Raw genomic sequence first — 114,272 nt, forward strand, 5'->3', positions numbered from 1 at the left:
AAGGTGCAATAATGACAAACATCCCGGCACAGCTTCGTCAGCGGAATGAAAACCTTGCGCGAATAGGTCACCAACGGACCAAAAAACCTAACCGTCAAAGACTCCGAAAACGACAGCAACTCTTCAAGAGGGCGATCCGCCAGGATGCGAACATCCTCGTTCCAAATATCATCAGACTGGCTCGGCATCGCATCTCTTTCTCATGTTGCGGCGGCAATCAGCCGGCAAAATATTTAATAGTCAATCGCTTATAAATCGGCGGAACCCAAAAGTGGAATGCCCTTGGGCTCGCCGCGCCAAGCAGGCGGGCATAGGGACCACGCGCCCATGTCCCGCCGTGCGCAGGCCCCCTACTCGCGCAGCATCGCGCAGCTTTCCGCCGCATTATCTCCGGCAACGCGTCCGAAGGTGAGCGCGTTGGCGATGCCGATGCCACCTCCGATATAGCGACGCCCCAGCGTGCAGCCCAAAACCTCGCCACCGGCATAAAGCCCGTCGATCACCTGTCCTCGCCCGTCGAGCACCTGGCCGTTGCTGTTGATTTCAAGGCCGGCATGGCATGAAACCATGGCCGTGGCGCGAATTTCAACGGCATAGAAGGGGCCAGTCCGGATCGGATAGAGCTTACCCGCCTCCTTGAAGAAATCGAGATCTTTCCCCTGATCCATGAATTGATTATACCGTTCGACGGTGCTCTCAAGACATACCGGATCAATATCCGCGCGCTTGGCCAGTTCAGAAATTGTATCCGCGACCTTCACCCGGCCCAGTTCAACTTGGCGCTTGATCATCGCCGCGCGCCAATTATTCGACGAAGGGTCGTTGATATAGTATTTCAATACATTTTCGTCCGCGCACGCTTCCATAAGCGCCGGTTCGTCGAAAATAGCGAAGCACCGCATTTCAGGCTGTTCATTGATGAGGTAGCCGCTCACGGAATAAGAGGCGTCCTCGGCTATGAACCGGCGGCCATCCCGGTTCACCACCATCGCCCATTCAGGCAGGAAGGCGGTCTGGTCCGGCACGAAATTTGGGGTAGGCACCAGCAGGCCATTGTCGATCCCCGTGATATTCGCGCCCGCCCTCTCGCCAAGCAGAATGCCGTCGCCGACATTATAGGGCGAATCCGCATAGAAGGACGTCAACCGCCCTCCATGCGCGGCGGCCGTCGGCCAGAGCCGCCGGACCATCGATGGATTATTGGCGAAACCACCTGTCGTGACGATCACGGCATGCGCCCGCAGGTCGACCTCTCCCGATCGGATACCCACGACACGGCCTTCTTCGACCAGCAGGTCCGAAACGCGCGAACCCAGCGCCACTTCCACACCCAGCGCACCCACTGCGTTGACCAGCGACTGGATGATGCCGATGCCCGCACCCAGGGCCTGATGCCCACGCGGGCAGCCCGCCACGCCGGATTCCACAATCAGTTCCGGCGGGAATTCATTGCCCAGTTCGATGAGCCAGTCGATGAGGTAGGCGCCGGCTTCGGACAGGCGCTTTGCCAGGGCCGGTTTGATCGACCACTGGTTAAGCGTCATTATATATTGATACATGTTCTCGGCGGAATCGACGATCCCGGCCACCTGCTGAACGCTGGTTCCCGCTGCATAGACGACCCCGCTCGACAGGGCGGTCGCGCCACCCAGCGTGGACGAAGCCTCGACGAGCATGACCGAAGCGCCCCTTTTGGCGGCGTGATAAGCAGCCGAAAGCCCGGCGCCACCCCCGCCAACAACGATGACATCATAATCTACAGGCATCGGAATGTTCCTAACGAGTCGTTTTTAATGTTCATGCCGCCGATTTTTTCGACGCAACATATTGGTTGAGGCCCTTGAAAATCATGTCGTAGACCGCCTCCACGACGGCGCGAACATAATCGGCGCTGCCCGGTTCGACGACATCAAACACCGAAGAAATATGCATCTTCGTCCGGCCGTCGAGCAGCGGGTCGAGCGCCCAGGTGGCGATATAGTTGCGAACTCCCTCGATGAATCCATCGGTGCCATTGTAGAACAGGCGGCGGGCCACGGCGTCCTCGTGAAACAAGGTTTCGCGGTTGATGATCGGCAATCCACCTTCTTCGGTGTTCGACCGTTCGATCACCTTGGTCCGCGGAACCCTGCCCTTCTCCCCTTCGAGATAGCATTTGCTGACCTTCATGCCAGCTTCTTCTACCTCATTGCCCCACCAGTCCATCGTGCCCCAGTCGGTCACCAGCGCCCACAGCGCGTCCGCATCCGCATCGATGATCCCCTCGCGGCACCCGGTGCCCCGCTGAACAACAGTCATGATCGTACCTCCTTTATGTCAGGCCAGTGGCCCTCAGGCGAATGCCTGCGCGACCTTACCCAGGGTTTCCAGCGTCCGCCACTGTGTGTCGGCATCGACGGAGGGAAGCTGAAGCAGGACGCGGTTGAAACCCATTGCGTGCAGCTCCTCGACCCGCTGTTTTAGGCGATCGGGGTTCCCGTCGAACATGCCCAGATGGTGCGTGATGACGGAATGATCGAGCTCCTCGAAGGTGCGTCCCTTGCTCGCCATATATTCACGGAGATCGGCCACGGCGGCGGGCATGGCGTCATTCTGGTCAACCGGGATCCATCCGTCGCCATATTCGGCAATGCGGGGGAAGGCGAATTTGGTGTAAGCACCGATCAGGACAGGCAGCTTGCCGCCTTTCACGGGCTTGGGCCCACACCACATCGGCGGGAACTTGACCATTTCGCCGTCGAATTCGGCAATTTCATTGCCCCAGATCTGGCGCATCGCCAGCACGCATTCGCGCACCCACTTCCAGCGGTCTTCGAACGCGATGCCATAATCGGCCATTTCTTCGGCGCTCCAGCCGGCGCCGGCGCCGAGGATGAAGCGGCCGCCTGAAAAATAATCGAGCGTCGCGATCCGGGTCGCCAGACTGATCGGGTGATGCTCGGTGATGATCGAAATGGAAGTGCCCAGCTTCAGCGTCTTCGTCACAGCCGCCACGGCCATGTGAGAGAGCAGCGGATCGTACATTTCCTTGAAGCTTTCGGGGACTTCCTTGTAGCTGCGACGCTCGGATTTCAGATTGACGGGAATGTGGGAATGTTCGCCGAACCACAACGATTCAAAGCCATTGGCTTCAGCCCACTGCCCAAGAGCCGGTGGCGAGATGGTATCCTTGGTGCAAGCGGTGGCAATACCAATATCGGGGCCGTTACTGCTCATGCGAATCTCCATTAAATCATAGGGCGCTTCTGCCGCGAGTCAGGACAGATCCATGTCGCGGCGGAGCTGGAAAATTAGGTCATTCTTGTCCCGGCGTGGCCTGACGAGGACCGGGGAATCCGTGTCGGGGCCTTCGGGCACCTCGAAGGCGAGATGCTGATCGGGAACGGCCGTGCGCGAGGCTATTTTCCAGGCGCCGTCCCGCCGTTCGAATATGTCGACATAGCGTCCGAACGACAGCACATCGACTGGCCGGTCGCCGGCAATGGCAAGCCCGGCGGCCTTGGCGAATGCCGCGGCCCCTGCCGCCGAATAGCGAAGGCAGACGATCACCCGCGATTCTACGAGCGCTCGATCCTCGCCAGCGAATTCGATCAGCACGTTTGTGACGTTATGGCTGGCGTTCAGGATGTTGCGATGCCGTTCCCGCATCCATTCGACCAGGCCCGCCACATCACCTTCGTAAAAGGCATGATTATCCACGGCCCCATCGTGAAACAGGGACGGGATCGCATCGAGGTCGCTTCGGTCAGCGGCGCGACAGAATTTATGGACGACGTCAGTGATCTCGAAACGCGCTTCGACTTCGGCCAGTCGTTGATCGATGTCACGCAAGAGTCCGTCCTTTCATTCAGCGCAGCAGGGGCCCGAACCGATCATAATAATTTGAAAACCGCGTCCGGATCGCATCGTCGGTGGTGCCGAACTTTTCCGCAGAATAGGAATGGCCGCCATGTTTGTGGCGCGGATTGCGTTCGGACCAGTCAAGTATCCCCTGCTTGCTTTTTTCCGTTAACGGCAATCCGAAAGTTTCGTATATCCGGTGCACCACCGCCTCGTCGTTCGAGGTGATATCGGAAAAGGCGATATCCAGGATCTGAAGATCGGGAGTGTCATCGCGCCAGCGCAAGTGTTCGTCGGCGGACTGGCCATAATAGGCCGTCAGTGCCTCGCCCCCGTTCAAATCGGGCTCCACGTCCGCGTAGAGCCGGTGCCAATTATGCGCAATGACTGCGATAGATGGCACGCATTTGATGGGATCACGATGCGTAACGATGAAGCGGGGATTGTCGAAAATCCGGTTCAATTGCTTTTCAAGCCCGAAATGGATCGGCGTCTTCAAAAGCCATGGCTTCTTGCGATCACCCGGATTCTGCCACTGTAGATATTGCAACTGCATTTTCAGATAATCGTAGGCCGGTGTCGGATCGGCCTCCAGCAGCCATCCAAAATGGGAAGGCGAACCGAAGACCATCATTGCGCCCGTCCGGAAGGAATATTCGAAAAGCTGCATTTCCTCCTCGGCCTCGTCAGTGAATACAGGATGGCCCGTGATCATGTCGGGCGACACTTCATACAGCCATTTTTCATAGGCCCGCGTCTCAGCGATCCGCCGCTCCCGACCGCCATCGGGCGCGCCAGGAATGCGGGCGAACATGTGGCCCTTCCAATATTCCACGAGTTGGAAATCGCCCGATGCCGCAAGCAGCCGCTGCAATTTCGTGCTGCCTGTGCGAGGCATGGACGTGATGATGATCGGCCCGTCGATAACCTCATCGAGAATTTCAGGATGCTCGGCAAGATCCTTGTGGAACCACAGCCGATTGATGAGCAGGCGCAGGATATTTTCGCGCAGGTGCTCGACGCGATCGGGAAGCACTTCGACTTCGGCATTCACGCCCTTCACGAGCATGTCGAGTCCCTCGCGGAAATCATCGGGTCCAAAGTCGGACAGACCCGTGCGATCCTGGGCCATTTGCAACAGTTCCCGTGCGTCGAGCACCTTCATCACCAATCTCTCCTTGATGCCTGCGATATAGGTTCCGCTAACGGCATGCTGATAATGATACCATCAAATGGACCCAGGCCCTCACGAGCCGGGCCCGGTGCGTCAGAGCTTCGAGATGACCTCGTCGCCGAACCGCTTGATCTCATCCAGCTTCTTCTGAAGCGGGATATCAGGTGTCGGGAACAGGACAATGCAATAATCGGTCACGCCGATATCCTCGAACTTCCGATACGCGCCGAGATCGGGGCGCTCCTGCTGGGCGGTGCGCATATTATATTGCCGGGCGTGGATCTGGAAATCGCGGTTGTCGGTGCCATAGGACCGGCGAAGCTCGTTCAGTTCGGCGATCATGGCTTTCATCGGATCATAGTCCATGTTGACCACGGTCCATCCGTCGCCCACTTTCGCGGCGCGGCGCAGCGCCGGCTTTGAATGGCCGCCGATGACGATGGGCACCGGCTGGGTCGGTACGGGGTTAATCTTGATCGGCCCGAACTTGTTGTGCTTGCCATCATAGGCGAAGAGTTCGCCCGTCATCAGACCTTTCAATATGTCGATGGATTCGTCGAGAAGCTCGCCGCGCTTGCTCCAGTCCAGGCCGTTGTAGGAAAAATCCTCCTCCCAGGGACCGATGCCAGCGCCATAGATGAACCGGTTGTTCGAAACCACGGCGAGCGAGCAGATTTGTTTGGCCAGCAATATCGGCGCGCGCGATGCCGACTTCATCACATTGGGAAAGAACCGCAGCTTGCTGGTCCTGGCCGCCATCCACGCAAATGCGACCATCGGCTCGATAAAGGCCGTATTTTCGATATATTTCCGGATCGCGTCGGTTTCGTTATAGGGATAGATCGAGTCTGTCTTGTCGGGATAGAACACGCTGTCCGGAGCGGAAAATCCGTCAAAACCGGCTTCCTCGGCGGCAACGCCCATCTCAAGCCAGTCCTGATACTGACCCATTGTTTCTGATAGGCTAAAACGCAATTTCAGATCCTCCTCAGACTTGTCTATTGTCGTTGCGACTCTCAATGCCGCTCTACTGATTAGCTACTTCCAGATCTCCTGCCGACACTGATTGTCGGCTCTCGCACCTCGTCACCATCCCTGACCAAATGGGGCAAAGGCGGAAGCCGTGCAGCGCAGGCTTTTGATCCGCCAGCCAGAAGGCGTACGGACGAATTCATCCTCGTAGAATGCGGTCGTCCACATCGCGCCCATGTCGCGCCGGTTGAGCGCGACGACGACGTGCCACCGTCCTTTCGCGCTATCTCCCTCCACCTCGATATGGGGGTTGCCGAGCAGGTGATAGGAATAGGGGTAAAGCGTGGCGTCGTTGAAGCGTTCGGTGACTGCGGCCGATCCGATCAGGGGCGGAGCGCCGGTCGGAACAATATGAAAAATCGCGTCTTCGGTGAAGAGGGCACCGATCTCTTCGCCGGTGTGCGGCTTTTCCGCGCTGCTGTCGGCGAGTTCCGTATAACGGGTCTTGAGGCGGATGATCTCCTGAATGTCCTCAAGCCGCTGGAGTCGCTCTCCGATGGTCATTTTAGCACCTTCATGCTGATTTCTCTCGACGGGGCTTCATCTACCCGATCGGGTTAGCGGATCGGTTGAGTTGTATGAACTGGTCATGTGTTGGGGCGGGTCCCAGCGCTGGATATTGGGTAATGAGGTGATCGCGTTTGTGCGGGGCTTCGCCCTGGACGGCCTGGGCGAGCGCCTTGCGCATGGTGTCCGCGTCATAGTCGCAGCAATAGGCGGGGGTGGCGGGCTGATGGCGCCAGGACTGCGCCAGGGGGCCGGCGTCGACGGGGTCGAAGCCCAGGGTGTTGACGATGCCGCAGACCAGCGCCTTGTGGGCAGGGTCATCGCCGGCAACCGCGATGGCGAGCCGTCCCGGCGCATGTTCGGGCCGGCCCAGTTCCGCCAGCGAATAGGCCAGGATATTGTTGAAGGCCTTGATGACGGGCCGGCCGATCTGGCGGGATACCCACAGGCTCTCGACCTCGCCGGCATCCAGCTCGGCGATCTGCGGATCGCGCATGCCCGGATAATAGTTGCTGGTGTCGACCACCGGCACGTCGCGCGGGACGGCGTCGAACAGATCCCCGGGCAGGCTGGCCAGGGCCGGAAGCGGGACCGACAGGATGATCATGTCGACGCCGGTGACGGCGCCCCTGACATCGGCCGCGGTCGCGCCGATCTCCTCGGCAAAGGCCCGCACGCTATCGGCACCCCGGGAATTGGCGACGCTGACCTGATGTCCCGCCGCGACCAGGCCGCGCGCAAGAAGGCCGCCGATGCTGCCGATACCGATGATGCCGATCTTCATTCCGCGCCCTCGTCCTAACACTGTTGCTTTACGGCGGGGTTTAGGCCTAAGTAGTTTGATCGACAATAGCCTACCGAAAAGTGTGCCACTGTCAAAAAGGTGTGTATTGATGGGACGGGATTGGGTATGCGATGACCCCAAAAGACAACTCATTTGGGCCGCCGCAACAAAGGACGCATTGCGCTTGCTGGAGGGCAAGTGGAAGATCGTGATCATTTGCCAGCTGTTCGGCGCGAAGGCGCCGATCCGGTTCGCCGAACTGGAACGGCGGATCGAGGGAGTGACGCAGAAAATGCTGATCCAGCAGCTAAAGCAGCTGGTGAAGGATGGAATCGTCGTTCGCAAAGTCTATCCTCAGGTGCCGCCACGGGTGGAATATTCCTTGACTGAGATTGGCAAGGCCCTCGGTCCGTCTATGGCCGAGCTTACCGAATGGGCCTTCATGCTGCGCGAGGCGACGTCACCGCCCGAGAAAGATCATGACCACAGTTCGCAGTCCGTGCTGGAAAGCCTATCCCAATAGTGAATAGGCAGGAAGCCGGATTAAAGTCCAAGCGCGGGAAGAACTGGCTCTGTTCCAGGCAAGGCCTTTTGAGGCAGTGTCTCGCTTGACGTGAGATCTTTGACGCTTGCGGCCAAAATTGCCAGCGGCGCCAGAAGGTCTGCTGATCATCGACGACAATGCGCGGACTTGTGCCCCAATGGGCACGCCGAAGAACTCGCAATCGCGCAGCAGCGCCTCCTGGCGGCCTGCATGATAATCGCGTCCGATGTCTAGAGGGCGAAAAGGTCATGTGCTGAACCCGAACCTCCTTCGACGGCTGCTTGTCACGCTATCTACGGTCGAACGACATCCAAAGTTGGCGCAGGCCGTAGGGAGTATAACCCTCCAGCGGGACACAGCTCGCCTCGCCCCGACTGAAGCGGAAATTTGCCAGCCGCTGCGTGAGCGCCTGGAACGCCAGGCGCAATTCCCCTCGAGCAAGCTGATTGCCGATGCAAAGGTGAATGCCGGCGCCGAATGCCAGGTGGCTGTTCGCATTCTTGCGTTGGAGATCAACGTCGGCGGGACAGCTGAACTGGGCGGGGTCGCGGTTGGCTGAGCCAAAGCGCACCTCCACGATCGACCCAGCCGGCACGGTCACATCGCCGAACTGCACATCCTCCAGCGCCGTCCGCCACAAACACTGGAGCGGCGTGGCCGTGCGCAGTGCTTCCTCTCCCAGCATCTTCGCCAGGGACGGATCGCGATGGATCGCCTCGGCCAGATCGGGGCGCTCGATCATTATCCGCATTCCGGATCCGAGCGTTGTCGTCGTCGTCTCATTGCCGGCTACCAGGATCTGGAGCATCAGGCTCTGCAATTCCTGATTGGTCAGCCGCCGATCGTCGGTCTCCAGATTGGCGAGGCGGCTGAGCAGCATGTCGTCAGGCTGCGACCGTACACGCTCGATCTCCACCGCCATATATTTCTGCATCTCGACCAGGATATGTGCCAGTTCCATCTGGCGGTCCAGGGTCACAGGTCCCGTCGATTCGACGGCCGCGTCCGACCAGCGCTTGAACTTGTCGCGGTCCTCACGGCGCACGCCGAGCTGTTCGGCGATCACATACATCGGCAGCGGGACGGCAAAATCTTCAAGAAAGTCGATTTCGTCGCGGTCGATGAAGGCATTGATCAGTTCGGCGATGATCTCGACGATGCGGGGTTCCAGGCTGGTCACCTTGGCCGTCGTGAAGACCTTGTCCACCAAGGTCCGATATGTCCGATGTTCGGGCGGGTCGTTGGATACCAGCGTGTCCATCGGCAACCAGCCCTCCTTTTCGAAAAGGGCGTTGGCTTCCGGACTCCAGCGATCTCCGAGGAAGGGCGTTCGATTGCTCAGCACAGACGGATTCATCAACGCCTTGCGGACATCTTCGTAACGGGTGAGCACATAATAGCCCGTCTGGGGATCATGAAAGACCGGCTGCTCCTCCCTCAACCTGTCATAGAAGGGAAAGGGGCATTTCTGAATCTCTGGGTCAGCGAAGCTCGACTGCGATGTCATGGGCGACCTCTCTCCTGAATTCTTTCTTCGCAAGCGGACTCAGCGCCCCGAAGCTCACGAAGTGGTGCTCCCGAGCGGCGCGGGAGTCAACAATTAACTGAATGATGGTTCATTCATATTTTTCTGCCCGGTTGCATTTGCGCCTGAAGCTGGCATTTCGTTCCTCAAAACCCTTGCGAGAAAGCTATATGGTACGATCGGCAGCAGCGACATCGCGTCAGGAAGAACGAAAGGAACGACGGCAGGCAGAGATACTGCAGGCCGCCCGCACCCGTGTTCGGGTGGAAGGGTTCCATGCGGCGAGCATAAGCCGAATCGCCGCCGAAGCGGGCATGAGCGTCGGCCACATCTACCAATATTTCGAGAACAAGGATTCGATCATGGTCGCGCTTAGTGCGCGCGATTTCGAAGACTTCATGCTGCAGATCATCCAGTTGGGCGACCATGCCGACTTGGACGCATCCTCGGTCATTCGCGCCTTTCTGGACAAAATCATGTGGATGCTAGATCAGGATCGCGCGGCGCTGGCACTCGAAATCATGGCGGAGGCGGGACGAAACACGCGCGTCGCTGAACTTGTCATGCATGCCGACCGGCGGTTCCGGGCGGAAGCCGGCAAGATCATCCAGATAGTTCTGGCGGGACTCGATCCAGAAGAGGTCAATGCGCGGGCCGACATGCTCCTGGCGATAGCTCGCGCGCTCCTGATCCACGCGGCCACCCATCCTGTCAGCGAGCGGCAGGTACTCGCGAACGGGTTCGAACTGGCGCTCAAAGGCCTTCTCTCACGGCCATGAAGCCCCGCCGGAAGGACCCCTAAAGGCCTGCCCGGCGAACGAAACTATTTCGACCGCCAGCCGCCATCGACCCGCAGCATGGTCCCGGTGATGAAGCTGGCGGCGTCCGACGCGAGGAACAATACTGGCTCGGCAATCTCTTCCGGCATCGCGAACCTTCCCAAAGGCGTGACGGCTTTCACCTGTTCATCGACTTTGGCGAAGTCCATCACATCGAATATGTTCGTCAACACGCCCCCCGGCGCGATCGCATTCACGCGGATGCCGCGAGCGGCGACCTCGCACGCAAGCTGATTCACCAGCCCTGCCACTCCATATTTTGATGCGGTATAGGCCACTCCGCCTGCCAGGCCGCCCAGGCTCGCGACCGAGGCGGTCATGACGATATTGCCCTTGGTGCGTTCCAGATGTGGCAGGGCAGCGCGGGCACCATAGAAACTGCCGGAAAGGTTCACGGCTATATTCATGTGCCACAATTCGTCCGTCAGGTCTTCGCAGGGCGTTCCTTTGTCAATGACCGCCGCGTTGCCGAAATAGACATCCAACCGACCCGATAGCGATATGGCTCGGTCGATCATGCCGTCAACCTGGCCCCGGTCGCTGACATCTACCGTATGGGCCTGTGCACGTCCCGCCGCCTGCCGGATGATCTCGGCCGTTTCTTCCGCCCGATCCTCGATGATGTCAGCAACGAGAACGTCCGCGCCTTCCCTGGCGAAGGCAACCGCGGTAGCCCGGCCAATGCCGGATCCACCGCCAGTCACTATTACTGATTTCCCCGCAAAACGCCGCATCATCATCAACCTCTCCAATTGCTCGCCAGCAGCCGATCCAGCACTGCAGCATGTTCCAACCCGATTGCATAGGCCCGCAACGTACCGCGGCATGGCCAGCATTCACAGCCGATCAGGTGCAGCAATAGTCCTCCGCCTGGCAGCGGCCGGGCACCATTGACCCGCTGCAATAACAAGCCGGTACAGCCGCGTGCCGGAACAAAAAAGCATGCCCCGATCCTGGATCGGGACATGCTCTGGAAAGCCTTGAGACTTTATTTTTAGGAGATGATTTCGGCGAGCCCGTCGATTCCCTGCAGATCGCCGATGATGACAGGCGGCTTTCCGTCCGCGCGCTGCGTTTCATCCTCGCGGACCACATTGAGTACCACGCGGTTGGCACCGGCTTTACCCAACTCCTCGACCCGCGCGAGAATGTCGGCATTGCTTCCCCAGGCGGTCAGGGCGTCGATCAAACGGTCGCTGTTGCCATTGCTCCAGTCGGCTTCCTCGAACCCGCATTTCGCGAATGCCGCCTGATAATAAGGCAGGGCAATATACATTGCGAGATAGGCGCGGGCGACGGCGCGCGCCTTTTCAGGATCAGTCGTCAGGACGCAAAGAATCTGCGCGGTTATGTCGAAGTCCGGTCCGACTCGTTCCCGCGCGTCAGTGATGATGCCGGCGGGCATCATCCACGTCACCATGCCCTGCCCATGCTTGACCGCCAGCTTTTGCAGGCCGGGCGCGTGCGCGGCGATACAGAGCGGCGCCAGCTGCTTGGGCTTGGGCGCGGTCAGCTGAACTTCCGCCATGTCTTCCAGATAGGCGGTCATCTTGGGCAGCGGCTGCACCCATTCGCCCTTCCGCCTGGCGATCACGAAGGGATTGGACGCACCCAGTCCCATGATGAACCGGCCGGGATAGAATTCGGACAAGGCCTCGCGTGTTTGCACCATGCCCATCGCATCGCGGCTGTAGACCGTCGCAACGCCCGTGGCGACCTTCAGGGTGCTGGTCTTCGAAAGCATATAGCCCGATGCCTGGAAAGGATCGCGGCCGAACGCATCCAGCAGCCACACGCTTTCATAGCCAAGCCGCTCGATTTTCCCCACCAGCTCCGCGAGCTGATCGGCGGGAAGCGCGAGCGTCGTGCGATCAAGAGTAAGACCTATATGTGGCATAACAACTCCATTTATGAAATGTGGGACAAACGTGCACGTTCAGTTCGGCGGAAACGAACTTGGCCAGCGGATTGCCGGCCGGGATACTGGACATTGGGGCGGATCATCCCTGCCTTTTGGACCGATTTTCGACCGATGCCAAGAATGAGCGAAAGGCCGTGAAACATTCGTCGAACCGCTCAAAATACAACTCGTGTCCACTCCCGTCGATAATTTCCATCCTGGAACCGGGGATGAGCTGGTGCATCTGTTTCTGATGCTCCAGCGGCGCCGTATGGCTGTTGCCGGGCGCAAGGATAAGCGTCGGAGCAACGATATTCGGGACCACCGGCGCCAGGTCGATATCGGGAAAGAGCCGGGCAAGGGCCGCCAGGCTTGCGGGGCGGTTCTTGCGCCATTCGCTCGCCACCCATTGCTCATGTCCGGGGCTGATAGGCACCAGGCCGCGACCCTTGATCAGCATCTCGACGAACTCGTCGATCGGCGTGCTCTCGACCTTTCCCGCCAGATCGTCATAGCCATATTTGTCCGACCCGCGCGTTGGATCGGATAGCGGCGTCGACATCAATGTGAGCGAACGGATCCTTTCGGGATATTTCGCGGCGAATGCGGCGCCCAGCACGCCTCCGGCGGACTCGCCGATATAATGGACTTTCGCCACGCCCAGCTCGTCGAGGAAGCCCCTTATGTCCTCGATCAGATTGTCGACGGTCCAGTCGGACGCGGGCGTGTCATCGGACTGGCCATGGCCACGCATGTCCCTGCGCAGCACGCGGTAGTCACGGGCAAGACCAGGAACCCAGTGATAGAAAAATTTTGAGCTCCTGCCCCATCCATGCTGGATGAATACGACTTCCGGTTCTTTCCAGGGATCCGTGAAATCATCATCGCAATAATAGAATTTGAGCTTGTTAACAGTGGCATAAGGCATGATCTGTCTTTCGTCTCGCTTACTATTATCGCCCGCATGGACGGGGTGAGAGCTGGATTTACGTGTTGCTTAGAACCTGACGGTCACCTCTCCGCCATAAGTGCGCGCGGCACCCCAGGTCGTCTCACGCTGGAACGTGAAGCCATCGAAGAAGCCGGACGTCCGGTAATTTGTGTTGCCGATATTCTTGATGAAGGCGCGAAGCACAAAACTCTCATTGCCCGGCGTAAAGGTCGCATAGGCGTTCTGAATGTTATAGGCCTTCTGGGTCAATATGGGGTCTGCGAACTCCGAGAAGCGGAGCTTGCCGCTCCAGTAGGATTCCCCGCGCAACAGCAATTCTCCGCCCGCGACGTCCAGCCTGTATTCAAGGCCGAGGCTGACGCTGTAGGGCGGGGCACGGTTGAGCCAGTTGCCCGTCAGATCCTGGTTGCGGGTAGGATCAGTCTGCGGACGAGGGTCAAAGGGAGCGAGGGGGTTATTGGGATTCGGGGGGGAGCAAGCCCCCAGAAAATCGCCCGGGTAGCAGTTGGTATAGTTGGTATATTTGGCGCTTTCGACCATCGCCGATCCATCCAGCTTCAGTCGGTCGGTGATCGACGCGTCGAAACTGGCCTCGATCCCCTTGATCCTGGCCGCTGCGGCATTTTGCACCGCGAAGCCACCCGCCGATCCCAGCGTCTTTTGCACCTGGATATTCTTATAGTTATACCAGAAGCCGGCCAGATTCAGGTGGATGCGGTTGTCGACCAGGCTGGTCTTGACGCCGGCCTCGCCGCCCTCGATCGTTTCAGGCTTGAACGTGTCGCCGCATGTCCCCGAACCGATGCCGCCGGACTTGAAGCCCTTCTGGTAAGTGGCATAGGCCTTAACCTGATTGGATACGTCGAACTGCACGCCTGCTCGCGGCGTCCATGCGTCAAAGGACAGGTCTCTTTCCACGTTGCTGCATTGTCCTCGGACGTTCAGGTTGCCCTTCTTGGTATCATGGTTGAAACGGATACCCGCCAGCAGCCGGAAACGGTCAGTCACCGAAAAAGTATGGTCGGTGAAGAAGGCCAGCGACTTGGCCTTTTGCGAGAAATTGGCCTGGTATACATCGACGTTGGTGCCACCGAACAGGCTGCTGAAAACATTGGTCTGCTGGGTATATTTGTCATTGAAGTAGAACATGCCGAAGATCGACTTCAGTCGTCCGTCGAGCGTGTCGGTATTCAGATCGAATTCCTGCGAATAGGTGCGGGAATGGCCCGAGCTTGGAATTTCGTTCGCGATCGCGCCGCTCGCGTCATAATCGACGGCCATGAAGTTGCGATATTTCTGATATCCCGAAATGGATTTCAACTGGACATTATCCATGATGTCCCATGTGATCGTCCCGGTCGCGGTATATTGTGTCGTATCGTTTTTGGCATCAAGGCTGGAATAGACCTCATGCGGGCGATAGGTTTGCGGCACCAGGAAAGCTGCACGGGACGGATTGATCGATGGCGCGAGCGCCGTCGGCGCGTAGGAACCGCGGGTGTGCGAATAGGTTCCCTCGATCTCGATTTTCAGCGTCTCCGTGGGCTTGAAATCCATAACGCCGCGAATGGCTGCCACATGGCGGTCGCCGAAATTCTTCTTGGGGGCGCCGACGAGCAGATTCTTGACGTCGCCGTCGCTATTGTCCCACAGACCCGCGATCCGGAAGCCGACCTTGTCGTTGATCGGACCCGAAATGAACCCACGAATGCCGTGGGCGTCACGATTGCCCACGCTGCCGGTGAATTCGGCCTCCATCTTCTCCGACGGACCCTTCATGATATAATTGACGACGCCGCCCGTCGCGTTACGGCCGTAGAGCGTCCCTTGCGGGCCTGAGAGAACCTCGATCCGCTCCAGATCCATCTGCGCCAGGTCGAGACTGCGCGCGCGCGCCTGATACACGCCGTTGACGTGTACGGCGACCGAGGCATCCTCAAAGCCGCTGGTAAGGCCGGTGCTGATGCCACGCAGCGTGATCTGGTTGCTGCCGAACTGATACCCCATCACGAGTGACGGAATCCGGGTTGTCAGGTCGTTAAGGCCGCGAATCTGCCTCGTTTGCAGGCTTTGCTCGGAAAAGGCTGCGATCGTTGCAGGCACGTCCTGAAGCCGTTGCTCGCGCTTTTGAGCGGTCACGATAATATCGCTGGCATCGGCCTTCGAACTATCATCCGCTGTTTGCGCGTACGCAGCCCCCGTTCCGAGGCAAGCGATCATCGCCAGGCATATCGCATTCAGCGAGGATGACCTTAAATCTTTAACCTTCAGCATTGCATTCTCCCCTTGTGTTTTACTTAGGTATTAAAAATGAGCACTTGAGATCTATTGATCGTGCTTCTTATAATTCGGTTCACCCGATCGGGTTAGCGGATCGGTTGAGTTGTATGAACTGGTCATGTGTTGGGGCGGGTCCCAGCGCTGGATATTGGGTAATGAGGTGATCGCGTTTGTGCGGGGCTTCGCCCTGGACGGCCTGGGCGAGCGCCTTGCGCATGGTGTCCGCGTCATAGTCGCAGCAATAGGCGGGGGTGGCGGGCTGATGGCGCCAGGACTGCGCCAGGGGGCCGGCGTCGACGGGGTCGAAGCCCAGGGTGTTGACGATGCCGCAGACCAGCGCCTTGTGGGCAGGGTCATCGCCGGCAACCGCGATGGCGAGCCGTCCCGGCGCATGTTCGGGCCGGCCCAGTTCCGCCAGCGAATAGGCCAGGATATTGTTGAAGGCCTTGATGACGGGCCGGCCGATCTGGCGGGATACCCACAGGCTCTCGACCTCGCCGGCATCCAGCTCGGCGATCTGCGGATCGCGCATGCCCGGATAATAGTTGCTGGTGTCGACCACCGGCACGTCGCGCGGGACGGCGTCGAACAGATCCCCGGGCAGGCTGGCCAGGGCCGGAAGCGGGACCGACAGGATGATCATGTCGACGCCGGTGACGGCGCCCCTGACATCGGCCGCGGTCGCGCCGATCTCCTCGGCAAAGGCCCGCACGCTATCGGCACCCCGGGAATTGGCGACGCTGACCTGATGTCCCGCCGCGACCAGGCCGCGCGCAAGAAGGCCGCCGATGCTGCCGATACCGATGATGCCGATCTTCATTCCGCGCCCTCGTCCTAACACTGTTGCTTTACGGCGGGGTTTAGGCCTAAGTAGTTTGATCGACAATAGCCTACCGAAAAGTGTGCCACTGTCAAAAAGGTGTGTATTGATGGGACGGGATTGGGTATGCGATGACCCCAAAAGACAACTCATCTGGGCCGGCGCAACAAAGATGTTGACTTCGACCTTGTGAGTGTCGCGATTTACTCGTCGCGGAAGGACTTCCTTGACGAAGCTGTTTGGCCAGCGACCATCGTAACAGCTCTCGCCACGATCCTTTCCGCGATGGGGAAGTCATTGCAAATGCCCGCATTTGTTCCAGACGCTAAAACCATAAATGGGGCGAACATTGTCGCCCAAATGGAGAATGAACATGACGCCGGTGGAAGAGAATAATCTGCAGATTGTTAAGGATGCCTACGCGTCCAGCGCGCGCGGGGAGCCCCAAGGCTTTACGGCAAGCTTTACCGACGCAACCGAGATTCACGAGGCGCCTTCGCTGCCTTATGGAGGTGTTCACAAGGGAGTTCAAAGCTTCCCTACGCTTATCGGCAAGGTTCTGGAACATTTTTCCAGTATTAAATTCACCAAACACAATATCATCGCCAGCGGCGACAACGTCGTATCCTGGGGCGTTCTTGATCTGGTTGGGAAAAAAACCGGAGCGAGCGTTACCATACCTTTGGTCGAAATTTGGACTATCAAGGACAGCAAGACAGAAAAGCTGGAGGTGATCTACGGCGATACTGTTCAAGCGCTGAAAGCTGCCGATCTTCTTTGATGTCACCGACGTCCTGCGGATGCAGGACGTTCCATTTGCGGGTCACCCATCGCTTGTCGGCGAGCTTCGGGTGACCTTGCAACATGGGATGCCGGCGCGTTTGTATCGCCCAGCCTATCGCCCTCCTCCGTCGCTGGCATATGCCACGGAAACGGCGCCACGCAGTCCCCGCGGATCGTTCGGCAAGATGTGGCAATATCCACACGGCCACGTCCTTGTGACGGTAATTGACGATTGCGAGTCGCGCACGTCTTGGCTCAAGACGACAGTCTGATCCCCCGCGAAAATGACAGAGCACAAGAGGGAAATTTCAGCGTCGACTGTACATGAATGCCGACACTGATCAATCGACCGACCATTGCGGCGGTGGATTGTATCCGCGCTGCGGCATTTCTCGACCGCGCCTTACCTCCATTCGGGTAAACCGCCAGCCATCACTGGTCCGCTGAAATTCGACATTATAGATGGCAAGGGTCCAGCGACCGTCATTGTCCTCAACAGCCCTTCCGTTCGGCCGCTTCGACAGCGCGATCAAATGCCAGTGCCCCTTCGCCGTGTCGCCATTTACGTCGATCAGGGGGTTCATCACATTGTGCGACACATAGGGGCTTGCGCGCAATACATTGAACAGAGCGCGAATTTTCTCCCGACCCTCGGCCCTGCCAATCGGCCCGCAGTCGTCCCAGACCCCATCCTCGACGAACAGGTCCGCGGAAGGCCCCATATGACTTGGGCCCTGACCTTCCCAGCCCCCGTCGTTATACTGGCAATAAAGCGACATCAATCGCGCTATATCCTCATGATCCTCGATCAGTTGCACCCGCTCCTCGATCGACGCAGGCCTCGCCCCCCTGGGGCCGAAGGACGTTCCCGCGAACGGGTATGAGGCATTGGCCATGATTCACTCTCTCCTCTTATAGCTGCCGGCACTGAAGATGGGATCAATAGCCGCCTCAGCCCCATCGGCCCTGTTGGCTATTATTGCGCCGTCAGCCCGCCATCGACAACAACAGAAGCGCTCATCCTGCTTGTCGCGTGACTTCGAGCGCCTGAACGCCTCTGTAAAGCCCGAACTGAAAGGCCTGTTGGTCAGGACGCATCCGAATATGTCCTGCGCCGCAAGAGCGATACAGGCCATTTCATGGTCTTGACGTGGATCAATCTGGGATCAATTTTGCCCGGTGGGCAGTTATGTTAGGCCCGGAGGCTTGTCTGCATACAAGGGAATATAAGCATGATGCACGCTTCGGCCTTACCTGCCCTCATCGGCGTTAGAGGGCTGGATGATGTTCTGGCAGGCGGATTGACGCGCGGGCGGGTATTCCTGTTGGAAGGCAGCCCCGGAACGGGCAAGACGACGATCGCCACCCAGTTCCTGATGGAAGGTGCGGCGCGGAACGAAAAATGCCTGTACGTCACCTTGTCAGAGACAGAGGACGAAATGCGCGACAGTGCGCAGTCGCATGGCTGGGATCTCAGCGGCGTCGACCTGTTCGAACTGATCCCGCCCGAAAGCCTGTTGGACGAGGATCAGCAGCAGAGCCTGCTTTATTCTTCCGACCTGGAACTGGGCGAGACCACACGGCGCATATTCGAGATGTTCGAGAAAGTGAAGCCGGACCGGGTAGTGCTCGACAGCTTGTCTGAAATCCGCCTGCTTGCCCAGAGTTCATTGCGCTATCGGCGGCAGATTCTGGCGCTCAAGCATTTCTTTTCAAAGCAAAACGCCACCGTGCTGATGCTGGACGACCTGACTGCCGACGTCGCCGACAAGACCGTGCACAGCGTGGCCCATGGTGTAATCCGGCTGGAGGAATTGTCGCCCGAATACGGCCCCGAGCGGCGGCGACTGCGCGTCATAAAATATCGCGGCCGTCGCTTCCGCGGCGGCTTTCACGATTTCATCATCGATACAGGCGGCGTTCGGGTCTTTCCCCGCCTGGTTTCGGCAGAACATAAGACGGAATTCACGCGCGACATGCTCCAGAGTCAATCGCCCGCTCTGGACGCGCTGCTGGGCGGGGGCATCGAGCGTGGATCGAGCGTCCTCGTCCTTGGCCCGGCGGGAACCGGCAAATCGCTGCTGGCGCTGACCTTCGTGCTGGCGGCCATCGCCCGTGGGGAACGGGCGGCGATGTTCGTGTTCGACGAGGAAATCGGCTTGCTTTTCAACCGGGCCCTTGGGCTGGGCATCGACATGCAGGCGATGGTCGACAGCGGGCATCTCGTCACTGAACAGGTCGATGCGGCCGAATTGTCCCCCGGGGAGTTCTCTCAGAGGGTGCGTACCTGCGTCGAACAGCACAAGGTCCGCACCATCATAATCGACAGCCTGAACGGCTATCAGGCGGCAATGCCCGAAGAGAATGCCTTGATCCTGCATATGCACGAATTGCTGCAATATCTCAATCGACAGGGCGCGACGACCCTGCTGACCGTCGCTCAACATGGTCTGGTCGGTGACATGAAGGCGCCGGTCGATGTGACCTATCTGGCCGATACCGTCATCCTGCTCCGCTATTTTGAGGCATCCGGGCGCGTGCGGCGTGCCATATCGATCATCAAGAAACGGACGGGCGCGCATGAGGACACGATCCGCGAGTTCCGCATCGGCGCATCTGGCATCAGGTTGGGCGAGCCGCTGATCGGTTTCCAGGGCGTGTTACGCGGCGTTCCCCAATTCGTCGGGGACCGAGGCACGGCCGGCCTGCTGGAAGACGAGCCGAAGTGATCCCACATCTTTCCGAACGTGCGATCATCCTGGCACCCATCGGACGTGATGCCGCCATAGCCGCGTCGATCCTGACCGACGCGGGACTTCGATCGACGGTCGTCGACTCGCTGCGGGATCTGGTCTGCGAGTTGGAAAAAGGGGCCGGTTTCACGCTCCTTACCGAAGAGGCGCTGCGGACGGCCAATCTCAACCCGCTCGCCACCTGGCTGGATGCGCAACCGGAATGGTCCGATTTTCCGTTCGTGCTGCTGACCCAAAAAGGCGGCGGCATCGAACGCAATCCGGCAGCCAAACGGTTCCTGGACATGTTGGGCAACGTCACCTTTCTGGAAAGGCCCTTTCACCCGACCACCCTGGTCAGTCTTGTGCAGTCCGCGCTGCGCGGGCGGCGGCGCCAATATGAGGCGCGCGCGCGGCTGGAGGAGCTGCATCGCGGCGCGGACAAATATAGATCGCTATTTGAATCCATCGATGCGGGCTTCTGCGTCATCCACATGGTCTTTGACGCGCAGGAACGCCCGATCGATTACGTGTTCGACGAGGCCAATCCTGCCTTCGAGCGCCATACCGGCTTGCAGGAGGTGATCGGCCGGACGGTCCGGTCGATGGTGCCCAAACATGAGCAGTACTGGTTCGACATCTATGGCGAAGTTGCGATGACCGGCGAACGCGTGCGGTTCGAGCACCATGCCAAGGCGCTCGGAAACATCTGGTTCGACGTTTTTGCATTTCGTGTTGGCGATCCGCATGACCGAAAGGTTGCCGTGCTGTTCAACGATATTTCCGAACGACGGCAGATGGAACTGGCCTTGCGCGAGAGCGAAGAACGGCTGAGAGGCCTTAATGAAACGCTCGAGCAGCGCGTCGCCGAGCGCACCAAGGCGCTCGAACTCGCCCAGGAAGCGCTTCGCCAGTCGCAGAAGCTGGAAGCTATGGGACAGTTGACTGGCGGTGTTGCGCACGACTTCAATAATCTCCTCACCCCGATCGTAGGCAGCCTCGATCTGTTGCTGCGGCGCGGTGTCGGAACCGAGCGGGAGCGCAAGCTGATCGAGGGGGCGGTCCAGTCGGCCGATCGGGCCCGTACGCTCGTGCAGCGCCTCCTGGCCTTCGCCCGGCGCCAGCCCTTGCAGGCGACGGCTATCGACATCGGCAGTCTTGTCGGAAATCTGCACGATCTGGTCGCCAGCACCTGCGGTCCCCGGATCAAGGTGGTCATCGACATCGCCGATCCGCTGCCCGCCGCCAGGGCGGACGCGAACCAGATCGAAATGGCGCTGCTCAACCTGGCCGTCAATGCGCGCGATGCGATGGCCGATGGTGGCACCTTGACGATCGGCGCGGCATTGGATCAGCTGAAGGCGGGGAACGCAGCCGGTTTGCGGCCGGGCACCTATGTAAGGCTGAGCGTGACCGATACCGGGTCTGGAATGGATGCGGATACGATGGTCAAGGCCGTAGAGCCGTTTTTCACGACCAAGGGCGTAGGACGCGGCACCGGCTTGGGCCTGTCGATGGTGCACGGCCTTGCCGCGCAGCTTGGTGGCGGTCTATCCATCGACAGTGATGTCGGCCGAGGGACGCGGATCGACCTCTGGTTGCCGGCAACAGATGCGCAGCTTGAACCCCCGGCCCCGATTTTGGAGAGCGGCAGCACGCGCGACCACCGCGGGATCGCAATAGTGGTGGATGACGAGGATTTGGTACGTGCAAGTACCGCGCACATGCTGGGTGAACTTGGATATACGGTTGTCGAAGCGCATTCCGGGGAGGAAGCCCTGACGCTATTGGATGCATCCGACGAAATTGATCTGCTCGTCACCGACCACCTTATGCCGGGCATAACAGGAACCGATCTGGCGACGAAGTTCCAGGCGTTAAGACCGGGGGTGCGGGTGCTCGTCGTGTCGGGTTATGCGGAGAGCAAGGATATTTCACCTGACCTGCCACGCCTGACCAAACCCTTTAAGCAGAGTGATCTCGCGAACAGTTTGGCCCAGTTGTGATCATGGGCAGATTTGCCCCATGGCATTGTCCGCTTCGTCCTTGACGACCTGCAAGGCTGCTCGATGCCGGTGGAAAGGGCGTTCATTCCCGGTCCTTTTACGTTCTTGATGATCGCAATTGCGCTATACAGACCTGTCTATGGTTGCGAGTCGGAATAGGCAGGCAGTCTGTCTGATGAAACGGCTCCAGCTGGATTTGATGATTGGAATGATCAGCGTGGCGGCGAAATTTGATGATCTGGAAGAGCAACCGATCGGCGCGCTCCCGCCGAGAGATCGCATTTTGCGGACCGCCTCGGACCTGTTCTACCGCTTCAGCATCCACACTGTCGGCATCGACCGGATCATCGCCGAAAGCGGCGTCGCCAAGATGACCTTCTACAAACACTTCCCATCCAAGGCCAATCTGATTGCCATCTATCTGCGGCAGAAAAGGGACATATGGTTCGATATGCTGTTGGCCGCGGCCAACGCGCCAGGGCTGCCGCCGGCTGAAAGAGTCCTCGCTGTTTTCGATGCATTGGGCACATCGTTCGGGTCACCGTCCTTTCGCGGCTGCCCGTTTGTGAAGGGAATGACGGAGTTCGGACCGGACGCCGACGCGCCTGAGATCCAGACGATTATTTCGTCCTATTTCGAAAGTTTACAGAATCTTGTCGCGGCGCTCATCGAACCGATGCGATTGGCCGATCCGGAAAAGGCGCTGGTCCAGATCCTGTCGCTTATCCAGGGATCGATCGTGATGGCTCAGGCGACCTCCAACCCTGCCATAGCAGCGGCGAATCGCGATGCCGCCAGGCTGTTGCTTCAGGTCGACTGCGCGGCGGCACCGCGACCCGAAGAGCGAACGGAGGCAGAATGAACGCGCCCCCGCAAATCCCGGCAATCGCCTGATCGAGGCCATCAACGGCCGCGCACCCGCCTCACCCCGCTTCCGTGAGGCCATGGCCTGCGCGGACCATGGCCGAAGCCTGGTTCATCATCGGTCGGACCGTTGCATCATGTAAATGGCGCCAGGCTGGCCATGATCAGGCGAACCAGATCAACCTGGCCCTTCGTGCCGGTCTTCGCGTAGATCCGCTTCGAATATATCCGAGCTGTTTCAGACGTCAGGTGGAGGCGGCGGCCTGCCTCACTGATCGATTCTCCAGTGGCCAGGCCGTGGGCCAGCGAGGCTTCGTTATGCGAAAGGCCATAAAGCGCCGAAAGTATCTGCGTTGCGCCAGTCGGCATCTCTCGCACGCCGATTTTGATCGTGCCGATGACGGAGGGATGCGGCACGAATTTTCCCAGATCGAGATCGGACGGCCGCAGGAGCATGTTCAGACCATGGTGTGCGTCCAGGCGAACCAGTCGGCGCCGGTCGCTCGGACCTCCAGCCAGCTCGGCACACGCCTTCTCGATCGCCTGCGCCACGTCGGGACGCACCTGCAGCCTGCGTCCGGCCATGGCTCCCGGTTCCGGCAGGAAGGAAAGCAGCGATTCCGACAGGGGGTCGGCGGCAATCACTCGGCCGTCGCTGTCGAACGCGAGTTGCCCAACTCCGATTCTTTCCAGCTGCCGGTTCGCCATGGCAGAAGACAGGCGCTGTTCGGTGAGTGCGACGAAGGTTTGCAGCGCGGCCATGAAATGGGGGATGATCGAAGACATCAAAGAGGATGCAAAAGCGCTGAAGTCTTCCCGTTCCCGAACCAATAACAACCACGCGTCCGCGAATCCCTTCGCGCTTACTCTCAGCCAGCGGCCAAAATTTATGCCCATGGCATCGAGTGTTGCTCGCTGCTGGTCGCGCTGCGCCACATCGCCATGATCGAGCATTTCTTCGAGCGCATACACCCGCCCCGGACGCATGGCGCCATAAGGGTTGAGTCCCATCGCGGCGATTCGCTGGAAGTCGATGGGGGGGTCCTGCGCGGCCCGGCTGGCGACGACATGGACGACCGCCGGTTCCTGCGTCGGCATGGCGTTCGCTAATGTGATGACGAGAAAGGCGCGACGCGCATAGGTCTGATCGACCAGAGATCGCATGAATGTCGTCCAGGGAGGATCCTCGTGGATCCCGCTTATCAGCGGAAGGGACAGTTCCCGTTGATACCCGAAAAGAGTGCTCATTCATTTTGTTCCCACATGGGAGCTTTGAGGTCAAGCGTCCGCTGCGATGACGCGCTGGTAGCGAAAAACAAAATGTCAAGGGATGACTGAATTGACCGAGAAATCCGTTTTAACGCATCTCGAACGCCTGGAGGCGGAGAGCATTCACATCATGCGGGAAGTCGTGGCGGAGGCAGAAAAGCCCGTCATGATGTACAGCGTGGGCAAGGACAGTGCGGTGATGCTGCATCTCGCGCGCAAGGCCTTTTATCCCTCGCCGCCGCCCTTTCCGCTGCTGCATGTCGACACGACCTGGAAGTTCAAGGCAATGTACGACCTGCGCGATCGCATGGCCCGGGACAGCGGCATGGAACTGCTCGTCTACCAGAATCCCGAAGCGAAAGAGCGCGGCATCAACCCGTTCGACCATGGTCCGCTGCACACCGACATGTGGAAGACCGAAGGGTTGAAGCAGGCGCTCGACCTCTACGGCTTCGACGCGGCGTTCGGTGGCGCGCGGCGCGACGAGGAAAAGAGCCGCGCCAAGGAGCGCATCTTTTCCTTCCGCACCGCGAGCCATGGCTGGGACCCCAAGAACCAGCGGCCGGAACTGTGGAATCTCTACAACGCCAAGAAGAACAAGGGCGAGAGCATCCGCGTCTTTCCGATCAGCAACTGGACCGAACTCGACATCTGGCAGTATATTCACCTGAACAACGTGCCGATCGTGCCGCTCTATTTCGCCGACAAGCGCCCGACCGTGGAGCGCGACGGTATGCTGGTGATGGTCGATGACGACCGCTTCCCGCTCAAGCCGGGCGAAGAGCCGGTGATGCGCTCGATCCGCTTCCGCACGCTGGGCTGCTATCCCCTGACCGGCGCTGTCGAAAGCGAAGCCAAGACGCTGCCGGAGGTGATCCAGGAAACGCTGCTCACCACCACGTCCGAACGTCAGGGTCGCGCGATCGACAAGGATGCGGGCGGCGCCGGCATGGAGAAGAAGAAGCAGGAAGGTTACTTCTAGAGCAGCCGACGTCCCGGCACAGGCTGGGACCTCGGGCCTCCTGGCAGGCCATCTCGCTGACCGAATCTTTCAACCCAGATCACAACGATCCCAGCCTCGCTGGGATGACGGGACAGAAAACATGACCGAAGTCATCTCCGAACCCATCTACAAGACCGACGCCCTCATTGCCGAGGACATCGACAAATATCTGGAAACCCATCAGCACAAGACGATGCTGCGCTTCATCACCTGCGGATCGGTGGACGACGGCAAGTCAACGCTGATCGGCCGCCTGCTCTATGACAGCAAGATGATCTTCGAGGATCAGCTCGCCGCGTTGGAAAGCGACTCCAAGAAGGTCGGCACGCAGGGGCAGGACATCGACTTTGCCCTTCTGGTCGACGGCTTGGCCGCCGAACGGGAACAGGGCATCACCATCGACGTCGCCTATCGCTTCTTCAACACCGAAAAGCGCAAGTTCATCGTCGCCGACACGCCCGGCCATGAACAATATACGCGCAACATGGTGACGGGCGCATCGACCGCGGACCTTGCCGTCATCCTGATCGACGCGCGCAAAGGCGTGTTGACCCAGACCCGGCGCCACTCCTATCTCGCCCACCTGATCGGCATCCGAAACCTCGTGCTGGCGGTCAACAAGATGGACCTGGTCGATTATGACCAGGCTGTCTATGACGGCATCGTCAAGGATTATACCGAGTTCGCCAACAGCATCGGCATCACGTCGTTCACCGCCATGCCGATTTCCGGCTTCAAGGGCGACAATATCACCGGCCCCTCGGCCAACACGCCGTGGTATAAGGGACCCGCTCTGATCGAGCATCTCGAAACCGTCGAGGTCAACAGCGCGACCGACGCGGAAAAGCCCTTCCGCATGCCGGTCCAGTGGGTCAATCGTCCCAACCTCGACTTCCGCGGCTTTTCCGGCCTGGTCGCGACCGGCGTGGTCAAGCCCGGCGACGCCGTGCGCGTGCTGCCCTCGGGCAAGACCAGCACGGTTACCCGGATCGTCACGCTTGACGGCGATCTGGACCAGGCGGTCGCCGGCCAGTCGGTGACGCTCTGCTTTGCTGACGAGATCGACTGCTCGCGTGGCGATGTCATCGCGCTGGCCGACAATCCCCCGCAGGCCGCTGATCAGTTCGAAGCGACCATCGTGTGGATGGCTGACGAGGAAATGCTGCCGGGGCGCCCCTATTGGCTCAAGATCGGCACGCAGACCGTCACCGCGACGGTGCAGCAACCCAAATATCAGGTCAATGTCAACACGATGGAGCATCTGGCGGCCAAGACGCTGGACCTTAACGCCATCGGCGTCACGAACCTGTCGACCGACCGGCAGATCGTGTTCGAATCCTATGAGGCGAACCGGACGCTGGGCGGCTTCATCCTCGTCGACAAGATCACCAACGCAACGGTCGCGGCAGGGATGCTGCACTTCAGCCTGCGGCGGGCGCAGAATGTCCATTGGCAGGCGACCGACGTCAGCCGCGAGTTCCACGCGAACCTCAAGAACCAGAAGCCGGCCGTGCTGTGGTTCACGGGTCTGTCGGGCGCGGGCAAGTCGACCATCGCCAACCTGGTCGAAAAAAAGCTGGCGCGCATGAATCGCCACACCTTCCTGCTCGATGGCGACAATGTGCGTCATGGCCTCAACAAGGATCTGGGCTTCACCGATGCCGACCGGGTGGAAAATATCCGCCGCGTGGGCGAAGTCGCGAAGCTCATGACCGACGCGGGGCTGATCGTCATCACCGCCTTCATCTCGCCCTTCCGGGCCGAGCGGGAGATGGTGCGGCAGATGATGCAACCCGGCGAGTTCATCGAGGTGCATATCGACACGCCGCTGGCCGAAGCCGAAGCCCGCGACGTCAAGGGGCTCTACAAGAAGGCCCGCGCCGGGGAACTGAAGAACTTCACCGGCATCGACAGCCCCTATGAAGCGCCGCAGGATCCGGAAATCCGCATCGACACCACCGGCATGACGGCGGAAGAAGCGGCCGAGGAAATCGTGAGGAGGCTCATCCCATGAGCGCGGCCATCGACATCAAGGCGCTGAGCGATGCGGATCTTGCCGCGCACCTCGCCGAAGTGGCAGGCCGCATCCTGCTGGAAGTGCGCGCCTCGGGCCTGTTCAGCGCCAAGGCGCTGGGCAAGGCCGGCGACCAGACGGCCAACCAGTTCCTCGTCCACGCGCTGCGCGAAGTGCGGGGCGAGGACGGGCTCCTGTCGGAGGAGGAAAAGGACAATCCCGCGCGGCTCGACCAGAGCCGGGTGTGGATCGTCGATCCGGTCGATGGCACGCGCGAATATGGCGAAGAACGCGCCGACTGGGCGGTGCATGTAGGCCTGGCGATCGACGGCAAGGCGGCGATCGGCGCCGTGGCGCTGCCGGGCCTGGACCTGACCGGCAGCGGCAAGGGCACGGTGCTCAGATCCGACCGGCCGCAGCCGCTGCCGTCCGCCCCGGATAAGCTGCGCATGGTGGTCAGCCGCACTCGTCCCGCCAAGGAAGCGGTCGCGGTCGCCGAACGGCTGAACGCCGAACTGGTCCCCATGGGCTCGGCCGGCGCCAAGGCGATGGCGGTCATCCTGGGCCAGGCCGACATCTATCTGCATTCGGGCGGCCAATATGAATGGGACAGCATGGCTCCGGTCGCGGTGGCGCAGGCACATGGACTTCATTGCTCCCGCATCGACGGGTCGCCGCTGGTCTACAACCAGAAGGATGTCTACCTTCCCGACCTGCTGATCTGCCGTCCCGAACATGCACAGCAGGTGCTCAAGCTGATCGCGGAGGCGCCGGAAGCGATCGGGTAAGGACCCCGGACCGTCCGCTCCGTCACTTTGCGAGCGGCGCGGCCAGGTCCCTCCCGGGGCTCCATGCGTGGAGGTCGTCGGGCTGGTCCACGTCGAAGCCGAGGCCTGGCCTTGCTATGGCGGTGAGGCCAAGGGACAGGCGGGCCGCCTCGCGATGGTGGGCGGCGAAGCTGTCCTCGCCGTAGCGGAATGCGAACCGGCCCCCCTGCGGCAGCGGCAGGCAAAGCGCATTGGTGCCTTGTCCCGCGCGATCGGAGGCGGCGGCGATGTGGGTCGGCGGGATGTCGAACATCGCCGCCACATCCTCCGCCTGAATGAGCGGCAGGTCGGCCGACAGGAACAGTACGCGATCGACGCCCGCCTCCAGCGCCGCGTCGCGCGCGCTCGACAAAGCCGCATTGAGGCCGCCGCCGGGATCGGCGAGCAGCCCGACGCTGTCCGGCAGGCCGTGGCGGTCAGGCCCCAGCAGCAGCACCTGCCCGGGACCCACGATGCGGCACGCCGCCGCATAGCTCCGCTCCAGCATCGTCGCCACCAGCCGCCGACGGCCGCCCTCGTCCAGAACCGATGACAGCCGCGTCTTGCACAAGGCCGGCGCCTTGATCGGAATGACGACCCATTGGCGCATCTCAACCGGCCATCGTCTCGGCCAGGTCCAGCGCCGCGCGCGCCACCCTCGCCCGGTCCTCGGGCGTCCGCATCAGCGTGTCGGTGATGCTGTGGGTGATCGCAAGCCCCTCCCCGCCATCGCGCACGTCCACCACTAGGCCGTCGATGATGCCGGCATAATGGGCGGCAATAGCCTCATTGGTCACGGCCAGGCCCAGTTCCCCCATCAGCTTGGCGGTCGGCCCCTTGACCGCCTGCCCGCCCACGATCGGCGATACCGCCACCACCGGCGCCGCCGTCGCCGCCAGCGCCTCCCGGATGCCCGGCACCGCCAGAATGGGGTCGACGCTCAGCCAGGGATTGGACGGCGCCAGCAGCACGGCGCGCGTGTCCGCAGCCATGATGGCCTCGATCACCCCCTCGGCGGGACGCGCCCCTTGCGCGCCATCGAAGCGGATGGCGTGGATGGCCGGCGCGCAGCGCTGCTCCACGAAATAGCGCTGGAAAGGCAGTTCGCCCTGGTCGGTCAGGACATGGGTCGACACCGGATCATCGCTCATCGGCAATATCCGCAAGCCCAATCCCCACGCCGCCGCGAAATGCGCGGTGACCGCGCTCAGCGACCGGCCCTGCGCCAGCCAGTGCGTGCGCAGAACATGCAGCGCAAGGTCGCCATCGCCCAGCAGGAACCAGTCCTCGCCGCCCAGCGATTTCAGCGCCTCCATGAAAGTCCATGTTTCGCCTTCACGGCCCCAGCCCTGCGCGGCATTGGCCTTGCCCGCGAGCGTGTAGAGCAGCGTGTCGATGTCCGGCGATACCGCAAGGCCCAGGTGACGGAAATCATCGCCCGTATTGACGATCGCGGTCACCGTCCCCGGCGGGCAGATCTGCTGCAGGCCCAGGACCAGCTTCGCGCCGCCCACGCCGCCGGTCAGCACAGTGATACGGCCGGTCATCGAAACAGATCCTCTTCCAGCGGACGAACCAGCCGCGCCGCGCCCGCCTCGCCATCGGGCAAGGACAGGCCGCGGATCAGCGCGGCGGCTATGCTCTCCGCGCCCTCGCCAGTCACCAGGGTCGCGGCGGTGGCGATCTGGTCGGCCAGCGCGATCTGCGTCACCTCCAGCTTGCGCCCGTCGCGATCCGCCTCTCCCCGACGATCGACGAGCGCGGGCAGCCCGGCCGCGCCGATGGCGACCCCCACCACGCCATAGCGCCAGGGACGGCCGAAACTGTCGGAAATGACAAGGCCGATGCCGGCCCCCTCCTGCCCCGCCAGATCGTCCAGCAATCGCCGCGCCGACCCATCGGGATCGACCGGCAGCAGCAACGCCCGTTCGGCGTCTCCCGGTCCGATGTTCGACCGGTCGATGCCGCTATTGGCCATCACATGGCCCAAACGGTGGCGCGTGATCAGAATGTCGGGCGCCGCTCGCACGACCGCGCTGCTTTCCCGCAGCACCAGTTCGACCAGACGGGCATCCTTGCGCGTCCTTTCCGCCAGGGCGACGGCTTCGGGACCCGGTTCCACCGTGCCCAGGTCGACCATCCGACCCTCCGCCTTGGACAGGATCTTCTGCGTCACCACCAGCACGTCTCCGCGCCGCATCGGCCATAAGCCCGCCGCCACAAGACTGTCCCGCAGCAAAGCGGAAAGATCGTCCCCGGCCCGAACCTCGGGAATATCGCAAAGCGGGTGAATCGCTATCATCCGCGCCCCTTACCCCACCACATTGCCCAAGGGGAGTCGCCTTCTGACACGCTCAAAGAATGCGTTCTCCCCTTTCTCCACCTGGGGTTTCCCGGACATGCCGGGTCGACCACATTGTCGAAAGTCGCTCCAGCCCAACGCATGAAAGCAGGCATCGCCACCGCACCCTGCCGCATTATCCTGCGGTCGCCGTCATTGGCTCGTCATCCCGCCATCGACGATCAGCGCCGTGCCATTGCAAAAACTCGCATCGTCCGACGCAAGAAACGCAACCGCGGCGGCAATCTCCGATGGTCGGCCCAGCCTGCCCGCCGGAATGGTCGCGGCGATCGCCGCGATCTGCGTATCGAGATCGTCCGATTGCACGCCCAACATCTCGGTGACGGTATAGCCGGGATTGACCGAATTCACGCGAACGCCGAACTTGGCCATCTCGATCGCCAGCACCTTTGTCAGCATTTGGACCGCGCCCTTGCTTGCACAATAGGCTGCGGCAAATTCACCGGCGAACAAGGCGGCTGTCGAAGCGATATTCACGATGGCGCCGCCGCCGGCTGCCTGCATCTCGCGCGCGGCCATGCGGCTTCCGAGAAAAGTCATGGTGGAATTGACGTCGACCTGCCGCCGCCAATCCGCCAGTTCCAGATCGACGACATGCGACAACTGGCAGATGGCGGCATTGTTGACGAGAATGTCCAGCTGACCGAACTCGGCCTTGGTCGCGCGAAGCACCTCTTCCCACGATGCCTCATCGGTCGCGTCATGCGCGAGCCCGAGCGCCCGGTATCCAAGGCGGCCCAAGTCGGCCGCCCGTTCGAAAACGCCCGCACTGTTGATGTCGGTCAGAACCACACTGACCCCTTCCTCGGCAAGTCTCGTCGCCGCGGCGAACCCGATCCCCACAGGGGACGCCGCGCCCGTCACGATTGCTACCTTGCCCTGCAATCCTCTCATCCTGTTTTCTCCCTTATTATAGGGCCCAGCCCCGCGGGGCGGGGACGACAGATTGCCCTGTCGCCCCCGCCTGCCCGGTCACTGCGGCAGTCAGCCTGAGTCCGTAGCAGACCGCAACTCAATTGTCTTCAGTCGCGAGCGCGCGCCGAGCGGACATCAGTGCTGCTTCAGCCGTGTCACTTGCCCCGTCTCGCGGTTCAGCCTTTTTGCGGCGCGAGAAGCTCCAGGATTCGCATGTCGGTGCCGCCCCCGGCGGCGAGCGCCTTGATGCAAACCTGGCTCGCACCCGCCTGAAGATGCGCGTCGGCCCGCGCGCGCAACGCGTTCCCGTCACCCCAGGCTACGGTCGCATCGATAAAGCGGTCGGAACCGCCATTCTCGAAGTCGGCGCCATCGAAGCCGAGGCTGCGCCACGAGTTGCGATAATTTTCCAGGCCGAGATACAGTTCGAGTTCCGCGCGAGCGATCTTGCGGGCCTTTTCAGGATCGGTTTCCAGGATCATGGGTTGCTCGACGCAAAGCCACTTGTCAGGCCCCAGGATCGAACGCGCGTTCGCGGTATGATCGGGGGTGATATTATAGGTGTGCGCGCCGTGGGTGCGCTCGCCGGAAAGAGCGATCATCTTTTCCCGCAGGGCGGCAAGGACGATCGGGGTCGGTTCCGCCGGCGGTGCAGCCATGTAGGGTGCCTGCTCATAGGCATCCAGGTAATTCCGCATCGCGGACAGCGGCTTGGAATAATCGTGCCCGCGCATTCCTTCGACCGCTTCGCGATGCGACACGCCAAGCCCAAGGAGGAAGCGGCCGCCCGATTGCTCGTTGAGCGCGTCCGCGGCACTGCGCATCGCCATCGGGTCGCGCGCATAGATGGTCGCGATGCCGGTCGCGACGATCAGCTTGCTCGTGTTCGCCAGCAGCCAGGACGCGGTCACCATGGAGTTCCGGCCAAAGCCCTCCGGAAACCAGATATGGGAATAGCCGAGCGCTTCGACACGACGCGCGAATGCGGCGATCCGCGAAGCCGTGGCCGGCCCCATCTCGGCCGAACGGTCGTTCTCGAAATAGCTGATGGACCCGTCCACCGGGGCCCACACGGCGAGCTTTCCTATGTTCATCGACTTTTCTCCTCTGAATCAATACGCTTTTACTGTGGGCTCCGATCAGTCAGCGCTCAGCCGCCCCGCCCCGCCCCGCCCCGTCCGCCGGCGGTCGCTATGCCGGCACCTTCCCTTCCCCTCGCGAAGATGACGGGCTGGGGCGCTTCTTGAGCACAGTAGTCTCGGCTTCGCAAGCCCGCAGCGCACGCGCCTCGGCGCTTGCGGGCATGCCCGTTCGTTCGATACCGTACCTTGTCCCACCCTTGGGATGGCCAAGGTCTTTCCCGTTGCATGACAAATATGGCAGGTCATGGTAGCGGCCCGGTTTCCCGCCACATCAGCCAGCGATAGTTGAGCGGTATCTTGCTGACCAAGAGGTAGAAAGTCCCAGCGCATAATGGAGAACAAGTCGAACAAGATCCATGAAAGTGCCGAAAGCTTGCACAAGGGGCGCGCTTCGGCGTCCCGAGGCATGGCCACCGTCGAAGCCATCATCCGGGCGGCCGAGCGGCTTTGGGGCATCCATGGCCTCGAAGGCGCTTCGCTGCGCGAGATCGGCATCGCGGCGGGCTCTGCCAACAAATCCCCGATCGCCTATCATTTCGGCGACCGAAACGGCCTCATCACCGCGATCTGCCGATCGCGGGAACCAGCGCTCGAGGTCCGCCGCCGGGCGCTTTTCCATGCCGCCGAGGCGGAAGGAAAGCTGGGAGATCCGTTGACGCTGCTCAAGACAGTCTTCCAGCCCATCTTCGAAGAGGTCGACGAAGACGGCCGGCATTCCTACGCGGCCTTTCTGCGTTCGCTGATCCGTTTTCCCCAATTTGACGGCCGCGCGATGACGCAGGACCTCACGCCGACGGGCTATCGCGTTGTGGACCTGCTGAGGGAGCAGGCCAGCCATCTGCCGCAAATCCAGTTCGACGCGCGACTGCGAATGATCAACCAGATCTGCTATGCCGCGATAACCGACCTGGATGACGCGTGTCAGGACTCGTCGCCCGATCCTGAACTGGCGAGCAAGATTTTTGAAGATGCGCTGAGCGCGTCGGCCCATCTGCTGCTGCTCGCAAAATAATGGCCCTCCCGGTCGCTCGCCCGGCGCCTCGCGGCCGACCAGCAGAATAGGATCGCTATCCTGCAGCGGGCTAATTATTATGAGCCGGCGCGGACTCCGCGTTGACAGGCTAAGGAATTCGCCTTAGGAGAGTTGTAAGGCAATCACCTTATTCGAGAGGCTGGGTCTTTTCGCGCCGTCAAAGGGCGAACGGCACCGGAAAATATACTCGGCGGGCGATCGCATATTCCTGTGACGATCAGGGCATGTATTCAGAGGCTCCTGCTGGCCCGGACGATCGGGAAAGGCGCCTCTTCGCGAAGCCCTTCTAAGCCGCCACCGCGCGGCTTGTTAAGAAAGAAAGCATATGGGCGAGAGGGAATTGGAAGGCAAATGCGCTCTGGTGACGGGCGGAACGCGCGGCATCGGAAGGGCGGTAACTTTCGCTCTGGCGGCCAAGGGCGCCGATGTGGCGTTCACCTACCATTCGTCGGCGGCCGATGCCGAAACGATCGTCAGCGACCTGGAGCGTCAGGGTGTACGCGCCAGGGCCTTTCAGTCCGATCAGGGCGATCCCACGGCCGCGCAAAAACTGATCGACGCGGTTATGGATGCGTTCGGCCGGCTCGACATATTGGTCAACAATGCCGGGCTCGCCAGCCTGCAGCGCCTGGGTGACGGGCATGATTACAGCGAACTCGACCGCCTCTGGGCCGTCAACACGCTGGGCGTCGTCGCGACGATCCGCGCCGCCGCGCATGTCATGGCGGATGATGGCCGTATCATAACCATCGGGTCCGGCAGCGGCAGCCGCGCCGGCATGGCGACCTCGGCCGACTATTGCGGCAGCAAGGCCGCCGTCGCCGGCTACACGCGCGGCGCGGCGCATGATCTTGCGCCACGCAGGATCACGGCCAACGTCATAGAATCCGGCATGATGAGCACGGAGATGGCGCACGGCATGCCGGAAAGCGACAAGGCGCGGATCAGCGCCGCCATTCCGCTCCACCGCTTCGGGGAACTGAAGGAAATCAGCGCCCTGGTCACATTCCTCGCTGGACCCGACGCGGCCTATATCACCGGCGCGACATTGGCGATCGACGGCGGATTGTCGGCATAGCCGGACGTGACACGGCTTTGCAGGGACGCTGATCGACCGCGAGGCCGTAAACAACCGCTGCAAGTATCATAGGGCATATGGAGATCATCGGGTGAGCTATACCCACGTCGACAAGCCAATTCGGCTCGGCAATGTTGAAGTCAGGAACCGGACGTTCCGCCCGGCCCACGGCACCGGCATCGGCTGGGGCGCGATGACGGATGCGCTGATCACCTATCATGAGGAGCGGGCGCGCGGCGGAGTCGGCCTTATCATCAGCGAAATCGGTTCGGTGCACCCGTCGACCGCCTTCAATCTCGACATATACAAGGCCGAGATCGAGGACGGCATGCGCGCCTTCGCTGAACGGATCAAACGGCACGGGACCACGCTGTTCCAGCAACTCTGGCATGCGGGAGCGGCTTTTGGCCCGCGCGACGGCTCGCCGCCATGGAGCGCGTCCGATATCCCCAATGTCGCGAACGGCGTCGTGCCCACGCCGATGACGAAAGCGATGATCGACGAGGTTATCGGCGGCTACGCGGAATGCGCGCGTCGCATGGAGCAATATGGCCTGGATGGCGTCGATATTCACGGCGCGCATGGCTATCTGCCGGCCCAGTTCTTCTCTCCCAACAGCAACAAGCGGGAAGACGAATATGGCGGCAGCTTCGAAAACCGCGCCCGCTTCATAATGGAGATAATGCGCGCGATCCGAAACGCGGTTTCCAGGGATTTCGTCGTCGGGATCCGCGTCGCGACCGATCTCATCGAAAACGGCCTGAGCACGGACGACTATCTCAAGCTGACGCATATGCTCGAGGCCGAAGACCTCATAGATTATGTGAACCTCTCCGTCGGCAGCTATAATCGCAACGACAAGATGATCGGCGGCATGAATGAGCCGGTCGGTTACGAACTGCCTTACAGCACCCCGATCACCCATAATGTCCAGCTGCCGACGCTGGTTACGGGGCGGTTCCGGACGCTGGAGGAATGTGACCAGGTCATCCGCGCGGGCGACGCGGACATGGTCGGGCTTGTCCGGGCGATGATCGCCGACCCGTATCTGGTGTCCAAGAGCCTGGCGGGCGAGCCGGACAGGGTGCGCCCCTGCATCGCCTGCAACCAGGCGTGCGTCACCAATCAGATGTATGGGCTGCCCATCGAATGCGCGGTCAACGCCGGCGCCGGGCATGAGCTGGAACGCGGCGACCATCTGCTCAAACCCGCGGAACAGCCGCGCAGGATTCTCGTCGTCGGCGGCGGCCCGGCCGGGCTTGAGGCGGCCCGCGTGGCGGCATTGCGAGGCCACAATGTCACGCTGGTGGAAGCCAATTCCCATCTCGGCGGATCGATGCGCGCGGCAGCAAAAGCACCCACCCGCCATCAGATGATCGATATCGTCACCTGGCTCGAAGAGGAGGTGTACCGTCTGGGGGTCGAGGTTCAGCTGAGCACCTATGTCGATGCCGAAGACGTGATTGCCACCAACCCCGATGCGGTCATCGTCGCCACGGGGGCGCTGGAGCGAATGGACGGCATGCAGATCTCCCACCCCGGCGAGCCGATCACGGGCGTGGAGCGGCGCGGCGTCATCTCATCGACCGAGCTTTTCATGATGACGCCGGCCCAGCTGGGGCAAAAGGCCGTGGTGATCGACGATGTCGGCCATTATGAAGGCCTGGGATCGGCGGAGTTCCTCGTCAACCAGGGCCTGGAGGTCGTTTATGTGACCCCCAAGCGGGAAATCGCGCCGCTCGTCTGGCCCACGCTCATGCTCGATCCGTTCCTGCAGCGCATGCAGGGCAAGGCTTTCCGCTATATGATCCGCACGCGCGGCATCGCCATAGAGGAAGGTCGGGTGGTGGTTGGCCCCGCCCATCTGCAGGCGACACTGCAAGACTCGACAGTGCTGGAGGCGGACACCGTGATACTCGTGTCCAGCAACCGTCAGAACCGCGATGTGTATGACGGGCTGCTTGATCGCATCCCGCATCTGCACCTTGTCGGCGACGCAAGTTCGCCGCGCTATCTGCAGACCGCAATCCGCGAGGGACATCTCGCGGGAGCGGTGGTCTAGCGCGTTGTCCAGGCAGACGGAATCATGTGCTGATCGGGAAAACGCTATAAAACAAGGACCTGGAACATCCGCGCCGATGGGATCGGACGGGGACATGCTCCAGATCAGGAACCCCCGGCGGAGGGCGACAATCGCCCCCCGCCCTACCGGCTGAGAGGATTTGGACGATGAACGCAAAGAAAACGGTAGCCGTGTTATGTGCGAGCAGCCGCATGGGTCAGGCCGAGACACGCGAACTGCTCGCGCAGGGCCATGCTCCCCGCGCCATTTCGCGAAGCCACGACATCTTCATGCGCGACGAATTTCGCGGCACGGAAGTTGTCGGCGCGGACTTTTCGGACGTTGACGCATTGCAGGCCGCCTTCACCGGGGTGGATGCAATTCTGAGCGCCATTCCTTCGCTGGCGGGCGAAAAGTCTCCGGAATATGCGCACAATCTTGTCGCGGCCGCAAAGCGGGCCGGCGTGCGCCGGATCATCCACAATTCCATGATGTGGGCGCCGGATGAGCCATGCGGCCAACCTTATTACGACGCGGTTCTGGCCCTCGAAAATATCATCGCCGGGTCCGGCCTTGACGTGACGATCTTCCGCCCCGTCCTCTTCATGGACAATTTGCTGACACGGTTCGCCAAGCCCAATCTGGTGAACCATGGCCTCTATCGCTACTGCCAGCGGCCCGGCTTGCTGGCCAACTGGATAGCGATGGACGACGTCGCGAAATTCATGGTGGCGGCGCTGACGAGGGACGACCTGATCGGCCGGCGCATCGCGATCGGGGGGAAGGAAACCCTGGCGGTGGAGGAAGTCGTCGCGATCCTGTCGGATATTCTCCAGCGGCCGATTACCTACGAATATGAAGATCCCTATGAATGGGGCGCGCGGGTCCATGGGGAGGTCGGTCTTGGCGCGCTCATGCCGCAGGATGTCTACGCGCAGGCGATGGGCAGCTTCTACATGTTCAACAATGAATCGCCCCATCGGCCGTTCGAGGTCGACATGAAGCCGGTGCTTGAGGACATTCCCGTGCGCACGATCCCGTTGCGCGAATGGGCCGCCCGGCAGGATTGGTCACCGGACGCGCAAGAGGGCAACGCCGTCGGCTCGCTGTCCGGCTGAAACGCCGCCGTCGATCGATACAGCCCGGATGCCATCACAAGGAGTTCGTCATGAAGAAGATGATCCTGTTCATAAAGAAGAAGGAAGGCATGTCCTTCGAAGATTTCCGCAACCATTATGAAAATGTCCATGTTCCGCTGTGCGGTGAACGGATCGGGCATCTGATCCAGGATTTCAGGCGCTATTATCCGCAGAACCTGAACAACCTCTATCATGGTCGGCCTGATGCGGATGCAGGCCATGACGGCGGCACCCGATATGACGCGGTCGCGGTTTATACGATCAAGGACGAAGAGGCCCTGCAGGAACTGATCAAGATCGGCCAGGATCCGGAATTTCAGCGGCTTATCACCGAGGATGAGGAACGATTCTGTGACCGTGCGGCCACAGTTGAGGGGGTTGCCGACGAATTTTTCGGCCCGGGGCTGAACGGATAGTATTTAGGACCAATTCAATATATTGGCGCTGCGGATTGCTATGGGCGACCGTTGCCGACGATGTTTACCCTTTTAAAAGGGCACGCATTTAGGTCCGGCCGCAGCAATCACCTTGGTTCAGGGGAGGGGCCTTGATGGCCCCGCTCCAAAGCGTAGCGAAAAAGGGATGTCATGAATATCAAGATCAAGACCAGCCTGTGGTGCAGCGTGTCCTGCCTGTTGGGACTCACCGTCGCCGGGCCGGTCCAGGCGCAGGATAGCCAGCCCGCGCAGGCTCCTCAGTCAGCCGAAGCGCCGGCCACCGGCGACATCATCGTCACCGCGCAGCGTCGTTCCGAACGGCTCCAGGACGTGCCGCTGGCGATCACCGCGGTTTCCCCCGAAGCGGCCACCCAGCTGGGTCTGCGTAACATGCGCGACATTCAGCTCGCGATGCCCGGCACGGACTTCACGCAGGCAAGCGGCTTCCTTTCGCTGTTCATTCGCGGCGTCGGCATCCAATATTCGACGCCCGGCCTGGAAGCGCCCGTCGCCATCTATCTCGACGGCGCATACATACCGCGCGCGGGCGGCGTGAACTCGCTTATGGATCTTGTTGATCCCGGCACGATCGAAGTTCTTCGCGGTCCCCAGGGTACGCTGTACGGCCGCAACGCGACCGGCGGCGTCATCCGCATCAGCAGCGCCGCGCCCACCGACAAGTTCGAAGGTCGGATCCTCGCCGAATATGGCCGCTTCGATCACCGGCAGATCGACGGCATGCTGAACGTGCCCGTGTCCGACACGCTGAGCGTCCGCTTTGCCGGCCGCTTCAAGAAGGAAGACGGCTACATCACCAACGTCGACGGCACCAAGCTGGCCGCGCAGAACAACTATACCGCGCGTGGCCGGTTCAAGTGGGAACCGACCGACGTCTTCACCCTGTCCGGGGGCGTGGAATGGCAGCGCAGCAAGGCCCGCAACTATAATGACGAACTCGCGCAGGGTGCGCCGACCTGTTACGTCTGCCAGTCGACCGGCCAGACGCCCCCCGGCTTCTATGAAGGGGTCCAGACCGACACCGGTCCCTATTACAACCGGATGTTCCGCGCCGATCTGCGCGCCGACGTCAAGCTCGGCGATTTCGATCTGAGCAGCACCACCACCTATTTCAACAACTTCAGCCGGCAGTTCGCGGACAACGACTTCACGCCGCAAAACGTGTTCCTGTTCGCCGTGCCGCGCAATGGTGGCAAGTCCTACTCGCAGGAAATCCAGCTCACATCGAACATGGAAGGCCCGTTCAACTATCTGTTCGGCGTCAACTATTTCTACGACAAGAGCTTCCTGGATATCGCCCTGACCGGATCGGCCTACGACTTCGCCTTGACGGGTGCGGGTTCCTATCCGCGCAACAATGCCGACGTGAAGACCGAGTCCGTTTCGGCCTTCTTCGAAGGCACCTACAAGCTGACCGACCAGATCAAGGTAACGGCAGGCGGCCGCTATACCTATGACAAGCGCGACCTGTCGGTGACCAACAGCACGGGATTCCAGCTGTTCGGCGCGCCAGCGGCCTTCAACAGCTCGGCATCGTTCCGTGCGTTCACGCCGCGTTTCGTGCTCGCCTGGGACAATGGCCCGGTGAATGTCTATTATAGCTTCACGCGCGGCTTCAAGGCCGGTGGTTTCTCGACCCCCGCGCCGTTCCCCGGCAACTCGATCAACCCGGAAAAGGTGTTCAACCACGAAGTCGGGATCAAGAACTCGGCCCTGGGCGGCAAGCTGCGCAGCAGTCTCGCTGCCTTCTATTACAAGAACAAGGGCCTTCAGCAGCAGATCATCGACGCGACCGGCGCGGGCACCAAGACCGAGAATGTCGGCGCGGCGGAAGGCTATGGCGCGGAACTGGAGATCAACGGCGATCCGATGCGTGGCGTAGTCCTGGGTGCTTCGTTCGCCTATCTGCACGCCAAATATCAGAGCTACCCCAATGCGTCGCAGATCTGTTTCGATCCGACGGGCACGTCGAACACGCAGGCTCCGGGCGCCACGCTCTATCCCTGCTCGATCGATCTGTCGGGTACGCGGGTTCCGCACGCACCGCGCATCACCGCCTCGCTTAACGGCAGCTATACGTTCGACATCGGCAGCTGGAGCGCCAATCTGGCGGGTGTCGCGCAATATCGTTCGCGCTTCCTGTTCTGGCCCGGCGCCGGCGGTCCGCTCGGCCTCGACCAGCAGAAGGGCTATGTCCTGGCCAACTTCTCGGGCTATGTCAGCCCTCCGGGCGAACAGCTGCGTCTGGGCTTCTACCTGGATAACGCGTTCGACAAGCGGTACACGACCAACGTCACGACCGGCGCACCCTATGGCGTGAACTTCAACGCCGCCAAGCCGCGCACCTACGGCGTCCGCGCGGAATATCGCTTCTGATGCGCGTGGGGCGGTGAGCGGCGCGACGCAGCTCCGCCGCTCCCTTTTCATCAGAGCTCAACGCACGAGCGGCCCCATCCGGCCGCTCGTGTTTTTTTTCGCGCCGAACGGTCGCCACGTCGTTCCCGGGCAATACTCCCCTTCCACGCACGCGCTTGAGGCTCTGGCGAATTCCCTGCGTCGCGCGACCACCAGCAGGCGTCGATATCGCCCTTGTCCATCCGGGCGGTCCAAGTTGACCGATGTCGAACAGCGGATCGCCGGCCTTCCCGGGGGTTGCGCTTCCCCGGCGCCGCTGCAATAGCGACGAAGGGTGTTCGCCTGGGGCTTGGGTCGGGCAGGTTCAATCGTGCCGGTCGGGCCGCCGGCACCGATGAATCTCGTCCGGAGCGCCTATGTCCGACCATCACCACCGCCATCCCAGCGCGCTGCGCCAGTTCCTTGGCAGCCAGTCGGCGGCAGGGCTTGTCCTCATCGCCATGGCGGCCGCGGCGCTGCTGATCGCGAACTCTGCGCTGGGTCCCGCCTATGAAGCGCTGCTGCACGCTTATGTCGGTCCGCTGTCCGTCATGCACTGGATCAATGACGGGCTGATGGCCTTGTTCTTCCTGCTGGTCGGGCTGGAAATCAAGCGGGAGATGCTGGACGGACAGTTGTCCACATGGTCGCGCCGCATCTTGCCGGGTGTCGCCGCGCTGGGCGGCATGGCGGTCCCGGCGCTTCTCTACATCGCCTTCAACCTGGGTCCGACGGCGCGGGGCTGGGCCATCCCGGCCGCGACCGACATCGCCTTCGCGCTTGGCGTCATGGCGCTGTTGGGACGCCGTGTGCCCGCTTCGCTCCGCATCTTTCTCGCCGCGCTCGCCATCATCGACGATCTGGGGGCGGTCATCATCATCGCGCTCTTCTACACCGCAAAGCTCTCGCTCGTCGATCTTGCGGGAGCTGCCCTGGTCGTGGCGCTGCTCATGGCCCTCAACCGGCGCGGCGTACGGCGCCTGCTACCCTATCTGCTGCTGGGCGTGCTGCTGTGGATATTGGTCCTGCGCTCGGGGATCCACGCCACGCTGGCCGGAGTGCTGTTGGCGCTGACCATCCCCATGGACCTGACGCCCGGCCAGTCGGACTACGACACGGCCAGCCCGCTCCATCGGCTCGAACACGCCCTGCATGTGCCTGTGTCCTTCCTGATCGTGCCCCTGTTCGCGCTTGCCAATGCGGGCGTTCACTTCCTCGCCCTGCCGGCGCAGGCGCTGGCATCGCCGGTCACGCTGGGCGTGGTGGCCGGTTTGCTGCTGGGCAAGCCTTTGGGGGTCTTCGGCTTGTCCTTCCTTGCCATTCGCCTGCGCTTGGCGGACGCGCCTGCCCATGCCAGCACCTGGCACATGTTCGGCGTGGCGTTGCTGTGCGGCATCGGCTTTACGATGAGCCTGTTCATCGCCCTGCTGGCATTCCCGGCCGCGCCCCTGCTGGTGTCGGAGGCAAAGATCGGCATCCTGGCGGGCTCGCTTGTCTCGGGCCTGCTGGGGTTCGTCATCCTGCGGCTCGCGCCCGGCGACAGACTTTGAGGCACGGCGGCGCGCCGACAGGCGGGCGGTGGGAAGAAACGCCCACCGCCCGCCCTGCTCACGCCGCGTCGACCAGCACGATCTCGCTGTCCTCGATCGCCGTGACGCGGATCACATCGACATCGGCAATGGCGACGCCGTCCCGCGCTCCGACCCGGAGGTCGTCGATCCGGATCGCGCCCGTCGCCGGCACCATATAGGCCTTGCGATCCTTGCCGATGGCATATTCGGCGCTCTCCCCGGCCTTGAGCGTAGCCGCCACGACCCGGGCGTCGGTACGGATCGGCAGCGCCTCATTGTCATTTTCATAGCCCGACGCCAGCGTCACGAAGCGGCCGGAACGGTCACCCTTGGGAAAGGGCTTGGCGCCCCAGCTCGGCGCCTCGCCGGACCGGGTGGGCACGATCCAGATCTGGAAGATCTTCGTGGTCGCGTCCTCCAGATTATATTCCGAATGGCGCACGCCGGTGCCCGCGCTCATCACCTGGACGTCGCCTGCTTCGGTGCGCCCCTTGTTGCCCAGGCTGTCCTCGTGAGTGATCGCGCCTTCGCGGACATAGGTGATGATTTCCATGTCGCGGTGCGGATGCGGCGGAAAGCCGGTGTGCGGGGCGATGCTGTCGTCATTCCATACCCGCAAGCTGCCCCAGCTCATGCGGGACGGGTCATGATATCCGCCGAACGAAAAATGATGCTTGGCGTCGAGCCAGCCGTGATTGGCGGCGCCCAGGCCTGCGAAGGGACGAAGTTCGATCATCTCATATCTCCTCTCGAACAGCATGTGGCTGTTGATGGAGCCCTTTTATGCCTTGCGGACTATCCTGATCAGAGGGATAAAGCCGGTCATTTCGTTCGAGGAATTGGAAAAGTGAACACGCCCGGCACGCCCACTTTCGACCAGCTTCGCATCTTCCTCGCAATTGTCGACACCGGCGGTTTCGCCGCTGCCGGGCGCCGGCTGAACCGCGCCGTCTCGGTCATCAGCTACGGAATCGCCAATCTCGAAGCGCAGCTTGGCGTTACCCTGTTCAAACGGGAAGGAACGCGCAAGCCGCAGCTGACCGTTGCGGGACGCGCCCTGCTTGCGGAGGCGCGCAGCATAGCGCACGGCTTCGACGGCTTGCGCGCGAAGGTGAAGGGGCTGCTCGACGGCCTGGAGGCAGAGGTCGACCTCGCCGTCGACGTCATCCTGCCGGCCGAACGCGTGGGCAAGGTGCTGCGCAGCTTCGCGACCGAGTTTCCGACCGTGCAACTGAGGCTGCATGTGGAAGCGCTGGGCGCGATCACCGCCATGGTGCTGGACCGCCAGGCCGCGATCGGCATTTCCGGGCCGCTGGCCGCCGGTGTCGAAGGCGTCGAATGCACCGCCGCGGGATCGGTGCCGATGGTCCCGGTCGCGGCTCCCGACCATCCGCTCGGGCGGATGGATCGCATCCCGCCGGGCGCGGGCCGCGACTATACGCAGTTGGTCCTGACCGACCGCTCCCGTTTCACCGAGGGGCAGGATTATTCCGTATTGAGCCCCAAGACCTGGCGGCTCGCCGATCTGGGCGCGAAACATGCGCTGCTGCGCGAAGGGGTCGGCTGGGGCAACATGCCCTTGCCGATGATCGAACCGGATCTGATCGACGGCGCGCTGGTGCGTCTCGTCATGCCGGATCACCCTGGCGGAACCTATCGTTTCGCCGGGGTCTGGCGCCGGGACACGCCGCCTGGTCCCGCCGCCTCCTGGCTGCTCGACCAGTTCGTCGCCCTCGGCAAGGACGACAAGGAACTGGAGGGCATGGGCGATGTCTGATCCGTCTGGACAAGGGGCAGGACGCGGCATGACCTCGGGCCGGCTGGAAGCGTTCACCGATGGCGTCGTGGCCATCATCATCACCATCATGGTCCTGGAGCTGAAGGTGCCCCGTGACGGGACGCTCGACGCCCTGTCGGACAGCCTGCCCATCCTGCTTGCCTATGTCCTGTCCTTCATCAATGTCGGGCTCTACTGGAACAACCACCACCATCTGCTCCACGCGACCGAACGGATAGACGGCAAGGTGCTGTGGGCTAACCTGTTCCTGCTGTTCTGGCTGTCCCTCGTGCCGTTCGTCATACGCTGGCTGGACGAAAGCGGCTTTTCGCCGATGGCGACGGCTGCCTATGGCGTCGTTCTGGGGATGGCGGCCGTGGGCTATCAGCTGACCGAAGGGTTCATCATCGCCTTCAACGGCCGGCAGTCGGCGCTCGCCCGCGCCATCGGCAGCGACTGGAAGGGCAAGATCAGCCTTGCCCTCTACGCGGTCGCCGTGCCGGCCGCCTTCCTCGCTCGCCCGATCGCGATCCTCATCTATGTCCTGGTGCTGCTGCTCTGGCTCGTGCCCGATCGACGGATCGAGCGCGCGCTGGGGGACTGACGTTTTTCCGAGGCGAAGGTGATCCTCTTGCGCCTCGGAAAAGCGCCCCAGGACAATGGCTTAAAGCGGCCTGGACGCGACGGGGTGCAGGGCGCAGACCAATGTTCCCACCACGATCAGCGCCCCGGCCAGGATGAGCGGCACTACCAGCCCGCCCCGGGTGACGAGACAGGCGCCGATCGCCGCGCCCGCAAGAATGGCGATCACGCTGCCGATGCGGCGCGCCCAATTGGGGTTCGTTCCGCCCGCGGCCGTGGAATCGGCGGCCAGGCCGGTGATCGTCATGGTCAGGACCGTGGTCGTGAGGTCCGGCACTTTGAGCTGGCGGATCGTCGCGTTGCGAAATCCCATGGCGATGCCGGTCAGCGCGATGATGATATAGACGCTGGCATCGGGCGTCTGCGTCGCCACATCGAAGCCGACCGCGACGCCCGCCGCGATCCACAGCAGGGCGGCCTCCACCGACGCCGCGATGATCAGCCAGCGGCGCAGCGGCGCGCCGACATGCCGCTTGCCCACCCGCCCGGCGACGAGCGCGCCGGCCATGAAGGAAGCGATGGCCACGATATAGGGCGCGACCCTGAAGCCCGGCGCGCCGCTGGCGGCGAAACCCAGAAAGACGATATTGCCCGTCATGTTCGCCGTGAAGACCTTGCCCAGGCCCAGCACCGAAATGGCATCGACCAGCCCGGTCGTGACGGACAGCAGCAGAAGCAGCCAGATCAGCGGAGAGGTGGCAGGCTTTACGGTGGTCATGATGGTCTCCGGAAAAAGTCTCTGCCTCGCCGCCTAGCCAACACTGCGTCCCACAAGAAGCCGAATAAGATCGTTGCTTCCGTTCCATAAAATCGAATATCTTGCTTAAAAGCGGAAGTTGCTCTCCAAACCGATCATCGTGATGGTCTTGCCCGGCCCCGTCTCGCGGATGAAGGCGCCCGGCGCGAAGGCGGACAGGGACGTCGACAGCTCCCATTCGGGCGTCGCCTGCCAGGCGATCGCTCCCTCGACCTGGCTGCCGATGAAGCGCGCCCGGCTCGCGCCCGCCGCGCGGATCAGGTTGCCGGGGATGTCGTAGACGCCGTCCGCCCTGCTGTACCGCCAATAGGCCATGGCGGCGAGGCTGAAAGACAACCCTTTACCCAGGGTCCCGCTGACGCGCGGATTGGCGCTGATGATGTTGGTCGGGCCGACCGGCGAGAGTTCGCCGAAATATTTGCCCTTGGGGAAGAGCGCGTTGAATGTGCCCAGGGTGCCGTCGCCTGCCTTGCGGTCGCCGCTGACGACATTCACCCTCAGCGTGGCGTCGGGCGCGGTGGGGAGCGCGGGAAAGCGGCGGCCGACCTCGCTGCCCACCGTCCAGGCGGCGATGTTCTGGCCACGGAACTGCCCGAACTGGGTGACGCCCTCGACATTCCAGTGCCACGTCCCGCGCTCGCCATGGGAACGCAGGCCGATGCTGTGGCGCAGCTCGCGCCCCGTCTGCCCGTCAAAATGCGCGCCGCGATTGCGATAGCCCAGATAATAGATGTCGAGGCCCGGCAGCACCGCATAGGCGCCCCACAAGGCCTTGGTGCGGGACGTCGCGTCATCGAAGCTGGCCGGGCCGGGCTGCACCGGCTTCACCGCCAGCAGGCTGACCTTCGCGCGTCCGATCGCGACATCGGCCCGCACCCCGTCGAAGGCAAGCGGCACATTGGGGCCATAGCGCGTTCCCACCAGCCGTTCGGTGCCGAGCGAAAGCATCTGGCGCCCGCCGCGCAGGGTGACGGCGCCCAGCTCGACCTCACCGAACACCTGAAGCAGGTCCGCCTTCGTCTGGTCGATGGGCGATGCCGCCGGCGCGACGCCGATGGCATAGGCAAGGATCGGCTGGACGAAGGCGCGGGCCTTCCCGACATGCAGGTCGGCATAGGGCAAGGCCCGCAGCCAGAGGAAGGAATCGTCCGGCGCCTCCGCCCCCCCCCCCCACAGGCTGTTGTCGTAGTTTTCGCTGCGCGCCCGCAACTCGATGCCCGTCGTGATCCAGCTATCCTCGCCGATCGGGATATATTTGAACGGCCCGGTCCAGTGATGCGCCCGCTTCTGCGCGTCGGCCAGGTCGGACCAATCCTCGTCATAGCGCGTGATGCTCAGCGTCGGCGCCTGCCAGGCCTCGGGCTGCTGCGCCCTGGCCGGCGACGCCAGGGATGCCGCCAGCGCCAGGGCGGCAAGCCAGCACTCACGCACCGCCGCGCTTCCGGTCGGCGACCATGGCCACCAGCACGAAGCCGCCGACAAGGCCGACATGTTCGAAAAAGGCGTTGGTCGCCATGAAGCGTTCCTGGCCGGCCGCCATCGTCCAGAAGGCATTGGCGGTCATCGCGGCGAGCAGCGTGAAGACGCCCAGCATCCCCGCCCCCAGCCACACGAGCCGCCCGGTCAGGATCAGCACCGGGCCGGCAATCTCTATCCCGATCGTCAGCGCGGCCCATAATTCCGGCGGGTGCATGCCGAAATGCGCCTGCTCGGGCACCGCCGCCGACCAGCCGGTCAGCTTCACGATCCCGCCCAGCAGATAGGCGCCGACCAGCGCCAGCCGCGCCAGGAACCAGGTGGCGCGCCAGTGGAGGACCGCGCCGACGAAGCGCGGCGCGCGGGCGCTGGTCACGGCTTCACCGGCGCATGGATCTCGGCAATATAGCCGCCCGGAAAGCGCACGACCGCGGCCTGCCGGTCCCGCTCGGCATGCGCGGGGACGAGCGTTTCGACGCCCGCCACCGCCGCCTTGGCGAGCGTCGCCGGCAGGTCGGCCACTTCATAGCCGGTCATGTCGCGGCCATAGGGCCAGGGCAGTTGGCCGTCCGACACGATCACGCTCATTTTCCCGTAGCCCGACGTCATGCGGATGCGGCGATAGGTCTTGCCCGGCTGCCCGATATCCGCTCCGGGCGCCGCCCGCTCGTCCGACGTGACCCGGGCATGGGCAAAGCCGCGCCACTGCGCCACAAACCGGTCCGCCGCGTCGGGGGTCAGGTAGATGCGGTTTTCCGGCACCCTGGCCAGCGCTGGATATTGCGGCTTGGCGGTGTGCCAGTAAAGCTGCATGTTCACGCCGCCCGCCCACTGGATCACGACGTCGCGCCCGATGGGGTCGGGGAAGCTGGTGATGAGGCGGGTCGCGCCATGCCGCACCGCCGATACGACCGCGGCGTCGAGGTCCGTCACCAGATAGCCTGTGCGCTCCGCGCCGAACGGAACCGGGATGGGCGTGACAAAGCCGAATGCGGACACGGTGCCCGCGGGCGTCAGCGCCAGCTGCGACTTGGTCTTGCTGCTGGTCGGCGTGACCTGAAAGACGCCCTGCTTGCTCGTCGTGCCGCCGAAGGTGGCGGTGAAGCTGGCCACGAAGCGGTCGAAATCCTCCGGCGCGACATAGACATGGGTGGTGTCATATTGCGGCCCGACCGAATAGTCGGCGGTCGGTGCGGCCGGCGCTTTGGCAGGCGCGGCGGCGGGGCTGATGGCGATCAGCGCGGTCGCCATCATGACAGTGATGCGGATCATGGCAGTTACTCCGGGTGGGACGTGGCGAATCCCTCTCTATGCGAGAAGGGAGTCGCCAACGATCCGAATAATATCATCCATAATATTCCAGATTCTGGAACGTTCGATAGAATCAGACCGCCCAGCAGCCGCAGCCCATCACACCCCAGAAGCTCTGGACGTCGGCGGCGGGAACCCTGGCGCCCAGCGCGGCCGCATGGTCATGGCCATGCACATTGCAGGCGGAGGCGCAGCCGCAGGCCGACGCCATCTTCCGGGCGCTCTCGTCCCGGCGATAATGTCCGCCGAATGTCGCGACCGGCGACCAGTCGGGCATTGCCTTGGGCGCGGCCGGCGCGAGCGGGCCGAAGTCGCCCTCGCCATAGACGATCTTGCCCCCCAGCACGGTGAGGACGGAACGCAGCTGCGCGATCTCGCTTTCGGGCACGCTGAAATAATCGTCGGACAACAGCGCCAGGTCCGCGAGCTGCCCCGCCTTGATCTGCCCCTTCTTGCCGACTTCGTTGGAAAACCAGGTGTTCCTTTCGGTCCACAGGCGCAGCGCCGTCTCCCGGTCCAGCCGATTGCGGACGGGGTAAAGCGTCAGCCCGCCTACGGTCTTCGACGTGACCAGCCAGCTCAGCGAGACCCATGGATTGTAGCTGGCGACACGGGTGGCGTCGGTGCCCGCGCCCACCGGCAAACCGGCATCCATCATCCGCTTGATCGGCGGGGTGGCTTCCGCCGCCTTGGCACCATAGCGTTCGACGAAATATTCGCCCTGAAACGCCATGCGATGCTGCACGGCGATGCCGCCGCCCAGCGCCGCGATCCGGTCGATATTGCGCTCGCTGATCGTTTCGGCATGGTCGAAGAACCAGTTGAGGCCCTTGAGCGGGATGTCGCGGTCCACCTTTTCGAACACGTCCAGCGCGCGGCCGATCGTCTGGTCATAGGTCGCGTGAAGCCGCCAGGGCCAGCGCCGTTCGGCCAGCAGGCGGATGACCGGTTCCAGGTCGCCTTCCATCTCTGGCGCCATGTCGGGCCGTGCGACGCGGAAATCCTCGAAGTCGGCCGCCGAATAGACCAGCATCTCGCCCGCGCCGTTGTGGCGGTAGCTGTCGTCGCCGTCGCCCGGCTTGATCTGGGTCGACCAGGCGGCGAAGTCCTTCAACTCCTCCTTCGGCTTCTGCGTGAACAGATTATAGGCGATCCGCAGGGTCAGTTCGCCGTCCTTGTGCAGCTTGTCGATGACCGCATAGTCGTCGGGATAATTTTGCGATCCGCCGCCCGCGTCGATGACGCTGGTGACGCCCAGGCTGTTCAGCTCGCGCATGAAATGCTTCGTGCTGTTGAGCTGATATTCGGGCGGCAGCTTCGGCCCCTTGGCGAGCGTGGCATACAGGATCGTGGCATTGGGCTGCGCCAGCAGCAGTCCGGTCGGATTGCCCTGCGCGTCGCGGACGATCTCGCCGCCCGGCGGGTTCGGCGTATCCTTCGTATAGCCCACCGCCCGCAGCGCGGCGGCATTGAGCAGCGCGCGGTCGTACAGGTGCAGGATGAAAACCGGCGTATCGGGCGCCGCTGCGTTGATCTCAGCGATGGTGGGCAGCCGCTTTTCGGCGAACTGATGCTCGGTAAAGCCGCCGACCACACGGACCCACTGCGGCGGCGGCGTGTTTTCGGCCTGCTTCTTCAGCATCGCCATCGCTTCGGACAGCGAAGGCACGCCCTCCCACCGCAACTCCATATTATAGTTGAGGCCACCCCGGATGACATGGATGTGGCTGTCGATAAGGCCGGGGATCAAGCGTCGGCCCCTGGCGTCGATGACGGTCGCGTCGGCGCCGGCGGCGGCGCGCACCGCCTGTTCCGACCCGACCGCCAGAAATTTGCCGTCCCGGATGGCGACGGCCTGCGCCACCGGATTTTCGCGGTCGAGCGTCGTCACCTTGGCATTGATCAGGATCAGGTCTTTGGGGGGCATGGCGAAACTTTCCGTGGCTGTGAGGATGGGGATGCAAGCGGCGCCGGCAAGCGCCTGTCTGCGGTTCATCATGCGTCGCGGCTCCGGTTGTCGGGCAGGCAACCCAGCACATGATGGGCGCAATCCTTCGTCACGAAGCGGGTCAGTTCGGGCAGGCTGGCGAGGCGCTTTGCCACCGGGATAATCTGTTCTCCCAGCAATATCCCGGCCAGCCCGACAAGGGCGATGACCGGCGGCGCAGGAGAACGCACGCCCAGCAGGCTATAGACGATCCCGACGATCAGCCCGGCGCCCAGTGAGAGAAGATAGGCTTTCATGTCCGTTCTCCGTTCCGTCCAATCAACCCTTGATGAAGGCGAGGAGGTCGGCGTTCAGCACGTCGGCGTTGACCGTCAACATGCCGTGCGAATAGCCCCCATAGATTTTGAGCGTGGCGTCGGGCAGCAATTGCGCCTGCAACACGCCCGCATTCTCATAGGGTACGACCTGATCGTCATCGCCATGCAGCACCAGCGTCGGCACGGTGATGGCCTTGAGGTCGTCGGTCTGGTCGGTTTCGGAAAAGGCCTTGATGCCTTCATAATGGGCCAGCGCGCCTCCCATCATGCCCTGACGCCACCAATTGTCGATGACGGCGGGCTTTACGTCCGCGCCGCCCCGGTTGAAACCGTAGAAGGGTCCAGCCGCGACATCATGGAAGAATTGCGCGCGATTGGCGGCAAGGCCCGCGCGCAGCCCGTCGAACACATCCATGGGCAGGCCGCCCGGATAGCGATCGGTCCTGAGCATGATCGGCGGCACCGCGCTGACCAATACCGCCTTGGCGACGCGACCCTGGGGCTGGCCGTGGCGCGCAACATAGGCCGCGACCTCGCCGCCGCCGGTCGAATGGCCGATATGGATGGCGTTCTTCAGGTCCAGATGTTCGGTGACCGCGGCCGCGTCGGCGGCATAATGCGCCATGTCATGGCCGACATCGACCTGTGCCGAACGGCCATGCCCGCGACGGTCATGGGCAATGACGCGATAGCCCTTCGCCAGGAAAAACAGCATCTGCGCATCCCAGTCGTCCGACGACAGCGGCCAGCCATGATGGAACATGATCGGCTGGGCATCCTTTGGCCCCCAGTCCTTGTAGAAGATGTCGACGCCGTCGCTGGTGGTGACAAAGCTGGTCATGGCGAACTCCTGGGTGAAATCGGGCGGTGGGGAAGAAGGCGGCGGCCGGGCGCGGACAAAAAGCCGCAAGTGCCGGGCCGCCGCGAAATGCTTAGTGAGCGCCCTCGGATGCGCCGAACATGGTCTTGGCGTAGGTGATACCCAGGCCATAGGCGCCGCCCCACTTCTTGGCGAAGCCGGTGGTCATGTCATAGGTTTCGGTGCGGGCCCAGTCACGCTGCAATTCAAGCAGATATTGCAGGGACGTCATCGGCTTGGCGCCCAGCTGGATCATCCGGGCGACGGCGCGTTCATGCGCTTCCTCGGAAATGTCGCCACAGGCATCGGATATGAAATAGACATCGAACCCCTGGTCGATCGCGGAAGCGACCGGGCCGACGATGCACACCGACGTCCACAGGCCCGCGAAGATCAGGCGTTCCTTGCCGATGCGGTTCACCTCGTCGATCACGGCGCTGTCTTCCCACGTATTCATGGACGTGCGGTCCAGCAGCGGCTGGCCGGGGAAAGCATCGGTGATCTCGCTGAACATGGGGCCGGAAAAGCTGTCGACCGCGACCGTGGTCAGGATGGTCGATACCTTGAATCCGGCTGCGGCATTGGCGACCAGCGCGGCATTGTTGCGGAGCAGTTCGGTCGCGATCGACTTGGTGGCAAAGGCCATCTGCGACTGGAAGTCGATCATGATGAGCGTGTGATCCTGAGCGGAGATCAGGGATTTGCCGGGGGTCGGGGTGGCTTTGATGGTCACGTCGGTCTCCAGTTGAATGTCTCACAGCCGTTTCGTTGCGCTGTGAGTGGAGATCTAGACGAGCTGATTGACACTATGAAGTCGTATAAGTTCTTGCCCAACGTTCTATTTTATTGAAATGTTTGGCGGGTCCAGCGCACCGCCAGGCCGGGGAAAAGCCGGCCACCAGGCCGGAACAAGGGGGGTGGAGCAGCGCCCACCCCCACCTGTCTTACAGACCGTCGACAGCCTTGCTGACCAATATGTTCACGGCCACGCGGCGATTCTGCGCCTTGCCTTCGGCCGTGTCGTTGCTGGCGATCGGGTCCGCTTTCGCCATCCCGGTCGGGGTCAGCATGCGATAGGGCTTCCAGCCACAGGCCTGCTGGAGATAGTTCACAACGCGGCCGGCCCGCTTTTCACTCAACTGCTGGTTGAAATCATCGCCGCCGGTGGAATCGGTGTAACCCACGACCAGCAGCAGGGCGTTATCCATATTCTGCGCGGCCGTCGCGGCCGCACACAGGTCGTTTTTCGCCTGGGGAGACAGCACCGCCTTGCCGACATCGAAATTCACGTTCGTCGTGCCTTTGATATTATACTGGTCGATCTCGCCCATGCGGCCGCGCAGCGCTTCGGTCGCCGCGGTCTGTTCGTCGAACTGCTGGGCCGTGCCGTTGTGGATCATGGACGCGGTCCTCAGGTCCTTGTTCTGAAGATTGATCTGGCTCGCGAGCAGGCCTTGGTCCGACTGCATCGTCTTGACGGTGACCGGCAGCCCGTTGAGCAGCGACGTCGAAGCCAGCCTGTGGCGGTTCAGGCCGAAAAAGCCCTTGCTGGCGCTGATCTTGGTGGCATCGTTGATGAAGACGACAGTCTTGCTGCCATCGGCGGCGGTGACCTGCATCTTGTCGCCGCTGCGGGCGGAAATGATCCCCTTGATCTCCGGCCCTTCGGCCATCTTGGCCGCGGGCAGATAGGCGGTCGCCGAAACATCGGCCGCGGGCTGGCCCTGCGCCGGTGTGGACGGCTCCTGCTGCTGCTCCTGGGGCTGTGCCTGCGCGGCAAGGCTGCCCGACGCCGCCCCGGACAGAAGCGCCGCCGCCATCAGATATGTGTGATTCCTTGAAACGAAACGCATCACGCTACTCCTTTAAAATTTCGACCAGTCGGGCCTGCATCGATGCAGCTTCACGTCCGACTGCCGCGCGCGCGATGGCATCTCCGGCTGTCAGAACCCCTCCTTTGACCCTCAAATATCCGTTATGACGCTACGGACCAGCGCCATGGCTGTCGTGCCTGTTCGGATTAACCTTGCTCTTGCATGAACAGGCAAGCCCGACGCGCCGCCTGTGCAGGCAATGAGAGCCGATCATGCGACGAACCGAGGCGGATCGCCCTTCCAGGGCATGTGACGCGGCCACCGCGACTGATCGCCAGGCCTTGGAAATTTCGCCTTTTAAAACAAATATTTGCACTTATTTGCAAAAGAGGCCATGAATATTGGATCTGTTTTTATCCTGTATAAACATCCATTTGCCGCCAGGCGGGGTCATCTTCGCGAAATCTTCGCCAGTTCCCGGCCCCCGGACCCCCGACGCGGGAATTCCTTTCAATTCGACACTTCGTTCATGCATTCGAAAACGTCGCGCCGGTCAGTGGGTTTCGGCGCGGAGCCGACCAACCAGTTGTTCGATCTCGAACGGCTCCAGCAGCCAGGTACGGGTCTTGCGCCCGGCCCGATGGATGGGCTGGGTCAGAAGGACGCGGGCCTGTTCCCGCGCGTGCGGCCTGAAGATCGCGAAATGCTGGGCACAATCGCGAATGGTGCCGATCATCGGCGCCCGCCCCTCAAGATCGATCAGGGTCGCGGGCTGATCCCACGGGATGGTGGATGTAGGGTGGTCGGTCATTCGGGCGGCTCCGGCTATAAAGGGGGCGGCGGGCATGAAAAATCGTGACCGGCCCACTATGGAATCTTGCGTTCGCTGGCAACGTCGCGCGTAAGATCATCTGGCAGCATAAGCCCGCAATCGAAGAATCGGAGGATAGCGTGCCTCGGCGGAGCGACATGAAGAAGCGACAGCAGATGCTCGCCGATTTCGGTGAGATGGCAATGCAGTCCGATGATCTTGATAAGGTGCTTGGCCAGGCCTGCCGCCTGGTGGTGGCGGCCCTGGGCACGGGCCGGGCCCACATTCTGGAAATGTCGGACGACGGCCAGGACCTGTCGGTGCGCGCCGGAGTCGGCTGGGCGCCGGATGTCCTGGGCACGGCACGCCTTTCGATGAACGATGGATTCTCCCAGATCCTTTCCGCAGCCGCCACCAAACCCGTCATCATAAACGACCTGCCGCAGAACGAGAATGTTCTGCCCCCCGTGCTGAGGAAGGCCGGAATCGAGGCGCTGGCCATGGTGCCGATCCTGCTGCCGGGCAGCAGCCGCTTTGGCATCCTGCTGGTCGACAGCAGCCAGCCCCGTTATTTCAACGACGACGACATTCAGCTTCTGCGGATCTACGCCACCCTCCTCGGCCCCGTCATCGATCGGCTGCATCGGGTGGAGGAACACCGCGCCAAGCGGTGGGAAGAAAGGCAGAAGGTCCTTGTCGCCGAGCTTCAGCATCGCACGCGCAACCTGCTCGCGGTAGTTCGGTCGATGGCGGAAGAAACCATGCGCGGCGCCGCCGACCTGAACGATTTCGGGCAAGGCTTCCGTGACCGGCTGGAAGCACTCGCGCGGGTGCAGGCGCTGCTGTCGCGTCTGGAAGAGCGCCAGCGCGTGACGTTTGACCTGCTGATCCGGACCGAACTTATGTCGCTGGGCGTGATCGCGGGGACGGACGAGCGCGTGACGCTGCACGGACCCGATGACGTTCGCCTCCGCTCCAGCACCGTGCAGACCCTGGCGCTGGCGCTTCATGAACTTGCCACCAATGCAGCCAAATATGGCGCGCTGTCGCAATCCGCGGGGCATCTGGCCATCCGTTGGCAGGTGGCGCCGATGAAGGACGACGCGGAGCGCTGGCTGCATATCGACTGGCAGGAAAGCGGTGTCGTGATGCCCGATCGGAATTCCGTGCCTTCAGGGACCGGCCAGGGTCGCGCATTGATCGAGCGGGCCTTGCCGTACCAGCTTCAGGCAAAAACCATCTATGATCTGGGATCCGACGGCGTCCGTTGTACGATCAGCATGCCGCTGACCGCCACTTTCTAATTGCGGAACGAACCGCCGCCTTCAGGCCGATCCTATTGACCCGGGTCTTTGCGCCAATGCCCATATTGCCAGGCAGCTTCCCTGGCGCGGTGCGCGAACTCCGTCGCCGCGGCGACCATGCTGGCGCCGTTCAGATGCGCGCGTTCCAGCAATCCGATCTGACGCTCAAACGCATCAGAGGTGCCCAGATAAGCAAGGCTCCAGCGCGGGAAAAAGCGTTCGTTCACGCGATGAACATCAATGACGCGAACGTTGCTGTGCCTCGGGTCCTGCACGATGCTGGCCATCAGTTCTTCGACATGCGCCTTCGATCCTTCCAGCACCTGCGCGAAATAATCGGCGGTCGCCACCAGGGCCCCCGTCACCTGTAGCGAATGATTGCGGCGGAGCGAAATCGCGACGATCGCATCCACTTCACTGGAAAGGGTGGAAGACGGGAGCAGGTGATCGCTGATATAGAGCAGGCAATGGATCATCCGGGGGTGGTCCTGTGCGCTTCAAACTGCAGCCAGTTCACTTGTCTGCTGGTGAGCTTCCCTCTCCACAACTGCCGGACCACCGTAGGTTCATTCAATTGCCCGCACAAGCAACCCGTGTCCATTTGCCTTGGCCACAGATCGCCTCACCGATAAGATGACTGGGCAGCGTCACGGCAATTGCAACCCTGGCGATCGCCCGTTGGTCATCAGGCGCCTGAATATGCCTCGATGACGGTCTATGTTCCGGTCGCATCGCCAAGCGCCACAAGGCAGGGCGCCTGACTGGCGAGGATCTTCCCGCGCGCCTCGTCGATCGGGAACTAGGCCGCGCGGTCAACCTCGGGAAAGGACGCCATGGTTCCGCTGCGCGGCGGCCATTCCATTTCAAAGCTGTTGCTCGCCACAGTGTCGGGATCGATGTCCGTTTCCATCGCGAAGACTTCGACCCACTTGCCCCCCGTCTGACGGATGCGGACGAGCGGCCAGGCTTCGCCCGCGGGCCGCGTCCCGATTTCCTCCTCAAACTCCCGCAACGCCGCATTCAGCAACGTCTCTCCGGGCAGGATGCCGCCCTTGGGCAGCTGCCACGCGCCCTCATCCTTCCGCCGCCAATAGGGACCGCCCGGATGGGTCAGGAAGACTTCCAGCCTTTGGCCACGCCAGCGATAGGCAAGCAACCCGGCGCTCTCGTTCGTCATTGCCATCGTCAGCGCTCCGACGGCCGGCGGCCGTCCACTGTCTGCCTGCCACCGCTCGCCCAGGCCGGTATGGACGGCGCTAATCCGCTTTGCCGTCCGGCTCGATCAACCGGAACCGGGAAAACAGGTCACGCAGATCCTGCCCGGAAAAGGGCTTGTCAAGGATAGCGGTATGGCCGTCCGCCTCTATCCGGCGCATCTGGTCGGCATCCATATAGCCGCTCGCGACGACCACGGCGGCGTGGGGATGCGCCTGTCGCAAGGCATCGATCAGCGCCAGACCGTTTCCGTCCGGCAGTTCCAGATCGATGATCGCGGCCCTGATCGGCCGCTTCACGTCGCTGATGCGCTGCATCGCCAGCGTCGCGGTCGCGATCTCCTCGACGATGCAGCCCAGGCCGCGAAGATTATCCGCCAATGTCAGCCGGACGGCCGGATCGTCCTCGACCAGCAGGACACGGGGCGACAACCCGGGCGTCAATGACGCGATCGCGTCCGCCAGCTGGACACGGCTATAGGGCTTGGCCAGCAGCTGCAACCCGCGCGCCTGGGGGCCATCGTCGAATAGCGCATCGCCGGCATGGGCGGCGGTGAGAAGCAAGTTCATCCCCGGACGCAGGAGTCGCGCCCTGGCCGCCAGCGCGTCCCCGTCCATGCCGCCCGGCAGGGTGATGTCCGCGACCATCAGCATCAGGGGCTGGCCTGACTCGACTATCGTCAGCGCTTGGGTCCCGGACTTTGCCTCGATCACATCATAGCCCATGTCCCGGAGCAGAGTTCGCGCCCGTTCGCGTAGGTCGTCGTCACCCTCCACCAGCAATATCGTGCGACCGGCGGGATCGGACGACTGCTCGGCAACCTCCTCCCTTTCCTCCAGCGTCCCATGATGGCGGGGAAGGTAAAGCCGGATCGTCGTGCCCTTTCCGACCTCGCTGGCCAGCCGTACATGACCGAGCGACTGCCGCGCGAAGCCCTGGACCTGGCTGAGGCCAAGCCCGGTGCCCCTGCCCACGCCCTTGGTGGTGAAGAAGGGATCAAACACCTGTTGCGCGACCTCGGCCGGGATGCCATCGCCCGTGTCCGACACCGACAGGCAGACAAATTCTCCTGCCCCCACGTCCGCCAGATCCTCTTCGGCACAATTGCGAGCGCGGATCGACAGCCTGCCACCCCCACTCATCGCATCCCTTGCGTTCACCGCCAGATTGATGAGCGCCGCTTCCAGCTGGGAGGAATCCGCCATGACCAGCCATGTTCCCGGAGCGACATCGATCGACACGCTGATCGCCGCTCCCAAGGTCCTGGTCAGCAGATCGTCCATGCCGTTCAGCAAAGGGCCAAGGTCCACCGCTCGCGGGGTCAGCGGCTGGCGGCGCGAATAGGCGAGCAATTGCTGGGTCAGGTCCGCGGCCCGCATCGCGCCGCTGGTCGCATGGGCGATCGCCCGCGTCAGGCGCGGATCGTCCAGCTCCTGGGGCAGTCTTCGCTGGATCGTGTCGAGATTGCCAAGGACGATCGTCAGGAGATTGTTGAAATCATGGGCCACGCCCGCCGTCAGGCGCCCTACCGCCTCCATCTTCTGGGCATGGCGAAGCTGATCTTCAAGCTGACGCCGTTCGGAAATGTCGCGCAGACTGGCAAGCAGCGCGGGATCGCCGTTCCAGACGGTTTCCGCCACCCGCATCTCGACTTCCAGCGTCGATCCGTCCGGTCTGATCAGATCGATGTTCGTGGATTCGCCAGCGACGAGAGGCAGGCCCAGCCCCATGCCGACGAGGCGGTCGAGATCGCGCGCGAAGAGCGATGCTGCGGCCGCGTTCGCAAACCGCACCAGCCCGGCGCCATCGACCACGAGGATGCCGTCGGCCTGCCGATCGATCAAAGACCGCAATTCGGCATAATCAGCATCCATGTCGGACCGGGAGGAATTCAGGTGCATTGTGCAAACATGCTCCGCCCGGCGACCCATATTCTCCTGACACTGGATCGGCCATCATATCGCTCGGACGCATTCCAGTGGCCTTGGCAGGCTCGCGGCGAACCGCCGATTGGCAGCCGCTGCGCTCTCTCGAAAGCGGCATCATGGATGGCGCTGCTGTCGACGGTCACGCGGACCCCCTTTCAATTCCCAGAAATTGCAGCACCCGTTCCACCTCGCCCAGATCGCCCACGATCCGCCGGGGTGGCGAAATCGAGTCATCGGACAGGGTCGGCCCGGCAATAACGCTCGCCGCTTCCGCGAAGGCGGGCTGGGTGAGCACATCGATTTCCTCGATCTCGATGCCTGTCACCGCGTCCTGCAGCGCGCGACACTGTGCCCTGGCCCTGAAGGTGGCGAGCGTTTCCCCCGCGACATACAGATTGAGCCTGCGCCTGGTTGCCGCATTGAGGCTGATCACAACAGTCATCACCGTCGGCCGGGCCGGGCTTGAAGCACTGCTCCAACGCTCTCGCCTTCTCGCGCACCATGTTCAGCCAGATGGGTCAGCATTTCATTCGCCTGATGTGGGGCTGAACGGCGGGTGACAGATCACCCCGACCAAACAACACCTGAGTACGGAACGCAATTCGAGCTGCTTTGCGTTAACAAGTAGACACAAGACGACGGACTGTCTGTCCACTATTGAACATATGGCCAAAAAGAACGTTGGGTCCGGGTATCACGGAGGAGATAGCATGGCCGATCAAGGCGGAATGACCCGGTTATTGCCTGCGGAGTGCCTGAACAACAATCTTCTGAAGGCCATGAGGCCCGGCGACTTCCAGCTCCTGGAACCTCTGCTGACGGAGTGGAGCGGCGACCGGGGTGCTACCTTGTACGAGCCGGGCGATCATGTCGGACACGTCTATTTTCCCTGCGGCCCCAGCCTCACCTCCTATCTTGTCGTGCTGGAAGACGGCCGGGCGATCGAAACGGCGCTGATCGGCCGCGAAGGGGCGATCGGCGGCATCGTCAGCCAAGGCCGCCTTCCCGCTTACGCCCGCGCGGAAGTACAGTTTCCCGGCCGCTTCCTGCGGATCGCCTCCGCCGATCTGGAGGAAGCCAAGCTCAAATCGATCACGCTTCGCTTCCTGTTCGCGCGCTATGCCGATTGCCTCATGGCGAACATATTCCAGACGGTAGCCTGCAACGCGGCGCATTCGATCGAGCAGCGCACCGCCAAGTGGCTGATCGCCGCGATGGAACGAACGGGCGATCACGAAGTCCCCCTGACCCAGGAACAGCTGTCCGCGATGATGGGCGTCGGCCGCAGCTATATCAGCCGCATCATCCAGATGCTTAAAGCGCGCGGGCTACTCGCGACGCGACGCGGCAGTATCGTCGTTGCCGATCTCGCCGGTCTGCAACAGCTTCAGTGTAGCTGCAACGCAGCGGTGCGCCGTCATTTCGAGGAGGTGCTGAGTGGTGTGTATCCGACCGACGAAGAAAGCGCCGCCAGCCTGCCGGAACGTTGAGTAAAGCCAAATGGAAACATGTAAAATTAGCAGTTCCTAACAATTTATAAGTTGTTTCTTCTGTTTTGCCCCGTTGACAAGGTCATCGCCTTCCCGGAGATTTCCCCTACGGAAACCGAAGGCTCCGCGCCAGACGATCCGGTGGGGAGAATCGACGATCTGCAACTATTTCAACGAAGTGATGTCATTTATACTTCATTTCTGCTTATGCTGACTTTCTGATTTTCAGATATGTTTGGCATACAAAGTATGTCGGCTTTTCAATATCTTGGAATTCGTTCACCGCCTCCCATCGCGGCGTCCGCAGCCGCGTGCCTGGCCGGGACGCATAATGGATCACAAGGATTTGACGGTGCCCTTGGAAATGCCCGCCCGATCATCCGTGATGGATCGGGCGGACGCGGTCTCCCCTGATACTTCCGCAGTTTTCGCCCTGTTCTGGAGATGTTGAGAATGACGAAAGTCGCTGTTGTTACCGGAGGAACGCGTGGAATTGGCGAGGCGATCAGCCTGAGGCTGAAGGAACTGGGGTATAGCGTCGCCGCAAATTATGCCGGCAATGACGATAAGGCTCGGGCATTCACCGACCGGACCGGGATCCCCGCCTTTCGCTGGGACGTGGCCGATCACGAGGCGTGCCTCGACGGCTGCCATCAGGTTGCCGAAACGCTTGGACCCATCGACATCCTCGTCAACAATGCGGGCATCACCCGCGATGGCGTGCTGGCCAGGATGAGCTTCGACGACTGGAACGAGGTCATGCGCATCAATCTGGGCGGATGCTTCAACATGGCGAAGGCCACCTTCGACGGCATGCGGCAACGGGGCTGGGGCCGCATCGTGAATATCGGCTCGGTCAATGGTCAGGCCGGCCAATATGGGCAGGTCAATTACGCGGCGGCCAAGTCCGGCATCCACGGCTTTACCAAGGCGCTGGCGCAGGAAGGCGCGAAATATGGCGTCACCGTCAACGCCATTGCACCGGGCTATGTCGATACCGACATGGTGGCGGCGGTACCGGCTCCCGTGCTTGAAAAGATCGTGGGCAAGATTCCGGTCGGCCGCCTTGGCCAGAGCTCAGAGATCGCGCGCGGCGTGGCCTTTCTGTGCAGCGACGACGCCAGCTTCATCACTGGCAGCACCATGTCCATCAATGGCGGCCAGCACATGTATTAAGCGCCACTGTCTCACCGATTTTCACGTGCAACCCGGAGCTCCTTGGCAAGGAACTCCCCCTGGGGCTGGCGGCAACGCCAGCCCTTTTTTTGGCGGCGCGGTTGGCGACGAATGGCAAAGCCTGGAGCATGTGCCAATCCGATTGCATCGGCAGAGTTGCTCTGCTGGTCACATGCCCGTGCGTCTTCATCCCGTCCCACGCGTGCTACCACATGGCACAGCGCCGAAGGTCTTGCGCACCCCCATCGACTTTGGCGACGCCTATGTCGCCGCGCCGAGCCAGAAGGCCGCGATCGTCGCATGGGGCGCCGACGCCATGAGACCGCGCTGGCGCGTCGGCGCGCGTCGTAACCGCCTCGCAACGGGACAGAATTCCTCCAAATCGGGCAAGCTGGTGGCACCAGATCGCATCTGCGTCGTTATGTCGTGCAGGAGATGTCGTCGCGATGGAGAGACGGGAAGATATTGTCGCGATCGGCCTGCTTACGCAGGAGGATATACGGCGGCTGGGGCAGAATTTCTCCCGACTTTTCCCCGTTCCTCGCGATGGCGCGTTTGACGATCTCATCAGGGCGATCGACGATGCCGATCGCAAGCGGCAACAACGCGACAAGGACTGACTCCCGCCCGTTCTCCCGATCACGCAGTCCAACGAGCGGGCCCGGCCGGATGCCTGCAAATGGTCGGGGCAGCCGGGCCCAAATCGCCGGCCAGGGGGACGTGCCAGCGATGCCGCGCGTTCCCCGGAAGCCCGCGACCGGATGATCCTACGCCCGCCCGGCGATCGCCGCATCTGCTCTTAAAGCAAGCCGCGCGACCTTTTGGGGGATCGCTCCGCTTCTCTTCCGGGCAATATGCCGTTGCGGCATAGCCCTTCGCGCTGCGGGTAATGGCCCTTGAGCGCGCGGCGCGTCCCGCGTTATGGGCACAGGCATGACTTTCCCTTTTCGTCTGGCGCCGCTGGCCGGCCTTCTGGTGGCGGGCTGCGCGTCCTACCAGCCGGTGACCGACAACCCCGTCCGCATCGGCCCGCCGTACAAGGTGCGCGGCGTGACCTATGTGCCGGCCGATCAGCCAAACTATGACGCGGTCGGCTATGCCAGCTGGTACGGCAATGAGTCGGGCGATCGCACGGCGCGCGGCGAAAAATTCCGCCCCAGGGGAATCAGCGCGGCGCATCCCACGCTGCCGCTGCCCTCCTATGTCGAAGTCACAGATCTCGCGAACGGCCGCACGGCGCTGGTCCGGGTCAATGATCGCGGTCCCTTCGTCCGGGGCCGCATTATCGACCTGTCGCGCGGCGCCGCGCGGCTGCTGGGCGTCGAACGGCAAAGCCCTGTCGCGGTCCGCGTGCGCCGGGTCGACCCGCCCGAACAAGACCGCAAGCGACTGCGCAAGGGCAAGCCGGCGGCCGAGCGACCGCCCCTCACCGGGGACGCGCTTGCGGCGCAACGCGCGCGCCTTGCTCTTCCGCGCGGCTCGGGCACCCCTTCCGCCGGCCTGCGGTGACGGATCGCATCGACGAAGCGGACGAAAACGCGCCCGCGATTCCAGGGGATAGAAGCGGTCCGCCAAGATGCTCGGAAGGAATTTAGCCATCGCCATCCGGTGCGGCCGCTGTATATGACCGTATATCGTGATTGTTTGGGATGCCCTGATGCGCCGACCCTTTGCTCTGCTGTCCCTGCTGCTTGCCGGGTTCTTCGCGGCGCCGGCATCCGCGCGCGACGCCGGGCCGATGGTCCTCGCCGCCGCCAGCCTCCAGGAATCGCTCACGGCCGTCGCCGACGCCTGGACCGCGAAGGGTCATGGCCGCCCGATCCTTTCCTTCGCCGCCTCCTCGGCGCTGGCCCGTCAGATCGAGGCCGGGGCGCCGGCCGACCTTTTCCTGTCGGCCGATGAAGCCTGGATGGACGCCGTCGCCGCCAAGGGACTGATGCGCCGGGGCACGCGCACCATCTTCCTCACCAACCGGCTGGTACTGGTCGCGCCGGGGGGACAGAAGGCAACAAGCCTGACGATCCGACCCGGCTTCCCCCTCGCCCGCGCGCTGGGGACCGGCCGCCTCGCCATGGCCGATCCCGACAGCGTGCCGGCGGGCAAATATGGCAAGGCGGCGCTCGACGCGCTCGGCGTCTGGCCGGCCGTGGCCGGGCGCGTGGCCGCGGCGGAAAATGTCCGCGCCGCGCTCGCCCTCGTGGAACGGCGGCAGGCGCCCTATGGCATCGTCTATGCCACCGACGCGCGCGCGTCCCCGGCGGTGCGCATCGTCGGCATCTTCCCGGCCAGCAGCCATCCCCCGATAACCTATCCGCTCGCCCTGCTGAACCAGTCGCACCATCCTGAGGCGGAAGGGTTCCGCCGCTTTCTCCTCTCCCCGCCGGCCAAGGCAATCTTCCGGCGCTACGGCTTCGGCACGCGATGAGCGCTCCGCCGCTGAGCGCTGCCGACTGGGACATCATCACCCTGTCGCTGAAGGTCAGCCTGGCGGCGGTACTCCTGACCCTGCCCTTCGCCTTCGCGATCGCCTGGGTGCTCGCGCGGGGACGATTTCCCGGCAAGCTGCTGCTCGATGCGGCGGTGCATCTGCCATTGGTCCTGCCGCCCGTGGTGATCGGCTGGCTGCTGCTGCTGGCGCTCGGCCCCGCCGGGCCGGTCGGCGAGTTGCTGGACCGCTGGTTCGGTGTCAGCGTCATGTTCCGCTGGACCGGCGCGGCGATCGCGGCTGGTGTCATGGCGCTCCCGCTCATGGTCCGCGCCATCCGCCTGTCGATCGAGGCAATAGACGGGCGTATCGAGGACGCCGCGCGCACGCTGGGCGCGGGTCCCGGCTGGTGCTTCCTCACAATCCTGCTGCCGCTGTCCTTGCCCGGCGTCGCAACCGCCTTCATCCTCGGCTTCGCGCGGTCGATCGGGGAGTTCGGCGCGACCATCACCTTCGTATCCAACATCCCCGGCGAAACCCGCACCCTGTCGCTGGCGATCTACAGCGCCCTGCAGGTGCCGGGCAGCGATGCGGCGGTCTGGCGGCTCGCGCTCGTATCGATCACGCTTTCGCTCGGCGCGCTCATCCTGTCCGAAGCCTTGAGCCGCCGCATGCGCGCGGGACGGAACGGCCATGTCCTTTGACGTCGACGTCGCCCGGACGATGGGCGACAGCCGGGTCGCCGCCCGCTTCTCCGCCGCCGACGGCCTGACCGTGCTGTGGGGTCGGTCCGGCTCTGGCAAGACATCGGTCCTCAACATGATCGCCGGCCTGCTGCGCCCCGATCAAGGCCATGTCCGCGTCAACGGCGACACGCTGTTCGACGCTGCCGCAAGCATCGACCGACCCGCGCACCACCGTCGTCTGGGCTATGTATTCCAGGACGGGCGGCTCTTTCCCCACCTGCGGGTTCGGGCAAACCTGCTCTACGGCTACCGGCTCGCCCGCCCCGACGATCGCTGGATGACGCTGGACGAGGTCGTCGCCTTCCTCGGCATCGCCCCGCTGCTCGACCGCTGGCCGCGCTCGCTCTCCGGCGGCGAAGCACAGCGCGTCGCGATCGGCCGCGCGCTGCTGTCGGGGGCGCGCGCGCTGCTGCTCGACGAGCCGCTCGCCTCGCTCGACCCGGCCCGGCGCAGCAGCATCATCGACGTCATCCTGCGCATCCGCGACGACCTGAAGCTGCCGATGCTCTATGTGACCCATGATGCCGGCGAGGCAGAGCGGCTCGGCACCCGGCGCATCGACATCATTCCTTCAGATCGATAGTCGCGACCAGGCCGCCCTCTTCGACATTGGCGAGCTTCACCGACGCGCCGAACGTCAGCGCGAGCGACCGCGCGATGGTAAGGCCGATGCCGGTCCCCGGCCTTCCACCCGGCTGGCTGGCCGCGCCGCGCGTGAAAGGTTCGAACATCATGTCGAGCTGGTCGGGCGGTATGCCGGGACCCCGGTCGCGGACGTGAATGAGGAGCCGGCTGCCCTGGCGCGTGCAGCCGATCTCGGCGCTGCCGCCATATCGGATCGCGTTGGTCACCAGATTGGTGATGCAACGGCTGAGCGCCGTCGGCTTGACCCGGGCGGTCCCGCCGCATCCGCCCACAAAGCGGATCGGCGCGCCCAGGTCCTGCCCGTCCTCCGCCATGCTGATCAGCAGCGAATCTATGTCGATGACCGACCATTCCTCCTGGCTTTCCGTGCTCGCGGCAAGGTCGAGCCCTTCGCGCACCAGCGTCTGCATCGCCTGATGATCCTGCAACAGCCGCGCGCGCAATTCCTCATTTTCCACCAGCTCCAGCCGCAGCCGCAGTCGCGTGAGCGGTGTCTGCAGGTCGTGGCTGATCGCCGCCAGCAACTGCGTGCGCTGGGCAAATCCGTCCCGCACCCGCCTCTGCATCAGGTTGAAGGTCGACAAGGCGGCGCGCACCTCATCAGGCCCGCGCTCCGGAATCTCCTCCGGGTCGAGCGACACGGAAAAGGCTTCCGCCGCATGCTCCAGCCGGCGCAGCGGCTTGGCGACCAGCCGGGCCACGATGATGGCAAGTCCGGCCGAGGACATAACCACCAGCAGAAAGTAGAGCGGATTGGCGACGAGGCTGGGCGGCCGCTCGAAATGCGGCAGGTTGAGCGCCATCGACCGGCGCGCGCCGCTATTGTCGGTAAAGCGCACGATCCAGCAATCAGGGCGCGGCGCGCCGATCAGCCCCGCGGCCCGGTTGGACGGATCATAGTGAAATGCGGGGAAGCAGAAGCCCGCTGGCACCTGGCTCGCTTCGGGGTTGGAAGCGGGCCCGAACCGATCCTTGAGCACCCGCGCCAACCGTGGATCGGGATCGGCCAGGGCAATGCCGGCGGGGGCAGTGGCCGCACCCATGATCTGCTGCGACGCGAGCATCGCCTCGATCCGCTGCGGATCGCGCTGCAGGCGGTGAGCGATGTCGTCGGCGCTGGCCGCGACTCGCTGAAGGCGCCAGCGCTCGAAATCTCGGCTGCTCGTCTGTTCCGCCACGAACAGCGCGGCAATGGCGGCCAGCGACATGCCGACGGTCAGCATCAAGAATATCTGGCCCGTCAGCGACCGAAAGAAGTTGCGCGCCCGGCGCAGTGGCGATCCCATCATTCGTAGGTCACCGGCGCGGCGAGCACATAGCCCTCGCCTCTGACCGTCAGGATCAGCTCTTCGCCCCCCGGCAGCGTCGCCAGCTTCTGCCGCAACCTGCTGACCTGAAGGTCGATGGAGCGGTCGAACGCCGCCGTCGCCCGGCGCTCGGGCACCAAAGTCTCGCGCGACAGGACGATGTTGGGTTCCTCGACAAAGCGGGACAGAAGACGGAATTCAGCCGATGACAGCATGACCAGCCGATCATCGTCGGCGATCAGCCGGCGCTGGAACAGGTCGAGCCGCCACCGGCCGAAGCGGGCGATGCGCGCGGCCTCCTGTCCCCGCTTCGGGCGCGTCTGGTCGCCCGGCGCCCGGCGCAGCAGGTTGCGGACCCGGACCAGCAATTCGCGCGGCTCGAACGGCTTGGTCAGATAATCGTCCGCGCCCAGTTCCAGTCCCAGCACCCGGTCGATCGCGCTGCTCCGCGCGGTCACCATGATGATCTGCACATCGTTGCCCAGCGCGCGCAATTCGCGGCATAGCGCCAGACCGTCGCCGTCGGGCAGGTTCAAGTCCAGCACGATGAGGTCGATCGCGTGGCCCGCCATCGCCGCGTTCAGCTCCGCCAGACTGCCCGCCGCGCTTACCTCATACTGTTCCTGGCGCAGCTGCCCGACGATAAGATCCCTGATATCCTGATCATCATCGACGACGATCAGGCGAGGCAGACGGACGGGCGGCAGGATGGGCATGGCCGTCTTCTATCGCCTTGATCGGAAAAAGTCCGCATCCCTGACGACTTGGATACGCGCCGATACATTCTGATACAGGGGGATATCAACTCGCTCTATGCAGTGATGCGCCAACCGCCCAAGAGGAAGCGTCGGCGCCCGTCGCCTAGCTGCGGAACGTTGTACGGCCTGTCCATTACGCTGGATGCGCTTCAGCGGCGCGGACCGACCTTCACCCGGCGCTCCCTCCCCCTCCCCCTTGCGCCGGGTGAAGTTTCCGTTTTGCTGAACCTGATCGGATCGTCTGAAGCCATGTCGCTGCGCCCCGCTCTGCTCTTGTCCGTACTGCTGCTGGCCGCTTGCGGAGGTGGGAAGCCGCCGGAAAAGAAGCCGGTTGAGGTCGGTGTGGTGACACTGACCCCGCAGGACGTGACCGTTTCCACCGAGCTGCCCGGTCGGACCGCATCGACGATGATGTCGGAAGTGCGGCCCCAGGTCGCCGGCGTGGTGCAAAAACGGCTCTTTACGGAAGGATCCTACGTCCGCGCGGGCCAGCCGCTCTATCAGATCGACCCCTCGCTCTATCGCGCGTCGCGCGACGAGGCGCAGGCGGCACTCGCGAACGCGCAGGCCACCGCCGCCGCCACGGCGGCCAAGGCGCGGCGCTACCACGCGCTCGGCCAGACTGAAGCGGTAAGCGCGCAGGACCGCGACGACGTGATCGCGACCGCGCGACAGGCGGCGGCGGCGGTGCAACAGGCGCGTGCGTCGCTCCAGACCGCTGGCATCAACCTCAACTTCACCCAGGTCCGCGCACCGATCAGCGGGCGGATCGGTCGATCCGCCGTCACCCCCGGGGCGCTTGTCACCGCGAACCAGACAACGCCGCTCGCCATTATCCAGCAGCTCGATCCCATCTTCGTCGACATCACCCAGTCAAGCGCCAGCCTGCTGGCGCTGCGCCGCGCGCTCGCGGCGGGCAAGGCGCTTCCGGCAAGCGCGGTCATCCGCCTGAAGCTGGACGACGGCACGGACTATCCGCTTGAAGGCCGGGTCGAATTCGCCGAGCCGATCGTGGATCCCAACAGCGGCACCATCACGCTGCGCGCCCGCTTCCCCAATCCCGACAGCATGTTGCTGCCGGGCATGTTCGTCCGCGTCGTCGCGCCGCAATCGGTGGTGCCGCGCGCCATCCTCGCCCCGCAGCAGGGCATCAGCCGCGACCCCAAGGGCAATGCCGCCGCCCTGGTCGTCAACCGCGCCAACAAGGTCGAGCGCCGCACCGTCACCGCCGCGCAGGCGATCGGCGACAAATGGCTGATTACCGCCGGGCTGAAAGCCGGCGACCGCCTGATCGTCGAAGGCACGGACAAGGTGGAGCCTGACGACAAGGTCCGCCCCGTGCCCATCGCGCAGGCGAGGTAAGGGCACAGCCATGCTCAGCCGCTATTTCATCGAACGGCCGATCTTCGCATGGGTCATCGCCATCGGCATAATGCTGGCCGGCCTGGGCGCAATGCTGACCCTGCCGATCGCCCAATATCCAGACATCGCCCCGCCGTCGGTCAATGTGAGCGCCAATTATCCGGGCGCGTCGGCCGACACCGTCGAAACCAGCGTCACGCAAGTCATCGAACAGCAGCTGACCGGCATCGACGGCCTCCTGTATTTCTCATCTTCGTCGACCGCCAACGGCCAGGCGCGAATCACCGTCACCTTCAACAAGGGGACCAATCCCGACACGGCGCAGGTTCAGGTCCAGAACAAGGTCCAGCAGGCGCTCAGCCGGCTGCCCAACGCGGTGCAGCAACAGGGGCTGACAGTCACCAAGTCGCAGACCGATTTCCTGATGCTGGTCGCCCTCTACGACCGCACCGACACCGCCACTCAGACTGACATCGCGGATTATCTGGTCAATAATTTCCAGGACCCCATATCCCGGCTCGACGGGATTGGCGACACACGCACCTTCGGATCGCAATATGCGATGCGGATCTGGCTTGATCCCTACAAGCTCGCCACCGTCAAGCTGATGCCGTCGGATGTAAAGAACGCGATCCGCGCCCAGAATGTCGAAGTGTCGGCCGGGCAGATCGGCGCTGATCCGGCGCCGGCCGGACAGCAGCTCAACGCCACCGTCCGGGCGCGAGCACGGTTGCAGACGCCCGAACAGTTCCGCAACATCATCGTCAAGACGCAAAGCGATGGGTCCGTCGTCCGCCTTTCGGACGTCGCCCGCGTCGAGCTGGGTAATGAAAGCTACACATCGTCCGCCCTGCTGGACGGTCATCCGGCGTCCGCCATCGCCCTTCAGCTGGCGCCGGGCGCAGACGCCCTGAAGACGGCGGAACTGGTCAAGGCGAAGGTCGAGCAGCTGTCGGCCAATCTGCCGCATGGCTATACCGTCAGCTACCCGCGCGACACCACGCCCTTCATCCGCCTGTCTGTCGAGGAAGTCGTCCAGACGCTGATGGAGGCGGTGGGCCTGGTGGTGGTGGTCATGTTCGTCTTCCTCCAGAGCTGGCGCGCGACCCTGATCCCCGCGATCGCCGTGCCGGTGGTGCTGCTCGGCACCTTCGGGGTGCTGGCGCTGTTTGGCTATTCCATCAACACGCTGACCTTGTTCGGCATGGTGCTGTCGATCGGCCTGTTGGTCGACGACGCCATCGTTGTCGTCGAAAATGTCGAGCGGCTGATGCATGATGAGGGGCTGGACGCGCGCGCGGCGACGATCAAGTCGATGGAAGAGATCGGCGGCGCTCTGGTCGGCATCGCGCTGGTGCTGTCCGCGGTGCTGCTGCCCATGGCCTTTTTCGGCGGATCGACGGGTGTCATCTACCGCCAATTCTCGATCACCATCGTGTCATCGATGCTGTTGTCGGTGCTCGTCGCGCTGATCCTCTCGCCCGCGCTGTGCGCCACCTTGCTGAAACCGGCGAGCGAGGAGCGCCGCCACGAGGGATGGGGCGGCTACTTCAACCGCCGTTTCGAACGCGTGACCGCGGGTTATATGCGGCGGCTGGACGGCGTGATGCACCGTCGGCCGCTGTTCTGGATCGTCTATATGGTCATCCTCGCCGTCCTGGCGCTGCTCTTCACGCGGCTGCCGACCAGCTTCCTGCCGGTGGAGGACCAGGGGCAGCTCATGGTGCAGATAACCCTGCCGGCAGGCGCCAAATCGTCCCGCACGGCGGAGGCTATCCGCAGCGTGCGCAACTATTTCATGAACGACGAGGCCGACAATATCGGCAGCATGTTCACGGCGCAGGGATTCAGCTTCGCCGGCCAGGGTGAAAATACCGCCCAGGGCTTCATCAACCTCGCGCCCTGGGAGCATCGCAAGGGTCAGGCGAACAGCGCCACCGGGATCGCCAATCGCGCGACGAAGCAGCTGGCCGCGATCCGCGATGCCAAGGTCCTTGCCATGACGCCGCCTGCGATCCGGGGCCTGGGCCAGTCCAACGGCTTCACCTTCGAACTGCTCAACAGCAGCGGTCTGTCCCGCGAACGCTTCCTCGCCCTGCGCAACAAGCTGCTGGCCGCCGCCGCGCAAAGCCCGCTGCTCGCCGGCGTCCGGGCCGCGACGCTTGAAGACACGCCCCAGCTCAAGGTCGACATCGACAGCGAAAAGCTTGCCGTCCTGGGCCTCACCCAGAGCGATGTGGACGATGTTCTCAGCTCCGCCTGGGGCAGCAGCTATATCAACGACTTTGTCGATCGTGGGCGGGTGAAGCGCGTCTATATCCAGGCCGACGCGCCGTATCGCGCCCTGCCCACGGACATCGAAAACTGGCAGGTCCGTTCCGCGACCACCGGCCAGATGGTGCCTTTCTCGGCCTTTGCCGCCACGCACTGGGAAATGGGACCCACCACTTTGTCCCGCTACAACGGCCAATCCTCGTACGAAATACAGGGCCAGTCCGCGCCGGGCGCCAGCTCGGGCGAGGCGATGGCCGAAATGGCCCGCCTGCAACAGCAGCTGCCCGCCGGCACCAGCTATGCATGGAGCGGCCTGTCCTATCAGGAACAGCTGTCGGGCGGGCAGGCGCCGCTGCTCTACGGCCTGTCGGTGCTGGTCGTGTTCCTGTGCCTGGCCGCGCTGTATGAAAGCTGGTCGATCCCGCTTGCGGTGCTGCTCGTCATTCCGCTGGGCCTGATCGGCGCGGTGGCCGCCGTCTGGGCGCGCGGGTTGGACAATAATATCTATTTCCAGGTCGGGCTGCTCACCACCATGGGCCTTGCCGCCAAGAACGCGATCCTGATCGTCGAATTCGCCGAGCTGGCGTGGATGCAGGGCAAGGACGCCTTCGCCGCCGCGACGGAGGCGGCGCGGCTGCGCTTCCGGCCGATCCTGATGACATCGCTGGCCTTCATCGCCGGCGTCATCCCGCTCGCCATCGCCACCGGCGCGGGCGCGCAGAGCCGTATCGCGATCGGCACCGCCGTGGTCGGCGGCATGCTGACGGCGACGCTGCTCGCCATCTTCTACGTGCCGCTCTTCTTTCTGACGATCATGCGGCTCTTCTCCCGCAAGGGCAGCCCGCCGCCGGTCAACCCGGCAGAGGTTCCGGCATGAAGCGCCTTCTGCCCCTCGTCAGCCTGATCGCGCTCGGTGCCTGCAACCTCGCGCCCACCTATGTCCGACCGAGCGCGCCCGTCCCCGCCGCCTGGCCGTCCGGCGCCGCATATCCCGCGCGGACCGACGCGCCGGTCGGCCTGCCCTGGACCAGCCTGATCGGCGACACGCGCCTGCGCACGATCATCGACCGGGCGCTCGCCAACAATCGCGACCTGCGCGCCACCCTTGCCAATGTGCTCGCCGCGCGCGCCCAATATCGCATCCAGCGCGCCGCCCAACTGCCGACCGTCACGGCCGAAGCCGGGGCCAGCATCGCGCGTCGCAATGGCGACCGGCAGGACAGCTACAGCGCGGACCTGGGCTTCAGCGCCTTCGAGATCGACCTGTTCGGCCGGCTCCGCAACCTCAGCGAAGCCGCGCTGCAATCCTTTCTCGCCACGAAGGAAGGTGCCCGGTCCGCCCGCATCGCACTGGTGGCCGAAACCGCCGATGCCTATGCGACGCTCGCCGCCGACCAGCAATTGCTCGCCCTGTCGCGCGACACGCTGGCGAGTGCCGAACGAACGCTCTCGCTCACCCGGACGCTGAACGGCGTCGGGCTGGCGGGCAAGCTGGACGTGCATCAGGCGGAAACGGTCGTCGAACAGTCGCGATCGGACGTGGCTGCCTCCGTCACCCAGGTCGCGCAGGATCGCAATGCGCTGGACCTTCTGGCCGGCGCGCCCGTCGAGGACGCGCTGCTCCCCGTTTCGCTCGACCAGCTGATCGCGTCGACCGCGTCCGTTCCGGCGGGCCTGTCATCCGACGTGCTGTTGCAACGCCCCGACGTGCTGGCGGCCGAACATGAACTGATCGCCGCCAATGCGGACATCGGCGCGGCCCGGGCTGCCCTCTTTCCCCGGATCAGCCTGACGGCGGCGATCGGCGTCGCCAGTTCGGCCCTGTCATCGCTGTTCAGCAGCAATGGTTTCAGCTGGAGCGTGGCCCCCTCTGCCGGCCTGCCGATCTTCGGCGGCGGCGCCCGCGCCAATGTCGCCTACAGCAAGGCGCAGCGCGACGCCGCACTCGCCCGGTATGAAGGCGCGATCCAGACCGCCTTTCGCGAAGTCGCCGACGGCCTCGCCCGCGCCGGCACGATCGGCGATCAGCAACGGGCGCAGCGCGCGCTCGTCCTGTCGAACCAGCAGGCCTATGCCCTATCGGAACAGCGCTATCGCGCTGGCATCGACCCGTTCCTCAATGCCCTGGTCGCGCAACGGTCGCTCTATGGGGCGCAGCGCAGCGCCATCGCAACCGATCTGGAGCTGGTGCGGAACAGGGTGCTGCTCTACCGCGTCACGGGCGCGGATTTCTGACCCGGCCGGGTCGCCCGACGCAGGGCGAGCCAGCACGGGGAAGTCATCATCGCCGGCACGCCGCCAAGCTCAGCTTTCCCCGCACGCACGCCCTTTGAGCCAGAGCGGAAGCCCGGCGACGATCAGCACCGCGCCCTCGCAGGCGGCCGCCACTTCCTGATTCATCCGACCCGCCTCGTCCCGGAACCGGCGGGCGAGCGCATTGTCGGGCACGATGGACAGGCCAACCTCATTGGCGACCGTCGTCACCGGCACGGGACAGCTCAGGATCGCCGTCATCAGGTCCGCGCGCCATCGGTCGACATCCTCATCCGCCAGCATCAGGTTGGACAGCCACAACGTCAGACAATCGACCAGCACCGCGTCCGCCTCCCGCGCTGCGGCGCCGATGGCGGCGGGCAGGTCGATCGGCGCTTCCACCGTCGCCCAGCGCGATCCCCGGTCGGCCCGGTGGCGACCGATCCGAGCGGCCATTTCGGCATCAAAGGCCTGCGCCGTCGCGATATAGGCAAGGCGTCCGGGGACCGCCTCGACCTGCGCCTGTGCGAAACGGCTCTTGCCCGACCGCGCGCCGCCCAGCACCAGCAGGCTGCGAAAATCCGTCACCAGCGCACTCCTTCGACCATCGCGCTCATCAGCCACAGCAGCGCGCTGGCGCGACCATAGACGCGCAGCGCCGCCGCCACATCCGCGCCCCGCGCATCGCGGCCTTCGCCGCCGATCCAGGGCTTGTCATGCCGCACCCCGTCATACTGGACCGGGCCGGCGAGGCGGAGCCCCAGCGCGCCCGCCATCGCGGCTTCGGGCCAACCGGCATTGGGGGAGGCATGGCGGCCGTGATCGCGCCACAGCACCCGCCATCCGCCCGCGCCCGCCACGCAAAGCACGAGTCCCGCCATGCGCGCGGGGATAAGGTTCAGCAGATCGTCGAAGCGCGCCGCCGCCCAGCCGAAGTCGGTGAACGGCGCCTCCTTGTGCCCGATCAGGCTGTCCGCCGTATTGACAGCCTTATAGGCCCAGATGCCCGGCAGTCCGGCGACCAGCAGCCAGAAAAGCGGCGCGACCACCCCGTCGCAGAAGCTTTCCGCCAGACTTTCGACGGCGGCGCGCGCGACCCCGGCTTCGTCCAGCCCGGCCGTGTCGCGGCCCACGATCTGGCCCACCGCGCCTCTCGCGCCGGCCAGGTCGCCCGTGAGCAGCGCCTGTCCCACCGGATACACATGATCATAGAGGCTCCGCTGGGCGAGGCCGGGCCAGGCCGCGATCGCCAGCCCGATCCAGGCCCAGCGTCCCATCAGCAGCCGAACCGCCTGTTCGATCGCCCAGCCCGCGCCGGCCGCACTCGCCAGCAACAGCAGCAGTGTCGCGACGCCGCCCCACCAGCGCGCGCGATTGTCCCACGCCGGACGGTTCCACCGCCGCTCGCAATGAAGGATGAGGCGCGCAAAGCCGCCCACCGGATGGCCGATACGCGCATGAAGCCGCGCCGGCCATCCGCAGCCGGCGTCGATCGCCAGCGCGCCGACCGCGACCGGCTCAAGCATCGCCCAGCGCCCTGTCTAGCCGCTCCATCGCCGCTTCGTCGGGAGGCAGGCCCAGCCGCAGCCATCCGGGCTGCGCGTCGAACGGACGGGTGAGAATGGCCCTGCGCGCCAGCCTGTCGAACAGGCCAGCCGCATCGACATCCGTGACGAGGCGAAACAGCGGACAGGCTCCCTGCCCCGCCATGCCATGCCGTGCCAGCAGCGCATCCATCTGCGCCGCTCTTTTCCGCAGCGACGCGACGGTCCTCTCGATCCAGTCCCGGTCGCGATAGGCGGCGGCCCCAAAGGCCACAGCCGCCGCCGAGACGGGCCAGTCGCCCAGCACCCGCCGGCAACCCGCGATGATGTCGGGCGGACCCAGCACGAACCCCAGACGCACGCCCGCCAGCCCGAAAAATTTGCCGAATGATCGCAGCACGACCAGCCGCCGATCGTCCCCCAGTTCCGGTGCGATGCTCCACGACGGCATGCAGTCGGCAAAGGCTTCGTCGACCACCAGCCAGCCGCCCGCGCCGTCCTGCCGGGCAAGCAGGTCACGCATCCGCTCGCGGCTCAAAAGCCGGCCATCCGGGTTATTGGGGTTGGCCAGCAGCAAGGCGGATCCGACCGGTGCCTCCTCGGGCGCGCGCACCGGGGTCGACCCGGCGAAGGCCGCTTCATGGGTGCGATAACAGGGCGTCAGGTGGCAGGCGTCGCCCTCGATCAACTGCCCCACGATACGCAGCCCGATCTCGCTGCCCGGCACCGCGCAGACAAGGGACGGGGACACGCCGAAATGACGCGCCGCTTCGCTCTCCAGCGCCGCGATCGCCGCCGGATCGGGCAGCGACCGCCAGTCCGGCGCGATCCCCTCGACACCAGGCCAGGGCGTCGGATTGATCCCCGTCGACAGGTCGATCCACGGCTCGCCGTCGGCGCCATAGGTCGCCCGCGCCTGCGCCAAACGGCCGCCATGCCATGTGAAGCCATCGCTCATCGCGCCACCACCAGCGCGGCGAGCAGGCCGCTTTCGACAATTTCGATGCCGGCGCCATGGCCGTCGCCGGAGATCCCGCCGATCCGCGCCCGCACCCACCAGCCCCACAGCGGAATCAGCGCGACAGCGGCCAGCAACGCCGGCTCCGCCACGCAGAAACCCAGCGCGACGCAGCCCCAGGCGGCAAGATGCCACGGCGCCAGACCCGCGCGGAATCGGCTGCCCAGCCCCTCATGCAAGGGCGGCAGCATCAGCGTCCAGGCCAGCGGCCCGATCCGCGCGACGGTCGCCACGGCGATGATGCTCCACAGCGGCACCGAGCTCGCCGCCAGCCGCAGCAACACCAGCTTCGTCAGCACTTGCAGCACGATCGCCGTCACCCCGAAGCTGCCGATATGCGGATCGGCCAGCACCGCCGACAATCGCGCCCGATCGCCATGCGCGGCGCCGGCCGCATCGGCGATGTCGCCCAGCCCGTCGAGATGCAGCGCGCCCGTCACTGCCACCCAGGCGATCAGGCCCATCAGCGCGCCCGCCCACGGGTCCGCCCGCGTCCCCAGCGCCACCGCGAGCGCGACCACCGCGCCCACCGGCAGCCCCGCGACCGGAAACCAGCGGATCGCGGCGGCAAAGGCGTGCTCGTCGGCCCTTACCCGCGGCAAGGGCAGGCGCGTCATCAATTGCAACGCCAGCACCAACGCCCTCACGCCACAAGGCCGGTGATCTGCGCGCCCGGCCGCGCGCCCGGCCAGAAGCGCAGGCTGACCAGCGCCCCATAAGGCAGGTCGATCGCCCAGGCGTGGCGATAGGCAAAGCCGCACAGCGTCGCGAGCGCCGCCCGCATCGCCCCGGCATGGCTGATGACCAGCGTCGGTTCGGCAATGTCCGCGACCGCCGCCGCGACGCGCGCGCAAAGCCCGGCCCAGCGCTCGCCACCGGGAGGCGGCGACAGGTCGGGATCGTCCCAGAAGCGCCCCAGCGCCTCCTGCGGCAAAACAGCGGGGTCGCTCCCCTCCCATGCCCCGAAATCCAGCTCCCGCCAGCGCGCGTCCGCCTGGTGCGGCATCTGCCGTTCCGCCGCGATGATCGCGCCGGGCGCGAAGGCGCGCGCCAGGTCGGACGTCACCAGCCGCACGAAATCCAGCCCCCGCGCCCGCTCCACGCACAATCGCGTCCCGTCGGGATCGGCGGCCACGTCGCTATGGCCGATCAGCCGCCCCGGCCCTTCGGGTACGCCGTGGCGCATCAGGAACAGGGGGCAATGCCTCACAAGGCGCCCGCCACCGCCGCCTCGGCAAAAGTCGCCATGCCATCATGCGCGGCCAGCGCCGACCGCACGATCTGCGCCGCCACGGCCGCCCCGCTGGCTTCCCCCAGCCGCATGTCGAGCGCAAGCAGCGGCCGCAGGCCAAGCGCGTCGAGCAGTCGCTGATGCCCCGCCTCGGCCGAACAATGGGCGGCGAGGCAGTGCGCCGTGATCGCCGCATTGTCCCGCCACAGCGGCACCATCGCCGCGCCACAGATGAAGCCGTCGAGCAGCATCGGCACGCGCAGCAGCCGTGCCGCCACCATGGCGCCCGCCATCGCCGCGATCTCCCGCCCGCCCAGCCGGCGCAGGCTTTCAAAGGCGCTGTCGCAACAGGTGCCGTGACGGGCGAGCGCCAGCGTCACCGCCTCGACCTTCCGCGCCACGCCCGCATCGTCAACCCCGGTGCCGCGCCCGACCCAATCGTCCGGCGCGCCCCCCAGCAGTTGCGCGCACAGCGCGGCGGCGGCCGTGCTGTTGCCGATCCCCATCTCGCCCACGATCAGCAGGTCGCACTCGCGCTCCACCATCGCCGCGCCGGCGTTGAGCGCGTCGAGGCAATCCTGCTCGCTCATCGCCGGCGTTTCGCAGAAATCGGCGGTCGGCCGGTCCAGCGCGATCGGCACGACGCGCAACTCCGCGCCGCAGGCCCGCGCCAGCGCATTGATCGCCGCGCCGCCGCTTTCGAAATTCGCGACCATCTGCGCCGTCACCGCCGAAGGGAAAGCGCTGACCCCGCGCACCGTCACGCCATGATTTCCCGCGAACACCGCGATGCGGATCCGGTCGGCGCGGGGCCGCTCGCGCCCCTGCCACCCCGCCATGAACAGCGCGATCTCCTCCAGCCGGCCGAGCGAACCCGCAGGCTTGGTCAGCACCGACTGCCGCGCCGCCGCCGCCGCGATCGCGTCGCCTTCCGCCTGTGGAAGCGCCGCCAGCGCCCGCGCGAACGCCGCCCTGCTCTCGAAACGCATCATGAGCAGACAAAGCCTTCGGGCGGCACGCGCACGATGAAATGGCCCTTCACGCCCGCCGGCCAGTCGGCATAGCGCACCACTCCCTGCTCGCTCGCCGCATGGCGCGCCGCATAGTCCAGGATCGCCCGCGCCGCCGCCGCATCGGGGGCAAAGTCACCCAGCACATAGCCGACCTTGCCGGGCCCGCGCACATGGATGGTGCAATGACGCTGACAGGCGAAGAGGCACGGCATCTCCTCGACCACGATGTCGGCATAGGCATCCGGCTCACTTCCCTGCACGTCGCGCAGGGCCTGGGCCAGCAGCGCGCCGCCGCGCCGCCCCTCGCCATCCTCGCGCTCGTCGGCGGAAAGCCGGCAGGTCGAACAGACCACGACCGACGCACTTGGGGGAACGGGCCGCAGCATCAGCGGCGCCCTCCCACGACCGGGATGATATAAAAGGTCATTCTGCTTCCGCCTCCGACACGATCAAGCCCGGCCGGACAGGCGGCACGGAAACGCGGATGGGACCGCGTTCCCCGCACGGCCGGGCCGGCAAGGCAATGGCTGTCGCTCTGCGGGAAAGCCCCGTTCGTCCGGCACACCCTGGCCGGTCGAAGAACGACTGCGTCAGGCAGGTCTCCTGGCTTGCGGGTCAGCGCGTCCGGCCGCCTTCTCGGGACAGAATCAGTCCCAATGGCAGATGTGGCCGATCCGCTCTCCGCTCACAGTTGCAGGGGCAGCGCGGGCTTGACCCGACTTCCCTTTTCATCCCTTTGGGGGAACCTGTCGCGACCGCGCTGATAATCGGACCGAGCCGGTCCCGCAAGCGCTAGATGGATGCGCGCCGATGTGTATGCTGCACCTGCACAGCCTCGGGAGCCGCCAGCCATGACCCTTAGCGCCGATCAGCCCTGGTGGAAGGGCGCCGTCATCTACCAGATCTATCCCCGCAGCTTTCAGGATTCGAACGGCGACGGCATTGGCGACCTCGCCGGCATCACCCGCCGGCTGGACCACATCGCGCGGCTGGGCGCCGACGCCATCTGGATCTCGCCCTTCTTCACCTCGCCGATGCGCGACTTTGGCTATGACATTGCCGATTATTGCGGAGTCGATCCGATCTTCGGCACGCTCGACGATTTCGACGCGCTGGTCGCCCGCGCGCGCGCACTGGGCCTCAAGGTCACGATCGACCAGGTCTATGCCCACAGTTCCGACCAGCATGACTGGTTCCGGGAAAGCCGGGAAAGCCGCATCAATGCCAGGGCCGACTGGTATGTCTGGGCCGATCCCAAACCGGACGGCACGCCGCCCTGCAATTGGCAGTCGGTCTTCGGCGGCCCGGCCTGGACCTGGGACGCGCGGCGGCGGCAATATTATATGCACCAGTTCCTTGCCAGCCAGCCGCAGCTCAACGTGCACAATCCAAAGGTGCAGGACGCGCTGCTGGACGCGATGCGCTTCTGGCTCGAACGGGGGGTGGACGGCTTCCGGCTCGACGCGCTCAACCATGCGATGCATGATCCCGCCCTGCGCGACAATCCGCCCGCGCCTGATGACGGCAAGCCGCGCACCCGCCCCTTCGACTACCAGATCCGCCGCTACAGCCAGTCGCACCCCGATGTCGTGGGCTTCGTCGAGCGCATCCGCGCACTGTGCGATCGCTATGGCGCCATCTTCACCATGGCCGAAGTCGGCGGCAACCGCGCCGAGGAGGAGATGAAGGCCTATACCGCCGGCGACAAGCGCCTCAACAGCGCCTATGGCTTTGACTTCCTCTACGCTGGCGCGCTGACCCCGGCTTTGGTCGCCGACACGGTGGCGCTCTGGCCCGACGAGCCGGGCATGGGCTGGCCGAGCTGGGCCTTTGAAAATCACGACGCGCCCCGCGCCCTGTCCCGCTGGTGCGCGGCGCGGGACCGCCCGGCCTTCGCCCGGCTCAAGCTGATGCTGCTCATCGCCCTGCGCGGCAACCCCATCCTCTATCAGGGCGAGGAACTGGGGCTGACGCAGGTCGACATCCCGTTCGACCGCTTGCAAGACCCCGAAGCCATCGCCAACTGGCCGCTCACCCTGTCACGCGACGGCGCCCGCACCCCTATCCCCTGGGAAGCAGGCGCCAGCGAGGCCGGCTTTTCCACCGCCCCGCCCTGGCTGCCGCCGGGCGAGGAAAATCTCGCAAAGGCGGTCGACGCACAGGAAGCCGACCCCGACTCTCTGCTGAACTTCACCCGCGCGATGCTGGCCCTTCGCCGCGACACTCCCGCGCTGCGGTACGGCCGGCTCGACCTGCTGCTGGCCGACGACAACCGCCTCGTCTTCCGCCGGGTGGCGGGCGACCAGGCGCTGCTTTGCGCCTTCAACCTGTCAGGCCAGGCCGTCCCCTGGCCGGACCCTGTCGCGTCGGACGGCACCGTGCTCGCGGCGGTCAATGGCGGCGGCAAAGGCGGACTCCCCCCCTATGGCGCGCTGTTCATCCGCGAGTAGAGCATTTTTCGAAGCAGACAGCATCATCTGCTGACTTGGAAAATGCCGAAAATACAAGATGAATTGAGCCTAATCCGCCAGTCAGATCGGGCTATGCTCCAGGTCGATCACTTCGCCCAACGTCGCCCTCGTAACATTCTGCGCTTGCCCACTTTCCTTTGCCGCGCGCGCCCACTATGACTGCCGCCGAAGGCTGGGTTCGCCCATCCTTCACTGATCGCGCCGGTGCCCCCGCAAGGGGCTTAATAGGGAATGCGGTGATGAATCCGCAGCTGTCCCTGCAACTGTAAACGGTGAGCGAAACGCATAGCGACCTGCCGTCCCGTCGGAAGGTCAGCCACTGGGCCGGACGCTAAATCATGCGAGGTCTGGGAAGGCCATGCGCCAAGCTGTGACCCGTGAGCCAGGAAACCTGCCTGCGTCTGGTCGCTCTTGCCTTGGTCCAGGGGATGGCCGCGGCACGGTACTCCGTCTGAGCGACGCTTGACGCAGCGGGAGCTGCTGTCCGCATGCCGGGCGCTTTTCAGGCGTCCGCCCGGCATGAAGGCGGCTTCCGTCCGGTTTCGCTGACGCCGACGGGGACAAACCCGCATGACCGCTGATTCCCTGGCCCTTCGCCGCCGCGCGACCGGCCTTTTCACCGCGCTTATCAGCGCCAATCTTCTGCTCTGGCTCTGGGCCTTCCTGCTGTTCGCCACCCAGCCGGTGATGCTTGGCACCGCGCTTCTCGCCTGGAGCCTTGGCCTGCGTCACGCCGTTGACGCCGACCATATCGCCGCCATCGACAATGTGACGCGCAAGCTGATGCAGGACGGCCAGCGCCCGCTGACGGTCGGCTTCTGGTTCGCCATCGGCCACAGCGCCATCGTCCTGATCGCCGCCGTCGGCATCGCGATTGCCACCAATGCGCTGAGCGGGTTTGAGGCGGCGGGGTCGATCGGCGGGACCGTGGCGACGATCGTGTCGGCCACCTTTCTCTTCACGATCGCCGCCATGAACCTCATCATCCTGCGCTCCGTGCTCGGGACTTTCCGCCATGTCCGCGCCGGCGGCACCTATGTCGACGAAGATATGGACATGCTGCTGGGCAATCGCGGGCTGCTTTCGCGCCTCTTCCGCCCGGTCTTCCGCCTCGTGACGCGCAGCTGGCACATGGCGCCGCTCGGCTTCCTCTTCGGCCTCGGCTTCGACACCGCGACAGAGGTCGCGATCCTCGGCCTCTCCGCAGGCCAGGCGGCCAGCGGCCTCTCGCTCTCCACCATCCTCATCTTCCCGCTACTGTTCGCGGCGGGCATGGCGCTCATCGACACCGCCGACGGGGCGCTGATGATGGGCGCCTATCAATGGGCGTTCGTGAAGCCGATCCGCAAGCTCTACTACAACATCACCATCACGCTGGTTTCCGCCCTCGTCGCGCTGCTCATCGCCGGGATCGAGGCGATGGCGCTGCTCGGCGACAAGCTCGGCCTTACCGGTGGCGCATGGACGATCGCCCGCGATCTGGGCGAGCATTTCAACAGCCTCGGCTTCCTCATCATCGGCCTGTTCGCCGCCTGCTGGCTCGCGAGCTGGGCCATCTACCGCTGGAAACGCTTCGACGAGATCGAAGTCGCCCACCCGATCCAAGGAGCAGTCTCATGACCCAACGAACGCCCGCGAAAAAGATCCCCGCCACCGTCATCACCGGCTTTCTCGGCGCCGGCAAGACGACCCTCATCCGCCACCTCATCGAACATGCCGGGGGCCGCCGCCTCGCCCTCATCATCAACGAATTCGGCGATGTCGGCGTCGATGGCGCGCTGGTGCAGGGCTGCGGCGACGAAGCCTGCCCGGACGAGGACATTATCGAACTGGCGAACGGCTGCATCTGCTGCACCGTCGCCGACGATTTCCTGCCGACCATGCAGCGCCTGCTCGATCGGCCGACCCCGCCCGACCACATCATCATCGAGACATCCGGCCTTGCCCTGCCCAAGCCGCTGGTCAAGGCATTCCAATGGCCCGACATCCGCACCCGCGCCACGGTCGATGGCGTCATCGCGCTGATCGACGCGGACGCGCTCGCCGGCGGCCGCTTCGCCCATGACGAAGCCGCACTGGCCGCCGCCCGCGCCGCCGACCCGACGCTCGACCATGACAGCCCGATCGAGGAACTGTTCGAGGATCAGCTGGCCTGCGCCGACCTTGTCCTGCTGAACAAGACCGATCTGGTCGACGCCGCCACGCTCGGCGCGCTGGAACAGGACCTGAGCGGACAGGTCCGCCCCGGCGTCACCATCCTGCGCACCGCCAAGGGCGCGATCGACCCCGCCATCCTGCTCGGCCTCGACGCCGGGGTGGAAAACCAGATCGACGCCCGCCCGTCCCATCATGACGGGGACGAGGATCACGATCACGACGATTTCGACAGCTTCGTGCTCGATCTTGGCGAACTTGACGATCCCGACACGCTGCTCGCCGCCCTGGCGCGGACGATCGCCGATCACGACCTGCTGCGGGTCAAGGGCTTCCTCGCGGTGGCGGGCCGCCCTGCGCGCTTTCTGGTGCAGGCGGTCGGCCCGCGTATCCAGCATCATTATGACCGGCACTGGCAACCGGATGAGCGCCGCGCCTCGCGGCTGGTGGTGATCGGCCAGCGCGGCCTTGACCGCGCCGCCATAGAGGCGAGCCTCGGCACGCTGGCGGCGACCGCCTGATGCACCTGCTGACCGCCACGCCCGGCACCGTCTCCAACGGCGACGAAGCCATCGACCTCGGCCAGAACCCGGGCGACATCGTCCTGCTGACCGTGGCGGACAGCGAACTTGCCTGTTTCGCCAGCGCGGCGGCGGCGCTGGGCGAGGATGCGCCCACCGTCCGCCTCGCCAATCTGCTTCAGCTCAAACATCCCTATTCGGTCGACCTCTATGTCGAAAAGGTGATCGCCCACGCCCGCTTCGTCTGCGTGGTACTGCTGGGCGGCAAGAGCTACTGGCCCTATGGCATCGAAGAAATCGGCGCCATCGCGCGGGACCGGGGCATCGCCTTCGCCGCGATCGCCGACGCCCGCGACGAGGACCCGGAACTACAGGCCGCCTCCACCCTGCCGCCCGATATCTGTGGCCGCCTGCGCGACTATCTCCGCCAGGGCGGCGTCCCCAACGCCATCGCCTTCCTGAAAACCGCCGCCCGGCTCGCGGGCCTCGACGCCGGGGTCCCCGACGATCCGGTGCCGGTGCCCGATGCCGGGCTCTACCTCCCCGGCACCGACCGCCCGACACTCGATCAGGTCAGGGCGCGATGGCGCGATGGCCAGCCCACCGCCTTCTTCCTCTTCTACCGCGCGCTGCTGGTCGCCGGCACGCTGGAGGCGGTGGACGCCATGGTCGCAGCTCTTGAAGCGGCCGGCCTCAACGTCCTGCCCGTCCATGTCCGGGCGCTGCGCGAACCCTTTGCCCGCGACGTCCTGCACGCGCTGATGACGCAGGCCCCGCCCGACATCATCCTCAACGCCACCGCCTTCGCCGCCAGCGCACCGGGGGAGCCGCGCACCCCTTCCGTGCTGGAACGGGCCGACTGCCCGATCCTCCAGACCCTCTTCGCCAGCGCCGACCAGGCCGGATGGGAGGAAAGCGCCCGCGGCCTTGGCCCCCGCGACCTTGCCATGCACATCGCGCTGCCCGAAGTGGACGGCCGCCTCTTCACCCGCGCCATCGCCTTCAAGGCGTCCGCCCGCTTCGACGCGCGCACCCAATGCAGCATCGTCGTGCCCAGGGTGCTGGACGACCGCGTCCGCTTCGTGGCCCAGGCCGCCGCCCACTGGAGCAGGCTGCGCCGCACCGCCCCCGCCGACCGCCGCATCGCGCTGGTCCTCGCCAATTATCCCAACCGCGACGGCCGCATCGGCGCGGGCGTTGGCCTCGACACGCCCGCCAGCACCGCCGCGATCCTGCAGGCGCTGACCCAGGCCGGCTATGGCACGGCCGGCGCGCCTGCCGACGGCGCGGCGCTCATCCACATTTTGCGTGACGCAACGCCTTCCGCCTCCCTTTCCCTGCCGGACTATCAGGCCGCCTTCGCCGCCCTCCCGCAATCGGCCCGCGACGCCATGACGCAGCGCTGGGGCGCGCCCGAAACCGACCCCGCCTTCCACGAAGGCGCGTTCCGCCTTCGCATCCACCGCTTCGGCAACATCGCCGTCGCGGTCCAGCCCTCGCGCGGCCATGATGTCGACCCCAAGGCCAGCTATCACGACCCGGCGCTCCCCCCGCCTCACGCCTATCTCGCTTTCCACATCTGGCTCGACCGCCACTTTGGCGCCCACGCGCTCGTCCATGTCGGCAAGCATGGCAATCTCGAATGGCTCCCCGGCAAGGCCATCGCGCTGTCGCAAGGCTGCTTCCCCGAAATCTGCGCCGGGCCGATCCCGCAAATCTACCCCTTCATCGTCAATGACCCCGGCGAAGGCACCCAGGCCAAGCGCCGCATCGGCGCGGCCATCATCGACCATCTGACTCCGCCGCTCACCCGCGCCGAAAGCTATGGCCCGCTCAAGGAACTGGAGGCGCTGGTCGACGAATATTATCTCGCCGCCGGCATGGACCCGCGCCGTCTGGAAACGCTCCGCAAGGACATCCTCGCCCTCGCCGCCGCCCAGGGCCTGGATCAGGATGCCGGCGCCCGCGGCAATGGCGAGGACGCGCTGGCCGCCATCGACAATTATCTCTGCGATCTGAAGGAAATGCAGATCCGCGACGGCCTGCACATCTTCACCCAAAGCCCGCAAGGCCCGATGCGTCGCGACTTGCTCATCGCTTTGGCCCGCTGCCCGCGCGGCATGGACCAGGACGGCCACCAATCGCTGCTCCGCGCCCTCGCCGACGATTTCGCCCTCGGCTTCGACCCGCTCGACTGCCCGTTGGGCGCGCCCTGGACCGGGCCGCGCCCCACCCCGCTCGCTCGGCTGACACCCTATCCTTGGCGCACCGCCGGCGATGCCGTGGAGCGGCTGGAACTCCACGCCATCCACCTGCTCGACAGCGGCGACCCCGCGCCCGGCCCAAAGTCCGCCGCCGTCCTCCAGGCCATCGCCGCCGACCTCGCTCCCCGTGTCGACGCCTGCGGCCCGGCCGAACAATCCGCCCTCCTCGCCGCGCTCGACGGCCGCTTCGTCCTGCCCGGCCCTTCCGGCGCGCCCACGCGCGGCCGTCCCGATGTCCTCCCCACCGGCCGCAACTTCTATTCGGTCGACACCCGCGCCGTTCCCACCGTCGCCGCCTGGAACCTGGGCCAGCGCTCCGCCGAACTCATCGTCCACGACTATCTCCAGCGCGAGGGCGATTATCCCAGGGCGATCGCCCTTTCCGCCTGGGGCACCGCCAACATGCGGACCGGCGGCGACGACATTGCCCAGGCGCTTGCCCTCATGGGCGTGCGGCCGCGCTGGGACTGGTCATCGGGTCGGGTCATCGGCTTTGAGGTCATGAAGGTCGCCGAGCTGAATCGTCCCCGCGTCGATGTGACCTTCCGCGTCTCGGGCTTCTTCCGCGATGCCTTCCCCGACCAGATCGACCTCATAGACAGCGCCGCCCGCGCCGTCATGGCGCTGGACGAACCGGAGGAGGACAATCCCGCCGCCGCCCGCCACCGCGCAGAAACCGCCACCCTGATCGCGGAAGGCACCCCCGCAAAGATCGCCGGCCGCCGCGCCGGTGCCCGCGTCTTCGGTTCCCGCCCCGGCAGCTATGGCGCCGGCCTGCAAACCATGATCGATGAAAATCTCTGGCACGATCGCGCCGACCTCGCCGCCGCCTATCTCGACTGGGGGAGCCACGCCTATGGCGGCGGTGTCGAGGGAGAGGCCGAACGCACCCTCTTCGCCCAGCGCCTGATCGAAGCCGACGCCCTCGTCCAGAACCAGGACAATCGCGAGCATGACCTGCTCGACAGCGACGATTATTACCAGTTCGAAGGCGGCATAGCCGCCGCCGTCGAACATCTCTCCGGCCGCAAGCCGCTCAGCTACCATAATGACCTCAGCCGTCCGGAACGCCCCGTCGTCCGGACGCTGGAGGATGAGATCGGCCGGATCGTCCGCGCCCGCGTCACCAATCCCAAATGGATCGCGGGCGTGATGCGCCACGGCTACAAGGGCGCGTTCGAAATCGCCGCCAGCGTCGATTATCTCTTCGCCTTCGCCGCCACGACGCACGGCGTGAAGGACCATCATTTCGATGCCGTCCACGCCGCCTTCATAGAGGATGAGGCCGTCCGCGCCTTCATGGCCGATGCCAACCCCGCCGCCCTGCGCGAAACCGCCGCGCGCCTGCTCGAAGCCCTCGACCGCGGCCTGTGGAAGCCCCGCTCCAACAGCGCCGCCATGCTCCTTTCCCAACTGAGGACCCCGTCATGATCGAACGCACCCCGGAACAACATGCCGAAAAGATGAAGAAGAAGCAGGCCGCCCATGACAAGATCATGGCGACCAAGACGCAGGAAAAGGGCCTGCTGATCGTCCATACCGGCAAGGGCAAGGGCAAGACCACCGCCGCCCTCGGCATGGTCGTGCGCGCGATCGGCCACGGCCGGAAAGTCGGGGTGGTCCAGTTCGTCAAAGGCGCGATGACCACCGGAGAAAAAAGGGTCTTCGACGCGTTTCCGGACAATGTGGAATTCAAGCCCATGGGCGAAGGCTTCACCTGGAACACGCAGGACCGCACGCGCGACGTCGCCCTCGCGCGCGAAGCCTGGGACGAGGTAAAGCGGATGATCGCCGATCCGGCCTATGATATGGTCCTGGCAGATGAGCTCAACATCGTCCTGCGCTACGACTATCTCCCGCTGCAAGAGGTGCTGGACGCGGTGACCGCGCGCGCGCCCATGAAGCATGTCATCGTCACCGGCCGCAACGCGCCCGACGCGCTGATCGAAGCGGCCGATCTCGTCACCGAAATGACCTTGGTGAAACATCCCTTCCGCTCCGGCGTGAAGGCGCAGGCAGGGATCGAGTTTTGACGATGACAATGCCCGTCACCCCGCTCGACAGCGCCATGTTCGAGGCATTGGTGCGGGCGCGGCGGGACGTGCGGCATTTCCGTACCGACCCGCTCGACGAGGCGGACGTGGAATGGCTGCTCGCCCTCGCCCACCGCGCGCCGTCGGTCGGGCTGTCGCAGCCATGGCGCTTCGTGCGCGTGGTCACGCCCGCCCTGCGCGAAAGCCTCGCCGCCCATGTCGACGCGCAGGTGACGCAGGCCGGCCGGGATTATGAAGGCGACCAGGATCAGCTCTATCGCAGCCTCAAACTGCACGGCCTGCGCGAGGCGCCGGTCATCTTCGCCGTCTATTGCGACGACGGGACGGCAACGGGCCATCGGCTGGGCGCGGTGACGATGCCCGAAGCGCGCCGATACAGCTGCGTCATGGCGGTCCACACGCTCTGGCTCGGCGCTCGCACGCGCAGCATCGGCATGGGCTGGGTCTCGATCCTCGACTCCGCCGATGTGGACGCCATGCTCGACATACCCGACCATTGGGCCTGCCTCGGCCTCCTCTGCCTCGGCCACCCGCTGCGCGAGGAAGATACGCCCGAACTGGAACGCGCCGGCTGGGAAAGGCGCACCGACTGGCATTCGGCGGTGCTCAAGCGCTGACGGCTTGGCCCTCTCCCGCTCGCCGGACAGGGTCATTATACTCCACCTCCCCCCTTCCCTTTCCGCCTCACACCGCCTAAGAACCCCAGCCGGAACGGGTCCGCCCGTTCCATGATCGCGACGGTGCCCCGCATGGGGCTTAAATGGGAATGTGGTGCGGGAGCTTGTGCTCCCTAATCCTTAGCTGTCCCTGCAACTGTGAGCGGCGAGCAAGGCAAGGACGATCGCCCGTCAAAGGGACGATCAGCCACTGGAGCGATCCGGGAAGGCCCCAGCCGAGCTGTGACCCGCAAGCCAGGAGACCTGCCGCCGCAAAGGTCGCTCTTGCCATGGTCCAGGGGATGGTCACGGCTCGGTTCTCCGTTTGAGCGACGAAATTGCGCGTGGCTGCGGCCGCGTCGGTGTGCGGTTGCCCGCGCTCCGGCGTGACGCCTCGGCCCGGCGCGGCTTGGACGTGGAGGGCGAAAGACGTGCAGATCCCATTCCGGCGCACCGCCGATGAACCGCCGCCTTCCGGCGCGGCTGGCGGCGTGCGCGGCTGGTGCCCGACCGCATGGCGGCCGATGATGGCGGGCGACGGCCTGCTCGTGCGGGTCCGCCCGCCGCTTGGCCGCATGACCCGCGCGCAAACCCTCGCCCTGTGTGAGGCGGCGCGGCGCTGGGGCAATGGCCATGTCGACCTTACCAACCGCGCCGCGCTGCAGATCAGGGGCGTGGGCGAAGCTGACCATGAAGCCCTGCTCGCCCGGCTGGTGGCGCTCGGCCTCACCGACGCAGACCCGGTCCGCGAAGCCCGCGCCGCTCTGGTCCTCAACCCAGACTGGCAAGCCGGCGACGCCAGCGAAGCGATCGCCCGCGCCCTGCGGGACCGCATCGACGCGTTGCCCGACCTGCCCGCCAAGATCGGCTTCGCCATCGACGCCGGCCCCGCCCCGGCGCTTGGCGACACGCCAGCCGATTTCCGCATCGAGCGCGGAACGGGTGGCGGCCTGATCCTGCGCGCCGATGGCCGTCCCAGGGGGATGCCCGTGAGCGTGCAAGCCGCCCCTGATGCCCTGATCGCGCTCGCCCATTGGTTCGTCGACAGCGGCGGCCTTCAGGCCGGGCGGATGGCGCGTCATGACGTCCCGCTTCCCTGCACCGCTTCGGAAGCCCCCGCGCCGCCCCGGCCCCGCAGCGCCAGCATCGATGCGGCGTCGGGCCGTTTCCTGGGCGCACCCTTCGGCCGGATCGAGGCGGCCGCGCTCCAGCAGGCGCTCGCCCCGGACGTGCGCGCCGTCCGCCTTACCCCCTGGCGCGGCCTCATCCTGGAAGGCAGCCCGGCAGAGTCGGACGATCCGGCCAGCCCGCTCCTCAACGCCCATGCCTGTCCCGGCGCGCCCGCCTGCCCGCAGGCGAGCGTCGCCACCCGCGCCCTCGCCGCGCGGCTCGCCCCGCGCGTCCCTGGCCTCCACGTCTCGGGCTGCGCCAAGGGCTGCGCGCATCCCGCCCAGGCCGCCGTCGTCCTGACGGGGCGCGACGGCCGGTTCGACCTCGCCTTCAACGCCCGTGCCGGCGCCCCGCCCGCCCGCGCCGGGCTCGATCCCGACCAGATCATCGCCTTTTTTGGAGCCGCCTGATGCCGCAATTATATGAAAGGGATGGCGCGGCCATCTACCGCCAGTCCTTCCGCACCATCCGCGCCGAGGCCGACCTCCTGCGCTTCTCGCCTGAGGAGGAGCGCGTCGCCGTCCGCATGATCCACGCCGCCGGCATGGTCGGGCTGGAACGACATATCCGTTTCTCCCCCGGCTTTGCCGCCGCCGCCATCGCCGCGCTGGAGGCGGGCGGGCCGATCCTGTGCGACGCGCGCATGGTGTCCGAAGGCATCACGGTCAAGCGCCTGCCCGCCGCCAACCCGATCTTCTGCACCCTGCATGACCCGCATGTGCCCGACCTCGCCCACGCCATGGGCAACACGCGATCGGCGGCCGCGCTGGAGCTGTGGCGGCCGCATCTCGATGGCGCGCTTGTGGCCATCGGGAACGCGCCCACCGCGCTCTTCCATCTGCTCGACATGCTCGAAGACCCTGCCTGCCCCCGCCCCGCCGCGATCATCGGCTGCCCCGTCGGCTTCGTCGGCGCGGCCGAATCCAAGGCGGCGCTATGGCAGGCGCGCCCCGTCCCCTGCTGCATCGTCGAAGGGCGGCTGGGCGGCAGTGCGATCACCGTCGCCGCCGTCAACGCGCTGGCGAGTGCGGCCGAATGAACGCGGCCACCACCATCATGGGCACCATCCACGGCGTCGGCCTTGGCCCCGGCGCGCAGGACCTGATGAGCGTGCGTGCCGACCGCCTCATCCGCACCGCCCGCCACATCGCCTATTTCCGCAAGGCCGGCCGCCCCGGCCATGCCCGCCGCATCGTCGAAGGCATGCTCCGTCCCGATGTCGCCGAATATGCGATGGAATATCCGGTGACGACCGAAATCCCGGTCAGCGACCCGCGCTACAATCAGTGCCTTTCGGCCTTCTACGCCGACTGTACCGGGTATCTTGATACCCTTGCCGCGTCGGGCGAGGACATCGTCGTCCTCTGCGAAGGTGATCCTTTTTTCTATGGTTCGTTCATGCATTTGCACAGCCGCCTCGCCGCTCCGGTGCGGATCGTGCCCGGAATCACCGGCATGTCCGGCGCCTGGACCGCCAGCGGCACGCCGATCAGCTGGGGCGATGATGTGCTCACCGTCCTCATGGCGACCCTTCCCGAGGACGAACTCGCCCGCCGCATCCACGACAGCAATGCCCTCGTCGTCATGAAGATCGGTCGGAACCTCGCCAAGCTGCGCCGCGCCGTCGAAACAGCGGGCAAGCAGGACTGCGCCTGGCTCGTCGAATATGCGACCATGGCCGACCAGCGCATCACCCCGCTCACGCAGGCGGAAGCCGTCACCGGCTATTTCTCCATCCTGCTGATCCACGGCCAGGGCCGCCGGCCATGAGCGGCTGGGTGACGGTCGCGGGACTCGGCCCCGGCGCGGACGACCTGGTCACGCCCGAAGTCACGGCCGCGCTGGCGGAGGCGACCGATGTCGTCGGCTACATCCCCTATGTCGCCCGCGTGGCGCCGCGCCCTGGCCTTGCCCTTCACGCCTCCGACAACCGCGTCGAGCTGGACCGCGCCGCCCACGCCCTGTCCCTCGCCGCCGAAGGCAAGCGCGTCGTCGTCGTCTCCTCGGGCGATCCCGGCGTCTTCGCCATGGCCTCCGCCCTTTTCGAAGCGCTGGAAGCCGGCCCGACCGCATGGCGCGCCCTCGACATCCGCGTCCTGCCCGGCATCACCGCCATGCTCGCCGCCGCCGCGCGAGCGGGCGCGCCGCTCGGCCATGACTTCTGCGCGATCAACCTGTCCGACAATCTCAAGCCCTGGCCGCTGATCGAGCGGCGCCTGCGCCTCGCCGCGCAGGCCGACTTCGCCATGGCCTTCTACAATCCCCGTTCCGGCGCGCGGCCCGAAGGCTTCGCCCGCACTCTCGCCGTTCTGCGGGAAGAATGCGGTCCCGACCGCCTCATCCTCTTTGCCCGCGCCGTCTGCACGCCGGAGGAGGCGTTGCGGATCGTTCCCCTGCGCGAGGCCACGCCACAGATGGCCGACATGCGGACGATGGTGATCGTCGGCTCCAGCCAGACGCGTATCATCGACCGGCCCGGCCGCCCGATCCTCTACACGCCGCGCTGGGCCGCCGCATGATCGATCCACGCCAGCACCTCGGCCACGCCATGCGCCGTGGGCGCATCGGGCAGCGGCGGCCGGTCGATCAGCACCACGGGCAGCCCCAGCATGCGCGCCGCGTCCAGCTTCGCCCGTGCCCCGCTGCCGCCCGCATTCTTGGCCACCACCTGCTCGATCCGATGCGCGCGCATCAGGGCGATGTCGCCCTCCACCGTGAACGGCCCGCGATCGACCAGCAAATGATGGTCGGGCAGCATCGGCGGGGCCTCCGGCGCGTCGACAAAGCGCAGCAGATAATGATGCTGCGGCTGCGCGGCGAAAGCCGCCACATGCATCCGCCCCAGCGCCAGCATGACGCGCAAGGCTGGCCCGTCCAGCGCCTTCACTGCCCCGGCGATATCGGCGACACGCGTCCATCGATCGCCCTCGACCGGCTCCCAGGCCGCCCGGGTCAGCCGGATGTGATCAACCCCGGTCCGCTCCGCCGCCGCGACCGCATGGCCGCTCATCGTCGCGGCGAAGGGATGGGTTGCGTCGACCAGATGGGTGACGCCCTCCCGCTCCAGCCATTCGGCCAGGCCTTCGATGCCGCCAAAGCCGCCGACCCGCACCGGCACCGGCTGGGCACGCGGGCTTTCGGTGCGCCCCGCATAGCTGAGCGTCGCGCGCATCCCCCGCTCGGCGATCGCGCGCGCCAGGGCGCTCGCCTCGGTCGTGCCGCCCAATATCAGGATGTGGGACATGGTCGCTAAGGCCCTCTGGCTGACGATCGTCGGCATAGGCGAGGACGGCGCCGAAGGCCTCACCGCCGCCGCCCGCGCGGCGCTGGACGAAGCGCGGCTCATCACCGGGGCGCCCCGCCAGCTGGCACTGCTGCCTCCCCTTAAGGCCGAACACCTGCCCTGGCCAGTCCCGTTCGACGACGGCATCGCCCCGCTCCTCGCAAGACGGGGGGAGCCGGTCGTGATGCTGGCCTCGGGCGATCCCTTCTGGTTCGGCGCCGGAGCCAGCATCACCCGCCACCTCGAACCGGGGGAATGGATCGCTCATCCCGCGCCTTCCACCTTCTCGCTCGCCGCCGCGCGCCTCGGCTGGCCGCTGCATCGGGTCGCCTGCCATGGCCTGCACGCCGCCCCGCTCGGTCGGCTGCGCCCGGACCTCGCGCCCGGCGCGCGCCTCATCGTGCTGCTGCGCGACGGCGCGGCGGTGGGAGACCTGGCCGCCTACATCACCGATGCAGGCTTCGGCGCGTCCAGCCTCCACGTCATGGAAGCGCTGGGTGGTCCCCGAGAACGCATCCGTCAGGCACAGGCGGACGGCTTCGCCCTCGCCGACATCCGCCACCCCGTCGCCGTGGGAGTCGAGACAGCCGGCGAGGGCCGCGTGATGTCGCGCGCCAGCGGCCTTGCCGACGACTGGTTCGACCATGACGGCCAGATCAGCAAGCGCCCCGTCCGCGCGCTCGCCCTATCCGCGCTGGCCCCGCGCCCCGGCGAGACATTGTGGGACATCGGTGCCGGGTCAGGCTCGATCGCGATCGAATGGCTGCTCAGCCACGGCTCGACCCAGGCGCTGGCGTTCGAGGCCAACCCGACGCGCGCCGCCCGCGCGCGCGCCAATGCGGCGCGGCTGGGCGCTGACCGCCTGACGGTGATCGAAGGCCGCGCGCCCACCGCCCTTCACGGTCAAGCCCGTCCCGACGCCATCTTCATCGGCGGCGGCCTCAGCGATCCGCTCGTCGGCGCGATCCTCGCGCTCCCCCGCCCCGTCAGGGTCGTCGCCCATGCCGTAACGCTGGAATCCGAAGCCTCGCTCGCCCACTGGCACGCGCGGCTCGGTGGCGATCTGCTTCGCATCGAGCTTGCCAGCGCCGCCCCGCTGGGGAGCCGGCGCGGCTGGCGGCCGGCCTATCCCGTCGTCCAATGGAGCGTAGCGCTGTGATCGTCGCCGGCTTTGGTTGCCGCACGGGGACCGGCACCGCTTCACTGCGCGCTGCGCTCGACGCCGCCACGCCACCACGCGTGGACGCGCTCGCGACCCTGACCGGCAAGGCCGCGTTGCTCGCCCCGCTGGCACGCGCGCTGGGCCTGCCGCTCCTCGTCATCGATCCCGCGGACCTCGCGCACATGCCGACCCTCACCTGCTCATCCGCCAGCCTTGCCGCCTATCGCACCGGCAGCGTCGCCGAAGCCGTCGCACTGGCCGCCGCCGGGCCGGGCGCCCGCCTGCTGGCTCCGCGATCCCTATCCCCCGACCGGCGCGCCACCTGCGCCCTTGCCTCAGGAGCCCGCGCATGACCGTCCATTTCATCGGTGCCGGCCCCGGCGCGCCGGACCTGCTGACGCTGCGCGGGCGCGATCTGATCGCCGCCTCGCCGGTCTGCCTCTATGCCGGGTCACTGGTGCCGGCTGCGTTGCTCGACCATTGCCCGGCGGGGGCGCGGATCATCAACACCGCGCCGCTTACACTGGACGAGATCATTAGCCTGATGATGGAAGCGCATGCGGCGGGGCAGGACGTCGCGCGGCTCCATTCCGGCGACCTGTCGATCTGGTCGGCGATGGGCGAGCAACTGCGCCGCCTGCGGGCGCTCGGCATCCCCACCAGCATCACGCCCGGCGTCCCGTCCTTTGCGGCGGCGGCGGCGGCGCTGGGGCAGGAACTGACGCTGCCCGGCGTCGGCCAGTCGCTGGTCCTCACGCGCACCTCGGGCCGGGCCAGCGCCATGCCACCGCGCGAGACGCTGGCTGGCTTTGGCACGACCGGCGCCACCCTTGCCATCCACCTGTCGATCCACGCGCTGGCGGATGTCGTCGGGGACCTGCTGCCGTTTTACGGCCCCGACTGCCCGGTCGCGCTGGTCTGGCGCGCAAGCTGGCCCGATGAGCAGATCGTCCGCGCGACGCTCGCCACGGTGCAGGATCAGGCGCGGGAAAGGCCCGAACGCACCGCCATCATCCTCGTCGGCCCGGTGCTGGGCACAAGCGACTTTGCCGAAAGCAGCCTCTATGCGCCCGGCTACGACCGCCGCTTTCGCCCGACATCGGCACAATCCCGCTTCGTGGGGCTGGAGGAATGACAGTGGGCCTGCTGATCGCCGCGCCCCGGTCCGGCGCGGGAAAGACCGTCATCACGCTCGGCCTGCTCCGCGCGCTGCGGCGGGCGGGGGTGGCGGTCCAGCCCTATAAATGCGGGCCGGACTATATCGACACCGGCTATCACCAGCTGGCGAGCGGGCGAACCGCCTATAATCTCGATAGCTGGGCAATGGAGCGTCCAATGCTCCACGCCCTCGCCGCACACGCCAGGGACGCCGACATCGCCATCGCCGAAGGAGTCATGGGCCTGTTCGACGGCGCCGCCGCCGCCGGTGCAAGCGGCCACGGCAGCAGCGCCGACATCGCCGCCGCGCTCGGCTGGCCGGTGCTCCTCGTCATCGACGCATCGGGCCAGAGCCAGTCCGCCGCCGCGCTGGTGCAGGGGTTCCGCTCCTTCCGCGCCGACGTGCGCGTTGCCGGCGTCATCCTCAATCGCGTCGGCAGCACACGCCATGAGGCGCTGATTCGCGAAGCGATGACCCACATCGCCATGCCGGTGCTCGGCGCCATCCCCCGATGCGCCGCGCTCAGCCTGCCCGAGCGGCATCTGGGGCTGGTGCAGGCGCACGAGCAGGAGGATGCCGACCGGATCATCGACGCGATCGCCGACCGCGTCACCGCCGATGTCGACCTGCCCGCGCTCCGGGCGCTCGCCGCCGCCCACGCCGCACCGCGCTCCCCGGCGCTCTCGCCAGCGCCCTCCCTGTCCCCCCCCGGTCAGCGCATCGCCATGGCACAGGACGCCGCTTTCTCCTTCACCTATGCCCATCTGATCAGCGGCTGGCGGGATGCCGGGGCGGAAATCCTGCCTTTCTCGCCGCTCGCCGACGAACCGCCTTCACCCCACGCCGACACAGTCTGGCTGCCCGGCGGCTATCCCGAACTGCACGGACCCCGGATCATCGGCGCGACGCGCTTCCTCGATGGCCTTCGCGACCATGCCCAGACCCGCCCCGTCCATGGCGAGTGCGGCGGCTATATGGTGCTGGGACAGGCGATCATCGATGCGGACGGCGCCGCGCATCCCATGGCCGGGCTGCTCGGCCTCGTGACCAGCTTTGCCGAACGGCGGCTGCATCTGGGCTATCGCCGCGCGCAGCTGCTCGCGCCGATGGGCGGCCATGGCGCCGGCGCCACCCTGCTCGGCCATGAATTCCATTATTCGACCGTCCTGGCCCAGCCCGACGAGCCGCTCGCCAAAGTCACCGACGCGCTTGGGCAGGCGGTCGGCTCCAGCGGATCGCGGCGCGGCCGGGTGACGGGCGGCTTTTTCCACCTGATAGGTGCTGCCGCATGATCCGCCTGTTCCTGATCGGCATCGGCACGGGCAATCCCGACCACATCACGCGCGCGGCGATCCGGGCGATGAACCAGGCCGACCTTATCCTCCTGCCGCGCAAGGGTGACGCCAAGTCCGACCTCATCGACCTGCGCCGCTCCATCTGCGCGGAGCTACTGACCGGCACGACGCAAGTGGTGGAATTCGACATGCCCGTACGCGCCGACCAGCCCGCTTATGTGAATGCCGTCCTCGACTGGCACGATGCCATCGCCGCCCTGTGGATGGAGCAGGTAGCGCGTCACCTGCCGCAGGGGGGGACGCTGGCGCTGCTGGTCTGGGGGGACCCCTCGCTCTACGACAGCAGCCTGCGGATCGCGGAGCGGCTGGGGCCTGACGTGGAGATCAGCGTCATACCAGGCATCACCAGCCTGCAGGCGCTGACCGCCGCGCATGGCATCTGCCTCAACCGCCTCGCCCGGCCGGTGCTCATCACCACCGGCCGACGCTTGCGCGAAGCCGGTTGGCCGGCGGATGCGGACGATGTGGCGGTAATGCTCGACGGCGATTGCGCCTTCCAGACGCTTGACCCGCAAGGGATCGACATCTGGTGGGGTGCCTATCTCGGGATGGAGGCGCAGGCGCTGGCGCATGGCCCACTGGCCGTCGTGGCGCCGCAAATCATCGCGCGGCGCGCGACACTTCGCCGTCAGCATGGCTGGATCATGGACGTCTATCTGCTGCGACGGTCCCGATCCGTCGACAGGATCACGCCGTCAGCCAGTCACCCGGCCTGACGGACCAGTTCGACCACCGGGCGATTGACGGGCGGCGGCATCGCATCGACCGAACCCAGCCCGGCACGCCGACGAAATTCGGCCGCCATGGCCTGGTGCATCATGCGGGCCGAAGCGTCGGCCGTGGTCGCCGCCAGCTGCTCGTGCATCCGGGCTCGTTCAAGACATTCTTGCGCAGTAAGGGCATGGGTCATGAAGCGCTCTCCTGCTTTCCTCAAGGCGCTCCCAGCCGGAATCGTCACGGACGGAAAAGGATGCCTTTACGAAAACCGGGCCAGAAGTTACGCTTTTCTGCGGATCAAGGGAAATGGAATCTGCAAGGGTCGCTGCGCCCGTCGCCGGCCAGCACCGCTTCAGCCGATCCACCCGCTCTGCGGCGAACAACGGTGATTTTTCAGTTCCTTGCGGCTTTCGACATCGACCTCGCTCAACACCACTTCATAACCCCAGAGATTGGCGAGGCTTTGCAACACCATGGCCGCGTCCGTCGGCTCCAGCACGACCCCGTCGGAGACGGCATGTTCCACCATCAACGTGCGGTCGCCGGCCAGGTCGACATCGACCACCTGTATGTCCGGCTCCTGCCGGGCAATGTCATATTCGCGCGCCAGCGCGCGGCGGATGTGCCGATAGCCGCGCTCGTCATGGATGGCGTCGACACGCAGTTCAGCGTCGCCCTCCCGGTCCAGCAGCTTGAACAGCCGCCAGTGCCGGATCATGTGGGGGCTGAGGAATTGCGACACAAAGCTTTCGTCGCGATAATTGGCCCAAATGTCCTTCAGCACCTCGACCGGGTCGCGCGATCCGGCGATGTCCGGGAACCATTCGCGGTCCTCTTCCGTGGGGTGGAGGCAGACGCGCTCAATGTCCGACATGATGCCAAAGCCCAGCGCATAGGGATTGAAGCCGCCGAAATGGCCTGAGTCATAGGTCGGCTGATAGACCACATTGGTGTGCGACTGGATAAATTCCATGAAGGCGCCGTCGGTGATCCAGCCCCGGTCATGCAGCACCGTCATGATCCGGTAATGGGTATAGGTGGCGCATCCCTCGTTCATCGCCTTGGTCTGGCGCTGGGGGTAGAAATATTGCGCAATCAGCCGGACGATCCGCAGGATCTCGCGTTGCCAGCTTTCCAGCCGTGGGCCGGTCTTTTCCAGGAAATAGAGGATATTTTCCTGCGGCAGGCCGAGCGCCGCGCGACGATGCTCGCCGGGCACCGCGTCCGCCTTCGCGCCGACCGGAACGGTGCGCCACAGATCGTCATAGATGCGGTCGCGATAGGCCTGCCGTTCCGCCTCCCGCGCCGCTTCCGCCTTGAGGTCGCGGGGCCGGACGCGGGGATAGCGGTGGACGCCCTGGTTCATCAGCGCATGGGCGGCATCGAGCACGCGCTCGACCGCCACCTGGCCATAGCGTTCCTCGCAGAGCGCAACATAGCGCTTCGCGAACTCGAGATAGTCCAAAATCCCTTCCGCGTCGGTCCACTGGCGGAAGACATAATTGTTCTTGAAGAAATGATTATGGCCGAACGCGGCGTGGGATATGACCAGCGCCTGCATGGTCGCGCTGTTTTCCTGCATCAGATAGTTGATGCAAGGATTGCTGTTGATCACCAGCTCATAGGCCAGCCCGCGCAACCCTTTTCGATACAGCATTTCGTTCGTGACGAACTGCTTGCCGAAGGACCAATGCTTATAGAATAAAGGCATGCCGATGGACGAATAGGCATCCAGCATCTGCTCGGCGCTGATGACCTCTATCTGGTTGGGATAGATGTTCAGCTTCATTTCCTTGAGCGCGATCGGCTCGACCGTATCGTAGATCCGGTTGATCAGCGAAAAATCCCAATCGCTGCCCGTGAACAGCGGGGCGGGTGCCACAGCGGCCATCAGGCGCGTGCCCTTTCGCCCATGCCACGCCGCTGGAACAACTCGCGGAAGACGGGATAGATTTCGCGCCGGTGCGATACCTTGCGCATCGCGAAATGGGGGTTGGCGGCGCCGACCGGCGCATAGGCCTCCCACAGGCCGGTGGTCGACGTCACCGTGTCGATACCGGCGAACTCCTCGCGGCCGACCTCCAGATAGGCGACATATTGCGCGATCGGCAAAATCGCATCCTGCATCAGGCCGACCACCCGCGCATTGTCCGACGCCAGCGTGTCGCCGTCCGAAGCCTGCGCCACATAGATGTTCCAGTCGCTGGGGCTATAGCGGTCCTTGACCACCTCCATCATCTTGTCGAGCGCGCTCGACACCAGCGTGCCGCCCGTCACCGTGCTGTAGAAGAAGGTCTCCTCATCCACTTCCGCCGCGCGGTCGGTATGGTGGATGAACACCACCTCCACATGCTCGTAACAGCGCGTCAGGAACAGGTGCAGCAGCGCAAAGAAGCGCTTCGCCAGGTCCTTCATATGCGCGGTCATGGAACCCGACACGTCCATCAGGCAGAACATCACCGCCTGCGCGACAGGCCGGGGCACCGGCTCGAACCGGCGATAGCGCAGGTCCACCGGGTCGATATAGGCGATCAGGTTGCGGCGGCGGATGACGCGCGCCCGCTCCTCGCGCAACCGCTCCAGCGCCACGGCATCGTCGGGCAGCGGCTTTGCCCGGGCTTCCATCTCCGCGATCGCCTCCTCGATCTCGCGCAGGCTGCGGCTGCTTGGCCGGCGCAGCGCGATGCGGCGCGACATCGCCTTCTGCATGGTGCGGGGCACGGAAAGGTTGGACGGGTTGCCGATCGTCGCATAGCCGGCCCGGCGGATGCCCTCGACCTTGCCGGCGACCAGCTTCTTCTTGGCCATGTCGGGCAGTTCCAGGTCGTCCAGGAACAGGTCCAGAAATTCCTCGCGGCTCAGCGCGAAGCGGAAATCATCCTCATCCTCGCCCTCGCCGGGCCGCGACCCGCCACCACCGCCGCCGTCGGGCCGCTTGATCCGGTCGCCTTCCAGAAATTCACGATTGCCCGGCAGCACCCGTTCCCGGTTACCGCCGCTCGCCGCCCGCCGCAGCGTCGGTTCGTGGATGGCATCCCTGCGGATGGTGATCTCGCCTTCCTTGGCCAGGTCCTTGATGCTGCGGTCCTTCAGGCTGTCTCGAACCGCCTGACTGACATAGGCTCTCGCCCTTCGGAGGAACCGTTGCCGGTTGACCAGGCTCTTGCCCCCGGGGTTCAGCCGCCTGTCGACTATGTGCATGGTGGCAATCGCGCTTTCACGAAGAGGGCGCCTCCATCCTGTTTATCCCGCCTGCTTCACCCTTATATACCATTCGACGAGCCGGCGGACCTGGCGCTCTGTATAGCCGCGTTCGATCATCCGCGACACGAATTCGTCATGCTTGCTGGCGGTGTCGCCATCCTTCTTGGACCCGAAGCTGATGACCGGCAGCAGATCCTCCACCTGGCTGAACATCCGCTTCTCGATCACCTCGCGGATCTTCTCGTAGCTCGTCCAGCTGGGGTTCCGCCCGTCATGGCTCGCCCGCATCCGCAGCGCGAACTTCACGACCTCATTGCGGAAATCCTTGGGATTGGCGATGCCCGCCGGCTTTTCCGTCTTGGACAGTTCCTGGTTGATGACCTCGCGGTCCAGCAGCTGCCCGGTGTCGGGGTCCTTGAAGTCCAGGTCCTCGATCCACGCGTCGGCATAGGCGACATAGCGGTCGAACAGGTTCTGGCCGTAGTCGTTATAGGATTCGAGATAGGCCTTCTGGATCTCATTGCCGATGAATTCGGCATAGCGCGGCGCCAGCTCGCCCTTGATGAACTCCAGATATTTGGCCTCCACCTCGGCGGGGAACTGCTCCTGCCGGACCATCTGTTCCAGCACGTACATGAGGTGGACGGGATCGGCCGCGATCTCGCTGCTATCATGGTTGAAGGTCGCCGACAGCGCCTTGAAGGCGAAGCGGGTCGACGTTCCCGCCATCCCCTCGTCCACGCCCGCGGCATCGCGATATTCCTGCATGCTCTTGGCGCGCGGATCGATCTCCCGCAGCATTTCCCCATCATAGACGCGTAGCTTGGAATAGAGGTTGCTGTTCTCATGCTCGCGCAGCCGCGTCAGCACCGAAAAGCGCGCCAGCATGTCCAACGTGCCGGGCGCACAGGGCGCCTTGTTCAGGTCGGATTCGCGCAGCAGCTTTTCATAGACTTGCCGTTCTTCGGTCGCCTGCAGCGAATAGGGCACCTTGATGACGTAGATGCGGTCAATGAAAGCTTCGTTATTCTTGTTGTTCTTGAAGTTCGACCATTCCGATTCATTGCTATGCGCCATGATGATGCCGTTAAAGGGTATCGCGCCGATATTCTCGGTCCCGATATAATTACCCTCCTGCGTCGCCGTCAGCAGCGGGTGCAGCATCTTGATCGGCGCCTTGAACATCTCGACGAACTCGAGCATGCCCTGGTTCGCGCGGTTCAATCCGCCCGAATAGCTGTAGGCGTCGGGATCATTCTGCGACAGCATCTCCAGCTTGCGGATGTCGACCTTGCCGACCAGCGAACTGATGTCCTGATTGTTCTCGTCGCCCGGCTCTGTCTTGGCGATGGCAATCTGCCGCATGCGCGAAGGCATCAGGCGGACGACCTTGAACTGGGTTATGTCGCCGCCGAATTCATCCAGCCGCTTGCGCGCCCAGGGGCTGATCATGCCGGTCAGCCGCCGGCGCGGGATGCCATAATTATCCTCTATGATGGGCCCATGCGTTTCCGCGTCGAACAGGGCGAGCGGACTTTCGAAGATCGGGCTTATCTCGTCCCCTGCCTTCAGCGCATAGATCGGGTGCGTTTCCATCAGCGCCTTGAGCCGTTCGGCGAGCGAGGATTTGCCCCCGCCGACCGGGCCAAGCAGGTAAAGGATTTGTTTGCGCTCCTCCAGCCCCTGGCTGGCGTGGCGCAGGAAGCTGACGATATGTTCGATCGTCCCTTCCATGCCGTAGAAATTGGTGAAGCTCTTGTAGCGCCGGATGGTGCGGTTCATGAAGATCCGGCCCAGTCGCGCATCGCGGGAGGTATCTATTATCTCCGGCTCACCAATCGCCGCCAGCAGGCGTTCCGGCGCGGACGCGTGCATGAGCGGATCATTGCGACATCCAAGCAGATAATCTTCGATTGACATGTCGGCTTGACGCCGTTCGTCAAAATTCCGCGTGAAGCTTGTAAACAGATCGTTTTTCGTCACTGACGACTCCCGCCGCAGTAGCCATGACACGAATATAATACGCGCGAGCCTGCAAAAACAGGCCCTTGAGACCGGACAACTGCAAATATTTATTCCTGCACATCTGAACAGTTCGCAATAAGGCTAAGGCGAGGCGGGACAATTCCCGGTCAGACGCCCTGCACAGGCGTGCTCCGCCGCAGCTCAGCGCCGATCGGATTCACAAAACACAGGCCCCATCCTTGCTGCCGCCAGAAAACCTGTTCGGGTCAGGGCTTCTTGCCGCCCCCGTTGCTGTTTCCACCGCCATTACTATTACCCCCGCCGTTGCTGTTGCCGCCGGTGGAGGTGCTGCTGGTGGTTGTCGTGCCGCCCGTGCTCGAACTGCTGGTCGTCGAAGTGCCGCCCGTACTTGAGGTGCTGCTGGTGGAACTCCCGCCCGTGCTGGAGGTGCTGCCGCCGCCGCTGCTTGACGATGTCGAGGAGGACGTCGTTCCCGCCGACGAGGCGAACAGCGCGGCCTGATTGTTCATGGCGGTTCCGGCCGCCGTGCCCAGCAGCCAGGTCGCCAACACCATGGCACCGCCCATGATCGCAAACAGCAGCGCATATTCCGCCGCCGCCGCGCCGGACCGATCGCCAGGCAGGTTCAATAAAGAGGCTTTGATGCAGGCCATGATGTGTCTCCCCCGTCGCCGACGCGCTCAAAAAGCGCGCGGCACCCACACCCGCCATTCGATATATAGCGGAAATCGGATTAGCCGGGAACGGCAAAAAGGGATATACAGCGAAACAGGGTGCCGCGCGCCTCGTTGCCGGCGGCCGCCGAGACGATGGAGGGTGCGATGACATCCATTTTGCTGCACATCCACGACGACAAGGGCATGGAAAGCCGGTTGCAGGCGGCCTGTGACATCGCGCGCGCGGCCGATGCTCACATGCATTGCGTGCAGGTCACGTCGATACCGGCTCTTGTGGCGGCGGATCCTTACGGCGGCGCCTCCATGGCCCCGGCGATGATGGCGGAACTGCACGACATCGATGAGCGGCTGCGCGCGCGCCTGGAACAAAGGCTCGCCCGTGAAGGGGTAAGCTGGGACTGGCGGCAGATCGATGGCGACATGGTGCGCGGACTGCTGGCCGGTTCGGCGCTCAGCGATCTGCTGGTGGTGACACTGCCATCGGGGCCAAGGCACGAGATGAGCGACCCGCTTCACCTGGCCGCCGATCTTGCCCTGGCGGGCCGTATCCCGGTGCTGGCCGTGCCGCAGGACGCGCGCGGGATGCTGGTCACCGGGCGCGCCGTCGTCGCCTGGGACGGATCGCAGGAAGCCTCCGCCGCGTTGCGGCTTGCCATGCCCCTGCTGAAATTGGCCGAAGAGGTGCATGTCGTTACGGTCGAGGAGGCGGGCAAATATCCTTTCCCCGCCACCGACGCGCCGGAATATCTCGCGCGCCACGGCATCAAGTCGCAATTCCATACCTGGCCCAGGGACGGCCGCACGACGGAAGTCGCCCTCAGGGCGGCGCTGGGCGTGCTGAAGCCGGACTGGATGGCGATGGGCGCGTTCGGCCACAGCCGGCTGCGCGAAATAGTGTTCGGCGGGGTCACGCGCACCATGCTGCGCGAGGTTCATGTCCCGCTGCTGCTGGCGCATTAGGGCGCGCGGGTCGGCGGCACTGGCTAATCAAATATCACCATTCTGAACCTTCCGCTCAACCTTTGCCCCCGATCCTTCGACCGGACCGCCGCAACAATGGTTAACGCCGCCGCTTGGCCTCCGCCGATCACCACCAATCCGGTTCCATCTCGGATGCACCTGCCCCCGCGAAATAGTTAGATTCCCGGCAGTTACAGGGGTGCGGACCTTTGCGTGTACGCAAGGCTGCGGGGGAATTGGCGATGCGGTTGGGACTGAAGGCCAGGATCATGATGGGCGCGGGTACGCTGCTGGCTCTGCTCTTCCTGCTGCTGGGCGTGCGCGAACTGCGCCGCGAGGGCGCCGCATCCCACGGCATGCCTCGGTCCGCAGCCAGGTTGCAGCAAGCCGCGCCGGTCGCTGTGCTTGCCGCCGCGTCTCGCCCGATCCGGATTGGCGAGACGATCACCGCCGACATGGTCCGCAACGCGCCCGCCGACCCCGGCCGCCATCCGACCATCGCCGTCGCCGCCGAACTGGTCGGCAAGGTCGCGACCCGGGCGATCGCGGCGGGCGAACTCATCCCGCGCGATGCCGTGGGGGGTGAGGCCAAGCTCGCCATTCGCGTGCCGGTGGGCATGCGCGCAATCAGCATCGACACCACGGCTGAGATCGCCGTCGCCGGCCTTGTGCGTCCCGGCGACCGGGTTGACGTTCAGGTCGTCTATCCCGGCGCCGACGCGATCAGCGGCGCGGGCCGCAGCCGCGCCCAGACCTTGTTGCAGACGGTGCGGGTTCTGGCCGTCGGCGAAGCCGTCCCCGGCACGCCGCCCGCGTCCGGAGCCAGCAGCGATCTGTCCGCGCCGTCCCCGCCCGCCCGCACCTTGTCGAACCCGACCGTTGCCGACTGGTCGGCATAGGCGAACAACGCCGCTTCTTTCAGCGGCGGCGCCTTGGCCGGCAGCGTCCAGCTCAACTCCACAGCACCCGCGATCGCCTGTTCGGCCGTGCGAGCGCCCAGGCGAAAGGCCATGCCCGCGCCCCGCCCGCCGAGCGAGAACCGCTCCGTCACCGGCAGCCGGTCTCTGGAATATTGCCCCCTCGCTGACAAGCGGAGCGACAATCGCCGCGACAGGCTGCGCACCGCCACGGCCTGAACGTTCGCCTTGGTGAACACGCTTTCGGAAAAGCCGGTGAAGGGCCGCGCGCCCAGCAGCTTCACCCCCCGGCTGACGACGGCGGATACGGCCTCGCCGCTTTTGCCCTGCGCGCGGGACCATGACGCAGCCAGCCGCAGTGCGCGCGATCGATAGTCGCCGAATCGGATGTCGAGGAAATAGTTGCTGCTGTCGACGCCGTCGAGCGAGGCGCTGACCGTCAGGTTCGTCTTGTTCGACCGGATCAGCGGGTGGCTTACGGTCGCCCCGGCCAGCGTCGCCTCACCCTTTATCGCCCCGTCGCGCGATCGACTGTCCACCCTTGCGACCTGGCCGATCACGCTGGTTCCGTCGCTGCCGATCGGCGTGCTGTGGCTCAGCGCATAATATTGATATCGGTCGGGGTAGAAGGGCAGATAGCCCGCCACCCGCGTGCTGTCGCCCTCGCGCAGCACCCCGTTCACCGTTACCGCCAGTTGCGCCTGCACCCCATCGACGACGTTGGCGACGCCGCTATTGTCGATGGTGACGCCGACCCGCAATTGCGTGCGCTTGACGATCAGGTCCATGACCAGCTCGCCCGGCTGGCCGCTCTGCCGCACCTGCGCGTCGACGGTCTGGCCCGGAATGTCCCGCATCAGCCCCAGGGATCGCTCCAGCACCGACTTGCGCAAGGGCGTGTCGCGCAGGATCCGCTTCATCTGCGCCTGGATCAGCCGCGTCGGCACGTTGGGGGACAGGCCGGCCAGCCGCCAGTCCTTCACGCGGCCCTCGACGACCCTGACGATCAGCTGCCCGCCAGCGGGAATCTGTGCCGGCATGGACACGGCATAAAAGGCGATGTCGCTGCGCGCATACGCATCGCTCACGGCCCGGGCGATGGTCTGGAGCGTGTCGCGCGTCAGCGGCCGGCCGATCGACGGCGCCACCGCCGCGTCCAGCACCGCCGCTGGCAGGGATGCGCCCATATAGCGCACCCGCGTCAGCAGGACGGCGGCGGGCGGATCGGCGGCCTGATCGGCGGGCAGGGCGATGCTGGCCGCGGGCGCCGGCGGGGCGGCCGGGGTGACGGGCGGCGCTATCCGCGGTTCCAGCCGGTCGGCGCGATCACGGTCGATAAGGGGCGCTGATCCCGGATCGTTGGCGCGGGTGCCGGGGAACGCCGTCTGCGCCCCCGCCGGAGAGCCCAGGGCGATCCCCAGTGGCAGCAGCAGGGCCACCGCCGCCTTCAGCCGTCTCCAAGCCCGTCCCAACGCCATCCGCCGCGCCACCCCATCAGCCAAGGACCATCCCTCGATGCATCAGGTCTAGGGCAACGGCTTCGCCAATCATGGCCAACTACGACCGGAATGGTGGAAACCCGCGCCTTTGCAACGATCGGAAGACGGAATCGGCGCCACATCGGTGCAAGAAATAACCCTGCGAAGGTCGCGCGGGGACCGGGCGTGCCGAAGTGGGCAGCGGGCAGAATTACAGATTATTTATCTTCCGGCCAACATCGCGTAGCCCGTCGTGGCGCATTCAGGGCATATGGCAGCGACTCCAGCAATCCGGCATTTCAGCAAGCGCGTGCTTCTTGCGGCATCCGCGCTGCTGCTTTCATCCGCCGCCCATGCGTCACCCGTGGGCGACCAGGCCAATGGCCTCTGGCTCAACCCGGACGGCACCGTGGCGGTGCGCACCCGCGCGTGCGGCGACATGCTGTGCGGCTGGATCGTGTGGGCGAGCGACGAGGCCCAGAATGATGCGCGGGAATCGGGCATACAGCGCCTCGTGGGCACGCAGCTGCTGGAGGATTATCGACCCGAAGGCCGGAACAGCTGGATCGGGACCGTCTACGTTCCGGACATGGGCCGGCGCTTCGCGTCCCGCATCCAGCAGACCGCGCCGCAGCGGCTGAAGATCAAGGGGTGCGTGATGGGCGGCCTGATCTGCCGCTCGCAAATGTGGACGCGCATCGAACGGACGCCCGGTGCGTAACGGCGCCGCGCCTCGACGGCTGTGGCTCTGGGCTGTCATGCTCGTCGGCGCACTGGCGATCGTCGCGGCCGCGAATCCGTCCAGTCTGTCACTGGAAAACAATGCCGTGCGCGACTTTGGCGGGCGTCGCAACGGCCCCTTGGCCGTCGCCTTCTTTTCGGGCGACATGGGCTTCCACTTCGGCATGAGCGGCGACCTCGCCGAAAGGCTGGCCGCCACGGGCCTGCCCGTCATCGGCTTCAGCTCGCCCAAATATTTCGGGCAGCATCGCAGCCGGGCGGAGGCGGGCCGCATCGTCGCCGACGGCCTGCGCCTGACGCTTGCGCGGACCGGAGCGCGAAGGGTGGTCCTGGTCGGCCAATCCTATGGCGCGGACATCGTCGCCACTGCGGCGTCCGCGTTGCCGCCGGATCTGCGCGCCCGGCTGGCGGCGGTGGCGATGGTCGTGCCCGCGCAATCGGTCTATTTCCGGGCCGATCCGCTGGGCTTCGCCTATCGCGGCACGCCCGACGCCCGACCGCTCGACACCATCGGCGAAATCGGCGCCAGGCGGCTTGTGTGCATCTACGGGCTGGAAGAGGAAGACAGCCTTTGCCCGCCGCTCGTGGCGCTGGGCGCCCATGTTGCGGGCTTGCCGGGTGGCCATTACATGCATCATGATTCCAGCCGCGTTGGCGACACGCTGCTGGCCTTGCTGCGCGCGTCCCTGCACGATGATCATGCGGCGGGAGCCGGAAAAGGGAACATGATGTGACGAACGCGCGGGCAAAGATCGCGCGGATATGCCGTCGTCTGGCGGTCCTTGTCCTGCCGCTGTTGGCGCTCATGACGCTGGCTCTGCTGACGCATTCGGCGCCCGAGTTGGCCAGCGCCGCGGATGCGGGGTCGGATGCTGCCGCGACACAGCCGGACCTCGCCTACGGCTTTCCCGTGCTGGGGCGGGTGACGGTGTTCCGGCCGACATCCGCGCCCAGGGCGCTGGTGGTTCTCCTGTCGGACGCGGCGGGCTGGACTCCCGGCGACCGCGTCTTCGCGCGGCGGCTGACGGCGGAAGGGGCGCTCGTCACGGGCATTTCGACCCCCGATTTTCTGCGGGCGCTCAGCAACCAGACGCGCTGTATCAATCCCAATTATGCCATCATCACCCTGGCGCGCGACATTCAGCACAAGCTGGATGTGCCGATGTATCTTAAGCCGGTGCTGCTGGGGCGCGGCCTGGGCGGCACGCTTGCCTATGCCACGCTGGCGGCCGGTCCGGACGGCGCCTATCGCGCCGCCATCACCAGCGGCATCCACGCCTTCCTTCCGGGGCGCGGGCACTGGTGCAAGTCGGGCGTGCTGGCGCTGAAGACGCGGCCCTATCCCCACGCCGGATGGTGGATCGCGCCCGCCGCCCATCTGCCTTCCCCCTGGATCGTCGTCACGGCCCGGGGCAGCCCGACGCTGCCTCGCGCCTTCCCCCGGCGCGTCGACGGAACCAGGATTTTGGCCCTGCCGACGCGCGCGGATCAGGACCGGCAGCTCGCCGCGCAGGTCGTGCCCTATCTGACGCCACTCCAGGCACCCGTGCCGCGCGGCGCCGCACCTCTGCCCGCCGGTCTGCCGCTCACGATCGTCGCCGATCCGGCATCGCCGCGTACCGACAGGATGGCGGTGATCTTTTCGGGCGACGGCGGCTGGGTCGGGCTGGACAAGGGCGTGGCGGGCGAATTGGCGAAGGCCGGCATCCCGGTCGTCGGAGTGGACAGCCTGTCCTATTTCTGGAGCGAGCGCACGCCCGCTGGCGCCGCCGCCGATCTGGCCGCCATTATTCGCGGCTATTCGGCCTATTGGCACCGGCCCAGGATTCTGCTGATCGGCTACAGTTTCGGCGCGGACGTTCTGCCCCATATCGTTGGTCATCTCGCCCCGCCGGTGCGGTCGCAGGTCCAGGGCATGGCCTTGCTGGGGCTCAGCGCGACGGCGGACTTTCAGTTCCATCTCGGCAGCTGGCTGAACATCGGATCGACCGGCGCCTATCCGACCGTGCCCGCCATCGCCCGCCTGCCCGGCCTGCCGATGCTGTGCGTGCGCGGCAACCGGGAATCCGACAGCGCCTGCCCGCAGATACCGCGTGGCATGGCGGCCGTCGTCACCGTGCCGGGGGGCCATCATTTTGATCGTAACGCGCCGCTGCTGGTGCGGCAGATCCTGACGCGGCTGCCGCGATGACGGGGCGGACGCGCCGAACCCGTGTATTTTCAACCCTGCGCGGAACCCTGCCGAACTGAGGTATCCGCGCCGCTCTGTCGTCAATTCCCGTGATCGGTTGGGGAAGACATGCCATGCGTACTCTGGGCCTTGTGATCTTTCTCGCCCTTGCAGCGATGACATTGGTGGCGTCGTCGCGCGTCGTTCTGCCACCCCCTGCCTTTGCCGATCGCGCGGCCCCACCCTTCACGAGTCGCGTGTCGATCATGACCTACAATATTCATGGCCTGCCCTGGCCGGTGGCGCTGGGCAGGGACGCGGATTTCGCCCGCATCGCGGCGCGGCTCGCGGCCTTGCGGCGGCAGGGGGACAGCCCCAACATCGTCGTGCTGCAGGAAGCGTTCACGACGCAAGCGCGATCCATCGGTCGCAATGCGGGATATCGCTATGTCGTTGACGGCCCGTCCGACATGATGACCAGTCCACTGCTCCCGTCAGCGGCGGATCGTCGGTATGCCGCCGCGGATTCCTGGCTGAAGGGCGAAGGTCTGCCGAAATTTGTCGGCAGCGGATTGCAGATCCTGTCCGACTATCCCGTCGTCGACACGCGTCGGATGGTGTTTCCCGACTTCGCCTGTGCCGGCTATGATTGCCTCGCCAACAAGGGCGCGATGCTCGCACGGATACGGCTTCCCGGTCAGGACCGCCCGGTGGACATAGTGACGCTGCACCTCAACAGCGGCGGCGCGTCGGGCGTCGCCAATGCGCGGTCGAACCGGGCCTATCAGCTGCAGATCGCCTGCCTCGCCGCGTTCATCCGGGCCAATCACGATCCGCGCAACGCCTTGTTCGTGGCCGGCGACTTCAATCGCGGCGGCGACACGACGCGGATCGCCGCGCTGGACAGCACCTATCCGCATTGGGTGTCCCATGAGCCGATTGCCGATGCCTATGATGTCGCCGAATCGGAAGGCCTGCCGCTTTCGCCCGACGCGCTTCTGTCGCGACGACGCGCACGCGATCGGCTCTTCTTCGCGGCGGGGGACGACATTGGGTTCGTGCTGCGACGCATCGACGCCACCTTCGGCCATTCCCCTGCCGGAACCATGCTGTCCGATCATGTCGGCTACGCTGCGACTTTCTCGGCGGTCGAACCAGCGCGCGCGCCCCACCTCGCCATCGCGCGCGCGGCGCTGCGGCCCTGTGCCGGCGTCAAAACATGCGCCGGGGCTGCGGCCTGAGGCGCATCGTGACAGCGCGCGCGAGCGCCCCATAACGCTAACAGTCGGACCCGGCGCAACCAAAGTGACGCCAAAGCTTCGTCATGGCGCAACATTGACCCCTTAGGCGACCCCGCGAACCCTCCGGTTTAAGGCGGGCCAAATCCACAAGGGGATCCATATCACGTCACTCCAGCGCCTCTGGCTGGCAACCACTGCCTGTGCCATCGTTCTTCTCGCACCGACGACTGCCTTCGCCGCCGACGCAGGGGCCCCGGCCGACGCGAACGCCAGCGAAAGCCTGCCGGAAATTCTCGTGACCGCGCAAAAGCGGCCCGAAAACATGCAGGAAACGCCCATTTCCATTTCGGTGATGCGCAATGACGACCTGACCAACCGCCATGTCACCTCGCTGGTGGATTTGGGCGACGGCGCCATCCCGTCACTGAAGATCGCGCCCTTCTATTCGCGCAATTCCGCGCTGATCGTGAATATTCGCGGCATTGGCGTTCTGTCCGACGGTAACCAGCCCGCCCGTGACCAGGGCGTCGGCGTCTATGTCGACGGCGTCTATCTCGGCCGCGCCCAGGGACTCGGCACGGCCTTGTTCGACATTGAGAATATCGAAGTGCTCAAGGGGCCGCAGGGCACGCTGTTCGGCCGCAACACCGAAGGCGGCGCGGTCAATATCGTCACCAAGAAGCCGTCCGGCGAATTCCATGTAAACGGCACTGCGGGCATCGGCAATTTCGGCAGTCATAAGGGCGAGGTGCATATCGACCTGCCGGCCTTTAACAACATCGCTGTAAAGCTCGATGCGGTCGTCGCCCATCGCGATCCGCTGGTGAAGAATCCGCTCTCGGGCGCCGACGGCTTCAACCAATATGACAAGCGCGGCTTCCACGCCGCAGCGCTGTGGAAGCCGACCGACAGCTTCAGCGCCGATTACAGCTTCGACATTTCGAAGGATGAATCGACCTCGCTCTACCTCAACCTCGTGGCGCCGGGCACCAACAAGCAGGCGGCGGTCGCCACCATCCAGCCAGGCCGCGTGCGCACCGCCAATGTTGGCGTGCCCCAGCAGCCGAGCATCGGCAATGTCCAGGGCCATCGCCTCACGCTCGAATATGACATGTCGCCCGAACTGACGCTCAAATCGATCAGTTCCTACCGCAAGCTGCGCCAGAGCCAGTTCGACAATGGGTCGGCCGCGACATCCATGTCGAACGCGAGCGGCGTTTTCACCGGCGTCGCCTTCGCCCGCTACAGCCTCGCCCAGTTCAGGCAGAACCAGTGGAGCCAGGAGTTCGAGGCGATCGGCGATATCGGCCGGGTGAAGTTCGTCGCCGGCGCGCTCTATTATCGCGAACATGTCGCCGACAATGCCCAGGCGTTCAACACCAACACCTTCACCAACGCGGACGGATCGGCCTACACCGTCGCATTTCTGGACCTCGCCACCCAGCGTATTGACCGCGCCAGCCATGTGACGACGAAAAGCGTGGGCGCGTTCGGCCAGGCCACCTGGACGCCGGACCTGTTCGACGACGCCTTGCATGTCACCGGCGGCCTGCGGTGGACGAGGGACAGCAAGCATGGCGATCTGACGATCGTCAACGGCCTACCGCCCATCAATCGCAACGGCATTTCGGGCGAGATCCCGCTCGACGCGAGCTGGTCGCGGCTCGACCCGATGGTCAACCTCGCCATCGACGTGACGAAAGACGTTCATGTCTATGGCAAATGGAGCACCGGCTATAAATCGGGCGGCGCTAACTCGCGTTCGCAAAATTATGATCCGTTCAATCCCGAATCCGTATCGATCTTCGAAATCGGCGCCAAGACCGAGTTTTTTGACCACCACGCCCGCTTCAACATCGCCGCCTATGCGGGTGACTACAAGAATATCCAGGTCGACTTCAGCCGCCCCTATGAAGTGCCGAACCAGCCTCGCGGCACCCGCACGACCACCTCGACTATCAACGCGCCGGGCAAGGGCGGCGTGCACGGCGTCGAAGCGGAACTGACGGTCAATCCGCTGACGGGCCTCACCCTGTCGGGTTCCTATTCCTACCAATATGTCCGCATCCCGGCGACGGCGAACCCTTATCCGAACGCGGCCGGGGTCATCAATCCCATCGCGGTGCCGATCTACCAGACCTATACGCCCAAATATTCGGCCAGCGGCGCGATTGACTATGAACTGCCCTTCAACGGCTTCATCATTCGGGCGCATCTCGACGGCAATTATGACAACGGCTTCTATGTCAACGCCACCGACCCGGTCTATGTTGCGCCGGGCAGCGCATCGAACATCTACCAGCCCAAGGGGGAAAGGTCGTTCATCGTCAACAGCCGTGTCGCGCTTGGCGATATCGCGCTCAACAATTCGGGCGCGATGCTGAGCATCGCCTTCTGGACGCGTAACCTGTTCAACGAACAGCATCTTTTCTACAAGGCGCTCAGCCCGCAATCGGGCCTCAACGGCTTTTTCAACGAACCGCGCACGTTCGGCGGCGAACTGAACATCCGTTTCTGACCTGATGGGGAGCCACCGGCGGGTGACCGCGTGGCTCCCCATTTCCCTCCTTCCGGCATTACCGTATCAAGGACAGCCATGACCCGCCTGACCATCCTTCCCCTCCTGACCGGCCTGCTCGCCAGCGCGTCGACCGCAGGCACGATCAACATGCCGGCGGTGACTCGCCAGACACCCACGCAGCTGACCGTCAGCTGGTCCGATCCCGATCCGGTCGACATCCTCCTCTCCGACAATCCCGCGGCCCGGCCCGACGAGATGAAGCTGATCGCGAAGGCGGATCGGGACGGTCAGGAAAATGTGCAGGTCGCGCCGGACGAGCGCGCCTATTTCCTCCTGCGCGACAGCAAGTCAGGCGGCACGGTGCGCATCGCCGAACGGCTGCTGCCGTTGCAGCAGGGATCAAATTTCCGCGACATCGGCGGCTATCCGGCGGCCGGGGGCAAGCATGTGCGCTGGGGGCTCATCTATCGTTCGGGTGGGCAGCCGATGCTGACGGACGCCGACCTCACCCAGGTCCGCGCGCTGCAACTGGCGCATCTTGTCGACCTGCGGTCGGATGAGGAGCGCGTGCTGGCGCCCACCCGCATCGACGGCGTGCCCTATCAGGCGATCGGCTATTCGATGGCCAGCCTGATGACCGGCGCGGCCCCAGCCAATGGCGAAGGCGTGTAGCGGAAACTGCCCCACACCCTCGCCCCGCATCTGAAGCTGGTCTTCAAGGATCTGCTCTCAGGCGACGGCGCGATCGCCTATAATTGTTCCGCCGGGCAGGACCGCACCGGCTTCGTCACCGCGATGATCCTGTCGGCTCTGGGCGTTCCGCGCGACGTCATCCTGGCGGATTATCACCTGTCGACCAGGTTGCGCCGCCCGGAATGGGAAATGCCCCGGATCGACGCCGCGGCGCATGCCAATAATCCCGTCGCGCTGATGTTCGCGAAATTCCAGCAAAACCCCGCGACCGCCACGCCGCAACCGCTCAAGACCGCCGACGGTACGGCCTTCCTGGCCTTTGCCTTTGACGAGATCGAACGGAATTGGGGATCGGTCGACAGCTATCTCGTGCAGGAAGCCGGCGTCTCGAAGCTCGACCTCGCCGCGCTCCGGGCACGCTATCTCGAATAGAGCGCCGCCGGGGCGCTCAGGACTCGACCAGCCGCTTGAGCGCCCGAAGGTCGCGATTGACCCACTTGATGTCGGCCGCGAAGCGGTCCTCATCCATGTCGGGCTGGCGGAAAAGGGTGAGCATTACTTCCGCCCCCTCGCCATTCTGCACGACGCGCAGCGGAACATGCACCTGTCCTCCCTCGCCCAGATCGACATGATGGTCCATCACGCCATAGGGATTGTGCGGCGTGAAGCGGATGCGGATCGGGCCATCCGGTCCGTCCGCCAGCCAATGCTCGCCATCCTGTCGCAGGTCGGACTCCGCCAGGCCCGACGCCCAGCGGGGGAAAAAGGCCGGCGCCCAGATCATCTCATACAGGCTGCGCCACGCCATATTGATCGACACGCTGAAGGTGCGCGCAGGCAACATATTGATACTCCACTTATATTCAGGTCTTTGTTAATCTGTTCCAACCGACTCCATAACAGATGTTCGCAACCCGCGAGCCTCGTTAACATTCCGGAAAGCAGGATATGCGATTAACCGGGCTTATGCAGGCCAATGCGATCATAGAGCAGCAACCCCACTCCGATGACCGGCGCGACGACGCCCGCTGGCGCATCCGGCTGGAAGTCTCCGGCTCGCTGGGCGACGATCAGGCCAATGTCGTCATCCACGACATCTCCACCGCCGGGATGCTCATCGAAACCAATTGCGATCTGGCCGTCGGCCAGTCGATCGCCGTGGCGCTGCCGCAGGCGGATGCCGTCGCGGCCCGGATCGTCTGGCGCAACGAACCGCTTTTCGGCTGCCGCTTCGATCAACCGCTGCCGCAGGCGGCGGTCAGCGCCGTCAGGCTCCGCAGTCCCATCGCCGACGCCCCGGCTTCCGCCCAGCCGACAGCCCTTGCCGGGACGCCCGAAAAGGCGCCCGAACCCTTGTCGGAGCGCCTCCGGCGGCTACGGCGCGAACGGGGCATGACCCGCACCGCCCTGTCCGATCGCACCGGCATCAGCAAGACGACGCTTTGGGCCTGGGAAACGGGCAAGAGCATGCCGCGCCACACCAACATCCTTG

The 114,272-nt window shown here is 64.7% G+C and carries 105 protein-coding genes, 2 pseudogenes and 3 riboswitches (1 of these 110 running past the window's edge); of the genes and pseudogenes, 54 read left to right on the plus strand and 53 right to left on the minus strand.

Annotation, left to right across the window (positions count from 1 at the left end; all coding sequences use genetic code 11):
* The 9 genes from AAC640_RS09405 to AAC640_RS09445 all read right to left on the minus strand — a co-directional run.
* The coding region (locus tag AAC640_RS09405; protein ID WP_340265860.1) for a hypothetical protein at positions 1-188 on the minus strand (188 nt) is incomplete at its 3' end.
* A 162-nt stretch (positions 189-350) separates the two neighbouring features.
* The gene (locus AAC640_RS09410; protein WP_340265861.1) at positions 351-1,766 is read right to left on the minus strand and encodes an FAD-dependent oxidoreductase; all 1,416 of its coding nucleotides are present in this window, start codon (positions 1,764-1,766) and stop codon (positions 351-353) included.
* 31 nt (positions 1,767-1,797) lie between these two features.
* The gene (locus AAC640_RS09415) at positions 1,798-2,298 is read right to left on the minus strand and encodes an SRPBCC family protein (RefSeq protein ID WP_340265862.1); all 501 of its coding nucleotides are present in this window, start codon (positions 2,296-2,298) and stop codon (positions 1,798-1,800) included.
* Positions 2,299-2,331: 33 nt separating this feature from the next.
* The gene (locus tag AAC640_RS09420) at positions 2,332-3,216 is read right to left on the minus strand and encodes a TIGR03619 family F420-dependent LLM class oxidoreductase (protein ID WP_340265863.1); all 885 of its coding nucleotides are present in this window, start codon (positions 3,214-3,216) and stop codon (positions 2,332-2,334) included.
* Between the two features lie 39 nt (positions 3,217-3,255).
* Positions 3,256-3,831: a nuclear transport factor 2 family protein gene (locus tag AAC640_RS09425; protein WP_340265864.1), complete on the minus strand. Its 576-nt coding sequence runs from the start codon at positions 3,829-3,831 to the stop codon at positions 3,256-3,258.
* Between the two features lie 16 nt (positions 3,832-3,847).
* Complete coding sequence (locus AAC640_RS09430; protein WP_340265865.1) at positions 3,848-5,005, minus strand: sulfotransferase family protein; 1,158 nt, start codon at positions 5,003-5,005, stop codon at positions 3,848-3,850.
* A 102-nt stretch (positions 5,006-5,107) separates the two neighbouring features.
* Positions 5,108-5,965, minus strand: a complete 858-nt coding sequence (locus tag AAC640_RS09435; protein ID WP_340265866.1) for a TIGR03619 family F420-dependent LLM class oxidoreductase — start codon at positions 5,963-5,965, stop codon at positions 5,108-5,110.
* A gap of 135 nt (positions 5,966-6,100) precedes the next feature.
* Complete coding sequence (locus AAC640_RS09440; RefSeq protein ID WP_340265867.1) at positions 6,101-6,550, minus strand: nuclear transport factor 2 family protein; 450 nt, start codon at positions 6,548-6,550, stop codon at positions 6,101-6,103.
* Between the two features lie 40 nt (positions 6,551-6,590).
* Positions 6,591-7,337: an NADPH-dependent F420 reductase gene (locus tag AAC640_RS09445; RefSeq protein ID WP_340265868.1), complete on the minus strand. Its 747-nt coding sequence runs from the start codon at positions 7,335-7,337 to the stop codon at positions 6,591-6,593.
* A 184-nt stretch (positions 7,338-7,521) separates the two neighbouring features.
* On the opposite strand from AAC640_RS09445, the gene AAC640_RS09450 reads away from it, so the two are divergent.
* Positions 7,522-7,860 (plus strand): winged helix-turn-helix transcriptional regulator, encoded by a 339-nt coding sequence (locus AAC640_RS09450; RefSeq protein WP_340265869.1) that lies wholly within the window; start codon positions 7,522-7,524, stop codon positions 7,858-7,860.
* Positions 7,861-8,170: 310 nt separating this feature from the next.
* On the opposite strand, the gene AAC640_RS09455 is transcribed toward AAC640_RS09450, so the two are convergent.
* Positions 8,171-9,388 carry a cytochrome P450 gene (locus AAC640_RS09455; protein WP_340265870.1) on the minus strand — a complete coding sequence of 406 codons (1,218 nt, stop codon included), beginning with the start codon at positions 9,386-9,388 and terminating at the stop codon, positions 8,171-8,173.
* Positions 9,389-9,576: 188 nt separating this feature from the next.
* Here AAC640_RS09455 and AAC640_RS09460 point away from each other — a divergent pair, with 188 nt between their 5' ends.
* On the plus strand, positions 9,577-10,185 hold the full coding sequence (locus AAC640_RS09460; protein ID WP_340265871.1) for a TetR/AcrR family transcriptional regulator: 609 nt from the start codon (positions 9,577-9,579) through the stop codon (positions 10,183-10,185).
* A gap of 44 nt (positions 10,186-10,229) precedes the next feature.
* On the opposite strand, the gene AAC640_RS09465 is transcribed toward AAC640_RS09460, so the two are convergent.
* The 5 genes from AAC640_RS09465 to AAC640_RS09485 all read right to left on the minus strand — a co-directional run bounded on the left by AAC640_RS09465 (position 10,230) and on the right by AAC640_RS09485 (position 16,197).
* The gene (locus tag AAC640_RS09465; protein ID WP_422794977.1) at positions 10,230-11,081 is read right to left on the minus strand and encodes an SDR family NAD(P)-dependent oxidoreductase; all 852 of its coding nucleotides are present in this window, start codon (positions 11,079-11,081) and stop codon (positions 10,230-10,232) included.
* A 158-nt stretch (positions 11,082-11,239) separates the two neighbouring features.
* Entirely contained in the window at positions 11,240-12,142 is a 903-nt protein-coding gene (locus AAC640_RS09470; RefSeq protein ID WP_340265873.1) for an LLM class flavin-dependent oxidoreductase, read from the minus strand.
* Between the two features lie 103 nt (positions 12,143-12,245).
* Positions 12,246-13,073 carry an alpha/beta fold hydrolase gene (locus tag AAC640_RS09475; protein WP_340265874.1) on the minus strand — a complete coding sequence of 276 codons (828 nt, stop codon included), beginning with the start codon at positions 13,071-13,073 and terminating at the stop codon, positions 12,246-12,248.
* 69 nt (positions 13,074-13,142) lie between these two features.
* Entirely contained in the window at positions 13,143-15,236 is a 2,094-nt protein-coding gene (locus AAC640_RS09480; RefSeq protein WP_340265875.1) for a TonB-dependent receptor, read from the minus strand.
* 214 nt (positions 15,237-15,450) lie between these two features.
* Positions 15,451-16,197, minus strand: a complete 747-nt coding sequence (locus AAC640_RS09485) for an NADPH-dependent F420 reductase (RefSeq protein WP_340265868.1) — start codon at positions 16,195-16,197, stop codon at positions 15,451-15,453.
* Positions 16,198-16,570: 373 nt separating this feature from the next.
* On the opposite strand from AAC640_RS09485, the gene AAC640_RS09490 reads away from it, so the two are divergent.
* A complete protein-coding gene (locus tag AAC640_RS09490; RefSeq protein ID WP_340265876.1) occupies positions 16,571-16,978 on the plus strand; it encodes a nuclear transport factor 2 family protein in 408 nt (135 codons plus the stop codon).
* Between the two features lie 343 nt (positions 16,979-17,321).
* Here the strand turns inward: AAC640_RS09490 and AAC640_RS09495 are convergent, their stop codons facing one another.
* Positions 17,322-17,876 (minus strand): nuclear transport factor 2 family protein, encoded by a 555-nt coding sequence (locus AAC640_RS09495; RefSeq protein ID WP_340265877.1) that lies wholly within the window; start codon positions 17,874-17,876, stop codon positions 17,322-17,324.
* Positions 17,877-18,212: 336 nt separating this feature from the next.
* On the opposite strand from AAC640_RS09495, the gene AAC640_RS09500 reads away from it, so the two are divergent.
* From AAC640_RS09500 to AAC640_RS09510, 3 genes are all read left to right on the plus strand, one after another.
* Positions 18,213-19,709, plus strand: coding sequence for an ATPase domain-containing protein (locus tag AAC640_RS09500; RefSeq protein ID WP_340265878.1), 1,497 nt, complete (start codon positions 18,213-18,215; stop codon positions 19,707-19,709).
* Complete coding sequence (locus AAC640_RS09505; protein ID WP_340265879.1) at positions 19,706-21,718, plus strand: hybrid sensor histidine kinase/response regulator; 2,013 nt, start codon at positions 19,706-19,708, stop codon at positions 21,716-21,718. The genes AAC640_RS09500 and AAC640_RS09505 overlap by 4 nt, the downstream gene beginning before the upstream one ends.
* Before the next feature lie 175 nt (positions 21,719-21,893).
* The gene (locus tag AAC640_RS09510; RefSeq protein WP_340265880.1) at positions 21,894-22,580 is read left to right on the plus strand and encodes a TetR/AcrR family transcriptional regulator; all 687 of its coding nucleotides are present in this window, start codon (positions 21,894-21,896) and stop codon (positions 22,578-22,580) included.
* 137 nt (positions 22,581-22,717) lie between these two features.
* Here AAC640_RS09510 and AAC640_RS09515 read toward each other — a convergent pair whose 3' ends face one another.
* Positions 22,718-23,569: a helix-turn-helix transcriptional regulator gene (locus tag AAC640_RS09515; RefSeq protein WP_340265881.1), complete on the minus strand. Its 852-nt coding sequence runs from the start codon at positions 23,567-23,569 to the stop codon at positions 22,718-22,720.
* A 343-nt stretch (positions 23,570-23,912) separates the two neighbouring features.
* Here AAC640_RS09515 and cysD point away from each other — a divergent pair, with 343 nt between their 5' ends.
* From cysD to AAC640_RS09530, 3 genes are all read left to right on the plus strand, one after another.
* Positions 23,913-24,833 carry a sulfate adenylyltransferase subunit CysD gene (gene cysD / locus AAC640_RS09520; RefSeq protein ID WP_340265882.1) on the plus strand — a complete coding sequence of 307 codons (921 nt, stop codon included), beginning with the start codon at positions 23,913-23,915 and terminating at the stop codon, positions 24,831-24,833.
* Between the two features lie 121 nt (positions 24,834-24,954).
* Positions 24,955-26,868, plus strand: a complete 1,914-nt coding sequence (gene cysN, locus AAC640_RS09525; RefSeq protein WP_340265883.1) for a sulfate adenylyltransferase subunit CysN — start codon at positions 24,955-24,957, stop codon at positions 26,866-26,868.
* Positions 26,865-27,656, plus strand: a complete 792-nt coding sequence (locus AAC640_RS09530; protein ID WP_340265884.1) for a 3'(2'),5'-bisphosphate nucleotidase CysQ — start codon at positions 26,865-26,867, stop codon at positions 27,654-27,656. Before cysN ends, AAC640_RS09530 begins: the two co-directional genes overlap by 4 nt.
* Positions 27,657-27,678: 22 nt before the next feature.
* On the opposite strand, the gene cofC is transcribed toward AAC640_RS09530, so the two are convergent.
* The 5 genes from cofC to AAC640_RS09555 all read right to left on the minus strand — a co-directional run bounded on the left by cofC (position 27,679) and on the right by AAC640_RS09555 (position 32,045).
* Entirely contained in the window at positions 27,679-28,284 is a 606-nt protein-coding gene (gene cofC, locus AAC640_RS09535) for a 2-phospho-L-lactate guanylyltransferase (protein WP_340265885.1), read from the minus strand.
* Between the two features lies 1 nt (position 28,285).
* Positions 28,286-29,221, minus strand: a complete 936-nt coding sequence (gene cofD / locus AAC640_RS09540) for a 2-phospho-L-lactate transferase (RefSeq protein ID WP_340265886.1) — start codon at positions 29,219-29,221, stop codon at positions 28,286-28,288.
* A complete protein-coding gene (gene cofE, locus AAC640_RS09545; protein WP_340265887.1) occupies positions 29,218-29,976 on the minus strand; it encodes a coenzyme F420-0:L-glutamate ligase in 759 nt (252 codons plus the stop codon). Before cofE ends, cofD begins: the two co-directional genes overlap by 4 nt.
* A 192-nt stretch (positions 29,977-30,168) precedes the next feature.
* Positions 30,169-30,930 carry an SDR family NAD(P)-dependent oxidoreductase gene (locus AAC640_RS09550; RefSeq protein WP_340265888.1) on the minus strand — a complete coding sequence of 254 codons (762 nt, stop codon included), beginning with the start codon at positions 30,928-30,930 and terminating at the stop codon, positions 30,169-30,171.
* A 197-nt stretch (positions 30,931-31,127) separates the two neighbouring features.
* Positions 31,128-32,045: a TIGR03620 family F420-dependent LLM class oxidoreductase gene (locus AAC640_RS09555; RefSeq protein ID WP_340265889.1), complete on the minus strand. Its 918-nt coding sequence runs from the start codon at positions 32,043-32,045 to the stop codon at positions 31,128-31,130.
* A 454-nt stretch (positions 32,046-32,499) separates the two neighbouring features.
* On the opposite strand from AAC640_RS09555, the gene AAC640_RS09560 reads away from it, so the two are divergent.
* The 7 genes from AAC640_RS09560 (at position 32,500) to nhaA (ending at position 41,804) form a co-directional block, all read left to right on the plus strand.
* Complete coding sequence (locus AAC640_RS09560; protein ID WP_340265890.1) at positions 32,500-33,105, plus strand: TetR/AcrR family transcriptional regulator; 606 nt, start codon at positions 32,500-32,502, stop codon at positions 33,103-33,105.
* Positions 33,106-33,451: 346 nt separating this feature from the next.
* A complete protein-coding gene (locus AAC640_RS09565; RefSeq protein WP_340265891.1) occupies positions 33,452-34,204 on the plus strand; it encodes an SDR family oxidoreductase in 753 nt (250 codons plus the stop codon).
* Positions 34,205-34,295: 91 nt separating this feature from the next.
* The gene (locus AAC640_RS09570; RefSeq protein ID WP_340265892.1) at positions 34,296-36,266 is read left to right on the plus strand and encodes an oxidoreductase; all 1,971 of its coding nucleotides are present in this window, start codon (positions 34,296-34,298) and stop codon (positions 36,264-36,266) included.
* A gap of 167 nt (positions 36,267-36,433) precedes the next feature.
* Entirely contained in the window at positions 36,434-37,384 is a 951-nt protein-coding gene (locus AAC640_RS09575) for an SDR family oxidoreductase (RefSeq protein ID WP_340265893.1), read from the plus strand.
* Between the two features lie 50 nt (positions 37,385-37,434).
* Positions 37,435-37,821 carry an EthD domain-containing protein gene (locus tag AAC640_RS09580; protein WP_340265894.1) on the plus strand — a complete coding sequence of 129 codons (387 nt, stop codon included), beginning with the start codon at positions 37,435-37,437 and terminating at the stop codon, positions 37,819-37,821.
* A gap of 171 nt (positions 37,822-37,992) precedes the next feature.
* On the plus strand, positions 37,993-40,236 hold the full coding sequence (locus tag AAC640_RS09585; protein WP_340265895.1) for a TonB-dependent receptor: 2,244 nt from the start codon (positions 37,993-37,995) through the stop codon (positions 40,234-40,236).
* 395 nt (positions 40,237-40,631) lie between these two features.
* Complete coding sequence (gene nhaA / locus AAC640_RS09590) at positions 40,632-41,804, plus strand: Na+/H+ antiporter NhaA (protein ID WP_340265896.1); 1,173 nt, start codon at positions 40,632-40,634, stop codon at positions 41,802-41,804.
* A 58-nt stretch (positions 41,805-41,862) separates the two neighbouring features.
* Here the strand turns inward: nhaA and AAC640_RS09595 are convergent, their stop codons facing one another.
* Positions 41,863-42,561: a pirin family protein gene (locus AAC640_RS09595; protein WP_340265897.1), complete on the minus strand. Its 699-nt coding sequence runs from the start codon at positions 42,559-42,561 to the stop codon at positions 41,863-41,865.
* A gap of 111 nt (positions 42,562-42,672) precedes the next feature.
* Here AAC640_RS09595 and AAC640_RS09600 point away from each other — a divergent pair, with 111 nt between their 5' ends.
* Both AAC640_RS09600 and AAC640_RS09605 read left to right on the plus strand, forming a co-directional pair.
* Entirely contained in the window at positions 42,673-43,602 is a 930-nt protein-coding gene (locus AAC640_RS09600; RefSeq protein WP_340265898.1) for a LysR family transcriptional regulator, read from the plus strand.
* Between the two features lie 28 nt (positions 43,603-43,630).
* Complete coding sequence (locus AAC640_RS09605; RefSeq protein ID WP_340265899.1) at positions 43,631-44,206, plus strand: TMEM175 family protein; 576 nt, start codon at positions 43,631-43,633, stop codon at positions 44,204-44,206.
* A 60-nt stretch (positions 44,207-44,266) separates the two neighbouring features.
* On the opposite strand, the gene AAC640_RS09610 is transcribed toward AAC640_RS09605, so the two are convergent.
* From AAC640_RS09610 to AAC640_RS09655, 10 genes are all read right to left on the minus strand, one after another.
* Positions 44,267-44,962: a YoaK family protein gene (locus tag AAC640_RS09610; RefSeq protein ID WP_340265900.1), complete on the minus strand. Its 696-nt coding sequence runs from the start codon at positions 44,960-44,962 to the stop codon at positions 44,267-44,269.
* Between the two features lie 105 nt (positions 44,963-45,067).
* Entirely contained in the window at positions 45,068-46,432 is a 1,365-nt protein-coding gene (locus AAC640_RS09615) for an alginate export family protein (protein WP_422794978.1), read from the minus strand.
* Positions 46,425-46,853, minus strand: a complete 429-nt coding sequence (locus AAC640_RS09620) for a DoxX family protein (RefSeq protein WP_340265901.1) — start codon at positions 46,851-46,853, stop codon at positions 46,425-46,427. Before AAC640_RS09620 ends, AAC640_RS09615 begins: the two co-directional genes overlap by 8 nt.
* Complete coding sequence (locus tag AAC640_RS09625) at positions 46,850-47,749, minus strand: glyoxalase (RefSeq protein ID WP_340265902.1); 900 nt, start codon at positions 47,747-47,749, stop codon at positions 46,850-46,852. Before AAC640_RS09625 ends, AAC640_RS09620 begins: the two co-directional genes overlap by 4 nt.
* A 112-nt stretch (positions 47,750-47,861) precedes the next feature.
* Positions 47,862-49,787: an amidohydrolase gene (locus AAC640_RS09630; protein WP_340265903.1), complete on the minus strand. Its 1,926-nt coding sequence runs from the start codon at positions 49,785-49,787 to the stop codon at positions 47,862-47,864.
* A complete protein-coding gene (locus tag AAC640_RS09635) occupies positions 49,784-50,032 on the minus strand; it encodes a XapX domain-containing protein (protein WP_340265904.1) in 249 nt (82 codons plus the stop codon). The genes AAC640_RS09630 and AAC640_RS09635 overlap by 4 nt, the downstream gene beginning before the upstream one ends.
* 22 nt (positions 50,033-50,054) lie before the next feature.
* On the minus strand, positions 50,055-50,894 hold the full coding sequence (locus tag AAC640_RS09640) for an alpha/beta fold hydrolase (RefSeq protein WP_340265905.1): 840 nt from the start codon (positions 50,892-50,894) through the stop codon (positions 50,055-50,057).
* A 91-nt stretch (positions 50,895-50,985) separates the two neighbouring features.
* Positions 50,986-51,645: an isochorismatase family protein gene (locus tag AAC640_RS09645; RefSeq protein ID WP_340265906.1), complete on the minus strand. Its 660-nt coding sequence runs from the start codon at positions 51,643-51,645 to the stop codon at positions 50,986-50,988.
* Positions 51,646-51,856: 211 nt separating this feature from the next.
* Positions 51,857-52,765, minus strand: a complete 909-nt coding sequence (locus AAC640_RS09650) for an OmpA family protein (protein ID WP_340265907.1) — start codon at positions 52,763-52,765, stop codon at positions 51,857-51,859.
* A 514-nt stretch (positions 52,766-53,279) separates the two neighbouring features.
* Positions 53,280-53,537, minus strand: coding sequence for a hypothetical protein (locus AAC640_RS09655; protein WP_340265908.1), 258 nt, complete (start codon positions 53,535-53,537; stop codon positions 53,280-53,282).
* A gap of 158 nt (positions 53,538-53,695) precedes the next feature.
* Between AAC640_RS09655 and AAC640_RS09660 the strand changes: the two genes are divergently transcribed.
* The gene (locus AAC640_RS09660; RefSeq protein WP_340265909.1) at positions 53,696-54,841 is read left to right on the plus strand and encodes a sensor histidine kinase; all 1,146 of its coding nucleotides are present in this window, start codon (positions 53,696-53,698) and stop codon (positions 54,839-54,841) included.
* 32 nt (positions 54,842-54,873) lie between these two features.
* Here the strand turns inward: AAC640_RS09660 and AAC640_RS09665 are convergent, their stop codons facing one another.
* The 4 genes from AAC640_RS09665 to AAC640_RS09680 all read right to left on the minus strand — a co-directional run bounded on the left by AAC640_RS09665 (position 54,874) and on the right by AAC640_RS09680 (position 58,426).
* Positions 54,874-55,317, minus strand: coding sequence for a BLUF domain-containing protein (locus tag AAC640_RS09665; RefSeq protein WP_340265910.1), 444 nt, complete (start codon positions 55,315-55,317; stop codon positions 54,874-54,876).
* 323 nt (positions 55,318-55,640) lie between these two features.
* On the minus strand, positions 55,641-56,024 hold the full coding sequence (locus AAC640_RS09670; protein ID WP_340265911.1) for an NUDIX domain-containing protein: 384 nt from the start codon (positions 56,022-56,024) through the stop codon (positions 55,641-55,643).
* A gap of 73 nt (positions 56,025-56,097) precedes the next feature.
* Positions 56,098-57,957, minus strand: coding sequence for a response regulator (locus AAC640_RS09675; protein WP_340265912.1), 1,860 nt, complete (start codon positions 57,955-57,957; stop codon positions 56,098-56,100).
* A 166-nt stretch (positions 57,958-58,123) separates the two neighbouring features.
* Entirely contained in the window at positions 58,124-58,426 is a 303-nt protein-coding gene (locus tag AAC640_RS09680) for a circadian clock KaiB family protein (RefSeq protein ID WP_340265913.1), read from the minus strand.
* A gap of 268 nt (positions 58,427-58,694) precedes the next feature.
* Here AAC640_RS09680 and AAC640_RS09685 point away from each other — a divergent pair, with 268 nt between their 5' ends.
* The 7 genes from AAC640_RS09685 to AAC640_RS09715 all read left to right on the plus strand — a co-directional run bounded on the left by AAC640_RS09685 (position 58,695) and on the right by AAC640_RS09715 (position 64,404).
* The gene (locus AAC640_RS09685; RefSeq protein WP_340265914.1) at positions 58,695-59,474 is read left to right on the plus strand and encodes a Crp/Fnr family transcriptional regulator; all 780 of its coding nucleotides are present in this window, start codon (positions 58,695-58,697) and stop codon (positions 59,472-59,474) included.
* Between the two features lie 453 nt (positions 59,475-59,927).
* A complete protein-coding gene (gene phbB, locus AAC640_RS09690) occupies positions 59,928-60,650 on the plus strand; it encodes an acetoacetyl-CoA reductase (protein ID WP_340265915.1) in 723 nt (240 codons plus the stop codon).
* A 446-nt stretch (positions 60,651-61,096) separates the two neighbouring features.
* Positions 61,097-61,270 carry a hypothetical protein gene (locus AAC640_RS09695; RefSeq protein ID WP_340265916.1) on the plus strand — a complete coding sequence of 58 codons (174 nt, stop codon included), beginning with the start codon at positions 61,097-61,099 and terminating at the stop codon, positions 61,268-61,270.
* A gap of 313 nt (positions 61,271-61,583) precedes the next feature.
* Positions 61,584-62,159, plus strand: coding sequence for a septal ring lytic transglycosylase RlpA family protein (locus AAC640_RS09700; protein WP_340265917.1), 576 nt, complete (start codon positions 61,584-61,586; stop codon positions 62,157-62,159).
* Between the two features lie 148 nt (positions 62,160-62,307).
* Positions 62,308-63,075: a molybdate ABC transporter substrate-binding protein gene (gene modA, locus AAC640_RS09705; protein WP_340265918.1), complete on the plus strand. Its 768-nt coding sequence runs from the start codon at positions 62,308-62,310 to the stop codon at positions 63,073-63,075.
* The gene (modB, locus tag AAC640_RS09710; protein ID WP_340265919.1) at positions 63,072-63,779 is read left to right on the plus strand and encodes a molybdate ABC transporter permease subunit; all 708 of its coding nucleotides are present in this window, start codon (positions 63,072-63,074) and stop codon (positions 63,777-63,779) included. The genes modA and modB overlap by 4 nt, the downstream gene beginning before the upstream one ends.
* Entirely contained in the window at positions 63,769-64,404 is a 636-nt protein-coding gene (locus AAC640_RS09715) for an ATP-binding cassette domain-containing protein (protein ID WP_340265920.1), read from the plus strand. Before modB ends, AAC640_RS09715 begins: the two co-directional genes overlap by 11 nt.
* On the opposite strand, the gene AAC640_RS09720 is transcribed toward AAC640_RS09715, so the two are convergent.
* Both AAC640_RS09720 and AAC640_RS09725 read right to left on the minus strand, forming a co-directional pair.
* Positions 64,385-65,755 (minus strand): ATP-binding protein, encoded by a 1,371-nt coding sequence (locus tag AAC640_RS09720; RefSeq protein WP_340265921.1) that lies wholly within the window; start codon positions 65,753-65,755, stop codon positions 64,385-64,387. The two genes, AAC640_RS09715 and AAC640_RS09720, sit on opposite strands and share 20 nt — an antisense overlap.
* Positions 65,752-66,489, minus strand: coding sequence for a response regulator (locus AAC640_RS09725; RefSeq protein WP_340265922.1), 738 nt, complete (start codon positions 66,487-66,489; stop codon positions 65,752-65,754). The genes AAC640_RS09720 and AAC640_RS09725 overlap by 4 nt, the downstream gene beginning before the upstream one ends.
* Positions 66,490-66,780: 291 nt before the next feature.
* Here AAC640_RS09725 and AAC640_RS09730 point away from each other — a divergent pair, with 291 nt between their 5' ends.
* Genes AAC640_RS09730 through AAC640_RS09740 form a run of 3 tightly spaced genes read left to right on the plus strand, consistent with a single transcriptional unit; the run spans position 66,781 to position 72,402 of the window.
* Positions 66,781-67,893: an efflux RND transporter periplasmic adaptor subunit gene (locus AAC640_RS09730; protein WP_340265923.1), complete on the plus strand. Its 1,113-nt coding sequence runs from the start codon at positions 66,781-66,783 to the stop codon at positions 67,891-67,893.
* A gap of 10 nt (positions 67,894-67,903) precedes the next feature.
* Positions 67,904-71,044 (plus strand): efflux RND transporter permease subunit, encoded by a 3,141-nt coding sequence (locus AAC640_RS09735; RefSeq protein ID WP_340265924.1) that lies wholly within the window; start codon positions 67,904-67,906, stop codon positions 71,042-71,044.
* Positions 71,041-72,402, plus strand: coding sequence for an efflux transporter outer membrane subunit (locus tag AAC640_RS09740; protein WP_340265925.1), 1,362 nt, complete (start codon positions 71,041-71,043; stop codon positions 72,400-72,402). Before AAC640_RS09735 ends, AAC640_RS09740 begins: the two co-directional genes overlap by 4 nt.
* A gap of 69 nt (positions 72,403-72,471) precedes the next feature.
* Here the strand turns inward: AAC640_RS09740 and cobU are convergent, their stop codons facing one another.
* Genes cobU through AAC640_RS09775 form a run of 7 tightly spaced genes read right to left on the minus strand, consistent with a single transcriptional unit; the run spans position 72,472 to position 77,612 of the window.
* Positions 72,472-73,008 carry a bifunctional adenosylcobinamide kinase/adenosylcobinamide-phosphate guanylyltransferase gene (gene cobU / locus AAC640_RS09745; RefSeq protein WP_340265926.1) on the minus strand — a complete coding sequence of 179 codons (537 nt, stop codon included), beginning with the start codon at positions 73,006-73,008 and terminating at the stop codon, positions 72,472-72,474.
* Complete coding sequence (gene cbiB, locus AAC640_RS09750) at positions 73,005-73,946, minus strand: adenosylcobinamide-phosphate synthase CbiB (RefSeq protein ID WP_340265927.1); 942 nt, start codon at positions 73,944-73,946, stop codon at positions 73,005-73,007. The genes cobU and cbiB overlap by 4 nt, the downstream gene beginning before the upstream one ends.
* Positions 73,939-74,922, minus strand: a complete 984-nt coding sequence (locus AAC640_RS09755) for a threonine-phosphate decarboxylase (RefSeq protein ID WP_340265928.1) — start codon at positions 74,920-74,922, stop codon at positions 73,939-73,941. The genes cbiB and AAC640_RS09755 overlap by 8 nt, the downstream gene beginning before the upstream one ends.
* Complete coding sequence (locus AAC640_RS09760; protein ID WP_340265929.1) at positions 74,919-75,629, minus strand: adenosylcobinamide-GDP ribazoletransferase; 711 nt, start codon at positions 75,627-75,629, stop codon at positions 74,919-74,921. Before AAC640_RS09760 ends, AAC640_RS09755 begins: the two co-directional genes overlap by 4 nt.
* Positions 75,626-76,168, minus strand: a complete 543-nt coding sequence (locus tag AAC640_RS09765) for a histidine phosphatase family protein (protein ID WP_422794981.1) — start codon at positions 76,166-76,168, stop codon at positions 75,626-75,628. The genes AAC640_RS09760 and AAC640_RS09765 overlap by 4 nt, the downstream gene beginning before the upstream one ends.
* Positions 76,169-76,188: 20 nt before the next feature.
* Positions 76,189-77,205, minus strand: a complete 1,017-nt coding sequence (gene cobT, locus AAC640_RS09770; RefSeq protein ID WP_340265931.1) for a nicotinate-nucleotide--dimethylbenzimidazole phosphoribosyltransferase — start codon at positions 77,203-77,205, stop codon at positions 76,189-76,191.
* Entirely contained in the window at positions 77,202-77,612 is a 411-nt protein-coding gene (locus AAC640_RS09775; RefSeq protein ID WP_340265932.1) for a DUF1636 domain-containing protein, read from the minus strand. The genes cobT and AAC640_RS09775 overlap by 4 nt, the downstream gene beginning before the upstream one ends.
* A gap of 190 nt (positions 77,613-77,802) precedes the next feature.
* Positions 77,803-77,991: riboswitch (cobalamin riboswitch) on the minus strand.
* A gap of 86 nt (positions 77,992-78,077) precedes the next feature.
* Here AAC640_RS09775 and AAC640_RS09780 point away from each other — a divergent pair.
* The 10 genes from AAC640_RS09780 to cobJ all read left to right on the plus strand — a co-directional run bounded on the left by AAC640_RS09780 (position 78,078) and on the right by cobJ (position 91,035).
* Positions 78,078-79,676 carry an alpha-amylase family glycosyl hydrolase gene (locus tag AAC640_RS09780; protein ID WP_340265933.1) on the plus strand — a complete coding sequence of 533 codons (1,599 nt, stop codon included), beginning with the start codon at positions 78,078-78,080 and terminating at the stop codon, positions 79,674-79,676.
* A gap of 206 nt (positions 79,677-79,882) precedes the next feature.
* Positions 79,883-80,110: riboswitch (cobalamin riboswitch) on the plus strand.
* Between the two features lie 157 nt (positions 80,111-80,267).
* Positions 80,268-81,317: a HoxN/HupN/NixA family nickel/cobalt transporter gene (locus AAC640_RS09785; RefSeq protein ID WP_340265934.1), complete on the plus strand. Its 1,050-nt coding sequence runs from the start codon at positions 80,268-80,270 to the stop codon at positions 81,315-81,317.
* Complete coding sequence (gene cobW / locus AAC640_RS09790) at positions 81,314-82,372, plus strand: cobalamin biosynthesis protein CobW (protein WP_340265935.1); 1,059 nt, start codon at positions 81,314-81,316, stop codon at positions 82,370-82,372. The genes AAC640_RS09785 and cobW overlap by 4 nt, the downstream gene beginning before the upstream one ends.
* On the plus strand, positions 82,372-86,067 hold the full coding sequence (gene cobN, locus AAC640_RS09795; protein WP_340265936.1) for a cobaltochelatase subunit CobN: 3,696 nt from the start codon (positions 82,372-82,374) through the stop codon (positions 86,065-86,067). Before cobW ends, cobN begins: the two co-directional genes overlap by 1 nt.
* Complete coding sequence (cobO, locus tag AAC640_RS09800) at positions 86,064-86,669, plus strand: cob(I)yrinic acid a,c-diamide adenosyltransferase (protein WP_340265937.1); 606 nt, start codon at positions 86,064-86,066, stop codon at positions 86,667-86,669. Before cobN ends, cobO begins: the two co-directional genes overlap by 4 nt.
* An 8-nt stretch (positions 86,670-86,677) precedes the next feature.
* Positions 86,678-87,307, plus strand: a complete 630-nt coding sequence (gene bluB, locus AAC640_RS09805) for a 5,6-dimethylbenzimidazole synthase (protein WP_340265986.1) — start codon at positions 86,678-86,680, stop codon at positions 87,305-87,307.
* Positions 87,308-87,411: 104 nt separating this feature from the next.
* A riboswitch (cobalamin riboswitch) is annotated at positions 87,412-87,632 on the plus strand.
* A 238-nt stretch (positions 87,633-87,870) separates the two neighbouring features.
* Entirely contained in the window at positions 87,871-88,926 is a 1,056-nt protein-coding gene (locus AAC640_RS09810) for a cobalamin biosynthesis protein CobG (protein WP_340265987.1), read from the plus strand.
* A complete protein-coding gene (locus AAC640_RS09815; protein WP_340265938.1) occupies positions 88,926-89,555 on the plus strand; it encodes a precorrin-8X methylmutase in 630 nt (209 codons plus the stop codon). The genes AAC640_RS09810 and AAC640_RS09815 overlap by 1 nt, the downstream gene beginning before the upstream one ends.
* The gene (gene cobI / locus AAC640_RS09820) at positions 89,552-90,286 is read left to right on the plus strand and encodes a precorrin-2 C(20)-methyltransferase (RefSeq protein ID WP_340265939.1); all 735 of its coding nucleotides are present in this window, start codon (positions 89,552-89,554) and stop codon (positions 90,284-90,286) included. Before AAC640_RS09815 ends, cobI begins: the two co-directional genes overlap by 4 nt.
* On the plus strand, positions 90,283-91,035 hold the full coding sequence (gene cobJ / locus AAC640_RS09825; protein ID WP_340265940.1) for a precorrin-3B C(17)-methyltransferase: 753 nt from the start codon (positions 90,283-90,285) through the stop codon (positions 91,033-91,035). Before cobI ends, cobJ begins: the two co-directional genes overlap by 4 nt.
* Here the strand turns inward: cobJ and AAC640_RS09830 are convergent.
* Complete coding sequence (locus tag AAC640_RS09830) at positions 91,008-91,760, minus strand: cobalt-precorrin-6A reductase (protein WP_340265941.1); 753 nt, start codon at positions 91,758-91,760, stop codon at positions 91,008-91,010. The two genes, cobJ and AAC640_RS09830, sit on opposite strands and share 28 nt — an antisense overlap.
* On the opposite strand from AAC640_RS09830, the gene cbiE reads away from it, so the two are divergent.
* From cbiE to cobF, 5 genes are read left to right on the plus strand one after another with little or no spacing between them, the layout of a single operon-like run.
* Complete coding sequence (gene cbiE, locus AAC640_RS09835; RefSeq protein ID WP_340265988.1) at positions 91,750-92,958, plus strand: precorrin-6y C5,15-methyltransferase (decarboxylating) subunit CbiE; 1,209 nt, start codon at positions 91,750-91,752, stop codon at positions 92,956-92,958. The genes AAC640_RS09830 and cbiE overlap by 11 nt on opposite strands.
* Entirely contained in the window at positions 92,955-93,314 is a 360-nt protein-coding gene (locus AAC640_RS09840; protein ID WP_340265989.1) for a cobalamin biosynthesis protein, read from the plus strand. The genes cbiE and AAC640_RS09840 overlap by 4 nt, the downstream gene beginning before the upstream one ends.
* Complete coding sequence (gene cobM, locus AAC640_RS09845) at positions 93,311-94,096, plus strand: precorrin-4 C(11)-methyltransferase (RefSeq protein ID WP_340265942.1); 786 nt, start codon at positions 93,311-93,313, stop codon at positions 94,094-94,096. The genes AAC640_RS09840 and cobM overlap by 4 nt, the downstream gene beginning before the upstream one ends.
* The gene (locus tag AAC640_RS09850) at positions 94,093-95,412 is read left to right on the plus strand and encodes a cobyrinate a,c-diamide synthase (RefSeq protein WP_340265943.1); all 1,320 of its coding nucleotides are present in this window, start codon (positions 94,093-94,095) and stop codon (positions 95,410-95,412) included. Before cobM ends, AAC640_RS09850 begins: the two co-directional genes overlap by 4 nt.
* Positions 95,409-96,191, plus strand: a complete 783-nt coding sequence (cobF, locus tag AAC640_RS09855; RefSeq protein ID WP_340265944.1) for a precorrin-6A synthase (deacetylating) — start codon at positions 95,409-95,411, stop codon at positions 96,189-96,191. Before AAC640_RS09850 ends, cobF begins: the two co-directional genes overlap by 4 nt.
* On the opposite strand, the gene AAC640_RS09860 is transcribed toward cobF, so the two are convergent.
* From AAC640_RS09860 to AAC640_RS09875, 4 genes are all read right to left on the minus strand, one after another.
* Positions 96,179-96,385 (minus strand): hypothetical protein, encoded by a 207-nt coding sequence (locus AAC640_RS09860; RefSeq protein WP_340265945.1) that lies wholly within the window; start codon positions 96,383-96,385, stop codon positions 96,179-96,181. The two genes, cobF and AAC640_RS09860, sit on opposite strands and share 13 nt — an antisense overlap.
* Positions 96,386-96,544: 159 nt before the next feature.
* Positions 96,545-98,083 (minus strand): SpoVR family protein, encoded by a 1,539-nt coding sequence (locus tag AAC640_RS09865; protein ID WP_422794979.1) that lies wholly within the window; start codon positions 98,081-98,083, stop codon positions 96,545-96,547.
* Positions 98,083-99,393 (minus strand): YeaH/YhbH family protein, encoded by a 1,311-nt coding sequence (locus tag AAC640_RS09870; RefSeq protein WP_340265946.1) that lies wholly within the window; start codon positions 99,391-99,393, stop codon positions 98,083-98,085. The genes AAC640_RS09865 and AAC640_RS09870 overlap by 1 nt, the downstream gene beginning before the upstream one ends.
* A gap of 42 nt (positions 99,394-99,435) precedes the next feature.
* Positions 99,436-101,409 (minus strand): PrkA family serine protein kinase, encoded by a 1,974-nt coding sequence (locus AAC640_RS09875; RefSeq protein ID WP_340265947.1) that lies wholly within the window; start codon positions 101,407-101,409, stop codon positions 99,436-99,438.
* A 306-nt stretch (positions 101,410-101,715) separates the two neighbouring features.
* On the opposite strand from AAC640_RS09875, the gene AAC640_RS09880 reads away from it, so the two are divergent.
* The 3 genes and pseudogenes from AAC640_RS09880 to cpaB all read left to right on the plus strand — a co-directional run.
* Positions 101,716-101,883 (plus strand): hypothetical protein, encoded by a 168-nt coding sequence (locus AAC640_RS09880; RefSeq protein ID WP_340265948.1) that lies wholly within the window; start codon positions 101,716-101,718, stop codon positions 101,881-101,883.
* 320 nt (positions 101,884-102,203) lie between these two features.
* On the plus strand, positions 102,204-103,019 hold the full coding sequence (locus AAC640_RS09885; protein ID WP_340265949.1) for a universal stress protein: 816 nt from the start codon (positions 102,204-102,206) through the stop codon (positions 103,017-103,019).
* 272 nt (positions 103,020-103,291) lie between these two features.
* Positions 103,292-103,765: pseudogene (gene cpaB / locus AAC640_RS09890) on the plus strand (Flp pilus assembly protein CpaB); the annotation flags it as partial.
* Here cpaB and AAC640_RS09895 read toward each other — a convergent pair.
* Positions 103,723-105,438, minus strand: coding sequence for a ShlB/FhaC/HecB family hemolysin secretion/activation protein (locus AAC640_RS09895; protein ID WP_340265950.1), 1,716 nt, complete (start codon positions 105,436-105,438; stop codon positions 103,723-103,725). The pseudogene cpaB and the gene AAC640_RS09895 overlap by 43 nt on opposite strands.
* A 247-nt stretch (positions 105,439-105,685) precedes the next feature.
* On the opposite strand from AAC640_RS09895, the gene AAC640_RS09900 reads away from it, so the two are divergent.
* The 6 genes and pseudogenes from AAC640_RS09900 (at position 105,686) to AAC640_RS09925 (ending at position 113,212) form a co-directional block, all read left to right on the plus strand.
* Entirely contained in the window at positions 105,686-106,135 is a 450-nt protein-coding gene (locus AAC640_RS09900; RefSeq protein ID WP_340265951.1) for a DUF2147 domain-containing protein, read from the plus strand.
* On the plus strand, positions 106,128-106,889 hold the full coding sequence (locus AAC640_RS09905) for an AcvB/VirJ family lysyl-phosphatidylglycerol hydrolase (RefSeq protein ID WP_340265952.1): 762 nt from the start codon (positions 106,128-106,130) through the stop codon (positions 106,887-106,889). The genes AAC640_RS09900 and AAC640_RS09905 overlap by 8 nt, the downstream gene beginning before the upstream one ends.
* On the plus strand, positions 106,886-108,346 hold the full coding sequence (locus AAC640_RS09910) for an AcvB/VirJ family lysyl-phosphatidylglycerol hydrolase (protein WP_340265953.1): 1,461 nt from the start codon (positions 106,886-106,888) through the stop codon (positions 108,344-108,346). Before AAC640_RS09905 ends, AAC640_RS09910 begins: the two co-directional genes overlap by 4 nt.
* A 113-nt stretch (positions 108,347-108,459) precedes the next feature.
* Positions 108,460-109,566 (plus strand): endonuclease/exonuclease/phosphatase family protein, encoded by a 1,107-nt coding sequence (locus AAC640_RS09915; RefSeq protein ID WP_340265954.1) that lies wholly within the window; start codon positions 108,460-108,462, stop codon positions 109,564-109,566.
* A 295-nt stretch (positions 109,567-109,861) separates the two neighbouring features.
* Positions 109,862-112,084, plus strand: coding sequence for a TonB-dependent receptor (locus tag AAC640_RS09920; protein ID WP_340265955.1), 2,223 nt, complete (start codon positions 109,862-109,864; stop codon positions 112,082-112,084).
* A 258-nt stretch (positions 112,085-112,342) separates the two neighbouring features.
* Positions 112,343-113,212: pseudogene (locus AAC640_RS09925) on the plus strand (tyrosine-protein phosphatase).
* A 16-nt stretch (positions 113,213-113,228) separates the two neighbouring features.
* Here AAC640_RS09925 and AAC640_RS09930 read toward each other — a convergent pair.
* Positions 113,229-113,624, minus strand: coding sequence for a polyketide cyclase (locus AAC640_RS09930; RefSeq protein WP_340265956.1), 396 nt, complete (start codon positions 113,622-113,624; stop codon positions 113,229-113,231).
* A 104-nt stretch (positions 113,625-113,728) separates the two neighbouring features.
* Here AAC640_RS09930 and AAC640_RS09935 point away from each other — a divergent pair, with 104 nt between their 5' ends.
* Positions 113,729-114,272, plus strand: partial view of a helix-turn-helix domain-containing protein gene (locus AAC640_RS09935; protein ID WP_340265957.1) — the 5' portion only. 197 nt of this gene lie beyond the right edge of the window; only the first 544 of its 741 coding nucleotides appear in the window; its start codon is at positions 113,729-113,731; its stop codon lies beyond the right edge, outside the window.

Source organism: Sphingobium mellinum, assembly GCF_037860795.1.
Lineage (GTDB): Bacteria > Pseudomonadota > Alphaproteobacteria > Sphingomonadales > Sphingomonadaceae > Sphingobium > Sphingobium mellinum.

Excerpts from the sequence above, each read along its gene's own strand:
- AAC640_RS09495 (WP_340265877.1), bottom strand. The coding sequence starts at position 17,876 with ATGGCCAATGCCTCATACCCGTTCGCGGGAACGTCCTTCGGCCCCAGG.
- cofE (WP_340265887.1), bottom strand. The coding sequence starts at position 29,976 with ATGATAGCGATTCACCCGCTTTGCGATATTCCCGAGGTTCGGGCCGGG.
- AAC640_RS09465 (WP_422794977.1), bottom strand. The coding sequence starts at position 11,081 with ATGCTGGCCATGCCGCGGTACGTTGCGGGCCTATGCAATCGGGTTGGA.
- cysD (WP_340265882.1), top strand. The coding sequence starts at position 23,913 with ATGACTGAATTGACCGAGAAATCCGTTTTAACGCATCTCGAACGCCTG.
- AAC640_RS09735 (WP_340265924.1), top strand. The coding sequence starts at position 67,904 with ATGCTCAGCCGCTATTTCATCGAACGGCCGATCTTCGCATGGGTCATC.
- AAC640_RS09510 (WP_340265880.1), top strand. The coding sequence starts at position 21,894 with ATGAAACGGCTCCAGCTGGATTTGATGATTGGAATGATCAGCGTGGCG.
- AAC640_RS09715 (WP_340265920.1), top strand. The coding sequence starts at position 63,769 with ATGTCCTTTGACGTCGACGTCGCCCGGACGATGGGCGACAGCCGGGTC.
- AAC640_RS09685 (WP_340265914.1), top strand. The coding sequence starts at position 58,695 with ATGGCCGATCAAGGCGGAATGACCCGGTTATTGCCTGCGGAGTGCCTG.
- AAC640_RS09700 (WP_340265917.1), top strand. The coding sequence starts at position 61,584 with ATGACTTTCCCTTTTCGTCTGGCGCCGCTGGCCGGCCTTCTGGTGGCG.
- AAC640_RS09830 (WP_340265941.1), bottom strand. The coding sequence starts at position 91,760 with ATGTCCCACATCCTGATATTGGGCGGCACGACCGAGGCGAGCGCCCTG.
- cbiE (WP_340265988.1), top strand. The coding sequence starts at position 91,750 with ATGTGGGACATGGTCGCTAAGGCCCTCTGGCTGACGATCGTCGGCATA.
- AAC640_RS09560 (WP_340265890.1), top strand. The coding sequence starts at position 32,500 with ATGGCCACCGTCGAAGCCATCATCCGGGCGGCCGAGCGGCTTTGGGGC.
- AAC640_RS09670 (WP_340265911.1), bottom strand. The coding sequence starts at position 56,024 with ATGGCAATGACGAACGAGAGCGCCGGGTTGCTTGCCTATCGCTGGCGT.
- cobO (WP_340265937.1), top strand. The coding sequence starts at position 86,064 with ATGATCGAACGCACCCCGGAACAACATGCCGAAAAGATGAAGAAGAAG.
- cofC (WP_340265885.1), bottom strand. The coding sequence starts at position 28,284 with ATGCGCCAATGGGTCGTCATTCCGATCAAGGCGCCGGCCTTGTGCAAG.
- bluB (WP_340265986.1), top strand. The coding sequence starts at position 86,678 with ATGCCCGTCACCCCGCTCGACAGCGCCATGTTCGAGGCATTGGTGCGG.
- AAC640_RS09470 (WP_340265873.1), bottom strand. The coding sequence starts at position 12,142 with ATGCCACATATAGGTCTTACTCTTGATCGCACGACGCTCGCGCTTCCC.
- AAC640_RS09640 (WP_340265905.1), bottom strand. The coding sequence starts at position 50,894 with ATGACCAGCTTTGTCACCACCAGCGACGGCGTCGACATCTTCTACAAG.
- AAC640_RS09885 (WP_340265949.1), top strand. The coding sequence starts at position 102,204 with ATGACATCCATTTTGCTGCACATCCACGACGACAAGGGCATGGAAAGC.
- nhaA (WP_340265896.1), top strand. The coding sequence starts at position 40,632 with ATGTCCGACCATCACCACCGCCATCCCAGCGCGCTGCGCCAGTTCCTT.
- AAC640_RS09415 (WP_340265862.1), bottom strand. The coding sequence starts at position 2,298 with ATGACTGTTGTTCAGCGGGGCACCGGGTGCCGCGAGGGGATCATCGAT.
- AAC640_RS09660 (WP_340265909.1), top strand. The coding sequence starts at position 53,696 with ATGAAGAAGCGACAGCAGATGCTCGCCGATTTCGGTGAGATGGCAATG.
- cobN (WP_340265936.1), top strand. The coding sequence starts at position 82,372 with ATGCACCTGCTGACCGCCACGCCCGGCACCGTCTCCAACGGCGACGAA.
- AAC640_RS09780 (WP_340265933.1), top strand. The coding sequence starts at position 78,078 with ATGACCCTTAGCGCCGATCAGCCCTGGTGGAAGGGCGCCGTCATCTAC.
- cobJ (WP_340265940.1), top strand. The coding sequence starts at position 90,283 with ATGAGCGGCTGGGTGACGGTCGCGGGACTCGGCCCCGGCGCGGACGAC.
- AAC640_RS09680 (WP_340265913.1), bottom strand. The coding sequence starts at position 58,426 with ATGACTGTTGTGATCAGCCTCAATGCGGCAACCAGGCGCAGGCTCAAT.
- AAC640_RS09500 (WP_340265878.1), top strand. The coding sequence starts at position 18,213 with ATGATGCACGCTTCGGCCTTACCTGCCCTCATCGGCGTTAGAGGGCTG.
- AAC640_RS09580 (WP_340265894.1), top strand. The coding sequence starts at position 37,435 with ATGAAGAAGATGATCCTGTTCATAAAGAAGAAGGAAGGCATGTCCTTC.
- AAC640_RS09635 (WP_340265904.1), bottom strand. The coding sequence starts at position 50,032 with ATGAAAGCCTATCTTCTCTCACTGGGCGCCGGGCTGATCGTCGGGATC.
- AAC640_RS09550 (WP_340265888.1), bottom strand. The coding sequence starts at position 30,930 with ATGAGAGGATTGCAGGGCAAGGTAGCAATCGTGACGGGCGCGGCGTCC.
- cobI (WP_340265939.1), top strand. The coding sequence starts at position 89,552 with ATGAACGCGGCCACCACCATCATGGGCACCATCCACGGCGTCGGCCTT.
- AAC640_RS09485 (WP_340265868.1), bottom strand. The coding sequence starts at position 16,197 with ATGAAGATCGGCATCATCGGTATCGGCAGCATCGGCGGCCTTCTTGCG.
- modB (WP_340265919.1), top strand. The coding sequence starts at position 63,072 with ATGAGCGCTCCGCCGCTGAGCGCTGCCGACTGGGACATCATCACCCTG.
- AAC640_RS09515 (WP_340265881.1), bottom strand. The coding sequence starts at position 23,569 with ATGCGTCCGGGGCGGGTGTATGCGCTCGAAGAAATGCTCGATCATGGC.
- cobF (WP_340265944.1), top strand. The coding sequence starts at position 95,409 with ATGATCCGCCTGTTCCTGATCGGCATCGGCACGGGCAATCCCGACCAC.
- AAC640_RS09430 (WP_340265865.1), bottom strand. The coding sequence starts at position 5,005 with ATGAAGGTGCTCGACGCACGGGAACTGTTGCAAATGGCCCAGGATCGC.
- AAC640_RS09720 (WP_340265921.1), bottom strand. The coding sequence starts at position 65,755 with ATGATGGGATCGCCACTGCGCCGGGCGCGCAACTTCTTTCGGTCGCTG.
- AAC640_RS09595 (WP_340265897.1), bottom strand. The coding sequence starts at position 42,561 with ATGATCGAACTTCGTCCCTTCGCAGGCCTGGGCGCCGCCAATCACGGC.
- AAC640_RS09435 (WP_340265866.1), bottom strand. The coding sequence starts at position 5,965 with ATGGGTCAGTATCAGGACTGGCTTGAGATGGGCGTTGCCGCCGAGGAA.
- AAC640_RS09420 (WP_340265863.1), bottom strand. The coding sequence starts at position 3,216 with ATGAGCAGTAACGGCCCCGATATTGGTATTGCCACCGCTTGCACCAAG.
- AAC640_RS09725 (WP_340265922.1), bottom strand. The coding sequence starts at position 66,489 with ATGCCCATCCTGCCGCCCGTCCGTCTGCCTCGCCTGATCGTCGTCGAT.
- AAC640_RS09730 (WP_340265923.1), top strand. The coding sequence starts at position 66,781 with ATGTCGCTGCGCCCCGCTCTGCTCTTGTCCGTACTGCTGCTGGCCGCT.
- cobT (WP_340265931.1), bottom strand. The coding sequence starts at position 77,205 with ATGATGCGTTTCGAGAGCAGGGCGGCGTTCGCGCGGGCGCTGGCGGCG.
- AAC640_RS09410 (WP_340265861.1), bottom strand. The coding sequence starts at position 1,766 with ATGCCTGTAGATTATGATGTCATCGTTGTTGGCGGGGGTGGCGCCGGG.
- AAC640_RS09650 (WP_340265907.1), bottom strand. The coding sequence starts at position 52,765 with ATGCGTTTCGTTTCAAGGAATCACACATATCTGATGGCGGCGGCGCTT.
- AAC640_RS09605 (WP_340265899.1), top strand. The coding sequence starts at position 43,631 with ATGACCTCGGGCCGGCTGGAAGCGTTCACCGATGGCGTCGTGGCCATC.
- AAC640_RS09815 (WP_340265938.1), top strand. The coding sequence starts at position 88,926 with ATGCCGCAATTATATGAAAGGGATGGCGCGGCCATCTACCGCCAGTCC.
- AAC640_RS09625 (WP_340265902.1), bottom strand. The coding sequence starts at position 47,749 with ATGATCCGCATCACTGTCATGATGGCGACCGCGCTGATCGCCATCAGC.
- AAC640_RS09575 (WP_340265893.1), top strand. The coding sequence starts at position 36,434 with ATGAACGCAAAGAAAACGGTAGCCGTGTTATGTGCGAGCAGCCGCATG.
- AAC640_RS09785 (WP_340265934.1), top strand. The coding sequence starts at position 80,268 with ATGACCGCTGATTCCCTGGCCCTTCGCCGCCGCGCGACCGGCCTTTTC.
- AAC640_RS09460 (WP_340265871.1), top strand. The coding sequence starts at position 9,577 with ATGGTACGATCGGCAGCAGCGACATCGCGTCAGGAAGAACGAAAGGAA.
- AAC640_RS09475 (WP_340265874.1), bottom strand. The coding sequence starts at position 13,073 with ATGCCTTATGCCACTGTTAACAAGCTCAAATTCTATTATTGCGATGAT.
- AAC640_RS09610 (WP_340265900.1), bottom strand. The coding sequence starts at position 44,962 with ATGACCACCGTAAAGCCTGCCACCTCTCCGCTGATCTGGCTGCTTCTG.
- AAC640_RS09490 (WP_340265876.1), top strand. The coding sequence starts at position 16,571 with ATGACGCCGGTGGAAGAGAATAATCTGCAGATTGTTAAGGATGCCTAC.
- AAC640_RS09740 (WP_340265925.1), top strand. The coding sequence starts at position 71,041 with ATGAAGCGCCTTCTGCCCCTCGTCAGCCTGATCGCGCTCGGTGCCTGC.
- AAC640_RS09675 (WP_340265912.1), bottom strand. The coding sequence starts at position 57,957 with ATGCACCTGAATTCCTCCCGGTCCGACATGGATGCTGATTATGCCGAA.
- cofD (WP_340265886.1), bottom strand. The coding sequence starts at position 29,221 with ATGACCGGCCGTATCACTGTGCTGACCGGCGGCGTGGGCGGCGCGAAG.
- AAC640_RS09565 (WP_340265891.1), top strand. The coding sequence starts at position 33,452 with ATGGGCGAGAGGGAATTGGAAGGCAAATGCGCTCTGGTGACGGGCGGA.
- AAC640_RS09555 (WP_340265889.1), bottom strand. The coding sequence starts at position 32,045 with ATGAACATAGGAAAGCTCGCCGTGTGGGCCCCGGTGGACGGGTCCATC.
- AAC640_RS09440 (WP_340265867.1), bottom strand. The coding sequence starts at position 6,550 with ATGACCATCGGAGAGCGACTCCAGCGGCTTGAGGACATTCAGGAGATC.
- AAC640_RS09860 (WP_340265945.1), bottom strand. The coding sequence starts at position 96,385 with ATGACCCATGCCCTTACTGCGCAAGAATGTCTTGAACGAGCCCGGATG.
- AAC640_RS09630 (WP_340265903.1), bottom strand. The coding sequence starts at position 49,787 with ATGATGAACCGCAGACAGGCGCTTGCCGGCGCCGCTTGCATCCCCATC.
- cobM (WP_340265942.1), top strand. The coding sequence starts at position 93,311 with ATGACCGTCCATTTCATCGGTGCCGGCCCCGGCGCGCCGGACCTGCTG.
- AAC640_RS09530 (WP_340265884.1), top strand. The coding sequence starts at position 26,865 with ATGAGCGCGGCCATCGACATCAAGGCGCTGAGCGATGCGGATCTTGCC.
- cobW (WP_340265935.1), top strand. The coding sequence starts at position 81,314 with ATGACCCAACGAACGCCCGCGAAAAAGATCCCCGCCACCGTCATCACC.
- AAC640_RS09655 (WP_340265908.1), bottom strand. The coding sequence starts at position 53,537 with ATGACCGACCACCCTACATCCACCATCCCGTGGGATCAGCCCGCGACC.
- AAC640_RS09695 (WP_340265916.1), top strand. The coding sequence starts at position 61,097 with ATGGAGAGACGGGAAGATATTGTCGCGATCGGCCTGCTTACGCAGGAG.
- AAC640_RS09665 (WP_340265910.1), bottom strand. The coding sequence starts at position 55,317 with ATGATCCATTGCCTGCTCTATATCAGCGATCACCTGCTCCCGTCTTCC.
- phbB (WP_340265915.1), top strand. The coding sequence starts at position 59,928 with ATGACGAAAGTCGCTGTTGTTACCGGAGGAACGCGTGGAATTGGCGAG.
- AAC640_RS09865 (WP_422794979.1), bottom strand. The coding sequence starts at position 98,083 with ATGGCCGCTGTGGCACCCGCCCCGCTGTTCACGGGCAGCGATTGGGAT.
- AAC640_RS09810 (WP_340265987.1), top strand. The coding sequence starts at position 87,871 with ATGATGGCGGGCGACGGCCTGCTCGTGCGGGTCCGCCCGCCGCTTGGC.
- cbiB (WP_340265927.1), bottom strand. The coding sequence starts at position 73,946 with ATGCTTGAGCCGGTCGCGGTCGGCGCGCTGGCGATCGACGCCGGCTGC.
- AAC640_RS09850 (WP_340265943.1), top strand. The coding sequence starts at position 94,093 with ATGACAGTGGGCCTGCTGATCGCCGCGCCCCGGTCCGGCGCGGGAAAG.
- AAC640_RS09870 (WP_340265946.1), bottom strand. The coding sequence starts at position 99,393 with ATGCACATAGTCGACAGGCGGCTGAACCCCGGGGGCAAGAGCCTGGTC.
- AAC640_RS09455 (WP_340265870.1), bottom strand. The coding sequence starts at position 9,388 with ATGACATCGCAGTCGAGCTTCGCTGACCCAGAGATTCAGAAATGCCCC.
- AAC640_RS09915 (WP_340265954.1), top strand. The coding sequence starts at position 108,460 with ATGCGTACTCTGGGCCTTGTGATCTTTCTCGCCCTTGCAGCGATGACA.
- AAC640_RS09930 (WP_340265956.1), bottom strand. The coding sequence starts at position 113,624 with ATGTTGCCTGCGCGCACCTTCAGCGTGTCGATCAATATGGCGTGGCGC.
- modA (WP_340265918.1), top strand. The coding sequence starts at position 62,308 with ATGCGCCGACCCTTTGCTCTGCTGTCCCTGCTGCTTGCCGGGTTCTTC.
- AAC640_RS09585 (WP_340265895.1), top strand. The coding sequence starts at position 37,993 with ATGAATATCAAGATCAAGACCAGCCTGTGGTGCAGCGTGTCCTGCCTG.
- AAC640_RS09765 (WP_422794981.1), bottom strand. The coding sequence starts at position 76,168 with ATGCGCCACGGCGTACCCGAAGGGCCGGGGCGGCTGATCGGCCATAGC.
- AAC640_RS09900 (WP_340265951.1), top strand. The coding sequence starts at position 105,686 with ATGGCAGCGACTCCAGCAATCCGGCATTTCAGCAAGCGCGTGCTTCTT.
- cysN (WP_340265883.1), top strand. The coding sequence starts at position 24,955 with ATGACCGAAGTCATCTCCGAACCCATCTACAAGACCGACGCCCTCATT.
- AAC640_RS09445 (WP_340265868.1), bottom strand. The coding sequence starts at position 7,337 with ATGAAGATCGGCATCATCGGTATCGGCAGCATCGGCGGCCTTCTTGCG.
- AAC640_RS09775 (WP_340265932.1), bottom strand. The coding sequence starts at position 77,612 with ATGCTGCGGCCCGTTCCCCCAAGTGCGTCGGTCGTGGTCTGTTCGACC.
- AAC640_RS09755 (WP_340265928.1), bottom strand. The coding sequence starts at position 74,922 with ATGAGCGATGGCTTCACATGGCATGGCGGCCGTTTGGCGCAGGCGCGG.